This is a genomic window from Jatrophihabitans sp. (genome assembly GCF_036000465.1).
In the GTDB taxonomy this organism is placed as follows: domain Bacteria; phylum Actinomycetota; class Actinomycetes; order Mycobacteriales; family Jatrophihabitantaceae; genus Jatrophihabitans.
Map to the genome: position 1 here is coordinate 1 of NZ_DASYFV010000011.1, position 112481 is coordinate 112481.

General features: G+C 72.2%; 110 protein-coding genes, 1 tRNA gene, 2 rRNA genes, 1 pseudogene and 1 riboswitch (1 of these 115 running past the window's edge). Of the genes and pseudogenes, 72 read left to right on the forward strand and 42 right to left on the reverse strand.

Annotated elements, in window-relative coordinates:
• From VGN18_RS03370 to VGN18_RS03385, 4 genes are all read left to right on the forward strand, one after another.
• A 23S ribosomal RNA gene (locus tag VGN18_RS03370) occupies nucleotides 1-141 on the forward strand; the annotation flags it as partial.
• A gap of 89 nt (nucleotides 142-230) precedes the next feature.
• A 5S ribosomal RNA gene (gene rrf, locus VGN18_RS03375) occupies nucleotides 231-347 on the forward strand.
• Nucleotides 348-1191: 844 nt separating this feature from the next.
• Nucleotides 1192-1839: a tetratricopeptide repeat protein gene (locus VGN18_RS03380; RefSeq protein WP_327538225.1), complete on the forward strand. Its 648-nt coding sequence runs from the start codon at nucleotides 1192-1194 to the stop codon at nucleotides 1837-1839.
• Nucleotides 1840-1963: 124 nt separating this feature from the next.
• On the forward strand, nucleotides 1964-2311 hold the full coding sequence (locus tag VGN18_RS03385) for a single-stranded DNA-binding protein (RefSeq protein WP_327538226.1): 348 nt from the start codon (nucleotides 1964-1966) through the stop codon (nucleotides 2309-2311).
• Here VGN18_RS03385 and VGN18_RS03390 read toward each other — a convergent pair.
• A complete protein-coding gene (locus VGN18_RS03390; RefSeq protein WP_327538227.1) occupies nucleotides 2283-3572 on the reverse strand; it encodes a DUF1015 domain-containing protein in 1290 nt (429 codons plus the stop codon). The genes VGN18_RS03385 and VGN18_RS03390 overlap by 29 nt on opposite strands.
• 37 nt (nucleotides 3573-3609) lie before the next feature.
• Here VGN18_RS03390 and VGN18_RS03395 point away from each other — a divergent pair, with 37 nt between their 5' ends.
• Entirely contained in the window at nucleotides 3610-4755 is a 1146-nt protein-coding gene (locus VGN18_RS03395; RefSeq protein WP_414655009.1) for an HAD-IIA family hydrolase, read from the forward strand.
• 43 nt (nucleotides 4756-4798) lie between these two features.
• Here the strand turns inward: VGN18_RS03395 and VGN18_RS03400 are convergent, their stop codons facing one another.
• Nucleotides 4799-5131, reverse strand: coding sequence for an alkyl sulfatase C-terminal domain-containing protein (locus tag VGN18_RS03400; protein ID WP_327538229.1), 333 nt, complete (start codon nucleotides 5129-5131; stop codon nucleotides 4799-4801).
• Nucleotides 5132-5246: 115 nt separating this feature from the next.
• Between VGN18_RS03400 and VGN18_RS03405 the strand changes: the two genes are divergently transcribed.
• The 35 genes and pseudogenes from VGN18_RS03405 to VGN18_RS03575 all read left to right on the forward strand — a co-directional run bounded on the left by VGN18_RS03405 (nucleotide 5247) and on the right by VGN18_RS03575 (nucleotide 35946).
• A complete protein-coding gene (locus tag VGN18_RS03405) occupies nucleotides 5247-5459 on the forward strand; it encodes a hypothetical protein (protein WP_327538230.1) in 213 nt (70 codons plus the stop codon).
• A 24-nt stretch (nucleotides 5460-5483) separates the two neighbouring features.
• Nucleotides 5484-6302 carry a TlyA family RNA methyltransferase gene (locus VGN18_RS03410; RefSeq protein WP_327538231.1) on the forward strand — a complete coding sequence of 273 codons (819 nt, stop codon included), beginning with the start codon at nucleotides 5484-5486 and terminating at the stop codon, nucleotides 6300-6302.
• The gene (locus VGN18_RS03415; RefSeq protein ID WP_327538232.1) at nucleotides 6299-7204 is read left to right on the forward strand and encodes an NAD kinase; all 906 of its coding nucleotides are present in this window, start codon (nucleotides 6299-6301) and stop codon (nucleotides 7202-7204) included. The genes VGN18_RS03410 and VGN18_RS03415 overlap by 4 nt, the downstream gene beginning before the upstream one ends.
• A 69-nt stretch (nucleotides 7205-7273) precedes the next feature.
• The gene (gene recN, locus VGN18_RS03420; protein WP_327538233.1) at nucleotides 7274-9118 is read left to right on the forward strand and encodes a DNA repair protein RecN; all 1845 of its coding nucleotides are present in this window, start codon (nucleotides 7274-7276) and stop codon (nucleotides 9116-9118) included.
• 65 nt (nucleotides 9119-9183) lie between these two features.
• Nucleotides 9184-10362, forward strand: coding sequence for a putative cytokinetic ring protein SteA (gene steA / locus VGN18_RS03425; protein ID WP_327538234.1), 1179 nt, complete (start codon nucleotides 9184-9186; stop codon nucleotides 10360-10362).
• Entirely contained in the window at nucleotides 10359-11276 is a 918-nt protein-coding gene (locus VGN18_RS03430) for a copper transporter (RefSeq protein ID WP_327538235.1), read from the forward strand. Before steA ends, VGN18_RS03430 begins: the two co-directional genes overlap by 4 nt.
• Nucleotides 11277-11281: 5 nt before the next feature.
• Nucleotides 11282-11650 (forward strand): hypothetical protein, encoded by a 369-nt coding sequence (locus tag VGN18_RS03435; RefSeq protein ID WP_327538236.1) that lies wholly within the window; start codon nucleotides 11282-11284, stop codon nucleotides 11648-11650.
• A 45-nt stretch (nucleotides 11651-11695) separates the two neighbouring features.
• Nucleotides 11696-13456 carry a CTP synthase gene (locus VGN18_RS03440; RefSeq protein WP_327538237.1) on the forward strand — a complete coding sequence of 587 codons (1761 nt, stop codon included), beginning with the start codon at nucleotides 11696-11698 and terminating at the stop codon, nucleotides 13454-13456.
• Nucleotides 13456-14070, forward strand: a complete 615-nt coding sequence (locus tag VGN18_RS03445) for an NUDIX hydrolase (protein WP_327538238.1) — start codon at nucleotides 13456-13458, stop codon at nucleotides 14068-14070. Before VGN18_RS03440 ends, VGN18_RS03445 begins: the two co-directional genes overlap by 1 nt.
• Before the next feature lie 4 nt (nucleotides 14071-14074).
• A pseudogene (gene xerD / locus VGN18_RS03450) lies at nucleotides 14075-15010 on the forward strand (site-specific tyrosine recombinase XerD); the annotation flags it as partial.
• A 183-nt stretch (nucleotides 15011-15193) separates the two neighbouring features.
• Complete coding sequence (locus VGN18_RS03455; protein WP_327538240.1) at nucleotides 15194-16114, forward strand: AAA family ATPase; 921 nt, start codon at nucleotides 15194-15196, stop codon at nucleotides 16112-16114.
• Nucleotides 16115-16171: 57 nt separating this feature from the next.
• The gene (locus VGN18_RS03460) at nucleotides 16172-17044 is read left to right on the forward strand and encodes a segregation and condensation protein A (protein ID WP_327538241.1); all 873 of its coding nucleotides are present in this window, start codon (nucleotides 16172-16174) and stop codon (nucleotides 17042-17044) included.
• A 50-nt stretch (nucleotides 17045-17094) separates the two neighbouring features.
• The gene (gene scpB / locus VGN18_RS03465; RefSeq protein ID WP_414655013.1) at nucleotides 17095-17676 is read left to right on the forward strand and encodes an SMC-Scp complex subunit ScpB; all 582 of its coding nucleotides are present in this window, start codon (nucleotides 17095-17097) and stop codon (nucleotides 17674-17676) included.
• Nucleotides 17673-18416 (forward strand): pseudouridine synthase, encoded by a 744-nt coding sequence (locus VGN18_RS03470; protein WP_327538243.1) that lies wholly within the window; start codon nucleotides 17673-17675, stop codon nucleotides 18414-18416. Before scpB ends, VGN18_RS03470 begins: the two co-directional genes overlap by 4 nt.
• 54 nt (nucleotides 18417-18470) lie before the next feature.
• Nucleotides 18471-18833 (forward strand): chorismate mutase, encoded by a 363-nt coding sequence (gene aroH, locus VGN18_RS03475; RefSeq protein ID WP_327538244.1) that lies wholly within the window; start codon nucleotides 18471-18473, stop codon nucleotides 18831-18833.
• A 47-nt stretch (nucleotides 18834-18880) separates the two neighbouring features.
• Nucleotides 18881-19579: a (d)CMP kinase gene (gene cmk / locus VGN18_RS03480; RefSeq protein WP_327538245.1), complete on the forward strand. Its 699-nt coding sequence runs from the start codon at nucleotides 18881-18883 to the stop codon at nucleotides 19577-19579.
• Nucleotides 19576-20946, forward strand: a complete 1371-nt coding sequence (der, locus tag VGN18_RS03485; protein ID WP_327538246.1) for a ribosome biogenesis GTPase Der — start codon at nucleotides 19576-19578, stop codon at nucleotides 20944-20946. Before cmk ends, der begins: the two co-directional genes overlap by 4 nt.
• 48 nt (nucleotides 20947-20994) lie before the next feature.
• Nucleotides 20995-21068: transfer RNA gene (locus VGN18_RS03490), tRNA-Pro, on the forward strand.
• 48 nt (nucleotides 21069-21116) lie between these two features.
• On the forward strand, nucleotides 21117-21731 hold the full coding sequence (locus VGN18_RS03495) for a CDP-alcohol phosphatidyltransferase family protein (protein ID WP_327538247.1): 615 nt from the start codon (nucleotides 21117-21119) through the stop codon (nucleotides 21729-21731).
• The gene (locus tag VGN18_RS03500) at nucleotides 21728-22621 is read left to right on the forward strand and encodes a DUF881 domain-containing protein (protein WP_327538248.1); all 894 of its coding nucleotides are present in this window, start codon (nucleotides 21728-21730) and stop codon (nucleotides 22619-22621) included. The genes VGN18_RS03495 and VGN18_RS03500 overlap by 4 nt, the downstream gene beginning before the upstream one ends.
• Complete coding sequence (locus VGN18_RS03505; RefSeq protein WP_327538249.1) at nucleotides 22618-22950, forward strand: small basic family protein; 333 nt, start codon at nucleotides 22618-22620, stop codon at nucleotides 22948-22950. The genes VGN18_RS03500 and VGN18_RS03505 overlap by 4 nt, the downstream gene beginning before the upstream one ends.
• Before the next feature lie 2 nt (nucleotides 22951-22952).
• Entirely contained in the window at nucleotides 22953-23753 is an 801-nt protein-coding gene (locus tag VGN18_RS03510) for a DUF881 domain-containing protein (RefSeq protein WP_327538250.1), read from the forward strand.
• A gap of 88 nt (nucleotides 23754-23841) precedes the next feature.
• The gene (gene gcvH / locus VGN18_RS03515) at nucleotides 23842-24228 is read left to right on the forward strand and encodes a glycine cleavage system protein GcvH (RefSeq protein ID WP_327538251.1); all 387 of its coding nucleotides are present in this window, start codon (nucleotides 23842-23844) and stop codon (nucleotides 24226-24228) included.
• A gap of 198 nt (nucleotides 24229-24426) precedes the next feature.
• The gene (odhI, locus tag VGN18_RS03520) at nucleotides 24427-24939 is read left to right on the forward strand and encodes an oxoglutarate dehydrogenase inhibitor Odhl (protein ID WP_349259824.1); all 513 of its coding nucleotides are present in this window, start codon (nucleotides 24427-24429) and stop codon (nucleotides 24937-24939) included.
• Nucleotides 24936-25697, forward strand: coding sequence for a MerR family transcriptional regulator (locus VGN18_RS03525; RefSeq protein ID WP_327538253.1), 762 nt, complete (start codon nucleotides 24936-24938; stop codon nucleotides 25695-25697). The genes odhI and VGN18_RS03525 overlap by 4 nt, the downstream gene beginning before the upstream one ends.
• A gap of 111 nt (nucleotides 25698-25808) precedes the next feature.
• Nucleotides 25809-26279 (forward strand): bifunctional nuclease family protein, encoded by a 471-nt coding sequence (locus tag VGN18_RS03530; protein WP_327538254.1) that lies wholly within the window; start codon nucleotides 25809-25811, stop codon nucleotides 26277-26279.
• Nucleotides 26280-26480: 201 nt separating this feature from the next.
• The gene (locus VGN18_RS03535; RefSeq protein ID WP_327538255.1) at nucleotides 26481-27041 is read left to right on the forward strand and encodes a MerR family transcriptional regulator; all 561 of its coding nucleotides are present in this window, start codon (nucleotides 26481-26483) and stop codon (nucleotides 27039-27041) included.
• Nucleotides 27042-27100: 59 nt separating this feature from the next.
• Nucleotides 27101-27204: riboswitch (glycine riboswitch) on the forward strand.
• Nucleotides 27205-27302: 98 nt separating this feature from the next.
• The gene (gcvP, locus tag VGN18_RS03540) at nucleotides 27303-30182 is read left to right on the forward strand and encodes an aminomethyl-transferring glycine dehydrogenase (RefSeq protein WP_327538256.1); all 2880 of its coding nucleotides are present in this window, start codon (nucleotides 27303-27305) and stop codon (nucleotides 30180-30182) included.
• A gap of 27 nt (nucleotides 30183-30209) precedes the next feature.
• Nucleotides 30210-30632, forward strand: a complete 423-nt coding sequence (locus tag VGN18_RS03545) for a Fur family transcriptional regulator (protein ID WP_414655014.1) — start codon at nucleotides 30210-30212, stop codon at nucleotides 30630-30632.
• Nucleotides 30622-31038, forward strand: coding sequence for a TIGR03667 family PPOX class F420-dependent oxidoreductase (locus tag VGN18_RS03550; RefSeq protein WP_327538258.1), 417 nt, complete (start codon nucleotides 30622-30624; stop codon nucleotides 31036-31038). The genes VGN18_RS03545 and VGN18_RS03550 overlap by 11 nt, the downstream gene beginning before the upstream one ends.
• A gap of 15 nt (nucleotides 31039-31053) precedes the next feature.
• The gene (locus VGN18_RS03555; RefSeq protein WP_327538259.1) at nucleotides 31054-31392 is read left to right on the forward strand and encodes a metallopeptidase family protein; all 339 of its coding nucleotides are present in this window, start codon (nucleotides 31054-31056) and stop codon (nucleotides 31390-31392) included.
• Nucleotides 31389-32558, forward strand: coding sequence for an MFS transporter (locus VGN18_RS03560; RefSeq protein ID WP_327538260.1), 1170 nt, complete (start codon nucleotides 31389-31391; stop codon nucleotides 32556-32558). The genes VGN18_RS03555 and VGN18_RS03560 overlap by 4 nt, the downstream gene beginning before the upstream one ends.
• 385 nt (nucleotides 32559-32943) lie before the next feature.
• Nucleotides 32944-33603 (forward strand): GNAT family protein, encoded by a 660-nt coding sequence (locus tag VGN18_RS03565; RefSeq protein WP_327538261.1) that lies wholly within the window; start codon nucleotides 32944-32946, stop codon nucleotides 33601-33603.
• A 50-nt stretch (nucleotides 33604-33653) separates the two neighbouring features.
• Complete coding sequence (locus tag VGN18_RS03570) at nucleotides 33654-34532, forward strand: MoxR family ATPase (protein ID WP_327538262.1); 879 nt, start codon at nucleotides 33654-33656, stop codon at nucleotides 34530-34532.
• A 10-nt stretch (nucleotides 34533-34542) separates the two neighbouring features.
• Nucleotides 34543-35946, forward strand: a complete 1404-nt coding sequence (locus VGN18_RS03575) for a VWA domain-containing protein (RefSeq protein ID WP_327538263.1) — start codon at nucleotides 34543-34545, stop codon at nucleotides 35944-35946.
• A 3-nt stretch (nucleotides 35947-35949) separates the two neighbouring features.
• On the opposite strand, the gene VGN18_RS03580 is transcribed toward VGN18_RS03575, so the two are convergent.
• On the reverse strand, nucleotides 35950-36885 hold the full coding sequence (locus VGN18_RS03580) for an NADP-dependent oxidoreductase (RefSeq protein ID WP_327538264.1): 936 nt from the start codon (nucleotides 36883-36885) through the stop codon (nucleotides 35950-35952).
• A gap of 39 nt (nucleotides 36886-36924) precedes the next feature.
• Nucleotides 36925-38556, reverse strand: coding sequence for an alkaline phosphatase D family protein (locus VGN18_RS03585; protein WP_327538265.1), 1632 nt, complete (start codon nucleotides 38554-38556; stop codon nucleotides 36925-36927).
• Between the two features lie 161 nt (nucleotides 38557-38717).
• On the opposite strand from VGN18_RS03585, the gene VGN18_RS03590 reads away from it, so the two are divergent.
• Together VGN18_RS03590 and VGN18_RS03595 are read left to right on the forward strand one after the other, a co-directional pair.
• Nucleotides 38718-40757 (forward strand): hypothetical protein, encoded by a 2040-nt coding sequence (locus VGN18_RS03590; protein WP_327538266.1) that lies wholly within the window; start codon nucleotides 38718-38720, stop codon nucleotides 40755-40757.
• Nucleotides 40758-40795: 38 nt separating this feature from the next.
• Entirely contained in the window at nucleotides 40796-41281 is a 486-nt protein-coding gene (locus tag VGN18_RS03595) for a hypothetical protein (protein WP_327538267.1), read from the forward strand.
• Here the strand turns inward: VGN18_RS03595 and VGN18_RS03600 are convergent.
• The gene (locus VGN18_RS03600) at nucleotides 41254-42000 is read right to left on the reverse strand and encodes a class I SAM-dependent methyltransferase (protein WP_327538268.1); all 747 of its coding nucleotides are present in this window, start codon (nucleotides 41998-42000) and stop codon (nucleotides 41254-41256) included. The two genes, VGN18_RS03595 and VGN18_RS03600, sit on opposite strands and share 28 nt — an antisense overlap.
• The gene (locus VGN18_RS03605; RefSeq protein ID WP_327538269.1) at nucleotides 42000-42437 is read right to left on the reverse strand and encodes a VOC family protein; all 438 of its coding nucleotides are present in this window, start codon (nucleotides 42435-42437) and stop codon (nucleotides 42000-42002) included. Before VGN18_RS03605 ends, VGN18_RS03600 begins: the two co-directional genes overlap by 1 nt.
• Before the next feature lie 107 nt (nucleotides 42438-42544).
• Here VGN18_RS03605 and VGN18_RS03610 point away from each other — a divergent pair, with 107 nt between their 5' ends.
• From VGN18_RS03610 to VGN18_RS03635, 6 genes are all read left to right on the forward strand, one after another.
• The gene (locus VGN18_RS03610; protein WP_327538270.1) at nucleotides 42545-42751 is read left to right on the forward strand and encodes a ubiquitin-like protein Pup; all 207 of its coding nucleotides are present in this window, start codon (nucleotides 42545-42547) and stop codon (nucleotides 42749-42751) included.
• Nucleotides 42752-43012: 261 nt separating this feature from the next.
• Nucleotides 43013-43174 carry a hypothetical protein gene (locus VGN18_RS03615; protein ID WP_327538271.1) on the forward strand — a complete coding sequence of 54 codons (162 nt, stop codon included), beginning with the start codon at nucleotides 43013-43015 and terminating at the stop codon, nucleotides 43172-43174.
• A 112-nt stretch (nucleotides 43175-43286) separates the two neighbouring features.
• Nucleotides 43287-44090, forward strand: coding sequence for a proteasome subunit beta (gene prcB / locus VGN18_RS03620; protein ID WP_414655015.1), 804 nt, complete (start codon nucleotides 43287-43289; stop codon nucleotides 44088-44090).
• Nucleotides 44091-44102: 12 nt separating this feature from the next.
• On the forward strand, nucleotides 44103-44879 hold the full coding sequence (prcA, locus tag VGN18_RS03625) for a proteasome subunit alpha (RefSeq protein ID WP_327538273.1): 777 nt from the start codon (nucleotides 44103-44105) through the stop codon (nucleotides 44877-44879).
• Between the two features lie 260 nt (nucleotides 44880-45139).
• Nucleotides 45140-45649 carry a sigma-70 family RNA polymerase sigma factor gene (locus VGN18_RS03630; RefSeq protein ID WP_349259826.1) on the forward strand — a complete coding sequence of 170 codons (510 nt, stop codon included), beginning with the start codon at nucleotides 45140-45142 and terminating at the stop codon, nucleotides 45647-45649.
• Nucleotides 45646-46296, forward strand: coding sequence for a zf-HC2 domain-containing protein (locus VGN18_RS03635; protein WP_327538275.1), 651 nt, complete (start codon nucleotides 45646-45648; stop codon nucleotides 46294-46296). Before VGN18_RS03630 ends, VGN18_RS03635 begins: the two co-directional genes overlap by 4 nt.
• 3 nt (nucleotides 46297-46299) lie before the next feature.
• Here the strand turns inward: VGN18_RS03635 and VGN18_RS03640 are convergent, their stop codons facing one another.
• Genes VGN18_RS03640 through VGN18_RS03650 form a run of 3 tightly spaced genes read right to left on the reverse strand, consistent with a single transcriptional unit; the run spans nucleotide 46300 to nucleotide 48335 of the window.
• Nucleotides 46300-46896 carry a TetR/AcrR family transcriptional regulator gene (locus VGN18_RS03640; RefSeq protein ID WP_327538276.1) on the reverse strand — a complete coding sequence of 199 codons (597 nt, stop codon included), beginning with the start codon at nucleotides 46894-46896 and terminating at the stop codon, nucleotides 46300-46302.
• Between the two features lie 4 nt (nucleotides 46897-46900).
• On the reverse strand, nucleotides 46901-47083 hold the full coding sequence (locus tag VGN18_RS03645) for a rubredoxin (protein ID WP_327538277.1): 183 nt from the start codon (nucleotides 47081-47083) through the stop codon (nucleotides 46901-46903).
• Nucleotides 47084-47096: 13 nt separating this feature from the next.
• Nucleotides 47097-48335, reverse strand: coding sequence for an alkane 1-monooxygenase (locus tag VGN18_RS03650; protein WP_327538278.1), 1239 nt, complete (start codon nucleotides 48333-48335; stop codon nucleotides 47097-47099).
• Nucleotides 48336-48489: 154 nt separating this feature from the next.
• Between VGN18_RS03650 and pafA the strand changes: the two genes are divergently transcribed.
• From pafA to VGN18_RS03685, 7 genes are all read left to right on the forward strand, one after another.
• Nucleotides 48490-49848 carry a Pup--protein ligase gene (gene pafA, locus VGN18_RS03655; RefSeq protein WP_327538279.1) on the forward strand — a complete coding sequence of 453 codons (1359 nt, stop codon included), beginning with the start codon at nucleotides 48490-48492 and terminating at the stop codon, nucleotides 49846-49848.
• 124 nt (nucleotides 49849-49972) lie between these two features.
• A complete protein-coding gene (locus VGN18_RS03660; protein WP_327538280.1) occupies nucleotides 49973-50941 on the forward strand; it encodes a helix-turn-helix transcriptional regulator in 969 nt (322 codons plus the stop codon).
• Complete coding sequence (locus VGN18_RS03665) at nucleotides 50941-51903, forward strand: YafY family protein (protein ID WP_327538281.1); 963 nt, start codon at nucleotides 50941-50943, stop codon at nucleotides 51901-51903. Before VGN18_RS03660 ends, VGN18_RS03665 begins: the two co-directional genes overlap by 1 nt.
• A 10-nt stretch (nucleotides 51904-51913) precedes the next feature.
• Nucleotides 51914-52120 (forward strand): hypothetical protein, encoded by a 207-nt coding sequence (locus VGN18_RS03670; protein WP_327538282.1) that lies wholly within the window; start codon nucleotides 51914-51916, stop codon nucleotides 52118-52120.
• Between the two features lie 59 nt (nucleotides 52121-52179).
• Complete coding sequence (gene tatC, locus VGN18_RS03675; RefSeq protein ID WP_327538283.1) at nucleotides 52180-53028, forward strand: twin-arginine translocase subunit TatC; 849 nt, start codon at nucleotides 52180-52182, stop codon at nucleotides 53026-53028.
• A gap of 35 nt (nucleotides 53029-53063) precedes the next feature.
• Entirely contained in the window at nucleotides 53064-55799 is a 2736-nt protein-coding gene (locus tag VGN18_RS03680; RefSeq protein ID WP_327538284.1) for a DEAD/DEAH box helicase, read from the forward strand.
• Nucleotides 55800-55983: 184 nt separating this feature from the next.
• Nucleotides 55984-57063 carry a hypothetical protein gene (locus tag VGN18_RS03685; RefSeq protein ID WP_327538285.1) on the forward strand — a complete coding sequence of 360 codons (1080 nt, stop codon included), beginning with the start codon at nucleotides 55984-55986 and terminating at the stop codon, nucleotides 57061-57063.
• On the opposite strand, the gene VGN18_RS03690 is transcribed toward VGN18_RS03685, so the two are convergent.
• Complete coding sequence (locus VGN18_RS03690) at nucleotides 57060-57953, reverse strand: 5'-3' exonuclease (protein ID WP_327538371.1); 894 nt, start codon at nucleotides 57951-57953, stop codon at nucleotides 57060-57062. The genes VGN18_RS03685 and VGN18_RS03690 overlap by 4 nt on opposite strands.
• 18 nt (nucleotides 57954-57971) lie before the next feature.
• Nucleotides 57972-58994 (reverse strand): LacI family DNA-binding transcriptional regulator, encoded by a 1023-nt coding sequence (locus tag VGN18_RS03695; protein WP_327538286.1) that lies wholly within the window; start codon nucleotides 58992-58994, stop codon nucleotides 57972-57974.
• 86 nt (nucleotides 58995-59080) lie between these two features.
• On the opposite strand from VGN18_RS03695, the gene VGN18_RS03700 reads away from it, so the two are divergent.
• The 3 genes from VGN18_RS03700 to VGN18_RS03710 are packed head-to-tail and all read left to right on the forward strand — an operon-like array spanning nucleotide 59081 to nucleotide 63017.
• Entirely contained in the window at nucleotides 59081-60616 is a 1536-nt protein-coding gene (locus tag VGN18_RS03700; RefSeq protein WP_327538287.1) for an amidohydrolase, read from the forward strand.
• Nucleotides 60617-60660: 44 nt separating this feature from the next.
• Nucleotides 60661-62259 (forward strand): apolipoprotein N-acyltransferase, encoded by a 1599-nt coding sequence (gene lnt / locus VGN18_RS03705; RefSeq protein ID WP_327538288.1) that lies wholly within the window; start codon nucleotides 60661-60663, stop codon nucleotides 62257-62259.
• Nucleotides 62256-63017 (forward strand): polyprenol monophosphomannose synthase, encoded by a 762-nt coding sequence (locus VGN18_RS03710; protein WP_327538289.1) that lies wholly within the window; start codon nucleotides 62256-62258, stop codon nucleotides 63015-63017. The genes lnt and VGN18_RS03710 overlap by 4 nt, the downstream gene beginning before the upstream one ends.
• A 21-nt stretch (nucleotides 63018-63038) precedes the next feature.
• Here VGN18_RS03710 and VGN18_RS03715 read toward each other — a convergent pair whose 3' ends face one another.
• Nucleotides 63039-64412: a sugar porter family MFS transporter gene (locus VGN18_RS03715; protein ID WP_327538290.1), complete on the reverse strand. Its 1374-nt coding sequence runs from the start codon at nucleotides 64410-64412 to the stop codon at nucleotides 63039-63041.
• 122 nt (nucleotides 64413-64534) lie between these two features.
• On the opposite strand from VGN18_RS03715, the gene VGN18_RS03720 reads away from it, so the two are divergent.
• The gene (locus VGN18_RS03720) at nucleotides 64535-65551 is read left to right on the forward strand and encodes a 5'-3' exonuclease (protein WP_327538291.1); all 1017 of its coding nucleotides are present in this window, start codon (nucleotides 64535-64537) and stop codon (nucleotides 65549-65551) included.
• A gap of 31 nt (nucleotides 65552-65582) precedes the next feature.
• Here the strand turns inward: VGN18_RS03720 and VGN18_RS03725 are convergent, their stop codons facing one another.
• Both VGN18_RS03725 and VGN18_RS03730 read right to left on the reverse strand, forming a co-directional pair.
• Nucleotides 65583-66260, reverse strand: a complete 678-nt coding sequence (locus VGN18_RS03725; protein WP_327538292.1) for a hypothetical protein — start codon at nucleotides 66258-66260, stop codon at nucleotides 65583-65585.
• Between the two features lie 194 nt (nucleotides 66261-66454).
• Entirely contained in the window at nucleotides 66455-66802 is a 348-nt protein-coding gene (locus tag VGN18_RS03730; RefSeq protein WP_327538293.1) for an RNA polymerase-binding protein RbpA, read from the reverse strand.
• A 214-nt stretch (nucleotides 66803-67016) separates the two neighbouring features.
• On the opposite strand from VGN18_RS03730, the gene VGN18_RS03735 reads away from it, so the two are divergent.
• Nucleotides 67017-67430 carry a hypothetical protein gene (locus tag VGN18_RS03735; RefSeq protein WP_327538294.1) on the forward strand — a complete coding sequence of 138 codons (414 nt, stop codon included), beginning with the start codon at nucleotides 67017-67019 and terminating at the stop codon, nucleotides 67428-67430.
• A gap of 1 nt (nucleotide 67431) precedes the next feature.
• Here VGN18_RS03735 and VGN18_RS03740 read toward each other — a convergent pair whose 3' ends face one another.
• Nucleotides 67432-68166, reverse strand: a complete 735-nt coding sequence (locus VGN18_RS03740; RefSeq protein ID WP_327538295.1) for a thymidine kinase — start codon at nucleotides 68164-68166, stop codon at nucleotides 67432-67434.
• A 109-nt stretch (nucleotides 68167-68275) separates the two neighbouring features.
• Here VGN18_RS03740 and VGN18_RS03745 point away from each other — a divergent pair, with 109 nt between their 5' ends.
• A complete protein-coding gene (locus tag VGN18_RS03745) occupies nucleotides 68276-68956 on the forward strand; it encodes a DUF3159 domain-containing protein (protein ID WP_327538296.1) in 681 nt (226 codons plus the stop codon).
• On the opposite strand, the gene VGN18_RS03750 is transcribed toward VGN18_RS03745, so the two are convergent.
• From VGN18_RS03750 to VGN18_RS03780, 7 genes are all read right to left on the reverse strand, one after another.
• A complete protein-coding gene (locus tag VGN18_RS03750; protein WP_327538297.1) occupies nucleotides 68953-70275 on the reverse strand; it encodes an MFS transporter in 1323 nt (440 codons plus the stop codon). The two genes, VGN18_RS03745 and VGN18_RS03750, sit on opposite strands and share 4 nt — an antisense overlap.
• Nucleotides 70272-71039 (reverse strand): glycerophosphodiester phosphodiesterase family protein, encoded by a 768-nt coding sequence (locus VGN18_RS03755; RefSeq protein WP_327538298.1) that lies wholly within the window; start codon nucleotides 71037-71039, stop codon nucleotides 70272-70274. The genes VGN18_RS03750 and VGN18_RS03755 overlap by 4 nt, the downstream gene beginning before the upstream one ends.
• A complete protein-coding gene (locus VGN18_RS03760) occupies nucleotides 71032-72714 on the reverse strand; it encodes a DUF885 domain-containing protein (RefSeq protein WP_414655010.1) in 1683 nt (560 codons plus the stop codon). The genes VGN18_RS03755 and VGN18_RS03760 overlap by 8 nt, the downstream gene beginning before the upstream one ends.
• A 38-nt stretch (nucleotides 72715-72752) precedes the next feature.
• The gene (locus tag VGN18_RS03765) at nucleotides 72753-73682 is read right to left on the reverse strand and encodes a hypothetical protein (protein WP_327538300.1); all 930 of its coding nucleotides are present in this window, start codon (nucleotides 73680-73682) and stop codon (nucleotides 72753-72755) included.
• Nucleotides 73683-73831: 149 nt separating this feature from the next.
• Nucleotides 73832-75472, reverse strand: coding sequence for an acyl-CoA synthetase (locus VGN18_RS03770; RefSeq protein WP_327538301.1), 1641 nt, complete (start codon nucleotides 75470-75472; stop codon nucleotides 73832-73834).
• Between the two features lie 6 nt (nucleotides 75473-75478).
• Nucleotides 75479-76315, reverse strand: a complete 837-nt coding sequence (locus tag VGN18_RS03775; protein WP_327538302.1) for an NAD(P)-dependent oxidoreductase — start codon at nucleotides 76313-76315, stop codon at nucleotides 75479-75481.
• Between the two features lie 89 nt (nucleotides 76316-76404).
• Entirely contained in the window at nucleotides 76405-77742 is a 1338-nt protein-coding gene (locus tag VGN18_RS03780; RefSeq protein WP_327538303.1) for a cytochrome P450, read from the reverse strand.
• 86 nt (nucleotides 77743-77828) lie between these two features.
• On the opposite strand from VGN18_RS03780, the gene VGN18_RS03785 reads away from it, so the two are divergent.
• The gene (locus tag VGN18_RS03785) at nucleotides 77829-78461 is read left to right on the forward strand and encodes a TetR/AcrR family transcriptional regulator (RefSeq protein WP_327538304.1); all 633 of its coding nucleotides are present in this window, start codon (nucleotides 77829-77831) and stop codon (nucleotides 78459-78461) included.
• Here VGN18_RS03785 and VGN18_RS03790 read toward each other — a convergent pair.
• Both VGN18_RS03790 and VGN18_RS03795 read right to left on the reverse strand, forming a co-directional pair.
• Nucleotides 78409-79953 carry a PH domain-containing protein gene (locus VGN18_RS03790; RefSeq protein ID WP_327538305.1) on the reverse strand — a complete coding sequence of 515 codons (1545 nt, stop codon included), beginning with the start codon at nucleotides 79951-79953 and terminating at the stop codon, nucleotides 78409-78411. The two genes, VGN18_RS03785 and VGN18_RS03790, sit on opposite strands and share 53 nt — an antisense overlap.
• On the reverse strand, nucleotides 79950-80435 hold the full coding sequence (locus VGN18_RS03795; protein ID WP_327538306.1) for a PH domain-containing protein: 486 nt from the start codon (nucleotides 80433-80435) through the stop codon (nucleotides 79950-79952). The genes VGN18_RS03790 and VGN18_RS03795 overlap by 4 nt, the downstream gene beginning before the upstream one ends.
• A 94-nt stretch (nucleotides 80436-80529) precedes the next feature.
• Between VGN18_RS03795 and VGN18_RS03800 the strand changes: the two genes are divergently transcribed.
• Nucleotides 80530-80922, forward strand: a complete 393-nt coding sequence (locus VGN18_RS03800) for a DUF2237 domain-containing protein (protein ID WP_327538307.1) — start codon at nucleotides 80530-80532, stop codon at nucleotides 80920-80922.
• Between the two features lie 51 nt (nucleotides 80923-80973).
• Here the strand turns inward: VGN18_RS03800 and VGN18_RS03805 are convergent, their stop codons facing one another.
• The 3 genes from VGN18_RS03805 to VGN18_RS03815 are packed head-to-tail and all read right to left on the reverse strand — an operon-like array spanning nucleotide 80974 to nucleotide 82814.
• The gene (locus VGN18_RS03805; protein ID WP_327538308.1) at nucleotides 80974-81285 is read right to left on the reverse strand and encodes an STAS domain-containing protein; all 312 of its coding nucleotides are present in this window, start codon (nucleotides 81283-81285) and stop codon (nucleotides 80974-80976) included.
• A gap of 36 nt (nucleotides 81286-81321) precedes the next feature.
• Nucleotides 81322-82149 carry an alpha/beta hydrolase gene (locus tag VGN18_RS03810; RefSeq protein ID WP_327538309.1) on the reverse strand — a complete coding sequence of 276 codons (828 nt, stop codon included), beginning with the start codon at nucleotides 82147-82149 and terminating at the stop codon, nucleotides 81322-81324.
• Between the two features lie 35 nt (nucleotides 82150-82184).
• On the reverse strand, nucleotides 82185-82814 hold the full coding sequence (locus VGN18_RS03815; protein ID WP_327538310.1) for a LysE family translocator: 630 nt from the start codon (nucleotides 82812-82814) through the stop codon (nucleotides 82185-82187).
• A gap of 63 nt (nucleotides 82815-82877) precedes the next feature.
• On the opposite strand from VGN18_RS03815, the gene VGN18_RS03820 reads away from it, so the two are divergent.
• The 4 genes from VGN18_RS03820 (at nucleotide 82878) to VGN18_RS03835 (ending at nucleotide 88888) form a co-directional block, all read left to right on the forward strand.
• A complete protein-coding gene (locus tag VGN18_RS03820) occupies nucleotides 82878-83411 on the forward strand; it encodes a MarR family winged helix-turn-helix transcriptional regulator (protein WP_327538311.1) in 534 nt (177 codons plus the stop codon).
• Between the two features lie 200 nt (nucleotides 83412-83611).
• Nucleotides 83612-84235 (forward strand): sigma-70 family RNA polymerase sigma factor, encoded by a 624-nt coding sequence (locus tag VGN18_RS03825; RefSeq protein WP_327538312.1) that lies wholly within the window; start codon nucleotides 83612-83614, stop codon nucleotides 84233-84235.
• Between the two features lie 172 nt (nucleotides 84236-84407).
• The gene (locus VGN18_RS03830; protein ID WP_327538313.1) at nucleotides 84408-86288 is read left to right on the forward strand and encodes a S8 family serine peptidase; all 1881 of its coding nucleotides are present in this window, start codon (nucleotides 84408-84410) and stop codon (nucleotides 86286-86288) included.
• A gap of 32 nt (nucleotides 86289-86320) precedes the next feature.
• Nucleotides 86321-88888, forward strand: a complete 2568-nt coding sequence (locus VGN18_RS03835) for an EAL domain-containing protein (protein ID WP_327538314.1) — start codon at nucleotides 86321-86323, stop codon at nucleotides 88886-88888.
• A gap of 4 nt (nucleotides 88889-88892) precedes the next feature.
• Here VGN18_RS03835 and VGN18_RS03840 read toward each other — a convergent pair whose 3' ends face one another.
• The 5 genes from VGN18_RS03840 to VGN18_RS03860 form a co-directional block, all read right to left on the reverse strand.
• Entirely contained in the window at nucleotides 88893-89180 is a 288-nt protein-coding gene (locus VGN18_RS03840; protein ID WP_327538315.1) for a hypothetical protein, read from the reverse strand.
• Nucleotides 89181-89267: 87 nt separating this feature from the next.
• On the reverse strand, nucleotides 89268-89933 hold the full coding sequence (locus VGN18_RS03845) for an MBL fold metallo-hydrolase (protein ID WP_327538316.1): 666 nt from the start codon (nucleotides 89931-89933) through the stop codon (nucleotides 89268-89270).
• Nucleotides 89934-89943: 10 nt separating this feature from the next.
• Nucleotides 89944-91197, reverse strand: a complete 1254-nt coding sequence (locus VGN18_RS03850; RefSeq protein ID WP_327538317.1) for a DUF4032 domain-containing protein — start codon at nucleotides 91195-91197, stop codon at nucleotides 89944-89946.
• 9 nt (nucleotides 91198-91206) lie between these two features.
• A complete protein-coding gene (locus tag VGN18_RS03855) occupies nucleotides 91207-92583 on the reverse strand; it encodes a mycothione reductase (protein WP_327538318.1) in 1377 nt (458 codons plus the stop codon).
• Between the two features lie 17 nt (nucleotides 92584-92600).
• Nucleotides 92601-93494, reverse strand: coding sequence for a serine protein kinase RIO (locus tag VGN18_RS03860; protein ID WP_414655012.1), 894 nt, complete (start codon nucleotides 93492-93494; stop codon nucleotides 92601-92603).
• A gap of 130 nt (nucleotides 93495-93624) precedes the next feature.
• Here VGN18_RS03860 and VGN18_RS03865 point away from each other — a divergent pair, with 130 nt between their 5' ends.
• On the forward strand, nucleotides 93625-95379 hold the full coding sequence (locus tag VGN18_RS03865; RefSeq protein WP_327538320.1) for a proline--tRNA ligase: 1755 nt from the start codon (nucleotides 93625-93627) through the stop codon (nucleotides 95377-95379).
• Between the two features lie 146 nt (nucleotides 95380-95525).
• On the forward strand, nucleotides 95526-96203 hold the full coding sequence (locus VGN18_RS03870; protein ID WP_327538321.1) for a uracil-DNA glycosylase: 678 nt from the start codon (nucleotides 95526-95528) through the stop codon (nucleotides 96201-96203).
• A 55-nt stretch (nucleotides 96204-96258) separates the two neighbouring features.
• On the opposite strand, the gene VGN18_RS03875 is transcribed toward VGN18_RS03870, so the two are convergent.
• A complete protein-coding gene (locus VGN18_RS03875; protein ID WP_327538322.1) occupies nucleotides 96259-96720 on the reverse strand; it encodes a PPOX class F420-dependent oxidoreductase in 462 nt (153 codons plus the stop codon).
• A gap of 68 nt (nucleotides 96721-96788) precedes the next feature.
• Between VGN18_RS03875 and uvrA the strand changes: the two genes are divergently transcribed.
• From uvrA to VGN18_RS03890, 3 genes are read left to right on the forward strand one after another with little or no spacing between them, the layout of a single operon-like run.
• Nucleotides 96789-99776 (forward strand): excinuclease ABC subunit UvrA, encoded by a 2988-nt coding sequence (gene uvrA, locus VGN18_RS03880; RefSeq protein ID WP_327538323.1) that lies wholly within the window; start codon nucleotides 96789-96791, stop codon nucleotides 99774-99776.
• Nucleotides 99777-99780: 4 nt separating this feature from the next.
• On the forward strand, nucleotides 99781-100356 hold the full coding sequence (locus VGN18_RS03885; RefSeq protein ID WP_327538324.1) for a GNAT family N-acetyltransferase: 576 nt from the start codon (nucleotides 99781-99783) through the stop codon (nucleotides 100354-100356).
• A gap of 31 nt (nucleotides 100357-100387) precedes the next feature.
• Nucleotides 100388-101410, forward strand: a complete 1023-nt coding sequence (locus tag VGN18_RS03890) for an adenosine deaminase (protein WP_327538325.1) — start codon at nucleotides 100388-100390, stop codon at nucleotides 101408-101410.
• A gap of 15 nt (nucleotides 101411-101425) precedes the next feature.
• On the opposite strand, the gene VGN18_RS03895 is transcribed toward VGN18_RS03890, so the two are convergent.
• From VGN18_RS03895 to VGN18_RS03935, 9 genes are all read right to left on the reverse strand, one after another.
• On the reverse strand, nucleotides 101426-102430 hold the full coding sequence (locus VGN18_RS03895; protein WP_327538326.1) for a zinc-ribbon domain-containing protein: 1005 nt from the start codon (nucleotides 102428-102430) through the stop codon (nucleotides 101426-101428).
• Nucleotides 102431-103374: 944 nt separating this feature from the next.
• Complete coding sequence (locus VGN18_RS03900) at nucleotides 103375-103917, reverse strand: phage tail protein I (protein WP_327538327.1); 543 nt, start codon at nucleotides 103915-103917, stop codon at nucleotides 103375-103377.
• Nucleotides 103917-105869 carry a putative baseplate assembly protein gene (locus tag VGN18_RS03905; protein WP_327538328.1) on the reverse strand — a complete coding sequence of 651 codons (1953 nt, stop codon included), beginning with the start codon at nucleotides 105867-105869 and terminating at the stop codon, nucleotides 103917-103919. The genes VGN18_RS03900 and VGN18_RS03905 overlap by 1 nt, the downstream gene beginning before the upstream one ends.
• Entirely contained in the window at nucleotides 105869-106276 is a 408-nt protein-coding gene (locus VGN18_RS03910) for a GPW/gp25 family protein (protein WP_349259829.1), read from the reverse strand. The genes VGN18_RS03905 and VGN18_RS03910 overlap by 1 nt, the downstream gene beginning before the upstream one ends.
• Nucleotides 106277-106283: 7 nt before the next feature.
• Nucleotides 106284-108230 carry a phage baseplate assembly protein V gene (locus VGN18_RS03915; protein WP_327538330.1) on the reverse strand — a complete coding sequence of 649 codons (1947 nt, stop codon included), beginning with the start codon at nucleotides 108228-108230 and terminating at the stop codon, nucleotides 106284-106286.
• The gene (locus VGN18_RS03920; RefSeq protein WP_327538331.1) at nucleotides 108227-109063 is read right to left on the reverse strand and encodes a LysM peptidoglycan-binding domain-containing protein; all 837 of its coding nucleotides are present in this window, start codon (nucleotides 109061-109063) and stop codon (nucleotides 108227-108229) included. The genes VGN18_RS03915 and VGN18_RS03920 overlap by 4 nt, the downstream gene beginning before the upstream one ends.
• Entirely contained in the window at nucleotides 109060-109590 is a 531-nt protein-coding gene (locus VGN18_RS03925; protein WP_327538332.1) for a phage tail protein, read from the reverse strand. The genes VGN18_RS03920 and VGN18_RS03925 overlap by 4 nt, the downstream gene beginning before the upstream one ends.
• 4 nt (nucleotides 109591-109594) lie before the next feature.
• A complete protein-coding gene (locus tag VGN18_RS03930) occupies nucleotides 109595-110062 on the reverse strand; it encodes a phage tail protein (protein ID WP_327538333.1) in 468 nt (155 codons plus the stop codon).
• Between the two features lie 9 nt (nucleotides 110063-110071).
• Nucleotides 110072-112481, reverse strand: the 3' portion of a protein-coding gene (locus tag VGN18_RS03935; protein WP_327538334.1) for an eCIS core domain-containing protein. Its footprint extends 431 nt past the window's final position; only the last 2410 of its 2841 coding nucleotides appear in the window; its start codon lies off the right edge, out of view; the stop codon is at nucleotides 110072-110074.

Genomic DNA, 112481 nt, shown 5'->3' on the forward strand with positions numbered 1-112481 from the left:
GCGGGAAGCTCGCTTCAAGATGAGATCTCCCATCCTTTATGGAGTAAGGCCCCCGGCTAGACCACCGGGTTGATAGGCCGGAAGTGGAAGCGTGGTAACACGTGCAGCTGACCGGTACTAATAGGCCGAGGACTTGCCACACACTTCATTTTATGTCGCGTCCACTGTGCAGTTCCCGGGGTACGGTCCCCGTAGTCTCGGCTACGGTGCGGACCATATCTCCATAGAGTTTCGGCGACCATAGCGAGAGGGAAACGCCCGGTCCCATCCCGAACCCGGAAGCTAAGCCTCTCAGCGCCGATGGTACTGCGCGGGCCACTGCGTGGGAGAGTAGGACGTCGCCGGACACAATTTCCAATGAGGGTCGTTCGGTTCGCCGAACGGCCCTCATTGCGTTTAAGTGTCTCAAGGGATGGAAGTGTTATGTCAGGCTCGAATCCGACCGCCGGCGGTAACCGGTCCGGCCGCCCCGCCGCTCGCAACGGGAATCCGGCTGCTCGAGGCGGAAGTGGCCGAGGCTCGGGCGCGGGCCGCCCGGTGAGCGGTGACCGATCCGTGTCATCCGGCCGTGGTGCTGGTCGTCCGACCAGCGGCGCCGGACGCCCGATCGGATCAGGTCGGTCGTCCGATCCGCGGGGTCGGTCGGTGGACCGTCGCGATGAGGCGCGCGGCGATCGTGGCTTCGAATCTCGCCGCGACAGCGGGCGGACCTTCGACCGTCCCCATCGCGACTCGCCTGGTTCCTCCCGCGGTACCGAACGCCGTTCCGACGATCCGCGTTCGAGCGGTGCGCGGACCTCGGGCTCGTATCGCGCGTCTGGTTCCCACCGATCCGATACCGCGCGCACGCCCGAGGGGCGCGACGCGCGACCGGCTCGATCCGCGGGGTCGGAGTCCGACCCGCGGCGGAGTGGTCGCCCGAGCTCGTCGGGACGTCCGTCGTCGCCCACGCGCGGCGGGCGGCCGTTCGCCGGCGGCAGTGGCTCGGCTCGAGGCGGTCCCCGCGATGCTCAGGGAGCGCGACGCTCCGCCGCGCCCCGGCGCCCCGAGCGCGCCGGCGAGTTCGACTTCGACTCCGGTCCCGCCGCCGCTCCGAAGTACCCGCGACGCGACATCCGTCCGAACGCACCCCGAGCCGTCGCCCCGCGCGCGCCACGACGCGAAATGGTGCCGGGCCAGGAGCTTCCGCCGGTGCCCGAGGATGTCGACACCTCCGTCCTCGACCGCGATATCCGGGCCGAGCTGCGGTCGCTGAGCAAACCGAACGCGGACGCCGTCGCGGCGTACCTCGTCGCCGCCGGAGAAGCTCTGGACACCGATCCTCGTCGAGCCCTCGCGCTGGCTCAGGCTGCGCGCGTTCGGGCCGCGCGGGTCGGCGCGGTCCGAGAGGCGGTCGGCGTCGCCGCCTACCACGCCGGTGAGTGGACCGAGGCCCTGACCGAGCTCCGCACCGCCAGACGGATCACCGGCGATCCGCGCAACCTGCCGCTGCTGGCCGACTGTGAGCGGGCGTTGGGTCGCCCAGCGCAGGCGTTGCGCCTGCTCAGCGATCCGGAGGTGTCCAAGCTCGACCCCGAGTCGCGGGCCGAGTTGTTCATCGTGATCGCGGGCGCGCGTCGCGATCTCGGCCAGCTCGACGCCGCGCTGGCCGTGCTCGCGCGCGGTGGGCTCGACACGAATCGCCCACGTCCGGGTTCCGCGCGCCTCTGGTACGCCTACGCCGATGCGCTGGAGGCGGCCGGTCGGGTTCAGGACGCTGCGACCTGGTTCGCCAACTCGGCCGCGATCGATCCCGAGGGTGAGCTCGACGCCGTCGATCGGGCCGCGGCGCTGCTGTGAGGTAGAGACACGCGTTAGCACGACCCACCGACAGGCCCTGTGGACATCGTCCACAGGGCCTGTCGTCGTCCACAGATGTGCCCGACCGGCCCGCATCCCCGATTCGCCGGGCGACGATGTGGCCATGACAGAGACGCCCGTACGCGAGTCCGACAACTTTGTCTTCCTGCGTGGCCGGCTCGCGGCCGAGCCGGAGGAGAAGGAACTACCGAGCGGTGACCGGATGACGGTCTTCCGGCTCACCGTGGCCCGACCGGTATCCGATCGGGTCCGGGTCGACAGCCTGGAGTGCGTGACCACGAAGGCGCGGGCCCGCCGTTCCCTCGCCCGCGCTCAGCCGGGTGACGAGCTCGAGGTACAGGGCAGCCTGCACCGGCGTTTCTGGCGCAGCCCGGCCGGAGCGGCGAGCCGCTACTCGGTCGACGCCGAATCCGTCCGAGCGGTCAGGGCAGCACGGAGAGCGAACGCATGACCAGGCCCGACGCCGGCTTGGGCGTGAACAACGTCGACTTCCTGGGCATCCGGGCTCCGTGGGCCGCGACGGCGGCGACGGCGGCGACCGGCGTCGGCCGGAGCAGGAGAGCGAATCCGCCCGCGGCCCTTCCCGCCTCGATCGCCTCGGTGACACTGTGCGCGTAGCCGACCGAGTCGACATCATCGCGCAGCCCGAGAGTGCGCTCGACCAGACCGCGGTGCACGACCGTCACATCAAGGTCGGCGAGTGCGGCCGGCTCGTCCGCCCGGATTGCTGCGGCGGCGAGCGTTCCGTCGGGATCGGTGACCAGCACCGTTCGATCGCCGTCGGTCAGTACGACGGCGAATCCGGGCGCGCTGTCGGCCGCCGCGAGCACGGACTGCGGATCGGTGTCGTGACGGTCTTCGATCGTGGTCGATCCGCGCAGCCGCTCGAGCGCCTCGTGGAGCGGCAGCCCGTTGATCACCCGGTGGATCGCGTGGACCTGCGGCCCGTACGCCGACGAGTCGACGAGCAGCGCGAGCCCGCGATCCCACGGACCGGGGCCGTCGATGTCGCGGCGCAGGCGCTGCCGCTCGCGGTAGGTGGCGTAACGGTGGTGTCCGTCAGCGATCAGCGCCCGGCGGGTCCCCAGATCGGCCGCCACGGCCTCGTGCACGGCCGGATCGGTCACCGTCCACAGCCGGTGCACCAGCCCGTCGGGAGTGGTGGCCTCGGCCGTCGACCGCGACGGGTCGACGTCGCGCACCACCTGCGAGGCCGCGCCACCCCCGTCGTAGACGAGGTAGATCGGTTCGAGATCCGCGTCGGTCGCGGTCATCACGGCCAGGCGGTCCGCCACCGGGCCGGCCATGGTGTTCTCGTGCGGCAGGATTACGCCGTCGTCCGGGTCACGCAGTTCGACCGCGCCCATCAAGCCACGAGTGACCGAGCCGTTGCCGTCGTTCATCTCGTAGACGTACAGCGCCGGCGCGTCGTCGACGGCGAACAGGCCGCTCTTCACCCAACGGCGCAGCAGCTCGGACGCCTCGGCGTATCCGGTCGGCGTCGGGTCGGGCAGCACCACTGCGACGACGTTGTCAGGGTCGCCGTCGAGCAGACGCCGGCGGGTCGCGGCGTCGATCACGTCGTACGGGGGCGACAGCAGCCGGCCGAGCCGGACATCGTCCACGTCGGGACGCAACGCGCGGAACGGCGCGAGCGAGAGCCCACGCGTCGGCGCGTCGCGTGTCGTTGCGTCAGTGGGTCCCGAGGTCATGTCTCGCGATCGTACGCAGTTCGAAGCGCGTGCCATCATGCGACCTGTGAGCTCAACCCTGCGCGGCACCGATCGTCCACTGTGCGAGATCTACGACGTCGCCCTCCTCGATCTGGACGGCGTCGTCTACATCGGGCGCGACGCGGTGCCGAACGCACCGGCGGCACTGGCCTCGGCGCGCGAGCACGGTATGCACCTGGCCTTCGTGACGAACAATGCGGCCCGACCGCCGGTCGAGGTCGCGGCGCACCTGACCGAACTGGGCATCCAGGCCGAGGCGGAAGAGGTCATCACGTCGTCGCAGGCGGCAGCCCGCTGGCTCTCCGACCACCTCGACACGGGGGCGCGAGTGCTGGTGGTCGGGACCACCGGCCTGCGGGTGGCGCTCGAGGAGCGCGGCCTGACCCCGGTCGACGACGCCAGTTCACCGGTCGACGCCGTCGTGCAGGGGTACTCGCCGACACTCGACTGGGCGCTGCTCGCCGAAGGCGCCGTTGCGATCAATTCCGGGGCGGTGTGGGTTGCCACGAATGTCGACCCGACGGTGCCGTCGCCCCGCGGACCGCTGCCGGGCAACGGTTCCCTCGTGGCGGCGTTGAAGCATGCGACCGGGGCCGAGCCGGTGGTCACCGGCAAGCCGGATCCGACTATGCACCGCGAGACACTCATCCGTACCGGCGCCCGGAAGCCGATCGTCGTCGGGGATCGGCTGGACACCGATATCGAGGGCGCGAATGCCGCCGAGTGCCCGAGCCTGCTGGTCTTCTCCGGCGTGACGACGCCGGCGGAGTTGTTGGTTGCCCCACCCGACCTGCGCCCGACCTACCTGGGAGCCGATGTCGGCGCACTGCTGACGGCCCAACCCGAGCCGGAGCCGATCGATGTCGGGGCGCGGTGCGGCCGGTGGATCGCGGTGCGGGCCGACGAGGGGCTCGAGCTGCGGTCGGCGAGCACGGACGGTCGGCATGATCGGTCGACCGGCGACGGGTCGCCGGCTGCGGGCGACGGTGATGCTCTCGACGACGACGCGCTGGATGCGCTTCGCGTGCTCTGCGCGGTCCATTGGGCGAACGGCGGCGCGACCGCCGACGATGAGGCGGCCGCGACGGCGGCGGTGGTGGTGCACGCGGCCGCCGGCGACGATGCCGCATCGGGCATGGTCAAGCGGCTCGGTCTCGGGTAGCCCGGCCCCGCGAACGGCGGACCGGCGCGGGGCGGGCGCTGCCTCAGAAGATGGAGCGCAGCTTGAGCAGGTCGCGCACGCCGGCCTGTACCTTGATCCGGCCCGAGGCCCAGGCCTTGGCCAGATTGAGCTCGCCGTCGACCAGACGCAACAGGTCGTCGCTGGTCATGGTGAGCCGGATCTGGGCGGTGGGATTCTGGATCTGAGCGATGTCGGTCAGTTGGCCGTCGTGCAGCCGGCCGCCGAAGACGATGGCCAGGTCGTTGAGCGAGCAACTCAGACTGCGATCGAACCCGTTCGCCGCGTTGCCCGAGTTGCCGGCCATCCGGTCGGCCAATCCGTGCAGCGCGACTTCGCACTGCTCGACTGTTGCCACGGTCGCCCTCCGTTGGTCGATCGCCCGTCGGTGTCGACGGGTGAGCGTCCCCGGACGGCCGGGAACCAGACCTCAGCGACGCTACCGCAGGGCCGGGCCGGGTACCGTTCCAGGCGTGACTGGCGCAGATCTTCCCGGCGAGCCCGGCCGACCCAGGGACATCTCCGCGACCCCGGTGCCGGCGCAGCCGCGTTCGGAATCGGCGGTGAGCCGGGCGATCGCGCAGCTCGACGGGCTCGCCGAGCGCCCGCTCGCGGAGCACCCGGACGTGTACCAGCGGGTCCACGAGGCGCTGCAGGGCGCGCTCGCCGACATCGACGACGCCTGAGCGCCGCGCGGATCAGCTAGAGAAGTGCCGAGACGTCTCTCCCGCCTTGACGCCGAACTGGTGCGTCGGGGCCTCGCTCGTTCCCGCGAGCACGCGTCGTCGCTGATCGCCGCCGGCCGGGTCGAGGTACACGGTGTGGTCGCGACGAAACCGGCGACCGGCGTGAGCGGTGACGCCTCGGTTCGGGTCAGCGACGACGCCGACGATCCGGGCTATGCATCGCGCGGAGGGCACAAGCTGGCAGGGGCGCTGGCCGCGTTCCCACAGATCGAGGTGGCCGGGCGGCGCTGCCTCGACGCGGGGGCCTCGACCGGCGGGTTCACCGATGTGCTGCTGCGGGCGGGGGCGCGCCGGGTGGTTGCCGTCGACGTGGGCTACGGGCAGCTGGCGTGGTCGCTGCGCACCGACGAGCGGGTCGAGGTGCACGACCGCACCAACGTGCGCACGTTGGAGCCGGCGACGATCGGCGGCCCGGCCGATCTGACCGTCGCCGACCTGTCCTTCATCTCCCTGCCCATCGTGCTGCCGGCGCTGACCGCGTGCACGTCGCGCGAGGGCGATCTGCTGCCGATGGTGAAGCCGCAGTTCGAGGTCGGGCGCGAGCGGCTGGGGGCGGGCGGGGTGGTGCGCGATCCGGCGCATCGGGCCGACGCCGTCGTGCACGTGGCTGGCGTCGCCGCGCGCCTCGGCTGGACGACGCGAGGTGTGGTCCGCAGCCCCTTGCCCGGCCCGTCGGGGAACGTGGAATTCTTCCTGTGGCTGCGCAATGCCGACGGCCCGACGCTGTCGGACGAGGAGATCGCAGCCGTGGTCATGCAGCCGGAAGAGGATGAGGCGCGATGAGGTCGATCCTGCTCGTCGTGCACACGACCCGGCGGCAGATCACGTCGCTCGCCGTACAGGCGGCGGTGCAGCTGCGCGAATCCGGCTTCGACGTGCGGATGCTGCCGTCCGAGGCGGCCGACTGCGCCGAGGATGCCGTACGCGTCGTCGAGTCGGCGGACGCCGCCGAGGGGTGCGAGCTGGTCCTCACCCTGGGCGGCGACGGCACGTTCCTGCGCGCGGCCGAGCTGGCCCGCCCCGCCGGGGTGCCGATGCTCGGGGTGAACCTCGGCCACGTCGGGTTCCTCGCCGGCGCCGAGCCGCACGCGCTGGCCGACAGCGTCGCCGCCATCGCGGCCGGCAACTACAGCGTCGAGGAACGGGTCACCGTCGACGCCGACATCGTGCTCGACGGCGTGGTGTCGAGCCGGGCCTGGGCGCTGAACGAGGTGAGCCTCGAACGCACCAACCGCGAACGGATGCTGGAGATCGCGGTGGCCGTCGACGAGCGGCCGCTGCTGCGCTTCGGCTGCGACGGGCTGCTCTGCTCGACCCCCACCGGCTCGACCGCCTACGCCTTCTCGGCCGGCGGCCCCATCATGTGGCCGAACGTCGACGCGATGCTCATCGTTCCGAACGCGGCCCACGCCCTGTTCTCCCGGCCGATCGTCGTCGCCCCGACCTCGACGATCGACATCGACCTCGTCAGCAGCGGTCACGAAGCCGTGCTCAGCTGCGACGGCCGGCGTTCCATCGCGATCCCGGCCGGCGCGCGGGTGCGGGTGCGGCGCGGCGAGTTGCCGGTAAAGGTCGTGCGGCTGGGGGAGCTCAGCTTCACCGACCGGCTGGTGTCGAAGTTCCAGCTGCCGGTGCGCAGCCTGCGCGAGGCGTCGTCCACGGTCGACGACAGCGAGGACTTCTGAGTCCCGGCGCCGACCTCGGCCTGTGGACCACGGCGTAGCCGGACGACCCCGGCGGGATAGCCTGCCTGGGTGCTGGACGAGCTGTCGATCCGCGGGCTCGGCGTCATCGACGAGGCCATCCTGCCGCTCGGTCCCGGGCTGACGGTCGTCACCGGCGAGACCGGCGCGGGCAAGACGATGGTCGTCACCGGCCTCCTGCTGCTCTTCGGCGGCCGGGCCGACTCGGCGCGGGTACGCACCGGCAGCGAGCAGGCCAGCGTCGACGGACGCCTGTCCCTGGTCGCCGGATCGCCCGTCGGAACGCGGGTGCGCGAGGCCGGCGGCGAGCTCGACGACGACACCGACCTGGTGCTGCGCCGCACCGTCAGCGCCTCGGGCCGCTCGCGCGCCTACGTCGGGGGCGCGGCCGCCCCGGTCGCGGTACTCGCCGGCCTGGCCGAGGATCTCGTCGCCGTGCACGGGCAGTCCGACCAGTTGCGCCTGGCCCGCCCCGCGGCACAGAGGGGCGCCCTCGACCGCTTCGCGGGTCTCGATCTCGGCCCGTACGAGGAGGCCTACGCCGCCTGGCGGGCGGCGGACGCGGCACTCTCCGACCGCACCGCGCGGGCGGCCGAGCTGCGCCGCGAGTCCGACCTGCTGAGCCACGGCGTCGCCGAGATCGAGGCGGTCGACCCGCAACCGGGGGAGGACGCCGAGCTCACCCGGCTCACCGCGCGCCTCGGCCACGCCGACGCCCTGACGACGGCGGCCCGGCTGGCGCACGACGCGATCCTGGGCGACGCCGACGATCCGACGACCGATGCCGCGAACGTGCTGTCCCTGCTGGCCGGCGCCGCTCGGGTCCTCGCCCAACAGCAGGGCGACGACGCCGAACTCGACGCGCTCGGCACCCGCCTCACCGACGTCTCGGCCGTCGCGGCCGACCTCGGGGCCGACCTGGCCGCCTACGCCGACGGGCTCGACACCGACCCGGCCCGCCTCGAGCGGGCCGAGGCCCGGCGGGCCGCGCTCGGCGCCCTGGTCCGCAAGTACTGCGACGAGCCCGAGCCGAGCGTCGACGGGGTCCTGCGCTGGGCCGCCGCCGCACGGGACCGGCTGGCCGGGATCGACGTGTCGGACGAAGCGCTCGCCGCCCTGCGCGCGCGGCGTGACGCCGCCGCGGCCGCCGTTGCCGAGCGGGCCGCGCAGGTGAGCCGGGTCCGGGCCGCCGCGGCCGCCGAACTCGCCGCCGCGGTGTCCGTCGAGCTGGCCGGCCTCGCCATGCCCGACGCCCGCCTGCTCATCGAGGTCAAGCCCCGCCCGGCCACCGCCGGGGCGCCCCACGTGAGCATCGACGGCGTCGACGCGGCCGTCACCGCCGACGGCGCCGACGAGGTCGAGTTCCTGCTCGCCCCGCACCCCGGGGCGCCCGCGCTGCCACTCGGGCGCGGTGCGTCCGGGGGTGAACTGTCGAGGGTCATGCTGGCCCTCGAGGTCTGCCTGGCCGGCACCGACCCCGTCCCGACCCTGGTCTTCGACGAGGTCGACGCCGGGGTCGGCGGCCGGGCCGCAGTCGAGGTCGGCCGGCGGCTGGCGCGACTCGCCCGGGAGCGCCAGGTGCTCGTCGTCACCCACCTCGCGCAGGTCGCCGCGTTCGCCGACCGGCACGTCGTCGTCGACAAGCCGGCATCGACCGGGTCCGGCGCCGTCACCGCCAGCGACGTCCGGCTCGTCACCGACGACGACCGCGTCGCCGAACTGGCCCGGATGCTGGCCGGTTCGGACACCTCGACGGCCCGCGACCACGCCGCGGAGTTGCTCGCCGACGCGGCCACCGACCGGGGCGCAGAGGCCACGAAACGGCGTCCGACCCGGGCGGCGAAGGGCGGCGCGACCCGTTCGGGAGCCGCGTCGGGCACCCGACGCCGAGCCTGATTGACGGCGAAACGGCCCGCGTGGCAGTCCGACCAGGCCGGATCCGAGTGGCAGCATAGGCAGCCATGAAGCTCGCACCCCTTCGCCGTCGTACCGATGCCCTGCCGGGCGTCAGCGGGGTCGCGCGGCTCGACCGCAGCACCCCGCGACTCACCGGCCGGCTCAATCCCGGCGACATCGCGATCATCGACCACGTCGACCTCGACCGGGCCACCGCCGAGGCCCTGGTCGCGGCCAAGCCGGTGGCGATCATCAACGCCCAGCCCTGCATCTCGGGCCGTTACCCGAACCTCGGGCCGCAGCTGATCGTCTCGCACGGCATCGTGCTGCTCGACAACGTGGGCGCCGAGATCTTCGCCTCGGTCAAGGAGGGCACGAAGATCCGGATCGACGGCCACACCGTGTTCGTGGGGCCGAACCCGGTGCTGACCGGCACGCTGCAGGACATCGAGACCGTGCAGGCCCTCATGCTCGAGGCAAAGTCGGGCCTGTCCTCGCAGCTCGAGGCGTTCGCCGTCAACACCGCCGAGTTCATGGGCCGGGAGCGTTCGCTGCTGCTCGACGGCGTCGGCATCCCGGAGATCAGGACGTCGATGGCGAAGCGGCACGTGCTGGTCGTCGTCCGCAGCCACGACCACGCGGCCGACCTCAAGTCGCTCAAGCACTACATCCGCGAGTTCAAGCCGGTGCTGATCGGGGTCGACGGCGGGGCCGACGCGCTGCTCGAGGCCGGGCACAAGCCGCACATCATCGTCGGCAACATGGACACCGTGTCCGACGCCGCGCTGGCGACGGGCGCCGAGGTCGTCGTCCACGCCATGCCGGACGGTCGCGCCCCCGGCCTCGCCCGCGTGCAGGACCTCGGCATCGATGCGGCGACCTTCCCGACGTCGGGCACCAGTGAGGACGCCGCGCTGCTGCTCGCCGACGAGCAGGGGGCCGACCTGGTCGTCGCCGTCGGCAGCCACGCGAACCTGACCGAGTTCCTCGACCGAGGCCGCGAGGGGATGGCGTCGTCGTTCCTGACCCGGCTGCGGCTCGGGGCGAAGCTCGTCGACGCGAAGAGCGTCAACCGGCTCTACCGCAATCGCATCTCCGGGGCCGCGCTGCTGCTGCTCGTCATCGCGGCCATGGTGGCGATCGTCGCCGCCCTGGCCGTCTCCGACGCCGGCCGCACGTACCTGCACGGGCTCGAAAACAGCTGGACCCACTTCGTCAACTGGCTACAGGACCTTTTCTCGTGATCTCTTTCCGTTACCACATCGTCTCCGTCGTCGCGATCTTCCTGGCCCTCGCGCTGGGCATCGTGGTCGGCACGACCGCCCTCAACGGCCCCATCACCAAGGACCTGCGCAACCAGGTCAACGACCTGAAGAAGCAGCGCGACGCGCTGACCGCGCAGTCGAAGACGCTGCAGGGTCAGGTCGACGACGCCGGGCAGTTCGCCTCGACCTACGGCACCCAGATCGTGGCCAACGCCCTGCCCGGGAAGTCGGTGCTCATCGTCAGCCTGCCCGGGGCGACCAACGGCATCGTCGACGGCATCACCAAGCAGGTCACCGCCGCGGGCGGCAAGGTCGGCGGTCAGGTCACGATCACCAAGGATTACCTCGACACGACCCGGGCGGACGGCATCAAGTCACTCGCCACCGGGCCGGCCCACCCCGTCGGCTGGACCGCGCCGGAGACCAACGACGCCGGCCAGCTGGGCGGCTCGCTGCTCGCCTACGTCCTGCTCGGCAAGGGCCAGCCGACCGACCTGACCCAGGTGCTCGGCGGGTTCTCCGAACTGCACATGGTCACCCTCGACCGCAGCAGCATCACGCCGTCGACCTCGGTCATCGTGGTCGGCCGGGGCACGCTGCCCGCGCGCGACTACGGCGGTGCGGCCGAGCTGGCCCTCGTCTCGGCGCTGGCCCGCACCGGCGGCAAGGTGGTCGTCGCCGGTGACGACGCCGCGGCGGCCAAGGGCGGCATCGTCGCGCTCACCCGCAACACCTCGGGCACCCGCGACGCCGTGTCGAGCGTCGACGACGCCGACACCGCGTTCGGTCAGGTGTCGGCGGTGCTCGCCCTCGCCAACGCGCTGAAGGGCCAGCTCGGGCATTACGGTACTGAGCAGGGCGCCGACGCCCTGTTCCCGTCCCCGACCCGATAGGCGCCATGGACATCCCGACACCTCCGGCTGCGGTCGCGGCGCTGGCCGCGTTCGTCCGCGACCGGCTGGCCGACGTGTCGGGCACCATCGCCCCCCTGCTCGCCGCCCGCCGCGACGACGTCGAGGTCGGGCCGGGGTCGGCCGTCGACCGCAGCGTGGCGGCGGCCCGACAGCTGGCGACGGTCATCGTTGGGGCGGCGGCACCGTTCGCGCCGACGTCCTACTCGCGGGCCCGGCTGATCCGGCAGATGCACGCGAGCGGGCTGTTGAGCGCCGAGGAGGCGCGGCGCACCGAGGTCGTGCTGGACGCCGAGGAGTCGTGGACCCGACTCGTCGATCCGGGCGAGCCGCGCCGGGCACCCGGCGCGCCGTGACGACGATGCGAGCCGCCTGACGTGCTCGTGTTAGCGTGAACTTCCGTGGATCGAGCCGCTAATGCGACCAAACATCTGTTCGTGACCGGAGGCGTCGCCTCCTCACTCGGCAAGGGTTTGACGGCCTCCAGCCTCGGGTCCCTTCTGAAGGCGCGCGGGCTCCGCGTGACCATGCAGAAGCTCGACCCGTACCTGAACGTCGACCCCGGGACGATGAACCCGTTCCAGCACGGCGAGGTCTTCGTGACCGAGGACGGCGCCGAGACCGACCTCGACATCGGGCACTACGAACGCTTCCTCGACACCGACCTCGTCGGCTCGGCGAACGTCACGACCGGTCAGGTCTACTCGACGGTCATCGCCAAGGAGCGCCGCGGCGAGTACCTCGGCGACACGGTGCAGGTCATCCCGCACATCACCAACGAGATCAAGGACCGCATCCGGGCGATGGCCGAGCCCGGACCGGACGGTCTGGCCCCGCACATCGTCATCACCGAGATCGGCGGCACCGTCGGCGACATCGAGTCGCTGCCGTTCCTCGAGGCCGCGCGGCAGGTGCGCCACGACGTCGGGCGCGACAACTGCTTCTTCCTGCACGTGTCGCTGGTGCCCTACCTGGCGCCGTCGGGCGAGCTCAAGACCAAGCCGACCCAGCACTCGGTCGCCGCGCTGCGCAGCATCGGCATCAGCCCGGACGCCGTCGTGTGCCGCTCCGACCGCGAGCTGCCCGAGAGCGTCAAGCGCAAGATCTCGCTCATGTGCGACGTCGACGCCGAGGCCGTCGTGGCCGCCGTCGACGCCCCGAGCATCTACGAGATCCCCAAGGTGCTGCACGCCGAAGGCCTGGACGCCTACGTGGTGCGCCGGCTCGGACTGCAGTTCCGCGACGTCGACTGGACGGTGTGGGGCGACCTGCTCGACCGGGTCCACCACCCCAAGGCCGACGTCACCGTCGGCCTGGTCGGCAAGTACATCGACCTGCCCGACGCCTATCTGTCGGTCGTCGAGGCGCTGCGGGCCGGCGGGTTCGCCCATCGGGCCAAGGTGACGATCCGCTGGGTCCCGTCGGACTCGTGCGAGACGCCGCACGGCGCCGCGCACGCGCTCGCCGGGCTCGACGGCATCATCGTTCCCGGCGGGTTCGGCATCCGCGGCATCGAGGGCAAGGTGGGCGCGCTCACGCACGCCCGCGAGCGCGGCATCCCGGCCCTGGGCCTCTGCCTGGGCCTGCAGTGCATGGTCATCGAGGCCGCCCGCAACCTCGCCGGCATCGCCGAGGCCAACTCGGCCGAGTTCGAGCCCGAGACCCCGCACCCGGTGATCGCCACCATGGCCAGCCAGATCGCGGTCGTGTCGGGCGAGGCCGACCTCGGCGGCACCATGCGGCTGGGCGCCTACCCGGCCAACCTGGTGCCCGGTTCGGTGGTGGCGAGCGCCTACGGCAGCACGAGCGTGTCGGAGCGGCACCGGCACCGCTACGAGGTCAACAACGCCTACCGCGAGCAGCTCGAGAAGGCCGGGCTGATCGTGTCGGGGGAATCGCCCGACGGCCGGTTGGTCGAGTTCGTCGAGCTGCCCTCCGACGTGCACCCGTTCTACGCGGCCACGCAGGCGCACCCCGAGCTGAAGTCGCGCCCGACCCGGGCCCACCCGCTGTTCCGCGCGTTCGTCGGGGCCGCGCTCGCCTACAACGCCGCCGAGCGACTGCCCGTCGAGATCCCGGGCGAGGACGCCGACGACGCCGCTCCGAAGCCGGGCCCGGCGGCGGCCGAGACCGCTGAGCCGGTGCGGGCCGCGAGCGCCTGATGGGGGAGCAGGACGACTTCGACGTCGTCGGATCGGAGACGGTCTTCGACGGTCGCATCGTCACCGTGCGCCGCGACCAGGTGCGCATGGGCGACGGCACGGTGGCGGTCCGCGAGGTCGTCGACCACATGGGCGCGGTCGGGGTCGTGGCCCTCGACGACGACGGCAACGTGGTGCTCGTCAACCAGTACCGGCACCCGGTGAGCGCCCGTCTCGACGAGCTCCCGGCCGGCCTGCTGGACGTGCGGGGCGAGTCGGCGCTGGACGGCGCCAAGCGGGAACTGGCCGAGGAGGCCGGGCTCGTCGCCGACGACTGGCAGGTGCTGCTCGACCTGCACACCTCGCCCGGCATCTCGACCGAGGCGATCCGGTTGTACCTGGCCCGTGGACTGCACGAGGTCGGCGACGACCACGGCTTCGAGCCCGAGCACGAAGAGGTCAGCATGACCGTCCGGCGCGAACCGCTCAGCGAGGCGGTGCGGCGTGCGCTGTCGGGGGCGATGACGAATGCGACGGCCGTGGCCGGGCTGCTCGCCGCCGTGCACGGTCGAGCGACCGGTTGGCGGGACCTGCGCCCGGCCGACGCCCCGTGGCCGGCCCGGCCGGGGCGCTGAGCGGGTGCGGACCGTAGCGGCCGGGCGGCTCGCCCCTGACGCCGTCGTCCGGGGCTATCTGGATCACCTCGCCGTCGAGCGCGGGGTCGCCGCCAACACGCTGAGCTCCTACCGGCGCGACCTCCTTCGCTACGTCGACTACCTCGAGACGCGGGCCGTCGAGTCGGTGGCGGCGATCGACCCGACGGTGGTGAGCGGCTTCCTGGCCTACCTGCGCGAGGGCGACGAGGACCATCCGGCGCTGTCGGCGTCCTCGGCGGCGCGGGCGGTCGTCGCCGTGCGGGGCCTGCACCGGTTCGCGCTGCGCGAGGGACTCGTCGCCGTCGACGTGTCACGCGAGGTGCGCCCGGCCGCGCCGCCGCGGCGGCTGCCCAAGGCCATCACCGTCGACGACGTGGAGCGGCTGCTGGAGGCCGCCGGGTACGCCCGGACGTCGCTCGCGATGCGCGACCGCGCATTGCTGGAGCTGCTCTACGGCACCGGCGCCCGCATCTCCGAGGCCGTCGGCCTGGACGTCGACGACGTCGACCTCACCGAGAACACCGTGCTGCTGTCGGGCAAGGGTGGCAAGCAGCGCCGGGTGCCGGTGGGGTCGTTCGCGGCCAAGGCGGTGACGACCTACCTGGTGCAGGCCCGGCCCGAGCTGGCCGCGGCCGGCACCGGCACGCCGCGGCTGTTCCTGAACTCGCGCGGCGGCCCGCTGTCGCGGCAGTCGGCCTGGGTGGTGCTGCGTACCGCCGCCGAGCGGGCCGGGCTCACCGCGACCATCTCGCCGCACACCCTGCGCCACTCGTTCGCCACGCACCTCATGGAGGGCGGGGCCGACGTCCGGGTCGTGCAGGAACTGCTGGGGCACGCCTCGGTGACGACGACCCAGATCTACACGCTCGTCACGGTCGACACGCTGCGTGAGGTCTACGCGGCCGCACACCCGCGAGCGGGTAGAGGTGTGGAGTCGCGAGCGGGTAGAGGTGTGGAGTCGCGGGCGGGTAGGGGTGTGGAGTCGCGCGCAGGCAGGGCGCGACGATGACCGCGGTAGCGGCTCACCGGTTCGCGGGGGCGGCTGCGGTAGCCTCGGCGTCCGGCCGATGGTGAGCGCCAGGGCAGGAGGGCAACGCAGCACATGACGAGTTCGAGGCGGCAGGACGGCGACGCCGAGAACGCCGATCCGGGCGCCCTGTTCTCCGCCGAACGGGTCGAGAAGGCCAAGGCCACCGACCCGGCGGTGACCCGTCAGCGGCGCGAACTGCTCGAACCGCCGGCCCTGCAGCGGCACGGCCCGGCCCGCGTCATCTCGCTGTGCAACCAGAAGGGCGGCGTCGGCAAGACGACGTCGGCCATCAACCTCGGGGCGGCGCTGGCCGAGTTCGGCCGCCGGGTGCTGCTCGTCGACTTCGACCCCCAGGGGGCGCTGTCGGTCGGTCTCGGCGTGCAGCCGCACCAGCTGGACCGCTCGACCTACAACCTGCTGATGGAGCGAGACGTCACCCTCGACGACGTGCTGCTCAAGACGTCGGTGCCGGGCATCGACCTGCTGCCGAGCAACATCGATCTGTCGGCGGCGGAGATCCAGCTCGTCGGTGAGGTGGCCCGCGAGCAGACCCTGGCCCGCGCGCTGCGACCGGTGCTCAACGAGTACGACTTCGTGCTGATCGACTGCCAGCCCTCGCTCGGCCTGCTCACGGTCAACGCGCTCACCGCGTCGCACGGCGTGATCATCCCGCTCGAGTGCGAGTTCTTCAGCCTGCGCGGCGTGGCCCTGCTCATCGACACTATCGAGAAGGTGCAGCAACGGCTCAACCCCGACCTCAAGCTCGACGGCATCCTGGCGACGATGTACGACGGCCGCACGCTGCACAGCCGCGAGGTGTTCTCCCGGGTGCTCGAGGCCTTCGGCGACGCCGTCTACGACACGGTCATCACCCGCACCGTCCGCTTCCCGGAGACGACGGTCGCCGGTGAGCCGATCACGTCCTGGGCGCCGACCTCGACCGGCGCGAAGGCGTACCGCAACCTCGCCCGTGAAGTGATCTCTCGTTCATGAGCTTGCGAACGACAGGTGGCATGGCCCCCGGCGGCCGGAGCGAAGCGACGGCCGGCCGTGAGTGAGACCGACGACCTGCTGACCGTCGAGGACGCCATCGAGATCGACGAGTTGGCGGCCGATGCGGGGACGACCTCCGGCGACGGCGCCTTCCACGTCACGCTGGCGAACTTCGAGGGACCGTTCGACCTGCTGCTGAACCTGATCAGCAAGCGGCAGCTCGACGTCACCGAGGTCGCGCTGTCGCAGGTGACCGACGAGTTCATCAGCTACCTCGCCGGCATGGAGACGTGGGACCTGGGCAAGGCGACCGAGTTCCTGGTCGTCGCCGCCACCCTGCTCGACCTCAAGGCAGCCCGGCTGCTGCCCGCGGCCGAGGTCGAGGACGAGGAGGACCTCGCGCTGCTCGAGGCGCGCGACCTGCTCTTCGCCCGGCTGCTGCAGTACCGCGCCTACAAGCTGTCGGCCGCGTACCTGGAGGAGCTCGACCGCACCCAGTCGCGCCGGCACGGACGATCGGTCGAGCTCGAGCCGCGCTTCGCCGAGCTGCTGCCCGAGGTGCTGATCGGGGTGAGCCCGCAGCAGTTCGCGGCCATCGCGGCCACCGCGCTCGCGCCCAAGCCGGTACCGGTGGTGATGACCGACCACGTGCACGCGCCGCAGGTCAGCGTGTCGGAGCACATGGCCATCCTGCGCGAGAGGTTGCGCCGGATCGGTTCGGCGACGTTCCGCTCGCTGACCAGTGACTGCACGATGACGCTCGAGGTGGTGGCCCGGTTCCTGGGCCTGCTCGAGCTGTACCGCGACGGGTCCGTCGCCTTCGACCAGGTCGCCGCCCTCGCCGAGCTGCGGGTGCGCTGGACCGGGGCCGGGGGATCGTCGGACGACGTCGAACCGATGGATGCCAGTGCGGATGAGGAGTACTCGTGAGCGAGCCCGAGGTCGAGACCGTCGTCAAGGAGGAGGCGACGGTCGAGGAGATCCTGCCGGGGGTGCTGGCGGCCCGGCTGTCCGATCCGGCCGACCTGGTGGCGGCGGTCGAGGCGATCCTGTTCGTCGTCGACGCGCCGGTGAGCATCGCCTCGCTGGCGGTGTCGCTGCAGCAGACGACCGATGCCGTGCTGACGGCGGTCGACGCGCTGCGCACCACCTACGACGAGCGCAACGCCGGCTTCGAGGTGCGCGACATCGCCGGGGGCGTGCGGCTCTACACCCGGCCCGAGCACGCCGACGTCGTCGAGCACTTCCTGCAGGACGGCCAGCGCAGCAAGCTCACCCAGGCCGCGCTCGAGACCCTGGCCGTGATCGCTTACCGCCAGCCGGTGACCCGCGCCCGCGTCTCGGCGATCCGCGGCGTCAACGTCGACGGCGTGGTGCGCACGCTGCTCGCCCGCGGCCTCATCGTCGAGGTCGGCAACGACCCCGAGACCGGTGGTGGGTTGTTCCGCACCACGCAGCTCTTCCTGGAGAAGATGGGCCTCCACTCGCTCGACGAGCTGCCGTCGCTCGCCCCGCTGCTGCCCGATCTCGACGGCCTGGACGGCATCAGTGACGGCGAGTGAGTGAGCTGCCCGACGGCATCCGGCTGCAGAAGGTGCTGGCCGCGGCTGGCGTCGGCTCGCGACGCGCCTGCGAGGAACTGATCGCCGCGGGCCGGGTGACGGTCAACGGCAGGGTGATCGAGCTCGGCGCGCGGGTCGACCCGCTCACCGCCGTCATCCACGTCGACGGCGACCGCATCACCGTCCGCGACGACCTGGTGTACCTCGTGCTGAACAAGCCCCGCGGCGTGCTGAGCGCGATGAGCGACGACCGCGGGCGGCGCACCGTCGGCGACCTCGTGGCCGACCGTCCGGAGCGGCTGTTCCACGTGGGGCGCCTGGACGCCGACAGCGAGGGCCTGCTGCTGCTGACCAACGACGGTGAGCTGGCCCACCGGCTCACCCACCCGTCCTTCGGCGTGATGAAGACGTATCTCGCCACTGTGCCCGGCCCGGTGGGCAAGGACGTCGGCCGTCGGTTGCGCAAGGGCATCGAGCTCGACGACGGCCCGGTAAAGGCCGACGGGTTCAAGGTGATCCAGGAGCACGACGACCGCGCGATCGTCGAGGTCGTGCTGCACGAGGGCCGCAAGCACATCGTGCGGCGGATGCTGGCCGAGGTCGGGCACCCGGTCGAGCGTCTCGTCCGCACCCGGATCGGCCCGGTGAACCTCGGCGGTCAGAAGGCGGGCACGCTGCGCCCGCTGACCCGCGGCGAACTGGTCGAGCTGCACCGCCTGGCGGAGTCCGCCCCGGAGTGATCGACGGCCCGTGGCAGGCTGGACGTGCAGACGAACCGACGGGCAGGAGCAGCAATGGCAGTGCGGGCCGTGCGAGGCGCGATCCAGGTCGAGGCCAACGAGCGGGACGAGATCCTGCGGGGGACGACCGAACTGGTGACCGAGGTGCTGCACCGCAACGCGATCGCCGCCGAGGACCTCATCAGCATCGTCTTCACCGCCACCCCCGACCTCGACGCCGAGTTCCCGGCCTACGCGGCCCGGCTGCTCGGGCTCACCGACGTCCCCCTGCTGTGCACCACCGAGATCGCCGTGCCGGGCTCGATGCCGCGGGTGCTGCGGCTGATGGCGCACGTCGAGACCGAGCGGCCGCGCGGTGAGATCCGCCACGTCTACCTGCGTGGCGCCGCCGCGTTGCGGACCGACCTGCCGCAGTGAGCGCCGAGTGGGCGGACCGATCCCGGAAGGTCCGTATCCTCGGACCTGTGACCAACGAGAACCCCCGCTCCTCGGCCACCCCGCGCACCCCGTTCACGGGGGTGGTCGCGCTCGACGGACCGTCGGGAACCGGCAAGTCGACCGTGGCCCGGCGCCTGGCCGCCCAGCTCGGCGCCCGCTACCTCGACACCGGTGCGATGTACCGCGCCGCGACCGTGGCGGCCCTGCGAGGTGGGGTGGACCTCGACGACAACGTGGCCATCACCGGAGTCGTCGAGTCGGCCAAGATCGAGATCTCGACCGACCCCGAGGCCGTGTCCATCACCCTCGACGGCGAGCCGGTCGACTCCGAGATCCGCGCGCCCGAGACCACGGCGGCGGTCAGTGCCGTGTCGGCCGTGCCCGCGGTGCGCGCCCTGCTCGTGGCCGCCCAGCGGGAACTCATCGCCGACGGCGGCATCGTGGTCGAGGGCCGTGACATCGGTTCGGTCGTCTGGCCCACGGCCCGGCCCAAGGTCTACCTGACCGCCAGCGCCCGGGCCCGGGCCGAGCGGCGCGCCGGTGAGCTCGGCAGCGACGTCGCCTCGGTCGCGTCGGACATCGAGCGGCGCGACACCCTGGACAGCAGCCGCGCGGCCAGCCCGCTGACCCAGTCGGCCGACGCCATCGAGCTCGACACCACCGAGCTCGACATCGACCAGGTGGTCGCCCGCCTGCTCGACCTCGCCGCGAGCGCGGACGCATGAGCGACGTCGACGATCTGGCCGCCGCCGCCGCCGCCGCCGACGAGGCCGGGCCGGCCGTCATGCCGGTCGTCGCCGTCGTCGGCCGTCCGAACGTCGGCAAGTCCACGCTCGTGAACCGCATCCTGGGCCGCCGCGAGGCGGTCGTGCAGGACATCCCGGGCGTCACCCGCGACCGCATCGCCTACGACGCGCTGTGGAACGGCCGCCGGTTCACCCTCGTCGACACCGGCGGCTGGGAGCCCGACGCCCGCGGCCTGCAGGCCATGGTGTCGGCCCAGGCCGAGCGGGCCGTCGCGACGGCCGACCTCGTCGTCTTCGTCATCGACGGTCGTACCGGCGCCACCGAGACCGACCTCGTCGTCGCCCGCACGCTGCGCCGGGCCAAGCGCCCCGTCGTCCTCGCCGTCACCAAGGTCGACGACGAGCGTCTCGAACCCGACACCGCCGAGCTCTGGTCGCTCGGGCTCGGCGAGCCGATGCCGGTGTCCGGCCTGCACGGCCGGGGGAGCGGCGACCTGCTCGACGCGGTCCTCGAACGCCTGCCCGACGCCCCGAAAGACGCCGACGAGCCGGCCGGCCCGCGTCGCGTGGCCCTGGTCGGACGACCCAACGTCGGCAAGTCCAGCCTGCTCAACCGGCTCACCGGTGAGGACCGCTCGGTCGTCGACTCCGTCGCCGGCACGACGATCGACCCGGTCGACAGCCTGGTGCAGCTGGGCGGCGAGACCTGGCGCTTCGTCGACACCGCCGGCCTGCGCCGCCGCGTGCACCAGGCCAGCGGCATGGAGTACTACGCCAGCCTGCGCACGGCCGCGGCCATCGAGGCGGCCGAGGTGGCCGTGGTGCTGCTCGACTCGTCCGAGCGGCTCAGCGAGCAGGACCAGCGGGTCATCGGCGAGGTCGTCGAGGCCGGCCGGGCGCTCGTGCTGGCCTTCAACAAGTGGGACCTCGTCGACGAGGACCGCCGCGAGCAGCTCACCAAGGAGATCTCGCGCGACCTCGCCCGCGTGGCGTGGGCGCCGCGGGTGAACGTCTCGGCCCGCACCGGTCGGGCCGTCGACAAGCTGTCCGGCGCGCTGCACACCTCGCTCGAGTCGTGGGACCGTCGCATCTCCACCGGCCGGCTCAACACGTGGCTCACCGAGGTCGTCGCGCAGACCCCGCCGCCGCCGCGCGGGGGCAAGGCGCCGCGCGTGCTGTTCGCCACCCAGGCCGACACCCGCCCGCCCCGTTTCGTGCTCTTCACCACCGGATTCCTCGAGGCCGGCTACCGCCGTTTCATCGAGCGCCGGCTGCGCGAGGACTTCGACTTCACCGGTACACCACTCGAGATCTCGGTGCGGGTCCGGGAGAAGCGAAAGCGGTGACCGGCCTGCGATAGGGTTGGCGCCGGTCGCGGGAAGGCATCCGCGCATCGGGACGTGGCGCAGCTTGGTAGCGCACCTGACTGGGGGTCAGGGGGTCGCAGGTTCAAATCCTGTCGTCCCGACAGACAAGGAACGACGGCGCGCGGGAGGTCGGCGTGAGCGGAGGATCCGTGAGCACCGGCACGGACCTCTCCCCGCCGGACGACGGCGCGGATCGGCTCTGGACCATTCCGAACGGACTCAGCGTGCTGCGGCTGCTCGGCGTGCCGCTGTTCCTCTACCTGCTGCTCGGCCCGCATGCCGACGCCTGGGCGCTCGGCATCCTGATGATCTCGGGCTTCACCGACTGGCTCGACGGCGTGCTCGCCCGCAAGCTCAACCAGATGAGCCGGTTCGGCGCGCTGCTCGACCCGCTCGCCGACCGCCTGTACATCCTCGCCACCCTCGTCGGGCTGGTGCTGCGCCACGTCATTCCCCTGTGGCTCGCGATCGTCATCGTCGGACGCGACGCGATCCTGACCGTCGCGCTGGCCCTACTGCGCCGCGCCGGCTACGGGCCGCCGGCCGTGCACTACCTCGGCAAGGCCGCCACTTTCTGCCTGCTCTACGCGTTTCCGCTGCTGCTGCTCGGCACCTATCACGGGCCGGTGGCCTACGTCTGCCGCGCCGTTGCGTGGGGCTTCACCATCTGGGGGACGGCGCTGTACCTGTGGGCCGGCGCGGTCTACCTGATCCAGGTGGGTGGGCTCGTCCGTAACCCGATCCGACAGCCGGCGAGCGCGTGAAGGACGGCAAGCCCGCGCCGCCGCTCGCCCTTCCCGACGAGCGCAGCCTGGCCTCGGCCCGGCTGCTCATCGACCTGTTCACCAACACTCTGGACCCTGGGTACGCCGCGGCGGCGAAGCGGCGCGGGCCGGACACCCCGCGCCGGGTGTGGGAGCAGCCGGCGGTCGCGGTCGGCTGCCTGCTCATCGGCTTCCTGCTCGTGGTGGCCTACGTCCACACCAACCGGGGCGCCCCCGAGGCGCAGCAGGTGCACGACCGGCTCGTGAACCGCGTGCGCACGGCCGAGCGCGACGCCAACGGCCTGTCCGCCCAGTTGAGCCGGGCCGAGAGCTCGCTGGCCGCCGAGCAGGCCAAGGAGCTGCCGGCGTCGGGCGCGATCGCGCAGAACCTGCAACGGGTCCGCCAGGCGGCCGGGCAGGTGGCGGTGCACGGGCCCGGGCTCGTGGTCACCCTGCGCGAGCCGCCCACGTCGACGGCGAGCCCGAACGGCGGGCGAGTCGGGGCGATCCCGATCGGCTCGAGCTTCATCCTCACCGACCGTGACGTGCGGGCGGTGGTCAACGAATTGTGGAACGACGGCGCGGAGGCCATTGCAGTGAACGACATACGGCTCACGCCGACGAGTGCCATCAGATTCGCCGGGCAGGCCGTGCTCGTGGACTTCCAGCAGGTCACCCCGCCCTACCGCATCGCCGCGATCGGGGCGCCCGACGACCTGTCGGTGCAGTTCGCCGAGAGCGGGGTCGCGAGCCGCTACCAGACCCTCGCCGGCGCCGACAACATCGGCTTCACCTTCACCGAATCGACCTCGCTGTCGCTCAAGGCGAGCGCGCCGGTCATCCCGCGGTACGCGTCGCCGGCGCCGAGCCCCTCGCGGAGCGGCCGATGATCGCCGGACTCGCCCTCGTCGTCGGCATCGTCGCCGGGCTGTGGCTGCGGCCGACCGTCCCGACCTGGCTCGAGCCCTACCTGCCGATCGCCGTGGTCGCCGCGCTGGACGCCGTCTTCGGCGGTATCCGCTCCCGGCTCGACGGCATCTTCGACGCGAAGGTCTTCGTCGTCTCGTTCATCTCCAACGTGCTCGTGGCGGCCCTCATCGTGTTCCTCGGTGACAAGCTGGGCGTGGGCGGGCAGCTGTCCACCGCCGTGGTCGTCGTGCTCGGCATCCGCATCTTCGGCAACGCCGCCGCCATCCGCCGGCACCTGTTCCGGGCCTGACGATGAGCGATCCCGAGACGGACACCGCAGACGTCGACACCCCGGACCTCGACCCCCCGGGCGCAGTCGCCCCGCACGGCAAGCACGAAGCGGCCGGAGCGGCCGCGCCACACGGCCGCTGGCTGACCGGCCGGCACGCGTCGGCCGCGGTCATCGGCGTGCTGACGCTGCTGCTCGGCTTCGCCATCGCGGTGCAGGTGCGGGCGAACTCGTCGTCGGACACGCTGTCCGGCCTGCGCGAGGACGACCTCATCGGCCTGCTCGACAACCAGAACGACCGGGCCGACCGGCTGCGGGTGCAGATCGCCCAGCTGCAGGACACGCTGCGCCGCCTGCAGGACAGCGGCGACCGCTCGGCCGCGGCCCGCCAGCAGGCGGCCCAGGAGGCCCAGGCCCTCGGCGTGCTGCTCGGCACAGTGCCCGCCCGCGGTCCCGGCGTCGTCGTCGAGGTCACCGACCCGGCTCGCAAGCTCACCGGTGAGGACCTCCTCGACGTCGTCGAGGAGCTCCGCGGGGCCGGGGCCGAGGCGATCCAGTTCGGCGGCCTGCGCGTCAGCACCTCCACGTCGTTCCAGGGCAGCGGCGGCAGCGTGACCGTCGACGGCACGACGGTCACGGCCCCGTACCGGGTAGTGGCGATCGGCGAGGCCAGGACGCTGAACACCGCGCTGAACATCCCGGGTGGGGTGGGCGCGACCGTCCGCACCGCCGGGGGCGAGCTCACGGTCACCGAACGGCCCTCGGTGACCATCACCGTCACCCGCCCGTTGAGCACCCCGAAGTACGCCAAGCCGGGGCACTGACGCGATTGCGGCACGCCCCGACGAACCTGTCGCGGCGCGGTGGGTAGGGTCAACCCGATTCGCGAAGTCGACCAGAGAGGCCAGGGCGATGTCCGACGTCCCCGACGACCTGAAGTACACGGCCGAGCACGAGTGGGTGCGCGAGACGGCGGGCTCCAAGACCGCACGGGTCGGGGTCACCGACTACGCGCAGGAGGCCTTGGGCGACGTCGTCTACGTGTCCCTGCCCGAGGTCGGCGCGACCATCGAGAAGGGCGCCGCGATCGGCGAGATCGAGTCGACGAAGAGCGTCTCGGACATCTACGCGCCGGTCAGCGGTACCGTGTCGGCACGCAACGACGCGCTCGACGACCAGCCCGAGCTGATCAACTCCGACCCGTACGGTGAGGGGTGGATCTTCGAGATCGACATCGCCGACGACGGTGGCTCGGACGGCCTGCTCGACGCGGCCGCGTACGGGACGCTCGCGGGCTGAGTGCTCCGCTGCGAGCGACCGTCCGGCGCTCGTACACGACTCCAGCACAAGATCGAAAGACATCGCCGACGGACGGGTCAGCTCGATTGACCCTCGCTGCGGCACCGTCCTAGGCTCGGGCGCACCGACCGATCCGCACGAATGGTGCGACGGCGTGCTCGGGTGATCGATGCTGATGACTACGAAGGGTGGACGCGCGTGTTCTGCACCGCTTGTGGCACGGAGAACCTTCCCGGCAGTCACTTCTGCGCGAACTGCGGGGCGGCGCTGCCGGCGGCGGCTGCGGGTCCGGACGTGACGAGCACGATCCCGGCAACGGGCTCGGTTCCCGACGTCGACAGCGAGTTCTCGGTCGAGCCCCACCAGGGCGCCGTCGACGCGCTGACCCCCGGCTCGGCGCTGCTCGTCGTCAAGCGCGGGCCCAACGCCGGCAGCCGATTCCTGCTCGATCAGGACGTCACCTCGGCGGGTCGCCACCCGGACAGCGACATCTTCCTGGACGATGTCACCGTGTCCCGCAGACATGCAGAGTTCCGCCGCGAAGGCAGCGGCTACACCGTGCACGACGTCGGTTCGCTCAACGGCACCTACGTGAACCGGGAGCGCATCGACGCCGCTCCGCTGTCGGGCGGCGACGAGGTGCAGATCGGCAAGTTCCGGCTGGTCTACCTGACCGCCGCCGTGCGTACGGGTGTGGGAGCGAAGGCATGACATCGGTGAGCGCTGCGGCGAACGCTAGCTCCACCGCGACGCTCACGATCGGGGACGTCCTCGGCCACCTCAAGGTCGAGTTCCCCGACCTGACGATCAGCAAGATCCGCTTCCTCGAGACCGAGGGGCTGGTGCAGCCCGAGCGCACGCCGTCGGGCTACCGCAAGTTCTCCTCCGGCGACGTCGCCCGGCTGCGCTACGTGCTCTCCCAGCAGCGCGACCACTACCTGCCGCTGCGGGTGATCAAGGACCAGCTCGACGCGATCGACCGCGGCCTCGTGCCGCCGGGCACCTCGACCGACAGCCCGCGCCCGGCCCACGTGGCCGTCGCCTCCATCCAGGGCAACGCGCCGACGGCCGAACACTTCCGGCCCGCGCCGGCGGCGATGCGGTTGTCCAAGCCCGAGCTGCTCAACGCGGCCGGACTGCGCAGCGACCAGCTCTCCGAGCTCGAGCAGTTCGGGCTCATCAGCGCCAAGCCGGGCGGCCACTACGACGACGACGCGCTCGCCGTCGCCAAGATCGTCGCCGACCTCGCCCGCTTCGGGCTCGAGGGCCGGCACCTGCGGGCCTTCCGCACCGCCGCCGAGCGCGAGGTCGGCCTGTTCTCGCAGGTCGTCGGCCCGATGGGTCAGAAGCGCGGCGGCGAGGCCAGGGCACGCGCGGAGGAGACCGTCCGCGAGCTCGCGGCGCTGTCGGTCCGCCTGCACGCGGCCCTCGTCCAGATCGGTCTGCGCGAGGTCGTCAGCGGTTCCTGAGCCTCGACCCGCCCCCTCGTCCGAACGTGTAGCGTCGAAGTCGTGCGTCGAGCGCGTCGTTGGTCGAGCACGTCGTTGGTCGAGCCGAGTCGTGGTGGCAGGAGGTCTCACATGCATCCGATGCGAGTTGTCGGAGTCCGCGTGGAACTCCCGGCCAACCAGCCCGTGGTGCTGCTGCGCGAAGAGGACGGCGTGCGGTACCTGCCGATCTGGATCGGCGCCGTCGAGGCCTCGGCGATCGCCTTCCAGCAGCAGGGTGTGCAGACCCTCCGCCCGCTGACCCACGACCTGCTGCGCGACGTCATCAAGGCGCTCGGGGTGCGGCTCGAGGCCGTGCACATCACCGAGATGCGGGACGACATCTACTACGCCGAACTGCGCTTCAGCGGCGGCGTCACCGTGAGCGCGCGGCCGTCGGACGCGATCGCGCTGGCGCTGCGGGCCGACGTCGCGATCCTCGGCTCCGACGCCGTGCTCGACGCCGCCGGGATCGAGATCCCGGACGAGCAGGAGGACGAGGTCGAGAAGTTCCGCGAGTTCCTCGACACCATCTCGCCGGAGGACTTCGCCTCGGGGGGATGAGTCCCCTCCGGACGGGTCCGACCGAGGTCACCCAAGAGTGAACCTCAACATGAGGGTTACAAATTGCGGCGCGTCGCATTGACCCGGGTACCCAGGCCGACCTACCGTCAGGCCATCGAATCACCACGATGGGATTCGGGCGGGTCGAGCAGCACCGGGGTCACGAGATTCCGGGCCGGTCGAGCAGAACAGGCGGGGTTGATGGACGAGTTGCCGGAGCAGGGGACGCTCTTCGCCGATCCCACCGGGCCGGCCCCGGACGACTTCGTGGGCTACCGAGGCCCGACGGCCTGCTCGGCCGCGGGCATCACCTACCGCCAACTCGACTACTGGGCCCGTACCAACCTCGTCGTCCCGACCGTGCGCTCGGCGACCGGCTCGGGCAGCCAGCGGCTGTACTCGTTCAAGGACATCCTGGTCCTGAAGGTGGTCAAGCGCCTGCTCGATGCCGGCGTCTCGCTGCAGAACATCCGCGTCGCCGTCGACGCGCTGCGCGTCCGCGGCGTCGACGAGCTGGCCCAGCTGACCCTGCTCTCCGACGGCACCACCGTCTACGAGTGCACCTCCTCCGAAGAGGTCGTCGACCTGCTCCGCGGCGGCCAGGGCGTCTTCGGCATCGCGGTCAGCGGTGCCCTGCGCGAGCTGCGCGGCTCGCTGGTGCACCTGCCGGCCGAGCGGGCCGACGCCGGGGCCGACGAGCTCGTCGAGGGGCGCCAGGACGAGCTGTCGCTCCGCCGCCAGCAGCGCTCCGCCACCGCCTGACCAACTTCGCGTCCGACGGGCCGCCGGGCTACTCGGCTGGTACCGTCGAACACGGCTGCCGACTACGCGCGGGAGAGCCGATCCGGGTCGATGGCGACACGGAACCGGCGCCGAAGGGGCAACATCCCCGGAACCTCTCAGGCACCAGGACCGCGCGGGCGAGGCCACTCTGAAGGGGATCCACCCCGACAGACGGGGACGCATGTCACCGCCGGGTGCCATCCGGTCCGGTGACGGCGTCGGACCGTCCTCGGAGTGCCCATGACCAGCAGCAGCGAGAACCAGACCGTCTCCCTGGCCGCCCTCGAGCAGGCCGGCCCGTTCGCCGAACGCCACATCGGCACCACCGGCGAGGACCAGCGCCGCATGCTCGACGCGATCGGGTACGCCTCGCTCGACGACCTGCTCGGTGACGCGATCCCGGCCGGCATCCGCGAGAAGCTGGCGCTGGGACTCCCGGCGGCCGCCTCCGAGGCCGAGGTCGCCGCGGAGCTGCGGGCCCTGGCCGACCGCAACGTCGTCGCGACCTCGATGATCGGGCTCGGGTACCACGGCACGATCACCCCGCCGGTGATCCGCCGCAACGTGCTGGAGAACCCGGCCTGGTACACCGCCTACACGCCCTACCAGCCCGAGATCAGCCAGGGCCGGCTCGAGGCGCTGCTCAACTTCCAGACCGTCGTCGAGGAGCTGACGGGCCTGGCGATCGCCGGCGCCTCGGTGCTCGACGAAGGCACCGCCGCGGCCGAGGCCATGGCGCTGGCGCACCGCGCGGCCAAGGCCGGCGACACCTTCGTCGTCGACGCCGACGCCCTGCCGCAGACCCTCGACGTCGTGCGCACCCGGGCCGTGCCGCTCGGGCTGAACGTCGTCGTCCACGACCTCGCCGAGCCGCTGCCCGAGGGCGAGGTCTTCGGCGTGCTCGTGCAGTACCCCGGTGCCTCCGGTGTCGTGCGCGATCTCGCCCCGCTGGCCGAGGCGGTGCACGCGCGCGGCGGCGTGCTCGTCTGTGCCGCCGACCTGCTGGCCCTCACCCTGATCACCCCGCCCGGCGAGCTCGGCGCGGACATCGCGGTCGGCACCACGCAGCGCTTCGGCGTGCCGCTCGGCTTCGGGGGCCCCCACGCCGGCTACCTCGCCGTCCGTTCCGGGCTCGAGCGCCAGCTGCCCGGCCGCCTCGTCGGGGTGTCGGTCGACGCCGACGGTGCCCCGGCCTACCGGCTGGCCCTGCAGACCCGTGAGCAGCACATCCGCCGCGAGAAGGCGACGTCGAACATCTGCACCGCGCAGGTGCTGCTCGCCGTGATCGCGTCGATGTATGCCGTCTACCACGGCCCGGAGGGGCTGCGGACGATCGCGCGCCGGGTGCACCGCTACGCCTCGGCCCTGGCCGCCGGCCTGCGCGACGCCGGGCTCGACGTCGTCGACGGTCCCTTCTTCGACACCATCACCGTGCGGGTGCCGCGCGAGGCCGACGCCGTCGTCACCGTGGCGGCCGAGCACGGCATCAATCTGCGCCGCATCGACGGCGACACCGTCAGCATCACCTGCGACGAGCTGACCATGCGCGAGCACCTGGCCGGCGTGTGGGCGGCGTTCGACCTCCTGCTCGACGCCGACGACGTCGAGCGCTTCGACGCCGACGCCGACCTGGGCTTCGTCCGCACCTCGGAGTTCCTCACCCACCCGGTGTTCAACTCGCACCACTCCGAGACCTCGATGCTGCGCTACCTGCGCCGCCTCGCCGACCGCGACTACGCCCTCGACCGCGGCATGATCCCGCTCGGCTCGTGCACGATGAAGCTCAACGCGACCACCGAGATGGAGCCGATCACCAACCCGGGCTTCGCCGACATCCACCCGTTCGCCCCGGCCGGCCAGTTCGACGGCTACCTGCGCCTGTTCGACGACCTGCAGGCCTGGCTGACCGAGATCACCGGCTACGACGCGGTGTCGCTGCAGCCCAACGCCGGCTCGCAGGGCGAGTTCGCCGGGCTGCTCGCGATCCACGAGTTCCACCGGGCCAACGGCGACACGCACCGCGACGTGTGCCTGATCCCGGCCTCGGCGCACGGCACCAACGCCGCGTCGGCGGTCATGGCCGGCATGCGGGTCGTGGTCGTGAAGACCGGCGGCGAGCAGGGCGAGATCGACCTCGACGACCTGAAGGCCAAGATCGAGCAGCACCAGGACTCGCTGGCCGCGATCATGGTGACCTACCCGTCGACGCACGGCGTGTTCGAGGAGCACATCGGCGATGTCTGTGCGCTGGTGCACGACGCCGGCGGCCAGGTCTACGTCGACGGCGCGAACCTCAACGCCATGGTCGGCCTGGCGCGTCCGGGCAAGTTCGGCGCCGACGTCTCGCACCTGAACCTGCACAAGACCTTCTGCATCCCGCACGGCGGCGGCGGCCCGGGCGTCGGACCGGTGGCGGTGCGGGCACATCTCGCGCCGTACCTGCCGAAGCACCCGCTGCAGCCCGCGGCCGGCCCGGCAAGCGGTCCCGGCGCGATCTCGGCCGCCCCGTGGGGTTCGGCGGCGATCCTGCCGATCACCTGGGCCTACATCCGGCTGATGGGCGGCGACGGCCTGACCGCCGCCACCGGCGCGGCGATCCTGTCCGCGAACTACGTCGCCCGCCGCCTGAACGAGCACTTCCCGGTGCTGTACGCCGGCGCCAACGGGCTGGTCGCGCACGAGTGCATCCTCGACCTGCGCGGCATCACCAAGGCCACCGGCGTCACCGTCGACGATGTCGCCAAGCGGCTCATCGACTACGGCTTCCACGCCCCGACCATGTCGTTCCCGGTGGCCGGCACGCTGATGGTCGAGCCGACCGAGTCCGAGGACCTCCACGAACTCGACCGCTTCATCGCGGCGATGATCGCCATCAAGGGCGAGATCGACAAGGTGGCGGCGGGGGGGTGGCCCAAGGGCGACAACCCGCTGGCCAACGCCCCGCACACCGCCGAGAGCATCGCCGGCGAGTGGGGGCACCCCTACTCGCGCACCGAGGCGGCGTTCCCGGCCGGCGTCGACCCGCGGTCGAAGTACTGGCCGCCGGTGCGGCGCATCGACGGCGCGTTCGGCGATCGGCACCTGGTCTGCGCCTGCCCGCCGGTGACCGAGTACGCCTAGGTGAGTTGATAACGGTTATCAGCTAACCTGGCGGACGTGACCCCGACCAAGCAGCGCGCGACGCGGCAGGGCGAGGCCGTGCGCGAGGCGCTGCGGTCGGCCGGCGGGTTCCGCAGCGCTCAGGACGTCTACGCCGTGCTGCGCGCCGACGGTGCGACGGTCGGCCTGTCGACCGTCTACCGGCACCTGCAGGCCTTCGTCGACGCCGGCCACGTCGACGTCATCCACACCCCCGACGGCGAGGCCACCTACCGCTACTGCGGCGACCCGGGCGAAGGGCACCACCATCACCTGGTGTGCCGGCGCTGCGGGCGCACCGAGGAGATCGAGGGGCGGGCCATCGAGCGGTGGGCCGGCGAGGTCGCGACCAGTCACGGCTACACCGAGGTCGACCACACCGTCGAGTTGTTCGGTGTCTGCCCGCCCTGTGGAGGTCATCGTGATTCCTGACGGCGAGTTCGGTGAGCGGGTGGCCGCCCGGCTGCGCGACGAGATGGTCGTCTGGCTGACCACGGTCGGCGCCGACGGCACGCCGCAGCCCAATCCGGTGTGGTTCCTCTGGGACGGCGACGCGACGCTGCTGATCTACAACCGGCCGGACGCGCTGCGCCTCGGGCACATCGACGCCCGCCCCACCGTCGCGCTCAACTTCGACGGCAACGGCCGGGGCGGCGACATCGTCGTGCTGTCCGGCACCGCCCGGCGGGTGCCGGCGACGGCCCCGGCGCACGAGAACGCGGCCTACGTCGCGAAGTACGCCGAGGCGATGACCCGGGTCAGTGGCAGTCCGGCCGAGTTCGCGGTGGCGTACCCGGTCGCCGTCGCGATCGACGTCCGCCGCGTCCGCGGCCACTGACACGCCGGGTGTCGTGTGATCACCGTCAGCACCGAGCGGTTCGACGAGATGGTCGGCGACGCCCTCGACACCCTCCCGCCCGAATTCATCCGGCTGATGCGCAACGTGGTCGTGGTCACCGACGACGGCAGCGACCCGCACCTGCTCGGCCTGTACACCGGCATCCCGCTCACCGAGCGGATGTCGGACTACTCGGCCGTGCTGCCCGACCAGATCACCATCTATCGCAACGCGATCTGTGCCATGTGCGCCAGCGAGGACGAGGTGGTCGACGAGGTGCGCCGCACGGTGGTGCACGAGGTGGGCCACCACTTCGGCATCGACGACGAGCGACTGCACGAGCTCGGCTGGTGAGCGCCACCCCCGGGTCGTGGCGCCCGGTCCTGGCCTACTCCGCGGTGTCGGCCGCCAACCAGATGCTGTGGCTGACCTTCACACCCATCACGACCGACTCGGCCCGGCACTACGGGGTGTCCTCGGGCGCGGTCGGCTGGTTCGCCGAGATCTTCCCGCTGCTCTACGTGGTGCTCGCTGTGCCCACCGGCCGGCTGATCGACCGGTCGATGCCGCGCTGGCTGGGTGTGGGCGCCCTGCTCACCGCGGCCGGGGCTGTGCTCCGTCTCCTCGGCGACGACTACGCGGTCGTGCTCGCCGGGCAGGTGCTCATTGCCGTGGCGCAGCCCTTCGTCCTCAACGCGGTGACGGTGGTGTCCGGGGCATACCTGCCGGCCTCGGAGCGGGCCCGCGGCATCGCGGTGTCGTCGGCCGGCATCTTCGGCGGCATGCTGCTGGCCCTCGTGCTGGGCGCGACGTTCGGGGCGGGCAACCTCGGCGCGCTGCTGGTCGTCCAGGCGGTCGTCGGCGTGGCCGCGGCGGTCTGGCTGGCCCTCGAACTGCGTACGCCGGGACGGCACGTCGCAGCGCGCACCGCGCCGGCCCGGCTGCGCGCGGTGTGGGCCGACCGCGGCATCCGGCTGCTCGTCGGACTGGTGTGCGCGGGTTTCGGCGTGTTCATCGCGCTCACCACCTGGCTGCAGGCCCTGCTCGAACCGGCGGGTGTCAGCGAGGGCCAGGCCGGCACGCTGCTGCTGGCGATGGTCGTGGCCGGGGTCGTCGGCTCGGCTGTGCTGCCCCCGGTGCTGGCCCGCCGCGGGCAGGAACACGCCTTCGTGCTCGCGTCGGTCGGCTTCGGCGCGGCCGCCCTCGTGCTGCTCGCCGCCGCGCCCGGCTTCGGCACCGGCCTGGTCGCGTCGCTGCTCGTCGGCGCCCTGCTGCTGACCGACCTGCCGCTCATCCTCGAACTCGCCGAGGGTCGCGCCGGCGCGTCCGGCGGCACGGCCAGCGCGCTGGTCTGGCTCGCCGGCAACGGCGCCGGTCTCGTCGCCGCGCTCGTCGTCCAGGGGCTGCTGCACCGGCCGGCGCTCGCGTTCGTCGTGCTGGCGGCGATGCTGCTCGCCGGCCTGCCCCTGCTTGCGGCGCTGCGCCGCGCGGCAACGCCGGAGGGGTCGATCCCCGTCTGACTGCCGGCCCGGCCGGGTTGGTGGGTGAATGCCGGAATGCGGGGGCTTCGGGACCAAGTGCCTGCGCTGCGAGTCCGAGGTCCTGCCGGCCGGCTGGTGCATAGGCACAGGGTGGGTCGCGGAGTAAATTCTGCGGCGTGAGGTGATGGATGGGGGTCCTGACCTCACCCGCTCGCAGCACGGTTCGGGCGACAGCGGGGGTTCACGTCCCGGTCTTGTTGGGGGTTCATCAGACCGAGACCGCATTGACGGCGGGCGGGATGTCGTAGGCCGGTGTGAAGACACCACGGCAGCGGCTCCCGCTTCGCCGTTTCTGCGTTCCCGCTACCGCACCTCTCCGGCTGGGTGTTGCCGGACGACCGCGCGATCCCCAACACTCTCTCGGGTGAGCACTCTCGAACAGATCTGGCCGCCGTTCGAGCTGCGGGTCACCGCCGGGGCGCTCGAGATGCGGGTGATCCGCGATCAGGACATCGCCCCGCTCATCGATCTCGCCCTGGACGGCATCCACGACCCGGGCACCATGCCGTTCGCGAACCCGTGGACCGACGCGCCGGCCGACGAGATGATGGGGTCGGCCGCGGCCTACTACTGGCGCTCGCGCGCCGAGTTCAGCATCAAGGCGTGGACGCTCGACCTGGCCGTACGGCACGAGGGCGTGATCGTCGGGACGCAGGCCGTCGTCGCGCAGAACTACCCGGTCACCCGCACCGGCGAGACCGGGTCGTGGCTCGGCCGCGACTTCCAGGGCAAGGGCATCGGCACGCTGATGCGCCACGCCGTGTGCACCCTGATGTTCGACCATCTCGGCGCCGAGACGATCACGTCGGGTGCCTTCACCGACAACGCGGCGTCGATGCGGGTGAGCCGCAAGCTCGGCTACATCGACAACGGGGTCACCCGCGAGGAGCGTCGCGAGGGCGAGCTCGCCCACCTGCAGAAGCTGCTGCTGACCCGGGCCGCGTTCGTCCGCGGCCCGGAGCCGGTGCAGGTCGACGGCGCGGAGGCGCTGCGCGCGTTCCTCGGGCTGCCGCTGGACGAGTGATCGCGGCGCTGGTGCACGATGGACGGACCGTCGCCGTCGAGGAGTCGCCCGTGTTCAGTTCGCCCGCCGAGGTCGCCACCGAGCTGGCAGGGGTCGATTACCTGGCCGACGCTGCGACGGCGACGACGGTGTTCCTCGCCGCGAGTCTGCAGCGGCCGTTGCTCGTCGAGGGGCCGGCCGGCGTCGGCAAGACCGAGCTGGCCAAGGCCGTGGCCGCGGCGAGCGGCGCCGAGCTGGTGCGGCTGCAGTGCTACGAGGGCCTGGACGAAGCCCGCGCGCTCTACGAGTGGAACTACCGCAAGCAGCTGCTGCGCATCCAGGCCAGCGTGGCCACCGAGGCCGGCGCCTCGGCCTGGGAGCAGACGCACGACGACATCTTCACCGAGGAGTTCCTGCTCACCCGTCCGCTGTTGACGGCGATCCGGCGCGACGGACCGACGGTGCTGCTCATCGACGAGGCCGACAAGACCGACATCGAGGTCGAGGCGCTGCTGCTCGAGGTGCTGTCGGAGTTCCAGGTGACGATCCCCGAGCTCGGCACGGTCACCGCCACCCGGCGTCCGTTCGTCGTGGTCACGTCCAACGCCACGCGCGAGCTGTCCGAGGCGCTGAAGCGACGCTGCCTCTATCTCTACCTCGACTACCCGACGCCGGAGCGTGAGCGCGAGATCGTGCTGGCCCGGGTGCCCGAGATCGAGGGCGCGCTGGCCGACCAGCTCGTCCGGTCGGCCGCGACGCTGCGTTCGCTCGAGCTGAAGAAGGCGCCGTCCGTCGCCGAGACCATCGACTGGGCCCGCACGCTGCTGGCGCTGGGCATCGACGAGCTCGACGAGGCGGCCATCGCGAGCACGCTGGGCGTGGTGCTCAAGCACGTGTCCGACCACGCGCGGGCGACGAAGGAACTGGGCCTGCCCGCCGTGGGGCGGTAGAGCGGTGGCCATGCTCGACCGGCACGTCGCGTTCGTCGCGGCGCTGCGTGAGGCCGGCCTGACGGTGTCGGTCGCCGAGGGCCTCGACGCCGCGCAGGCGATGGGCACCGTGAACCTGCTCGACCGCGACGGCCTGCGCGCGGCGCTGGCCGCGACGCTGGTGAAGCGGCAGCTGCACCGGCCGACGTTCGACACCGTCTTCGACCTCTTCTACCCGCCGGTGACTGGGGAATCGGTGGCCGCCGCCCGCGACACCGGGACGCCGCCGCGCGATCCCGACGCCGCCCACCGCGGCCCGCTCGAGGACCCGACGCGGGACCGCATCCGCGCGGCGCTCGCCGAATTCCTGCGCGACGGCGACGAGGCGATGCTCGACGGCCTGGCCCGTGACGCCGTTGCCCAGTTCGGTTCGGTGCCGGGTCGCGCGCCCGGGCAGCGGTCGTGGTCGCGGCTCTCGGTGCTGGAGCGGGTGTCGGCGCAGACGCTGATGGCCACCCTGCTCGACCAGGTGCTCACCGGTCAGGATCGCGGCGGGCTGGCCGAGCGCCGCGCCCGGACGATGATCAACGACCGCATCGCCCGCTTCGAGCAGCGGGTCGAGGCCGACGTGCGGCGGCGGCTGGCCGAGCTCACCGACCCGGAGAAGGTCGCGCGCACCGCCGTGCGTCCGAGCATCGAGAAGGTGTCGTTCCTCGGCGCGACCCGCACCGACCTCGTGGCGCTGCGCCGTGAGATCCAGCCGCTGGCTCGGCGGCTGGCGGCGCGCCTGACGATCGACCAGCACCACGGTCGGCGCGGGCAGCTCGACTTCCGCCGCACGATGCGCAGCTCGCTGTCCTCCGGCGGCGTGCCGATGGAGACCCACTACCGACCGAAGCGTCCGAACAAGACCGACCTCGTCGTGCTGTGCGACCTCAGCGATTCGGTGACCTCGTTCGCGCACTTCACGCTGCTGCTCGTCTACGCGCTGCGCGAGCAGTTCACGCGGGTGCGCGCCTTCGGCTTCGTCGACGAGCTCGACGAGCTCACCCGGTTCTTCCCACCCGGCGGCGACGTCGTCGAACAGGTCACCCGGCTCGCGTCCGAGGCCGACGTCACCTGGCTGCTCGGGCGCACCGACTACGGCCGCGCGTTCGACCTGTTCGCCAAGCGGTTCCCCGACGTCATCGGGCCGAAGACGTCGCTGCTCATCCTGGGCGACGCGCGGTCGAACTACGGCGATCTCGCGCTGCCCACCCTGGAGTCGCTCGCGGCGAGGGCGAAGCACTCCTACTGGCTCAACCCCGAGCGGCAGGCCATCTGGGACACCGGCGACTCGCGGGCGAGCGACTACGACCGCGTCGTGCCGATGGTCGAGTGCCGCAACCTGGCCCAGCTGGGCGAGTTCGTCCGCGACCTCGCGCCGCACCGCTGAGGGCTACGGGATCAGGACGATCTTGCCGGTCGTGTGGCCGCTCTGGATGTCGCGCAGGGCATCGGCGGCCTCGGCCAGCGGGTAGGTGCGGGCGACGAACAGCTCCAGCCGGCCGGTCGCGAAGGCCTCGGTGAGCTGGGTCCGGGCGGCGCTGCGGATCTCGGTGCCGGGGTCGGCCCCGGGACCGCCGCCGATGAGCGTGATGCCGTCGTCCAGCGCGCGCCCGAAGGCGGCGATGGTGACGATGCGCCGCCGGTCGGCAACGAGTTCGAGCGAGGTCTCGACCGCCTCGTCGGTGCCGACCAGGTCGAGGGCGGCGTCGATGCCCTGCGGTGCGGCCGCGCGCACCCGATCGGCGAGCCCGTCGCCGTACTCGACCGGGATCGCGCCCAGGCGCCGCAGCAGGTCGTGCTTGGTCGGGCCGGCGGTCGCGATCACGGTCGCGCCCCGGCCGAGGGCGAGCTGGACGGCAGGCAGCCCGACGCCGCCGGACGCGCCGTGGATCAGGACGGTCTCGCCCTCCTTCACGCCGGCCGCGGTGAGCGCGTGCACGGCCGTGGCGCCGGTCAGCAGCAGACCGCCGGCCTGCTCCCAGCTCATGGCGGCGGGCTTGGCGACGGCGTTCGCCGCCGCGGTGACGACGTCGGTCGAGTAGCCGCCGGTGACCGGGTAGGCGATGACCTCGTCGCCGACCGCGACGCGGTCGACGCCCGCGCCGATGGCGGTGACCACCCCGGCGACCTCGGCACCGACGGGCTTGGGCAGCCCGCTCGGGTCGGCGCCCATCAGCCCGCTGAACGCCTTGTGGTCGATCGGGTTCACGCCGGCGGCGCGCACCGCGATGCGGATCTCGCCCGCCCCGGGCTCGGGCGTCGGGCTCTCGACGGCGGACAGGACCTCAGGACCACCGAACGCGGTGGCCAGCACGGAAGTTGTCATACCGCAGCGAACGCACCGCGCCGCCCGGCTGATTCCCGCTCAGGCCGACAGCTGCAGCCGCGCGACCTCGTGCAGGTTCGCCGGGTCGTCCGGGGCGGCCGACTTCCAGAGCACCGTCTCGGCGCGGCGTCCGGTCGCGATGAACTCGGCGAGCTCGTTGCCGAAGTGGGGTCCGGACAGCCGGTCCCAGTCGACCTTCGTGCGCGGCGTCTTCGCCGCCACCCGCATGATGCCGCGGACCACGACGGCCGCGGCGCGGCTCCAGAACACTCGGAAGAACAGTTTCATCAGCAGTGGCACGTAGTTGTGGATCGGTGAGCAGGTGAGCTGGTAGACCTTCGATCGCACCGGCTCGGGGAAGGACGCCTCGGCGACGTAGGCGTGGTGGACGTCGCCCGACAGCACGCAGATCGAGGCGGGCCCGTCGTCGCGCCGGCCGACCGCGGCGATGAGTTCACCGAGGCCCTCGAACGACTTGCGGAACGACGCCCAGTGCTCGAGGTCGCCGGCGCGGCGCAGCCACTCGCCGAAGCGGGCGAGCCGGGCGCCGCGTTGCCCGTCGGCCAGCACCTCGTCCCAGGCCTCGATGTCGTGCAGCGAGCGGGCGAGCAACCAGGGCAGCGACGTGCCGATGAGCAGGTGGTCGTACCGGCCGTCGGCCTGTGACCGGATCCAGTCGAACTCCTCCTCGCCGATCATGCTGCGCTGCCGGTCGGCCAGGATCCGTCCGCAGCGGGAGTCGATCATCAGCAGGCGCACCCGGCCGTAGTCGCGCCGGAACGACCAGCGGGTGCCCTTCGCGCCGTCGGCCTCGGCGTCGGCGTGCGCGGCGAACTCGCGCAGCGCCGGCTCGTTGTCCCGACCGCTCGCGCGCACCTCCTGGAACAGCTTGTTCTCGCGCAGCTCGGCGGGGCCGAGATTGCCGAGGTGCTGGTAGATCCAGTAGGAGGAGAGGCCGCCGATGATGCGTTCCTCCCACCACGAGGTCCTCTTCATGTCCTCGCGCCACTCGTGCGAGGTGTTCCAGTCGTCGCGCACGTCGTGGTCGTCGAAGATCATCGAGGACGGGACGGTGGAGAGCAGCCAGCGGACGTCCGGGTCCGTCCACGACTCGAGGTAGAGCCAGGTGTATTCCTCGAAGTCGGCGACCTGGTCCTTCGAGCCCTTGGTGATGTCGCGCTTGGCCTTGATGCGCCGCTGCGTCGCCTCCGACGTCTCGTCGGCGTAGACCTGGTCGCCGAGCATCAGGATCGCGTCCGGCCAGTCGGTCTCGGGCTGGGCCACGAGGTCACGCGAGTAGGCGACGAGGGAGTCGATGTCGAAGTGCTTGTCCGCGAGCTTGACCGCCGCGCGGCCGTAACGGCACGAGCCGAACGCCAGCCGCACCTTCTCGTCGGTCGACGGGCCCTGGGTGCGGATGCGGGACGCCGGCCGCGACGAGTCGATCGGCGGCCAGGCGACCTCGCCGCCGAGGCGGACCTCGTAGGGGTTGCTGGTGCCGGGCTGCAGTCCGGTGACCTCGACGAGCGCGTAGTGGTGGCCCGCGACCGTCCAGGTGGATTCGCGGCAGCCGAGGACCTCGACGTCGCACGGTTCGTCGGTCTCGACGAAGACGGTGGCATCGGTGGTGCCGACGTGGCGCAGCAGTGGGCCTACGAGCAGACGGGTCATGGGGGTCCTATACCCCGATCGGAGGGTTCTCGCGTCGGAGTCGGGCCCACCTGCTCGGGGACGTGGGTCGATGGCCTCTGCCGCCCGTCCCCGCGCGGGCCGAGGCTCGAGATGACACCGGAAGTTCCCCGACCGCAGCTACCAGTCAGGCGAGTACGCGCATGCCGACGAAGTCCGATCCGTCACCGAAACGCCGCCGCCGCCCGGCGCTCGTCGTCGAGGTGAGCCTGCAGGATCCAGTTCGTGACCACGACGTCCACGTGTCCTTCCTCGGGCACGACTTCCGCCTCGTCCGGGTGGGCACGGGAGGCGGGGCCGACGAGGCCGCGGAGCTGGCGACGAAGTGGGCGACCCACGCCCAGGCGATCGCGGTGACCGGCGGGGCCGAGGCCCTCGACCCCGGCGGTCTGGGGGTGGCCGACGTGGGAGTGCCCGTCACCACCGGCACGGCCCTGCGCGAGGTGCTGCAGGAGTGGGCGATCCGGCACCTGCAGTCGACGATGCCGGGCTATTTCGACAACGCCCGCGTCGCGGTCCTCGGCGGTCCCGGCCACCACGTCGAGACGAGGGTCCTGCGGGAGTTCACCGCGAACATCACCCCGGCCGACCCGCGCCTGCTCGACCTGCTGGGCGAGTTCGAGGCCCTACCCCTGCTGGGCGAGGTCGCGACCGCTGCCCTGCGCCCGGCGCATCACCTGCCCGGCCGCGTGCAGTCGGCACTGCACACCCCCGGCCCGATCGCGTCGGCCGCGGTGCACCGGGCCGCGCGCGACGCCGACGTCATCGTGGCGACCTACGCGGAGCTCGATGCCGTGGGCATCGAACACCTCAGCGGGAAGGCGGTCATCACCGGAGCGCTCTCGGACCACGAGCTCGCCGAGCTGGCCGGCCGCGGGGTCGACCTGGTGCTCGAGACCACGCCGCAACCGTTCGACTTCCTCGTCGAGCCGGCCGTCCTCGAGGCGATGATGCTCACCGAGACGACCGGGCCGTCCGGCGACCTGCTCGAGACCATCGTCAAGGCCGGCCTGGAGCCGCGGGTGCGGCAGCCCAACGGTCCGCGACGCAAGAGCCGCTTCGCCTTCGTCATCCACCCGCTGTCGCAGGGGCACTTCGCGAACGTGGAGCCGCTGCGCACGATCTCGAAGGTGGCGCCCGGCGTCGTCATGGACGCGGTCGAGAAGGTCGTGGCCTACGCCCCGCCCTTCACCTACACCCATATCACCGGCATCAAGTCACCGACGGGTGCGGAGGCGGAGGGCTGGCTGATCGCCGTCGGCGGGACACCGAGCCAGCTGCTCGCGCACCGTCCGGAGTTCACGTACTCGAGGCTGCTCGCGGCCGCCGACATCAGTCGCCGGCTGGGCGCCCAGATCATGGGCCTCGGCGCGTTCACCAAGGTCGTCGGCGACGCGGGTGTGACCGTGGCCAAGCAGGCCTCGCTGCCGGTCACCACCGGCAACAGCTACAGCGCCTCGGCGACCCTGTGGGCCGCCCACGAGGCGCTGCAGCGGCTCGGCCTGGTCGAGGTCGGCCCCGACGGCACCATGCACGGGAAGACGATGGTGGTCGGGGCCACCGGATCCATCGGCTCGGTGTGCGCCCGTCTGCTCGCGCTGGCCAGCGACGAGGTCTGGCTCGTGTCGCCCGAACGCGCCAAGCTGCTCGCCCTGAAGGAAGCCATCGAGCGGGACCGGCCGCGGGCCAAGGTGCACCTCGCGGCGACTCCGGGGCGCCACGTCGCGACCATGGACCTGATCGTCACGGCCACCTCGGCCGCCGGCGCGCGGGTGCTCGACATCATGGCGGTCAAGCCCGGCTGCGTGATCACCGACGTGGCCCGGCCTCTGGACCTCTCGGCCGAGGACGTGGCGCGCCGTCCCGACGTCCTCGTCGTCGAGTCGGGCGAGATCGAACTGCCCGGCGACGTCCACATGAAGAACATCGGCCTGCCGCCCGGCGTGGCCTACGCCTGTCTCGCCGAGACCGTCGTGCTCGCCCTCGAGGGTCGCTACGAGCAGTTCACCGTCGGACGCGACATCGACTGGGAGCGGGTCAAGGAGATCTACCGGCTCGGGCTGAAGCACGGCATGAAGCTGGCGACGATCTCGGGCGTGAACGGGCCCTTCACCGACGACGACATCGCCGCGATCCGCGCCCGGGCGCACGTCGCCCTGGCCGGGCCCAAGGTGGGGGTCTGACAGGTCGACGGCCTGATCGTCCGTGGTAGGCAGGGCGGATGGCGGACGACTGGCGCACCGACCGCATCGGCACGGCCCTCCGGGGCGAGAACCCGACCGTGCTCGCCCGCCTTCCCGAGTCCTTCGCGGTGATGGGCGACGTGCAGTGGCTGCCGGGCTACTGCGTGCTGCTGACCGACGACCCCGGCGTCACCCGGCTCAGCGATCTGCCCCGCCCGGCCCGCCTGCGCTACCTGGATTCGGCGGAGCGGCTCGCCGAGTCGGTGGAGGTCGTCTGCGCCGCGGCCGACCCGGCGTTCCGGCGGGTGAACATAGAGATCCTGGGCAACACCGACCCGTTCCTGCACACCCACGTCTGGCCGCGGTACGAGTGGGAGCCGGCCGACCTCGTGGGCAAGCCGGTCTGGCTCTACCCGCCCGAGCGGTGGCGGGACCCGCAGACGGCGCTCGGGCCGCAGCACGATCGGCTGCGGGCGGCGCTGCGCCGCCGACTCGCTCAGAGTTCGGCGGTGACGAGCACGTAGCCGACGTCGAAGGACTCGAGGTCGAGCAGTGCTCTGTGCTCGTCGTGCCAGCGGCGGCTTCGCACGTCGGCCGCGAGACGGCCGAGGCCGGGCTCGAGCCCGGCCGGGTCGGCGTGGCGCGCGAACATCGACATGCCGGCGCGCACGGCCGGGTCGAGGTAGGCCTCGGGTCGCCGCCAGAACGCGGCGCCGAAGCCGTCGGTGCAGTCGTGCGGTACCGGCACGGGGGAGACCCGCGCGCCGGGGAGCAGGTCGAGCAGGCGGGGGAGCGGCACCGCCGCCGAGCGGTCGGCGCGACCGATCTCGGGGAAGTACTCGGTGAGCAGCCAGTAGTCGGCGATGCGCGCGGGATCCCAGGTGAGGACGACGACGCGCTTGCGGGCGACGCGGGTGAACTCCCGCAGGCCGCGGGCGAGGTCGCTCCAGTGGTGCACGGTGAAGACGGCCAGGGCGGCGTCGACCGCACCGTCGGCGAGAGGGAGCGCCTCGGCCGCGCCCCGCACGACGGCGGCCGAGCCGGGCGGGCGTTGGGCCACCATGACCGCGCTCGGTTCGACGGCGAGCACCGTGGTCGGCGGCTCGTAGGAACCCGTGCCCGCGCCGACATTGACGACGGTGCCGGCGTCGCCGAGTGCCGAGGCGATCGCGGTGGCGATGCGCGGATCGGCCCGGCGCGTGACCGAGTAGGTGCGGCCCAGGACGTCGTAGCGGGCGGCCATCAGCTCAGCTGCGGACGGCCGTCGGGACCGATCGGCCAGAACGGGTTGTGGGCGACCTCCCAGAGATGACCGTCGGGGTCGGCGAAGTACCCGTGGTAGCCGCCCCACTCGGTGGCCTGGGCCGGCTTGACGATGGCGGCACCGGCGGCCGCCGCGACCTGGAGCGACGCGTCGACCACGTCGTCCGACGCGACGTTGACGGCCAGCGTGACGCCGCGGAAGGCGCCGGCCGGTACGGAGGTCTCGGCGTTCGCGTCGACCCGGAGGTCCTCGGCGCCGTAGAGGCCGAGCAGGCCGCCGGCGGTCTTGAAGAAGCTCACCTCGCCCTCGACCGAATTCGTCGACAGCTCGAAACCGAGGGACTGGTAGAAGGCCGTGGCGGCGGCGACATCGGCGACACCCAGCGTCACGAGACTGATCGCGGCAGGAATGGTCATGCCCGCGAGGGTAGGCGCGGATTGCGACATCGCATCTCCCGCGCCGTCACCGGAAATCGTCGTACTCGCGAGTTAGGGTGAGGTCCGACGTGAGAGAGGGGGCCGCGATGCCCACCCATGACAGCGGCCAGAACCGGCCGCAGCGCAACCAGGACACCGAGGTCGACGAGGCCGTCGAGTCCAGCACCGATGTCGCCGAGCGGCACGAGAAGCTGACCGAGGACGTCGACGCGATCCTCGACGAGATCGACGACGTCCTCGAGACGAATGCCGAGGACTTCGTTCGCGCGTTCGTCCAAAAAGGGGGGGAGTGAAGACAACGTAAAGTCGGTGGACTCCAGGGTCTGTCCCCACTGCCGCCTGGAGAAACCGGCGGCCGACTTCACCCAGGACGCCCGGCGCCGCGACGGCCTGTCGTTCTACTGCCGGGAGTGCCGCACGGTCCGCGACGAGCTCCATGCCCGATTGCCGTCCGTGCCACAACGCGCGGACCAGAGCGTCCTCTGATCGTCATGGCGGAGCGCGGAACGATCCCTGCGGCGCCGCTACGGGATCACCGCCGAACACCTCGACCGATGTTCGCCGAGCAGGGCGCCCTGTGCGCGATCTGCGCCGGGGCGCCGGCCGGGCACGTCGACCACGACCACGCAGCCGCCTACCTGAACCGCGACCCGGATGTCTCCAGCGGCGCCTTCGTCACCGATCCGCGCCCGGCGGACGAGCCGCGGGTCGCGTGACCTCGCTGCGGCCTCGCGAGCCGCGTGGGTAGGGTCGGCACTCAGCCCACCACACGAGCGAGGAGCGACGTTGAGCATCGACCGAGCGGGCCATCAGTCCGGCCCCGACGGCGTGCACGGGATCCTGCGGTACGCGACCTCCCCGGGCTCGTCCTCCTTCTCCGACTTCCTCGCGGCGGCCTCGCCCGACCTGCTGCCGGGTCGTCTCGGCGCCTCCGCCGCCGTGCCGCACGGCACCACGATCGTCGCCGCCACCTACGACGGCGGCGTGGCGATGGCCGGTGACCGGCGGGCGACGGCGGGCAACCTGATCGCCCAGCGCGACATCGAGAAGGTCTTCGCGGCCGACGACTACACGCTGGTCGGCATCGCCGGCGTCGCCGGGCTGGCCATCGAGATCGTCCGGCTCTACCAGGTCGAGCTCGAGCACTACGAGAAGATCGAGGGCACCCAGCTGACCCTCGACGGCAAGGCCAACCGGCTCGCGACGATGGTGCGCGGCAACCTCGCCGAGGCGATGCAGGGTCTCGCCGTCGTGCCGCTGTTCGCCGGCTTCGACCTCGACGCGCCCAGTGCCGACGTCGCCGGCAAGATCTACAGCTACGACGTCACCGGCGGCCGCTACCCCGAGCAGCACTACCACTCGGTCGGCTCGGGCTCGCTGTTCGCGCGGGGCGCGCTGAAGAAGCTGTGGCGCCCGGCCCTCGACCGCGCCGGGGTCGTCCGCGTCGTCGTCGAATCGCTCTACGACGCCGCCGACGACGACTCCGCGACGGGCGGGCCCGACCTCACCCGCGGCATCTACCCGGTGGTGCGGCTGGCCACGGCGACGGGCAGCGAGCGGGTGCCCGACGAGGAGCTCGACGGCATCGTGCGGGCCATCCTCACCGACCGTCAAGCCCGTCCGGGCGCGTAGGGAGACATCAGCATGAGCATGCCGTTCTACGCCTCGGCCGAGCAGATCATGCGCGACCGCTCCGAGTTCGCGCGCAAGGGCATCGCGCGCGGCCGCAGCGTCGTCGTGCTGACCTACACCGACGGGGTCCTCTTCGTCGCCGAGAACGCCAGCGTCGCGCTGCACAAGGTCAGCGAGATCTACGACCGCATCGGCTTCGCCGCCGTCGGCAAGTACAACGAGTACGAGAACCTCCGCGTGGCCGGCATCCGGCTCGCCGACCTGCGCGGGTACTCCTACGACCGCCGCGACGTCACCGCCCGCGCGCTCGCCAACGCCTACGCGCAGACGCTCGGCTCGATCTTCACCGAGCAGCAGAAGCCCTACGAGGTCGAGATCTGCGTGGCCGAGGTCGGGGCCACTGCCGACCTCGATCAGCTCTACCGGCTCTCCTACGACGGCACGATCGTCGCCGAGCCGGACTTCCTCGTGATGGGCGGTCAGGCCGAGTCGCTCACGGCGGAGATGAAGAGCCGCTTCACCTCGCGTCCCCCGCTCGACGAGGCGCTCGCGATGGCGGTCGGCGCTCTGGGCACGGCCGGCGGACCGAACGGGTCACCCCGCGCGGTGCCCGCCAACCAGCTCGAGGTCGCCGTGCTCGACCGCACCCGGGCCCAGCGCAAGTTCCGGCGGATCACCGGCCTCGCGCTCGACGCGCTGCTCCCGGAGCCGCCGGCCGAGGCCGCGCCGGCCGAACCGGCACCGGCCGACACCCCGCCCCACGAGGGCGGCGAGACCCCCTCGGCCTGAGTCATCACGATGAGCGAACGACTCGCTCGCTGGCCTGAACCAGCGGAACCGGGTGACACCCCGAGGAGACCTCCACACGCCCGGGCAGTCTGATCCATCCGTTCAACCGCCGCGTGAAGTCCGCTGCTGCGGACGTATGGATACCTCGTCGATCGCTCTACTGTGGTTCACCAGACCGACGCACTGAACCGGATCCTCTACGACCACGTACAGAGAGCGTGACCAGTACAGCGCTGATCGGCAGCTGCGACGGGAGGCCGGTGCGCACCGACGACGCCACGCTCCTGCGTGAGCTCCACGACCAGCACGGCCACGCCCTGTGGGCCTATGTGGTCGGCCTGACCAACGGCGATCGCGCCCACGCCCAGGACGTCGTGCAGGAGACGATGCTGCGGGCCTGGCGCAATCCGCAGGTGCTCGCCCAGACGTCCGGCTCGGCCCGCGGGTGGCTGTTCACCGTGGCCAAGCGCATCGTCATCGACGAGTGGCGCACCGCCCGGTCCCGGCGCGAGCGGGTGACCGACGAGGTGCCCGAGCGCCCCGTTGCCGATGCCACCGATCGTGCCGTCGACCATCACATCGTCGTCGCGGCGATGCTGTCGCTCTCCGCCGAGCACCGAGCGGTGCTGCACGAGTGCTACTTCCGCGGCTCGTCGGTCGCCGAGGCCGCGGTGGCCCTGGGCATACCCGCGGGTACCGTCAAGTCGCGCACCCATTACGCGCTGCGCGCGCTGCGGCTCGCGCTGGACGAGATGGGGGGTGCGCGGTGACCACGCCCGACCCGTTCGAACACGACGCCGCCGTCTACGTGCTCGGCGCCCTCGACCCCGACGACCGCCTCGCCTTCGAGGAGCACCTCGCGGCCTGCCCGGACTGCCGCGACCGCGTCGAGCAACTGCGCCCGACGGTCGCGCTCATGGCCGCGGTGCGGGCCGACGGCTTCGACCTCGAACCGGGACCGGTGCCCGACACCCTGCTACCCGGGCTGCTCCGCGAGGCCGCGCGGGAGCGATCGCGCCGCCGCCGGCTCACCGCGGGACTCGCCGGCCTGGCGGCGGCCTGCCTCGTCGCGCTCGTCATCGTCGTCTGGCCGTCCGGCAGCGCACCGAAGCCGGTGGCGCGGGAGATGACCGCCGTGCGCACCAGCCCGGTGCACGCCACCGCCACCCTGCTCGGACGCAAGTGGGGCACCCAGATCGATCTGCACTGCTACTACGACGAGGGTGTCGCGGTGTCGATGCCGTACGACCTGGTGGTGGTCGACAAGGCCAACGCGAAGCACGACGCCGGTAGCTGGTGGCTGACCCCCGAGGGCGCGACCGACTTCACCGGCGGCACGTCGGTGCGCCCCGACCGCATCGCCGAGGTGCAGGTGACGCTGCCCGACGGGACGCCGATCCTGAGGCTCACCGTGTGACCGTCAGCCGCCCAGGATCTGATCGACGAACGCGGCGAACATGCGGCTGACCCCGTCGGCGACCTCGCCGGCGTCGCCGGTCGGCAGCAGCGAGTGGCTGATCGCGAGGCGCACCAGGGTCTCGGCGAGCAGCCGCGCGTCGGCGGCGCTCACCTGGGGCCAGACCTCGGGGATGAGCCGGGCGACGGTGTCGCCGGCGAGCGACTGACCGAGCCCGGTCAGCAGCCGCATCAGTTCGCCGGCGTCGGCGTCGGCCACGATGATCTGGATGACCGGCTCGTCCGAGGCGAGTTGGAGGAACAGCTCGAACGCGGTGCGCAGCGCCCGGTGCGCGTCGTCGGCGTTGGCCCGCACGGCGTCGGACACCGCCGTCATCAGCGTCTCGATCTCGCGCCGGACGTATTCCTCGACGAGCGCGGGGCGCGAGCCGAACTCGTTGTACAGCGTCTGCCGGCTCACGCCCGCGGCGGCGGCGACGTGCGACATCGTTGTCGCGGCCCACCCACGGCTGCGGACGAGGTCGTCGACCGCGGTGATGATCGTGTCGCGCAGCAGCGTGCGCGCGGCGGCGGGGTAGGGCACGCGCTCCGGAGGACTCACGTCCTCAGGATGCGCCGCCGTCACCCGGCTCCGCGACGAAGTCGACCTTCTCGCGGACGCCGCAGTCGGGGCAGGCCCAGTCGTCGGGGACGGCCGACCACGGCGTGCCGGCCGGGAACCCCTCGCGGGGTTCGCCGGTGGCCTCGTCGTAGACGTACTCACAGACCTCACACTTGTATCTCGCCACGGCGCTGATCGTGTCAGGCCGCGGTCGCATCGGCGCCGACGCTGCCGGTCGACGCGCCGTAGCGGGCCAGCACCTTCGCGCGCTTGGGCGGGTGGATGTTGGCCAGCGTGACGTCACCGTCGTAGTGCGCGAGCACCCGCTTGTCCATCACCCGGCGCCACAGCGGGGGCACGTAGGCGAGCAGGATCATCGCGGCGTAACCGGCCGGCAGCTGCGGCGACTCCTCGAAGTGGCGCAGGGCCTGGTAGCGCCGCGTCGGGTTCGCGTGGTGGTCGCTGTGCCGCTGCAGGTGGTACAGGAACAGGTTCGTCGTGACGTGGTTGTTGTTCCAGCTGTGCCGCGGCGTCACCCGCTCGTAGCGCCCGTTGGGCAGCTGCTGGCGCACGAGCCCGTAGTGCTCGAGGTAGTTGACCGCCTCGAGCAGGCTGAACGCGAGAACCGCCTGGGCGATCAGGTACGGCAGGATCCCGACCCCGAACAGCACCAGGGCCGCGGCCCACAGGACGGCCGTCATGGCCCAGGCGTTGAGGACGTCGTTGCGCAGCGTCCAGGTGCGGCGGTTCATGCGGCGCAGGCGGGTCTTCTCCAGCGCCCAGCCGTTGCGGACGCTGCCGGCGACGGTGCGCGGCCAGAAGCCCCAGAACGTCTCGCCGAGCCGGCTCGAGGCCGGGTCGTCCGGCGTCGCGACCCGCACGTGGTGACCGCGGTTGTGCTCCATGAAGAAGTGGCCGTAGCCGCACGGGGCGAGCGCGATCTTGGCGAACCAGCGCTCGAGGTGTTCCTTCTTGTGGCCGAGCTCGTGCGCGGTGTTGATCGCGACGCCGTTGAGCATGCCGAGGGTGGTGGTGATGCCGATCTTGTCGATGATCGGCAGCCCGCCGTTGCGGGTCATCAGCCAGAAGCCGGCGAAGAACGCGGCGAACTGGCACGGCAGGAACAGGTAGGTGACCCAGCGGTAGTAGCGGTCCTGGTCGAGCCAGGCCACGACCTCCTCGGGGGCGTTGTTGCGGTCGTCGCCGATGACGACGTCGAGCAGCGGGATCGCGACGTACAGCACGATCGGGCCCATGAACCAGAACAGGCCCAGGCCGGTGAGGTTCACCAGCCCCCAGCCCACGAACAGGAACAGCGGCACCACCGTGCCGAGGATCCACAGGTACCGCTTGCCGTCGCGCCAGTCCGGCCGCTCGCCGGTAGCGACGGCGCGCCCCGACAGCCTCTTCGACAGACCCGGCTCCGCTGCAGCAGTCATGCCCACCACCCTCAGGTCAGTTGACACAGGACGCTGTCGCGTCCCGTTGGTTTACAAGAGGATGCATCGTGTAAAGCCAGTGCGCAAGAGGGGACGCCCCGCCGGGGAGCGCGAAAACCCGCACGGACTTCACGGCGCGGACTAGGGTGAGCGGGTGCACAAGCGCATCATGGGGATCGAGAACGAGTACGGCGTCACGTGCACGTTCCACGGTCAGCGCCGCCTGTCGCCCGACGAGGTCGCGCGCTATCTGTTCCGGCGCGTGGTGTCCTGGGGCCGCTCGTCCAACGTCTTCCTGAAGAACGGCGCCCGGCTCTACCTCGACGTCGGCAGCCACCCCGAGTACGCGACGCCGGAGTGCGATTCGCTGGAGTCCCTGGTCGCGCACGACAAGGCCGGCGAGCGGGTGCTCGAGGGCCTCGTGGTCGATGCCGAGAAGCGGCTGCACGACGAGGGCATCGCCGGCGACATCTACCTGTTCAAGAACAACACCGACTCCGCCGGCAACTCCTACGGCTGCCACGAGAACTTCCTCGTCGGGCGCCACGGCGAGTTCAGCCGGCTGGCCGACGTCCTGATCCCCTTCCTCGTCACCCGCCAGCTCATCTGCGGCGCCGGCAAGGTGCTGCAGACCCCGCGCGGCGCGGTGTACTGCGTCAGCCAGCGGGCCGAGCACATCTGGGAGGGCGTCTCCTCGGCCACGACGCGCAGCCGCCCGATCATCAACACCCGCGACGAGCCGCACGCCGACGCCGAGCGCTACCGCCGGCTGCACGTCATCGTCGGCGACTCGAACATGAACGAGTCGACCACGCTGCTCAAGGTCGGTTCGGCCGATCTCGTGCTGCGCATGATCGAGGAGGGCGTGCAGTTCAGCGACCTCACCCTCGAGAACCCGATCCGCGCCATCCGCGAGATCAGCCACGACCTGACCGGCACCCGTCCGGTGCGCCTCGCGGCCGGGCGCAGCGCCTCGGCGCTGCAGATCCAGCGCGAGTACTACACGCGGGCGGTCGACTTCGTGGCCCGCACCGGCGAGGACGCGTCGTCCAAGCGGGTGCTCGAGCTGTGGGGCCGCGCCCTGGACGCGGTGGACAAGCAGGACCTCTCGCTGATCGACCGCGAGATCGACTGGGCCACCAAGTTCCAGATGATCGAGCGGTACCGGGCCAAGCACGACCTCCCGCTGTCGTCGCCGCGGGTGGCCCAGCTCGACCTCGCCTACCACGACATCTCGCGCACCCGCGGCCTGTACTACCTGCTGCAGAAGGCCCACGCCGTCGAGCGGGTGGTCAGCGACCTGACGATCTTCGAGGCGAAGAGCGTGCCGCCGCAGACGACCCGGGCCAAGCTGCGCGGTGACTTCATCAAGCGGGCACAGGAGCGGCGGCGCGACTTCACCGTCGACTGGGTGCACCTCAAGCTCAACGATCAGGCCCAGCGAACCGTCCTGTGCAAGGACCCGTACCGCAGCGTCGACGAGCGGGTCGAGAAGCTCATCGCCTCGATGTAGCCCGATCGGGTCCGTCCGCGGGCGAAATATTGCGGCCGAACCCGTCATAATCGAACCCGTGAACCCCACTGTCCTCCCGCGCGGCGCAGAGCGGCGCGTGAAGCGGGGCATTAACTTTGAGGACATGGCAGCCCGGCGCGCGGAACGACTCGTCAATCTGGTGATCTGCCTGCTCTCGACCCGGCAGTTCCTCACCGCCGAGCGCATCCGCGACGCCGTGCCCGGCTACGAGGCGGCCGACGGTTCGAAGGCCACCGACGAGGCGTTCAAGCGCATGTTCGAGCGGGACAAGTCCGAGCTGCGCGATCTCGGCATCCCGCTCGAGACCGGGCGGACGAGCCACTTCGACAGCGAGGACGGTTACCGCATCCGGCGCGGTGACTACGAGCTGCCGATGATCGAGTTCGATGCCGCCGAGGCCGCCGCCGTCGGTCTGGCCGCCCGCCTGTGGCAGTCGGCGACCCTCGGCGAGCCGGCCCGCCAGGCGCTGATCAAGCTGCGCGCGGCGGGTACCGAGATCCGCACCGCCGACGCGCCGGGGGCCGTGCCGCACCTCGACGCCAGCGACCCGAGCCTGCCCGCCCTGCTCGAAGCGTCGCGCAGTGCCACCGTGGTGCGCTTCGACTACGTCAAGAGCGGGGCGCAGGAGCCGCAGCAACGCACCCTCGAACCCTGGGGCGTGCTCTCGTGGCGGCGCCGCTGGTACGTCGCCGGTCTCGACCGCGATCGCGGCGAGCCGCGCAGCTTCCGGCTCTCGCGCATCGTGAGCGCGGTGTCGAGCGTCGGTGGCCCCGGTGCCTACGCGCGGCCGGAGAAGGTCGACCTGCTCGAGATGGTCGCCGGTCGCGGACCGGACGACGGCCGCATCGCCCTGGTCCGGGTGTCGGGCTCCGGCGCGGGCCAGCTGCGCCGCATCGCGCAGTCCGAGGTCGAGGGCGTCCTCACCGTCACCTTCACCGAGACGCAGTGGCTGGCCCGCATCATCGCCGCGGCCGGCTCGTCGGCCGTCGCCCTCGAACCACCCGATCTGGTCGAGGCCGTGGTCGCACGGCTGCGCGCCGTCGCGGGCGAGCCGTCGGAGGTGCGGGGCTGATGGCCACCGCCGCCCGCACGGCCAACGAGGAACGCCTGCCCCGGCTGCTCGCGCTCGTGCCCTACCTGCAGGCCCGGCCCGGCATCAGGGTCGCGCAGGCCGCCACCGACTTCGGCATCACCGACGCCCAGCTGCGGCGCGACCTCACCCTGCTCTGGATGTGCGGGCTGCCCGGTCACGGCCCGGGTGACCTCATCGACCTCGCCTTCGAGGGCGAGACGGTGAACGTCCTCTTCGATGCCGGCATGTCCCGCCCCCTGCGACTGAGCGGGGAGGAGGCCCTGGCCCTGGTCGTCGCGCTGCGCACGCTCTCCGAGACGCCCGGTCTCGCCGACACCGACGCCGTGCAGCGGGCGCTGGCCAAGGTCGAGACCGTGGCCGGGGGAGCGGTCGCCGACGACACCGTCGCGGTGGAACTCGATCACGCCGAGCGGCTGCTGCCCGGTGTCCAGCGCGCCGTCGACGACCGCCGTGCGCTGCGCATCCGCTACTACAGCGCGTCCCGGGACGAGACCACCGAGCGCACGATCGACCCGGTGCGGGTGTTCGAGGCCGACGCACACAGCTACGTCGAGGCCTGGTGCCGCCAGGTCGAGGGCATGCGGGTCTTCCGCATCGACCGCATCGAGAGCATCACCCCGCTCGACGAGCCCGCGGTCGTCCCGGCCGACGCCCAGATGCGCGACCTCTCCGAGGGCGTGTTCCAGCCCGCGGCCGAGCACCTGCTCGTCGGCCTGCGGTTGGGCCGGGCCTACGCCTGGGTGGCCGACTACTACTCGACCGAGCACGTCACCGACGACGGTGACCAGCTGCGCATCGAGCTCCGCGTGGCCGACCCGGCCTGGGTGCGGGCCCTGGTCCTCGGCTCGGCCGGGCAGGTCGAGGTGCTCTCGCCCGACTGGCTGGCCGAGGGCGTGCGCAGTGAGGCCGTCACCGCGCTGTCGGCCTACGCGGCGAAGTAGAGTCCCCTCCGTGGCCTGGATCCCGATCGTCGCATGGGGCGCCGCCCTGCTCATTGCGGCGGTGCTGCTCGGCTTCTGTGCCTACGAGGTGAGCTGGAAGGCCAAGCGGCTGCAGCGTGACCTCGCCGCGCTCCAGGGTCTCGCCGAGCAGGCCGACCAGCTCCGCGGTCAGCTGACCACGGTTCAGGAGCGACTCGCCGCCACCGGGCTGCGCTGAGCGCCGTGGCCACCGTGGTGCGGCGCCGGAGCCGGGGCCCGAAGGATCCCGAAGGGCGCATGCCCGTGCTGGATCACCTGCGCGAACTGCGTCGCCGGGTGATCTACATCCTGCTGTTCGTCGCGCTCGGGGCGGTGCTCGGTTGGGTCCTGTACCCGCACACGCTGCACTTCCTGCGCGAGCCGTACTGCTCGGTGCCGCAGCAGTACCGCTACACGCAGGTCGGCACCGGCAACTGCGTGCTGATCTACCACGGCGTGCTCGACGGATTCACGACCAGGTTGAAGGTGTCGGTGATCTCCGGCGCGGTCTTCACCGGGCCCCTGTGGCTCTACCAGATCTGGGCCTTCATCACCCCGGGGCTGCGCAAGAACGAGAAGCGTTACACGCTGATGTTCGTCGCGGCGTCCACCGTGCTGTTCGCGGCCGGCATGTCGCTGGCCTACGTGGTGCTGTCGAAGGGCCTGAAGATCCTGCTCGAACAGGCGGGCTACGGCACCGCCGCTCAGTTGACGGTCAGCGACTACATCTCCTTCGTCACCCTCATGCTCGTCGTCTTCGGCGCCGCCTTCGAGCTGCCGCTGCTGGTGATCATGGCCAACTTCGCCGGCGTGCTGTCGGCGAAGGTGCTGAAGAAGTCGCAGCGCATCGCGATCTTCCTGATCTTCCTGTTCGCGGCGGTCGCGACGCCCAGCACCGACCCGTTCACCATGTGCGCGATGGCGATCCCGATGGTGGTGCTCTTCGAGGGCGCGGTGGTGATCGCGGTGATCCACGACCGGCGCAAGGCCCGGCGGCTCGCCGAGGAACGCGCGGCCAGTCATCTCGAGGACGATGTCGCGTCGACCATCGACCCGATCCCCGAGGCGTTGCCCGCGCGCGTCGATTCGTGGTCCGACACCACCTGACGGGCGGGTTCGCCCTCGCTCTCTAGGCTGGACGCATGTCGTCGCCGAGTGAGCGGTACGCCGCCTCCCGGCGTCGCACCGGACGCCCCGTCCTGATCGATTTCCGCCTCGGGTACTCCTTCGACCTCGATCCGTTCCAGACGCAGGCGTGTGAGGCGCTCGAGGACGGCTACTCCGTGCTCGTCTGCGCGCCGACCGGCGCCGGCAAGACCGTGGTCGGCGAGTTCGCCGTGCACCTCGCGCTCGCGGCCGGGCAGAAGTGCTTCTACACGACGCCGATCAAGGCGCTGTCGAACCAGAAGTACAACGATCTCGTCGAGCGGTACGGCAGCGCGAGCGTCGGCCTGCTGACCGGCGACAACGCCGTCAACGCCCACGCCCCGATCGTCGTCATGACGACCGAGGTGCTGCGCAACATGCTCTACGTCGGCAGCGACGCGCTGGCCGGCCTCGGCTACGTCGTGATGGACGAGGTGCACTACCTCGGTGACCGGTTCCGCGGCGCCGTGTGGGAAGAGGTGATCATCCACCTGCCCGCGTCGGTGCGGCTCGTCTCGCTGTCGGCCACGGTGTCCAATGCCGAGGAGTTCGGCGAGTGGCTGGTGTCGGTGCGGGGCGAGACCCAGGTGATCGTGCACGAGCAGCGGCCGGTGCCGCTGTGGCAGCACGTGCTCGTCGGCAGCCGAATGTTCGACCTGTTCTCGACCGCCGGTCCCGACGGCGACCAGTCGATGATCGACGCCGGCCTGCTGCGGCACGTCGCCGACCGCACCCGCTACCTCGACCCGATCCCCGGCCGGCGTGGCGGCCGGATGCCGCGCGGCTGGCGCCCGCCGCCCCGGCCCGACGTCATCGCCCGCCTCGACCGTGAGGGCCTGCTGCCGGCGATCACCTTCATCTTCAGCCGCGCCGGCTGCGACGCCGCCGTGCTGCAGTGCGTGCACGCCGGCATGTGGCTGACGCGTGAGGAGGAGCGGGCCGAGATCGACGAGGTGATCGAGGAGCTCACCGCCACCGTCCCGCCCGAGGATCTCGACGTGCTCGGGTTCTGGGAGTGGCGCGACGGGCTGCGGCGCGGCGTCGCCGCCCACCACGCCGGCCTGATCCCGGCGTTCAAGCAGACGGTCGAGGAGCTGTTCGTGCGGGGCCTGGTGCGCGCCGTCTTCGCCACCGAAACCCTCGCGCTGGGCATCAACATGCCGGCCCGCACCGTCGTGCTCGAGCGCCTGACGAAGTACAACGGCGAGACGCACGCCGACATCACTCCGGGGGAGTACACCCAGCTCACCGGCCGAGCGGGTCGCCGCGGGATCGACATCGAGGGCCACGCCGTCGTGGTGTGGTCGCCCGAGGTCGACCCGCAGCGGGTGGCCGGGCTCGCGTCCAACCGCACCTACCCGCTGCGCTCGTCGTTCCGGCCGTCGTACAACATGGCGGTCAATCTGGTTGACCAGATGGGGCGCCCGGCGGCGCGGCAGCTGCTCGAGGCGTCGTTCGCCCAGTTCCAGGCCGACCGCGGCGTCGCCGGGCTGCTCGCGCAGATCCGCCGCAACGAGGAGACGCTGCGCCACTACGAGAAGCAGATGGCCTGCCACCTCGGTGACTTCGCCGAGTACGCCGACCTGCGCCGCCGGCTCAGCGAGCGCGAGGCCACCCTCGCCCGCGAGGCGTCGCGCGAGCGGCGCGGGGCGGTGGCGGCGTCGCTCGAAGCGCTGCGGCGCGGCGATGTCATCCGGGTGCCGCGCGGCAAGCGGGCCGGGCTCGCGGTGGTTCTCGATCCGGGCGTGCACCCGCACGACGACCCGCGGCCGCTCGTCGTCACCGAGGGGCGCTGGTCCGGGCGGCTCTCGCTCACCGACTTCCCGGGCGAGGTGCAGGTGCTCGGCACGGTACGGGTACCCAAGCACGTCAACCACCGCTCGCCGCAGGAGCGGCGCGATCTCTCGTCCAGCCTGCTCGCGCTCGACCTGCCCGACGCCCCGCGGGCCACGCGGCGCGGCAGCGGACCGTCCGGGGACGACATGGAGGTGCTGCGGCTGCGCCGGGAACTGCGCGCGCACCCGTGCCACCAGTGCACCGATCGCGAGCAGCACGCGCGCTGGGGCGAGCGGCACAGCCGGCTGGCCCGCGAGAACGACGGGCTGCGCAAGCGCATCGAGGGGCGCACCGGTTCGCTCGGGCGCACCTTCGACCGCATCTGCCGCCTGCTCGACGACCGCGGGTACCTCGCCGGCGACGAGGGCACGCCGGCCGGTCGGCAGCTCGCGCGCATCTGGTCCGAGGCCGACCTGCTCGCCGCCGAGTGCCTGCGCGACGGCGCGTGGGACGGCCTGGACCCGGCCGAGCTCGCGGCGGTCGTCTCGACGCTGGTCTACGAGGCGCGGCGCGAGGAGTTGCTCGTGGACAAGATGCCCTCACCCGCGGTGCGCGACGCCCTCGCGACGACCAGCCGCATCTGGGCCGATCTGCGCGACGACGAGGTCGGGCGCCAGCTCCCGCCGAGCCGCGAGCCGCAGCTCGGCTTCGTCTGGGCGATCTACCGGTGGGCCCGGCAGGAGCGGCTCGACCGGGTGCTCGCCACCGCCGCCGAGCGCGGCAACGAACTCTCGGCCGGCGACTTCATCCGGTGGTGCAAGCAGGTGCTCGACCTGCTCGAGCAGCTGGCGCTCGCGCCGGGTGCCGGGGGCGGGCGCCCGCCGGTGGCGGCCACGGCGCGGGCCGCGGCGAGCGCGATCCGGCACGGCGTCGTCGCGCAGAGCATGCAGCCCTGATCCTGCCCTCGCCGCCGCGTTCACAGGCGACGCCCGGGGTTCGCAGTGCGTTCTCACACGTGTCGCCCGGTGCTGATCCAGGCGTTTCGCAGTAGCGTGATCGAAGCCCGACCGGCGGCCCGCGTGGCACCGGCCGGCCGGCACAACCCGCCCGAGCGCGGAACGACACACGATGAGGTGCAGCATGTCCGAGCAAGGCAGCCAGGGCGAGAATCCCGGGCAGCAGTGGCCGCCCCACCAGCCGCCGCCGACGTCCGACCCCGCCCCGAGCGCTCCGCCGCCGGAGTCCAAGGACGAGGCGAAGGACGCCGGCTCCGCGCCGGACGAGCACAGCACGTCGATCCTGCCGCCCTACACCGCGGACCGCTCGGGCGAGCTGCCGGCCGACGCCCAGGCCACCACGAGCATCGACCGGGCCGCGTTCAACGCCTCGCCCTACGCCCAGCCCGAGCCGCCGGCCGCCGCGGCCCGCGGCGCCGACAACCCCGACCAGCCCACCACCGCCTTCGGCCCCGGCGCCTTCGGCGGCGCGGGCGAGCAGTCGACGTCGGCGTACAACCCGCCCGCGTACGGCCAGCCGGGTTACGGCCAGCAGCCGCCGCAGGGTTATCCGCAGCAGTCGGGCTACGGCCAGCAGCCCGGCTACGGCCAGCCGGGCTACGGGCAGCACCAAGGTTCCGGCCAGCAGCCCGCGTACGGGCAGCCGGGCTACGGCCAGTCCGGCTACGGCCAGCAGCCGGGGTACGGGCAGCAGGGTTACGGCCAGTCCGGTTACGGTCAGCAGCCGGGGTACGGGCAGCAGGGCTACGGCCAGCAGCCCGCGTACGGGCAGCAGGGCTACGGCCAGTCCGCCTACGGGCAGCAGCCGAGTTACGGGCAGCAGGGCTACGGGCAGCAGGGTTACGCCCAACAGCTCGGCTACGCGCAGTCCGGCTACCAGCAGCCGCCGCCGGCCAAGAGCAGGAGGGGGCTGATCGTCTCCCTGATCGTGCTCGTTCTGCTCGTCGCGGCCGCGGCGGTCGTGCTCCTCGTCGTCAAGCCCTTCGGCGGCGACAAGAAGCTCAGCCACACCGCAGTCGAGCAGTTCATCGACAACCACAGCACCGAGTTCGGCGCCTCGAACACGGTGTGCAACGGCGGCAACGACTACACGATGAAGACGAACGGGGCGACGTTCACCTGCAGTGCCGACAACGGGAAGTCGTTCACCGTCACGATCAACAACAAGAAGACCGGGGCCTACTCGGTGCGCAGCGGCAACTAGTCGAGCGACTCGCTGATCGCGGCGAGCAGTCGCCGCACGGCGCTCTCGACCCCGAGGTCGGCGGCCAGCTGCTGCAGGCGGTCGCCGTCCCGGGGTGTGCGGGGCAACGCGTCGTCGACCTCGTCGACCGGCGCGTCCTCGCGCAGGTGCACCGCCCCCGGCGCCACGGCCAGGTAGTCGCGCGCCGCCCGCACCCGCGCGGCGGCGCCGGCCGGGAAACCGTCGTCACCGCGCTCGGCCGCGCCGACGATGTTCTCGACGCGACCGAACCGGGCGACCAGCGCGGCGGCCGTCTTCTCGCCCACCCCGGGCACGCCGGGCAGCCCGTCGCTCGGGTCGCCCCGCAGCACCGCGAAGTCGGCGTAGTTCGCGGCCGGGATCCCGTACCGCGCCCGCACCTCCTGCGGACCCATCACCGCCATGCGCGCGAGACCTCGTCCCGTGTAGAGCACGGTGACCCGATCGGTCGCCGTCGCGAGCAGGTCGCGGTCACCGCTCACGATCTCGACCGGTTCGGGGTCGCGCGCGGCGAGCGTCGCCATCACGTCGTCGGCCTCGAACCCCTCCGCGCCGGCGCAGGCGAGCCCGGCCGCCGTGATGATCTGGAGCAGCAGCGGGATCTGCGGGCCGAGGGCGGCGGGCACGTCCTCTCCGCCGTCCTTCGCGACGCGATGCGCCTTGTAGCTCGGGACGAGCGCGACGCGGAAGGCCGGACGCCAGTCGAGGTCGAGGCACGCGACCCAGCGCCGGGGCCGCCGCTGCTCGATCAGTGAGGCCGCCATGTCGAGGAAACCCCGCACCGCGTTGACCGGTCGTCCGTCCGGTGCGGTCACCGACTCGGGGACGGCGTGGAACGCGCGGAAGTAGAGGTTCGCCGCGTCGACCAGCATCAGCGCCACCGACTCACCCTAGAGCGGGTCGGCGTCGCCCTCGGTGCTGGCGCGCAGCACCAGTTCGGTGGGCAGCACGACGGCCGGGTCGCGGTTGAGCGCGTCCTCGGTCTCGGAGATGAGGGCCAGCAGGCGCGTGGTCACGTCGAGGGCCTGGTCGGCGACGGGCTGGCGGACGGTCGTGAGGTCCATGAGCTCGGACAGCGGCTGGTCGTCGAAGCCGATCACGGCAAGATCGTCGGGGATGCGCAGGCCCGACCGGCGCGCTTCGCGCAGCGCGCCGTAGGCCATCTCGTCGCTCTCGGCGAAGATCGCGGTCGGCGGGTCGGGCCGGGCCAGCAGGTAGCGGGCGGCCTCGGCCCCGCCCTCGACGGTGAAGAACCCGAGCCGTTCGAGCGCCGGGTCGGCCTCCAGACCGGCCGCCTCGAGCGCGTCGCGGTAGCCGTCGCGCCGGTGCAGCGGCGGGGTGAAGCGCATCGGGTCGTCGGTGTCGCCGCCGATGAGCGCGATGCGCTGGTGCCCCTGACCGATCAGGTGGTCGACGGCCGAACGGGCTGCGGCGATGTCATCGATGCGGGCCGACAGGAAGCCCTCGCGCTCGATGCCGAGCAGGCCCACCGGACGGTTGAGGGCGGTCAGTGCGTCGAACTCGAAATCGTCGAGGACGAGGCTGGCGACGAGCACGCCGTCGACCCGCTTGCGCATCGGCATGACGTCGAAGAAACGGTGCCTTCCCTCGCGGTCGCCGAGGTTGTAGAGCAGCAGGTCGAACCCGGCGCGGCGCAGCGCGGTCTCGGCGGTGTCGATGACCTCGGCGAAGAACCACCGGTTGACGAACGGCACGACCAGCCCGACGGTGGTCGTGCGGCCGCTGGCCAGCCGGGCGGCGAAGGGCGATGCGACGTAGTTGAGGTCGGCGGCGGCCGTGAGGACGCGGTCGCGGGTGCCGGTCGCGACGTCGGGCAGCCCGCGCAGGGCGCGCGACACCGTCGCGATGGACACGCCGGCGCGCCGGGCGACGTCCTCGATGCTCGCGACCACTATGGGCTCCTCGACTCGGATCTCCGTAAACGCTACCGCCGTTCCGGAGAGACGGCTCCATGCACCGCCGCTGGCAGACTCGTGACGTGCTCACCCTGTACCGAAATGGCCGGATCCACCGGGTCGGTCGACCGCCCGCGACGGCGCTGCTGACCGACGGCACGACCATCGCCGCGCTCGGCGCCGACGACGAGTTGCCGACCGGCTCACACGTCGCGGTGGTCGACCTCGACGGTGCGCTGGTCACGCCGGCCTTCGTCGACGCCCACGTGCACGCGACATCGACCGGCCTGGCCCTGACCGGCCTCGACCTGCGCGCGGCGACCTCACTGGGGGAGGCGCTGACCCTGCTCGACAAGACCGCCCGGGCCGCCCGCGGGCGTCCGATCCTCGGCGGCGGCTGGGACGAGACCGGCTGGCCCGAGCAACGGCCGCCCACGGCGGGCGAGCTCGACCGGGCGACCTACGGCAGCGCCGTCTACCTGGCCCGGGTCGACGTCCACTCGGCCGTCGCCTCGTCGTCGTTGATGGCGGCCGTACCCGGGTTGCGCGGGCTCAGCGGGTTCGCCGCCGACGGCTGGCTGCGCGGCCCGGCCCACGACGCCGTTCGGGCGGCGGCGCAGGAGGCCCTCACCGCCGGTCAGCGTCGCGAGGCCCAGCGGGCCGCACTGCAGAGGGCGGCGGCGCTCGGCATCGCCTGCGTTCACGAGATGGCCGGTCCGGTGATCTCGAGCGAGGACGACGTGACCGGCCTGCTCCGGCTCGTCGCCGACGAGCCGCTGCCCGAGGTGATCGCCTACTGGGGCGAGCTGTTCGGCATCGAGGCCGCGCGCGACCTGGGCTGCGCCGGTGCGGCGGGGGACCTGTTCTGCGACGGGTCGCTCGGCTCGCACACGGCCGGGCTCGGCGCGCCCTACACCGACCGTCCGGACACGAGCGGGTACCTGCGCTTCGAGACGGCCGACCTCGCCGAGCACATCGCTCGCTGTGCCGCCGCCGGTCTGCAGGCCGGCTTCCACGCCATCGGCGATGCCGCGATCGACCAGGTGCTCGACGCCCTCGACCGGCTGGGGGAGCGGGCCGGCGCCGGGCACCGGCTCGAGCACGCCGAGTTCGTGCCGGATCCGCGACGGTTCGCGGCCAGCGGCCTCACCGCGTCGATGCAGCCCGTCTTCGACGCCGCGTGGGGTGGACCGGCCGGCATGTACGCCCAGCGTCTCGGCCCGGGCCGAGCGGCCGGCCTCAACCGTTTCGCCGACCTCGTGGCGGCGGGCGTGCCCCTCGCGTTCGGTTCGGACGCCCCGGTCACCGAGCTCGGACCGTGGGCCGCCGTCCGGGCCGCGGCCCACCCGCACGAGCCGTCGGCCGCGATCCCGGTCGGGGCTGCGTTCACCGCGCACACCACCGGCGGGTGGCGGGCGGCCGGACGGAACGGTGTGGGGGAGCTGGCGCCGGGAGCCCCGGCCACCTTCGCGCTCTGGGCCTGCGGACCGACGGGGGCGGACGGGCTGCCCCGGCTGCGCCCCGACGACGAGCTGCCCCGCTGCCTCGCGACGGTGCGCGACGGCCGGCCGATCTTCGACGCCGGTGCGCTCGACGGCAGCGGTGCGAGCGGTCCCTGAGAACGCGCGCCGTTCTCGGCGCCCGACTCGGCAATACTGGTCCGATGCGACCTGTCCGAGCTCCGTCGTTCGCGACGCGCTGGGCGGCGCTCGTCGCGGTGGTCGGCGGCGTGCTCGGCGTGGTCGCGTTCCCCCGCTTCGGGTGGTGGCCGGCCGCGTTCGCGTCGGTCGCCGCCCTGTCGGTCGCGGTCGACGGCCGCCGGGTGCGTACCGCGGCCTGGCTGGGCTACCTCTACGGCTGCGCGTTCCTGCTGCCGTTGGTGCAGTGGACCGGCATCTACGTCGGCCCGGTGCCCTGGCTGCTGCTGGGCTTCGCGTTCGCGGCCTTCTTCGCGCTGCTCGGGGCGGTGCTGCCGCTGCTGGCCCGGCTGCCCGGCGGCCCGCTGTGGGTGGGGGCCGCGTGGGTGCTGCAGGAGTTCCTGCGCGACCGGATCCCGTTCGGCGGCTTCCCGTGGGGACGGCTCGCGTTCAGCCAGGCGGAGTCGCCGTTGCGCTGGTTCGCCGCCCTCGGCGGCGCCCCCCTCGTCACCTTCGTCGTCTCGGTCGCCGGGGGCGGGCTCGCCGTCGCCGTGCGCGAGGTGCGCGCGCGGCGCCTGCGGTCCGGGGCGCTGGGTGTGGCGGTGCTGGTCGCCGTCCCGGTCGTCGGGGCCGTGCTCGCCTGGCCGCTGGGCCCGGCGCCCGACCGCGCCGGCCGCAGCGAGACGATCGCGGTGATCCAGGGCGGCCTGCCCGATCGCGGCCTCGAGTTCGAGGACCGCGCCCGCCAGGTGCTCGACAACCACGTGCGGCAGACGCTGCTGCTGGCCGAGCGGGTGCGGCGCGGCACGGTCGCCCGGCCCGACCTCGTCCTGTGGCCCGAGAACGCCTCCGACGTCGACCCGTTCCAGGACACGGCCGCGTACCAGGAGATCGACGCCGCGGTGAAGGCCGTCGGCGCCCCCGTACTCGTCGGGGCGATCCTGCAGGGGCCCGGGCCGACGCACCGGCGCAACGTCGGCATCCTCTGGTCGCCGACCACCGGCCCGGGGGCGCAGTACGTCAAGCGCCACCCGGTGCCCTTCGCCGAGTACATCCCGCTGCGCAGCATCGCCGAGGCGGTGAGCTCGGACGCCAAGAACGTCACCCAGGACATGGTGGCCGGCACCGGCAACGGGCTGCTGCGCGGCGGCCCGGTGCCGGTCGGCGACGTCATCTGCTTCGAGGTCGCCTATGACGATCTCGTCCGCTCCTCGGTCGCGGCCGGCGCGCAGCTGGTCGTCGTGCAGACCAACAACGCCACGTTCGGGCACACGGCCGAGACCTACCAGCAGCTTGCCATGAGCCAGTTGCGGGCGGTCGAACTCGGCCGCACGGTCGTCCAGGTGGCCACGACCGGGAAGTCGGCGGTGATCGGGCCGGACGGCCGCATCCGCGACAGCTCCGGGGCCCTGTTCACCGCGGCGGTGCTCGTCGACCGAGTGCCCGTCCGCTCGGTACGGACCCCGGCCACCCGTGTCGGCGCAGTGCCCGAGTACGTTCTCAGCCTTGTGGCATTGGCCGGGCTCGTCCCGGTCGCCGCCCTCCGCCGGCGCGAACGCCGTCCGGCCGTCGATCTCGCAACGCCTCCGACCGACGGGGCGCAGAAGGAAATGGTGATCACGTGAGCCCGTCCGACTCCACCCCTGGCGGCGTTCTGGTGATAATCCCGACCTACGACGAGCGCGACAACATCGAGCCGATCATCGCCCGGGTGTTCGCGACCAACCCCGGGGTGCACGTCCTCGTCGTCGACGACGCCAGCCCGGACGGCACCGGCAAGATCGTGCAGGCGCTGGCCGACGCGGACGCGCGGCTGCACGTGCTGCACCGGGCCGGCAAGAACGGTCTCGGTGCCGCCTACATCGCCGGTTTCGACTGGGGCCTCGCGGCCGGCTACGACGTCCTGGTCGAGATGGACGCCGACGGCTCGCACCCACCGGAGCAGCTGCCCCGGCTGCTCGACGCGTTGTCGGGTGCCGATGTCGTGCTCGGGTCCCGATGGGTGCCGGGCGGGGCGGTCGTCAACTGGCCGAAGTCGCGCGAGGTGCTCTCCCGCGGGGGGAACTTCTACGCCCGGATCTCGCTCGGCCTGGACCTGCGCGACGCGACCGGCGGCTACCGCGCCTACAAGCGCGAGGTGCTCGAGCGGCTCGACTACGCCGCGGTGGCGTCGCAGGGTTACTGCTTCCAGGTCGACCTCGCCCGGCGCGCGGTCGCGGCCGGGTATCGCGTGACCGAGGTGCCCATCACGTTCGTCGAACGCGTGCGGGGCGAGTCGAAGATGAGCAACGCGATCGTGCGTGAGGCGTTCGTACGGGTCACCCAGTGGGGTGCCGCCTATCGGGCCGGTCAGGTGCGGGCCGCGCTGCGCCGCCGCCGCTGAGCGCGGCGACGGCGTCCGGCCTCAGGCCGCGAGCTCGGCCTCGACCTCGGTCAGCGTCATGCCCTTCGTCTCGGGCACCTTGGCCAGCACGTAGATCAGCGACAGCACGGTGACCACCGCGTAGCTCACGAAGGTGGCCGTGCGGCCGATGGCCGAGATGATCGACAGGTACGAGACCGCGACGACCAGGTTGGCCGCCCAGTTCGCCATGGTGGCGATGGAGGCCGCCTGCCCGCGAACCCGCAGCGGGAAGATCTCGGCGATGAGCAGCCACACGATCGGGCCGAGGCTGACGGCGAACGCACCGACGTAGACCGCCAGGGCGATCGTGGCGAAGACGGCGCCGCTGCCGTGGATGCCGATCGCGAAGGCGGCGGCCAGTGCGGCCAGGCCGACGATCATGCCGGCCATGCCCCCGATCAGCAGCGGCCGCCGGCCGACCCGATCGAGGTAGCGGATCGCGACCACGGTCATCAGGACGTTCGTGACGCCCACGACGACCAGCGCGAGCAGGGAGGCCGAACGGCCGAGCCCGGCCTCCTGCAGCACGGTCGGGGCGAAGTAGATGACGGTGTTGATGCCGGTGATCTGCTGGATGACGGCGAGCACGATGCCGAGCATCAGCGCCGGACGCAACCGGCGGTCGAGCAGGTCGCCGATCGAGCCGCGGCTCTCCTCCCGCGCGGTCTCGCGCACCTTCTGGACCTCGTCGTCGATCTCGTCGGCGGAGTCGCGCAGCTGGGCCAGCACGTCGCGGGCCTCGTCCTCGCGGCCCTGACGCACCAGCCACGCCGGGCTCTCGGGCTCGCGGGCGATGCCGAGCCCGAGTACCACCGCGGGGACGAGCGCGAGGCCGACGCTGACCCGCCAGTCGCCGTGACCGGCGAGGAAGTAGGCCACGAGCTGGCTGACGAGGATGCCGATGGTGATGGACAGCTGGTTCAGCGAGACGAGCGCGCCGCGCCGGTTCGGCGGGGCGATCTCGCCGATGTAGAGCGGGACGACGAACGACGTGGCGCCGACGCCCAGGCCGATGACGAACCGGCTGACCCAGAACACCCACAGTGCCGGCGCGAACGACGAGGCGAGCAGGCCGAGGACGAACACGACGCTGATGATGAAGATGGCCCGACGCCGTCCGATCTGGTCGGCGATGCGGCCGGCGGCGAGTGCGCCGACGGCGGCGCCGGCCAGCAGGATCGCCACGACCAGGCCCTTGTCGAAGGGGTTGGTGAGCGCGAACGAGGTCGCGATGTTCGGCAGCACGCCGCCGACGACGCCGGTGTCGTAGCCGAACAGGATGCCGCCGACCGCGGTCAGGACCGCGGCCCGGGTCACCGCCCGATGGTGTTGTCGGGTGAGAGTTGCCTGCTCGGTGTCCGCCACGCTTGTCATGCCCGCTCCTCGGGGTCTCGCCGGATTCCCCGCTTACCTACCCATACTCGCGACATTCGGGACATCGATCTTTTTGCCGGACGGCCGGCCGTTCTGTCGGCCGTCGGTGGCAGAGTGGCGGTGTGGACGATGCCCCGGTGGTGCTCGCGGTCGACGGCAACTCGCTCGTGCACCGCAGCTACCACGCCCAGGCCCACACCGGACATGCCGCGTGGGCCGTGCGGGGCCTGCTGACCCAACTCGTCGCGGCCGTCGACCGGGTCCGGCCGGTGGCGGTGGTGGTCGGGTTCGACGACCCCGACTCGTCCCGGCGGCGCGAGCGCTGGCCGTCGTACAAGGCGAACCGCACCGAGAAGCTCGACACGCTCGTCGAGCAGCTGACCGAGGCCGCAGCAGCGCTGCGCCGCCTCGGAATAGCGGTGGTCGTGCCGCCCGCGCTCGAGGCCGACGACGTGCTGGCCTCGGCCGCCGCCTTCGCCCCGACGCGGAACGCCCGCACCGTCGTGGTCACCTCCGACCGGGACGCGTTCGCGCTGATCGACGAGCACACCTCGGTGCTGCGGATCATCAACGGCGGTGTCGAGGCCTCGCCGATGATGACGGCCGAGCGGCTGGTGCTGCTGCTGGGCGTGCGGCCCGAGCAGTATCGCGACTTCGCCGCCCTGCGGGGCGATCCGTCGGACAACCTGCCCGGGGTCCGGGGCATCGGCCCGCGCACGGCGGCCCGCCTCCTGGCCGAGTTCGGCACCGCCGCGGCCGCGTTCGACGACCTGGACTCCGTGCGCGATCGGATCGGCGCCGGCGCCGCCGCCCGGATGGCCGCGCCCGGGGCGCGGGCGGCGTGGGAGTTGAACTGCCAGGTCATGACGATGCACCGCGACGTCGAGCTCGACCTCGACCTGGCCGCCGGGCCGGGCGTGCTGCCCCTGCCGGCCGCCGTCGTGGCCGGGGTGTTCCGCGGCCACAACCTCACCTGGTCGGTCGGCCCGGCCGTCCGGGTGCTCGCCGAGGTCGAACCCGGCGATCTGCCCGCCTCCGAACCGGCCGAAGCGATGGCGTGGAGCCCGCGACCGGCGCGCCGCTTGCCGCCGCTGCCCCCGCGCAGACCCCGCATCGAGCAGCTCTCGCTCTTCGACTGACCTTCTGGAGCCCGCGCGGCCGGCCCGCCGTTCAGGCGTTGACGCAGATGGCGTTGGCCTCGAAGTAGGTGTTGCCCTGGTTCGGCGTGACGACCAGCGTCGAGGCCCACCCGGTGCGGCTCTCGTCGATGCTCGACTCGGAGACGTAGGCCCACTGGGCGTTGCCGAGGCCGGGGAAGGCGTTTCCGTAATGGGCTCCGCCCCCGACGGGAACCTGCCCGGACGGGCACTGGACGTCGACGAGGCGCTGGGTGCCGGTGTTCACCGTGACGTACTGGGTGACGACGTTGTACCCGGAGAACCCGCTCGGGCCGCGCGGGCCGGGCGGCCCCGCCGCGCCCCGAGCGGCCAGCAGGTTCCAGGCCGTCGGTACGGATGCCGGGGACTGAGCGCGGGACGCGGTTCGAGCCACGTAGGACGCACCTCCGCTGAGGACGACGTCCTGCGCGCTGTACGTGACCGATGCCGACCACGCGCCGCGGTAGGTGTAGCCCTTGGACCAGTTCAGGGTCGTCTCGGCCGCGCTGCAGCGCCGACCGGCCTGGTAATCGATGATGCGTACCGCACTGGTGCTCCGGTTCACACAGGCCGTGATCGCCCCGGTGGTCGTGGACGGGATCGACGCGATGGCGACGCCGCCACCCACGGCGAGCGACGCGCAGAGCGCTCCGCCGGCGAGCGCGGCTATTCCCCGGCGTCGGGACTTCACTGCTGCATCGACATGACGACCCCTCGGGTACGGCGCTGACGCGTGTCGGGCGGGAGATGGACTCGCTGACGAGGAGCGGGGACGGCCGCCGGTAATACCCCAGCCGCGGAATTCCTTGATCGGCACCGCTCGGACACGACGAAGCCGCCCGGACGAGGTCCGGGCGGCTTCGGGTTACAGCGTGTGTGACGCGGTCAGGCGCTCTTCTGGCCCCGGCGGGCCCGCAGGACGTCGAGCCGCTCGGCCAGGACCTCTTCGAGGTCGGCGATCGTGCGGCGCTCCATGAGCATGTCCCAGTGCGTACGCGGAGCCTTGACCTTCTTGGCCTCGGGCTCCGGCCCGTCGATGAGCTTTGCGGTGCTGCCGTCGAGACGGCAGTCCCAGGTGCTCGGGATCTCTGCCTCTTCGGAGAACGGGACGCTGAACTCGTGTCCGCGCACGCAGCGGTAGGCGGCGACGTTGCGCGGAGCCGGTTCGGCGCCGTACTCCGTCTCGTAGCTGATCGCGCCCAGCCGACTGCCCCGCAGTGTTCGGTCTGCCATGGTGGGCACCTCCCTGGACGTGGTGTGAAAGTCTTGCTTGGCAACCGCCGCAACCCCGCGGTGCTGAGGCGTGGCTTGTGGCGGCACTGACTCCAACGAGCCAGGTGCTTGGATGATTCCCACATGGTGGTCGGGGTAACCCCGAGCCGCCCAATCGCGCTCAGGTCCGGGCCAGTCCGGGCCCGAGCCGTCGACCGTCGTCGAAAGGCCCGCCATGCCGAAGCTGCCCACCCTGCCCCCGCGTCTGACCGGGGCGGACCCCGAGGCGATGGCCCGCCAGTTCTCGGCCGGGCGCACGCTCATCGCCGCCTCGATGCTGGCCGCGCCGGTACCGGCGGCCCGGCTGCTGGGCCTCGACTCGGCCACGGCGAAGCGGGTGGGCTGGCTGACCCGCATGATGGCGGTGCGCGACGGCGCCCTGGGCGTCGGCGGTCTGGACGCGCTGCGCCGCGACGGCGACGCGCGGCCGTGGCTGCTCGGCGGCGCGGTCTCCGATGCCGTCGACGCGGCCGTCATCGCCGGCGCACTGTCGAGTGGCCGGCTCAAGGGCGTGCTGCCCACGGCGATCGCCGTGGGGGCGGCCGGGCTGGCCGCACTCGGTGTGGTGAACGCCGCCCGCCTGCGCTAGCTCAGACGTCGAACTCGAGCTGGCCGCGCAGCGCGCGCGCGGTCGGCCCGAGGTCGCCGCGGCGGTGGTGGGCCCGGCACAGCACCTGATAGTGCACCGCGGCCTCCTCGCCGGTGTCGGCGACGACCACGGTGTCGCCCTCGCGCACGACCCGCCCGTCGACCACGCGGGCGTTGAGCTGCCCTGGCCGACCGCACCAGCACAGCACCTCGACGTGCACCGGCTGGATCTCGTCGGCCAGCTCGAAGAGCCGCTTGGCCCCGGGCAGCAGCTGGGTGCGGAAGTCGCTGGCCAGCCCGAAGCAGTACACGTCGACGTGCGCGTCGTCGACGAGTTCGGCGAGCTGGTCGACGTGCTCGGCGGTGAGGAAGCCGGCCTCGTCGACGATGAGGTAGTCGAGCGGTCGCCCGGCGGCCCAACAGTCGCGGACCAGGCGGCGGATGTCGGTGTCGTCGCCGACCTCGACGGCGTCGCGGGCGAGGCCCACCCGGGTCGTGATGGTCGGACCGCCCGAGCGGTCGTAGCGCACGAGGAGCATCCCGTGCCGCCCCTGGCGGGCCTGGTTGTGGTCGATCTGCAGGGCGAGCGTCGACTTGCCGCAGTCCATCGGGCCGTAGAAGAACTTCAGGTGGGCCGGCATCGGCGTCGCCCGCCGGTTGCCCGCGGCCGGCACGGAGGCGAGGGCTCCCGAGGCGCCGGAGGCGCTCTGGCCGTCGGGCAGCGGGGCGGCAGGCACGACGGGCAGGTTACCTGCCGGCTCCGGCGATCTCCCCAACCGGATCGGGATAATGTATGGTTTCTGTTAAGTAATGCGGGGCAAGGAACTCTTCGGCCGGAGGCTGCCCGTGACCCGCCCTGACGTGACCCGGCCCGCCCCGTCGCCCACGGTCATCGACATGCCGGGCTGGCGCCCGATCGCCCTGCACGCCCTGCGCACCACCACCCTCGTCTCGCTCCTGCCGATGGCGGTCTTCTACGCGACGATGGCGCGGTTCGGACTCCGCGCCGCCGTCCTCACCACCGTCGGCTGGTACTACGCGGGCCTGCTGGCCAAGATCATGCGGCGTAAGCCCGTGCTGGCCGCGGCGATGCTCGGCGCCGGGCTGCTCTCCGTCCGCGCCGTGGTCACCTTCCTCACCGGCAGCGCGTTCCTCTACTTCGTGCAGCCGGTCGCCGGCACCGTCGCGACCGCCACCGCGTTCGCCACCACGGCGCTGGCCGGGCGGCCGATCCTCGACCGCCTCGCCCACGAGTTCTGCCCGTTCCCGGCCGAACTCTCCGAGCGGCTGCGGGCCGACAACTTCTTCGGCCGCATCTCGCTCGTCTGGGCCGCGACCTACCTGGTCAACGCCGTCGGCACGTTGTGGCTGCTGACGAGCGCGTCCCTGACCGGCTTCATCGTGCTCAAGTCGGTGCTCGGCCCGGTGATCACGGTCGCCGCCGTGCTCACGTCGTACCTCGTGTTCCGGCGCACCACGCGCCGGCAGGGCATCACCGTGCGGTGGACCCGGCCGGCGACGGCCTAGATCCGCTCCGGCGGCGGGTTGCCGGCCGCCACGATGCCGCGCCGCACCGGGACGAGGAGCAGCAGCACGAAGCCGACGACGAAGAAGACGACCAGCGAGATCAGCGCGCTGCGGTAGTTGCCGGTGTTCTGGTAGGCGAGGCCGAACAGCAGCGGGCCGAGGAACGACGTGCCGGCGTCGCTGATCTCGTAGAAGGCGAAGTACTGGGCCTCGGAGCCGGCCGGGATCAGCCGCGAGAAGATCGAGCGCGACAGCGCCTGGCTGCCGCCGAGCACCAGCGCGATCAGCCCGGCGAGGGCGAAGAACTGCCAGGCCACCCCGACCTGCAGCTCGTAGGCGATGCCGACCGCGACGATCCACACGACCAGCGTGCCGAGCACGACCCGCTTCGCCCCGATGCGTTCGCCGAGGCGGCCGACGCCGAGCGCGCCGGCGTAGGCGACGAACTGCACGAGCAGGATGCCCAGCAGCAGGACGGTGTCGGAGAGCTGCAGCTCCTTGTCGCCGTACTGCGCGGCCACCGTGGTCACCGTCTCGATGCCGTCGTTGTAGACGAGGAACGCGCCGAGGAAGGCGAGCGTGAGCGGGAAGCCGCGCACGTGCCGGACGGTCGCGGCGAGCTGGCCGAAACCCTCGGCCAGCAACGATCCGGAGCGGGCGGTGCCGATACCCGTGCCGAGCTCTCGCGGCAGCATCCGCCGTACCGGCAGGCTGAACAGGATCCACCACAGGCCCGCGGTGCACAGGGCGATCCGGGCCAGCGTCGGCTTGTCGACGAACAGGCTCAGGGCGAAGTCGGCCGCGAGCAGCAGGCCGCCGCCGATGTAGGAGATCGCCCAGCCGACCGACGACGCGCGGTCACGGTCCGCGGCGACGGACAGATCCACGAGCAGCGAGTAGCTGACCACGATCGAGCAGCTGTAGCCGAGGAAGGCGACCGCGAACAACCCGACCCCGAGGGCCCAGTTCGTGCCGGCGACGGCGACCATCGCGACGCAGGCCGCGGCGCCGACCCACCCGCAGCCGAGCATGATGTCGCGCTTGCGCCGGGTGCGATCGGCGACGGCGCCGACCAGCGGCATGAGCAGGACAAGCACGACCGTGGAGGCGGTGACGGTGTAGGCGAACAGGCTGCCCGGCGCGATCGGCAGCCCGAGCACGTGCACGCGGCCGTTCCGGCCGACCGCGTTCTCGGCCACCGAAGTCAGGTAGCGCGACATGAACACGGTGACGACGACGGTGGGGAAGGTGTGGCTCGCCCAGCCGTAGAGGTACCAGCCCTTGCGGGCGCGGTCGGTGCGCTCGGCGACAGCGGTCACGCTGTCCCGCCCGTCCACTCGCCCCGCTCGACCAGCACCTCGCGCAGCACGTCGGCCCGGTCGGTCATGAGTCCGTGGACGCCGAGATCGAGAAGGCGGGTCATCTCGCTGCGGTCGTTGACCGTCCACACGTGCACCGGTACGCCGAGGCGCGCGGCCGCGGCGAGGTAGCCGGCGTCGACGAACGGGACGCGACCGAGGCGGGCCGGCACCTGGGCACAGCGCCCGGCGAGGCGCCCGACCGGGCCGCGGCGGGCCAGCAGCCGCAGGCCGAGGGCCTCGCGCGGGCCGAGGGAGGTGCACAGCTGCGGGCCCAGGGCCCGCCGGACCGCGCCCACCCGCCGGCCCGAGAACGCGCCGACGCAGACCCGGTTCAGCGTGCCGGTGCGGCGGATCGCCTCGACGGTCGGGCCGATGCCGCGATCGGACTTCACGTCGAGGTTGATGCGGGTCCCGGGCCAGGCGTCGAGGACGTCGGTGAGCAGCGGGATCGGTTCGGTGCCGCCGATGCGGGCCGGGCGCACCACCGCCCAGGGCAGGGCGTCGACGCGCCCCCGGGCGTCGGTGACCCGGTCGAGAGTGGCGTCGTGGAAGGCGAGGGCGACGCCGTCGGCGGTGACCCGGACGTCGGTCTCGAGGTAGCGGTAGCCGAGCGCCACGGCCCGTTCGAACGCGGCCATCGAGTTCTCGGCGCCGTCGGGCGCGAAGCCTCGGTGGGCGAAGGCGAGCGGACCCGGATCGTCGAGGAAGCCGGCGTCAGCCATCGGCGGGGTGCAGTCCGAGCAGGCGACGGATGTGCCGGACCGGCGGCGACCCGTGCGCCAGCATCGTGTCGTGCCGGCGGCGCTCGGACCAGCCGGGGTGGGCCCGGCGCAGGTCGTCGGCGAGAGTGCGCACCTCGGTCCAGCCGACGAAGTAGGTGCACAGCTGGGTCGAGGACAGCTGCACGCGGCGCCACTTGCCGGCCGCCTCGCCCTGCTCCTGGAAGCCCTGGCGCATCATCAGCGACATCGCCCCGGCCTCGTCGAGGTCGTCGCAGTGGTAGCGGATGTCGAGGATGGCGTTGATGGTCGTGCGGAGCTGCATCTTCAACTGCTGCATCCGTACCGCGGCGGCGGCGCGGGGCGAGACCTCGGTGCGGTAGCCGCGCTCGGCCATGAGCTCCTCGCTGTAGACCGCCCAGCCCTCGACGAACGTGCCGCTCCACCAGACTGCGCGCACCGGGGTGCGCCCGCGGTAGCGGTTGGCGTGCATGAGCTGGAGGGCGTGGCCCGGCATCGCCTCGTGGACGGTGAGGTTCTGCAGCATGTGGGCGTTGTACTCGCGGTAGAACGAAGCGACCTGCGCCGCGCTCCAGTCCGCCGGCGTCGGCGAGACCGCGAACTCGGTCGGCAGGGACGTCGCCTCGAGCGGCCCGTTCGGCCGGCAGTACGCGACAGCGACGCCGCGATCGATCTCGGGCATGTCGACGATCGCGATCGGGTCGTCGTGGACCGTCACGAGGTCGTGGTCGCGGACGAACGACGTCGTGTCGCGCAGGGCGTCGCGACACAGCCCCAGGATCGTCCTGTCGGTCGGGGCGTCGGCCGCGAGCTCGTCGAGCACCCGCCGTACCGTGTCGTCGTCCGGCTCGGCGACCCCGGCGTAACGCCCCGCGTGCTCGACGATCTCGTGCCGCATGCGGGCGAGGTGGGCCTCGGCCCGCGCGAGCAGCGTGGGCGGGTCGAACGCGGTGTCGAGCGTGAGGGCGAGCTTGGCCCGGAAGAGGTCCGGGCCGATGCGCGGGTCGCGGGTGGCGGTCCCGGCCTGCGCGGCCAACCACTCCCGGTGCTCGACGAGCGCCTGTCGCGCCCCGGCGGCCGCGGGCGTGACGGTGTCGCGCTGCGCCGGCACCTCGTCCAGCGCTGCGGCCACCCCGGTGTCGATCAGCGCGATCGTGCCGTCGAGGCGACCCAGTGCGGTCTGCAGGTGGATCGACGACATCGTCGACAGCCGCTCCCGCGCCGCCGCGAGGTAGTCGGGCACCGCGGCGAGGCGCTGCACCACGGCGTCGAGGCGCTCGCCCAGCGGGGCGAAGTCGCGGCTGAGCAGGGCGTGCAACCCGCTGCCCGGGTTGTGCTCCATCGGGTTCCACTCGGCCTCGCCCAGCTCGTCGAGCTCGAGCAGCTCGGCGGCGAGCACGGTGCGCAGCATCGCGGCATCGACCCGGTCGTCCGGGTCGTCGGGTTCGAGCGTGCCGAGCTCGGCGAGCAGCGTGCGCAGCTCGGCCGCGCGTCGCCGGGCGGCCGACTCGGACGGGTCGTCGAGGCGGCCGTCGCGCCCGTGGTCACCGAGGTAGGTGGCGTCGACCGGGCTGCGCTCGAGCCGACCGGTGAGGGCCTCGGCGCAGATCGCCGGAAGCCGGCCGGGGGGCGTCGCGGAGGAGGTCACCCCGGTCATCCTGCCGTCCGGGTGCGAGGACAGCCAGGACTCCTCGATCAGCTCTTGACCACCTTGACGACGTAGAACTTGCCGTCGGACTGCCGGGCGACCGTGACCGTGAGCTGCGATTTGCCGTCGATGCTGGTGAAGTGGAACACCGGGCCGCCGCCGCCGATGTCCTGCGGCGAGTAGATCGACCCGCCCGAGATGCTCTGCGTCACCGACGGCGACACGGTGTCCTGGTAGACGCAGCCCTGGGCGATCTGGGCCGAACCGATCTCGGCGGCACCGACGTAGGTGAGGGCGGTCGTCGACGCCGACGTGCTGCTCGCACAGAAGTTGCCGAGCTGGGCCGGCAGGCTGCCCAGGTCGGACGGGAGGGTCACGGGCAGCGAGAGGTCCGACGGCAGCGGCACGCTGATGCTCGGCACCGGGAACGACGACGGCACCGAGAAGGTGGGTCGCCCCGCCGGGACCGACCTCGTCGAGTTGACGGTCGACTTCGAGTCGGAGCTGAACACGCCGCCGATGGCGAGGGCGCCCACAACGACGGCGGCCAGGACGACGACCCCGACGGCGGCGAGCAGGCCTCTGTTGGGCCCGCGACCCGCGCCCGCCGGGGCGGATCCGGTGTAGGGACCGTACTGCGGCGGGCTGCCCGGCGGGGTGCCGTAGCCGTACTGCGGCGGCCCCTGCGGCGCTTGGCCGTAGGCCGGCTGGCCGTAGGGCTGCTGCGGGTACTGCGGGGGTGTGCCGTACTGGGGCGGCTGCCCGTACGGAGGCGCTTGCCCGTACTGAGGCGCCTGCCCGTACGGGGGCGCTTGCCCGTACTGGGGCGGCTGCCCGTACGGCGGCTCGCCGTGGGGCGGGGCCGGGAACTCCTGGGTCGGGTACGGCTCCGACGGCGCCGCGGGGTCCCCGTAGGGCGGCTGCGGTTGCTGGCCGAACTCCGGAGCCGGTCCGCTCCCGTAACCCTGGTCGCTCATCGATCCTCACCCCGACCGCTCGCTCCGCAAACGTCGCTCATCGGTCGTCTCGATTCTGTGGGGTCGGCGCGTTCATCGTTCGGTGCGTCAGGAGCCGCGTCAAGCGGGCGCGATACACGTCTGCCCGAAGGGCCAGTGCCGCACGAGGATCAGCGCAGCATCGTCCGGAGCAGCTTGCCGGTGGCGTTGCGGGGCAGGGTCGGCACGAACTCGACGTCCCGAGGCACCTTGTGGCGCGCCAGCTCGGCCTTCACGTGGGCCCGCACCGCGTCGGCGTCGAGGGCGGCGTCGTCGCGCAGCACGACGAACGCCTTGAGCCGCTGCCCGAACTCCTCGTCCGGCACGCCTATGACGGCGGCGTCGTCGACCGCCGGGTGCTCGAGCAGCAGGTTCTCGACCTCGGCCGGGAACACGTTCTCGCCGCCCGACACGATCATGTCGTCGTCGCGCCCGTCGATGAAGAGCAGCCCGTCGGTGTCGTAGTGGCCGACGTCGCCGGAGGAGAGCAGGCCGTCGATCTCTTCCTTGCCGCCGCCGCCGGTGTAGCCGCTGAACTTCAGTCCGCTGCCCACGAAGACCCGGCCGATCGTCCCCGGCTTCGTGATGTGCCGGCCGGCGTCGTCGTACAGGCGCACCGTGCAGCCCACGGGGGTTCGCCCGACCGTCCCGGGGGCCTGCCTCCAGTCGGCCGGGGTCGCCACCGTCGCGACCGCGACCTCGGTGGAGCCGTAGAGGTTGTAGACGACGTCGCCGAACAGCTCGGTGGCCCGGTTCCCGACCTCAGGGGCGAGCGCGGAGCCGGCGCAGAAGACGATGCGCAGGGCCGACGTGTCGTAGCGACGGATGGTGTCCTCGGGCAGCGCCAGGATGCGCTGCAGCATCGTCGGCACGACCACGAGCTCCTCGACGCGGTACCGCGCGAGCAGCTCGAGCGTCGCCACCGGGTCGAAGCGGCGGCGCACGATCGTCGTCGAGCCGAGCGCCAGCGTCAGCAGGAACTGCGACAGCCCGGTGCCGTGGAACAGCGGGGCGCCGAGGAAGGTGCGCTCACCGCGCCGTAGCGGGATGCGGTCGAGGAACTGCGCGGCGGCGAAGGGCGAGCTGACCTGCCGCGGGGCGCCCTTCGGCGTGCCCGTCGTGCCGCTGGTCAGCAGCACCAGGCCGCCGATGGTGCGCGGGCGGCGCACGTCGGCGTCGCTCGTCGCGGCGATGAGGTCCTCGAGCGTCTCGTGCGCGGCGGTCGCGCCGTCGTCGACCCAGGCCAGGTAGCGCGGGATCGACGACGGCACGTCACCGAGGATGTCGGTGAACTCGGTGTCGTAGACGAGGGCCGAGACGCCTTCGCGCTCGCTCACCTGGGCGAACTGCGGCTTGGCGAAGCCGGTGTTCATCAGCAGCACCTTGGCGCCGAGCTTGCCGGCGGCGAACATCGACTCGACGAGCCCGCGGTGGTCGCGGCACAGCAGGGCGATGACCGACGAGTCGTCGAGCCCGCGCTCGCTCCACGCCCGAGCCAGCGCGTTCGAGCGCCGGTCGAGCTCGCGGAAGGTCAGCTCGCCCCGCTCGTCGACCAGTCCGAGCGCGTCGGGCGTGCGTCGCGTGGCGATGCGGATCGCGGCGGCGAGGATGCCCCACCGCCGCATCGAGTAGAGGCTGTACGCGATCTCGTCCGGGCGGAACAGCGGGATCAGCCCGGTGCGGCGCAGCACCTCGGCCTCGTGGAGAGTGGTGGGCAACCGCTTGAGCTGGTCGACGAGCAGCTCGGCCCGCTCGGGCGTGGGCAGGCGCATGCCGGGCTACAGGAAGATGTCGAGCTGCAGGTCCTCTTCCCGACCCTCGCCGTAGCGGTACTGGCTCAGGTCGGTGACGCCCGTGTCGCGCAGCACCTCGTCGTCGATGAGGGTGTTGCCGGTGCACTCGCGGGCGGGCTTGGTCAGGATCTCGTAGGCCGCGTCGGCCATGATCTCCGGACGCCGCGCCGCGGCCATCGCCTGGTCGCCGCCGACGATGTTCTGCACGGCGGCGGTGGCGATCAGGGTGCGGGGCCACAGGCAGTTGCCGGCGATGCCCTCGTCGCGGCGCGACTCGGCGACCCCCAGCGTCAGCATCGTCATCGCGTACTTGCTGACTGTGTAGGGGGCGTGCGCGGCCAGCCACTTGCGGTCCATGTTCAGCGGCGGCGACAGCGTGAGCACGTGCGCGTTCTCGGACTTGGCGAGATGGGGGAGTGCGTGGCTTGTCAGCAGGAAGGTGCCGCGCGCGTTGATGTCGAGCATGAGGTCGTAGCGCTTGGCCGGCAGGTCGCCGATGTTGCTGAGGTTGATGGCCGAGGCATTGTTGACCACGATGTCGATGCCGCCGAAGCGCTCGACCGTCCGGGCGACCGCGGCGGCCACCGACTCCTCCTCGCGGACGTCGCCCAGGATCGGCAGGGCCTGTCCGCCGGCCGCCTCGATCTCCTCGGCCGCCGTGTGGATCGTGCCGGGCAGGCGCGGGTCGGGCTGGTCGGTCTTGGCCAGGATCGCGACGTTCGCACCGTCGCGGGCGCAGCGGACCGCGATGGCCAGACCGATACCGCGGCTGCCGCCGGACATGATGATGGTGCGGCCGGCGAGAGGCTTGCTCGAGGACACTGTTACCGCCTGTCTGCGGGGAGGCCGGCCCGGTCCGGGTCGGCAGGGGAGGATCCGGGGGCGATCCTGCCACCCGCCGGGGTCCGGGCTCAGAGCCGGTGCAGCGTGATCGGCAGCCCGTCCCGAGGCCGGGGGAGCGACGTCCAGTCGACCGGCATCTCGTAGCCGGCCGGGACGGAGATGCGGTAGCGCTGCAGCAGTTGATGCATGGCGGCCTTGACCTCCATGCCGCCGAAGTACATGCCGATGCACTTGTGCACGCCGTGCCCGAACGGCATGAACGCGTTGCGGTGCACCTTGTCCTCGCGCCGCTCCTCGGAGAAGCGGCCCGGGTCGAATCGCTCGGGGTCGGGCCAGAACTCCTCGAGGTGGTGCACGGTCCACAGCTGCGCGGTGACCATGGTGTTCGCCGGGACGCGGTAGCCCAGGAGCTCGGTGTCCTTGTTGGCGCGGCGGATGACTCCGGGCACCGGGACGACGAGGCGCATCGACTCCTTCATGACGAGGTCCAGCGCGACGAGCCGGTCCAGGTCGTCGTAGGCGACGTGCTCGGTGCCGAGCGCGAAGGACTCCTCGCGGCAGCGTTCCTGCCACTCGGGGTTCCTGGCCAGGTAGTAGGCCATCGAGGTCAGCGTGATCGTCGAGGTGTCGTGCGCGGCCATGAGCAGGAAGATCATGTGGTTGACGACGTCGTCGTCGCTGAACGCCTCACCCTCGTCGCTGCGGGCGTGGCACAGCGCGCTGAACAGGTCGTTGCCGTCGCCCGCGCGCTTCTCGGCGAGCTGGGGGCGCAGGTAGTTCTCGAGCAACCGGCGCCCGACGAGGCCCTTGTGCCAGCGCAGCCCGGGGATCGGCAGCCGGATCGGAGCAGTGGCCGCCTGGACGCAGTCGACGAACGCCCGGTTGAGACGGTCGGCCTCGTGGTCGGCCTGCGCGCCCATGAAGGTTCGGGTCGCGACGTCGAGGGTCACCTGCTTGATCGCGGGGTAGAACGCCAGGCTGCCGGTCCGGGGCCAGGCCGCGATCCCGGCCGCGAGCGTCTCGTTGAGGGGCTCCAGGTAGCCGGCCAGCCGCTGGGCGGTGAACGCCTCCTGCATGATGCGACGGTGGCGGTGGTGTTCGGGGCCGTCGAGCAGCATGAGGCCGCGCCGGAAGAACGGGCCGATGAGGAACGACCAGCCCGGGCCGCTGTCGAAGGCGTGGTCGCGGTTGGAGAGCACGGCGCCCGCGGCCTCAGGCCCCTGGGCCGAGATCCAGGTGCGCCCGAACGCCCTGCTCCACGACACCGGGCCGTACTTGTCGTAGCGCGTCCGGTCGGCGGTCAGCTTGCCGCCGGCGAACTGCAGTGTGTAGCCGATGATCGGCGGTCCTGCGTCACCCGGGATGTCGCGCAGAGTGGTGCCGGTGGTGCGTTCGGTCGTTGTCATAGCCACCCCGATCGTTGCCGGATCCGGTCTCCGACCCTAGTGTGATAACAGTCGTTGTCAATATGCGGCGAGAGGCGGGAATCGGTGTGACCAGCACGCGGGCATACCGCGGGGTATCGGCCGACGAGCGGCGCGAGCTGCGGCGCGCCACCCTTCTCGACACCGCGCTCGACTGCCTGCACGACGACGGGCTGTCGGGGGTGAGCGTCCGCTCGATCTGCGCCCGCGCCCGGCTGACCCCCCGGTACTTCTACGAGAGCTTCGCCGACCTCGACGCGCTCCTGGTGGCCGCCGTCGACGCCGTGGTCGACGAGGTCGCGGCGGCGGCCCTCGCCGGCGTCGCATCGGCCGGCGACGACACGGCGGCGCAGGTCCGGGCCGCGGTCGACGCCGGCTACGGGGTGGTGGTGACCGACGCGCGCAAGGCCAACGCCTTCCTTGTCGCCGCGGCCGGGCACGGTCCGCTGCGCGAACGGCGCCATCGCGTGGTCACCGACTTCGCCGACCTGATGATGGACAACCTGTCGGCACTGTCGGCCCAGGATCCGGGCCAGCGTCGCGAGGCCAGGGCGACGGCCCTGTTCCTGATGGGGGGCGCGGCCGAGGTCATCGAGGCCACGCTGGCCGGGCGGCTGCGCATGTCCCGCGCCGCCCTGGTCGATCACCTCACCCGGCTGTGGCTCGGGGCGTTGGGCGAGGGACTCGGACGAACGGGCTGAGCAGCCCGGGAACCAGGGTCTCGGCCACGGCGAGCGCCTCGGCCGGCGCGACGTCGACCACCGAGTACCCCTGCCGGCCCGCGGCCGTGGTGGCCGTCAGAGTGGTGAGCCCGGCCCGCCGCTGGAAGAAGCTCGTGCGCAGGTTCCAGCCGATCACGGCGTCGCCGTCGAGCACCACCCGCCGACGGACCAGCGAGCCGAAGCGGGTGACCAGGTAGCCGTCGACCGCAGCGTGGCCGAGGCTGCGGTACCGGTCCGTACCTAGAGGTACGGACGCGACAACCAGCACGGCACCGACACCGATCACGACCGTCGATCCGCCACTGAGGTAGCCGAGCACCAGCAGGCCGAGCAGGAGCAGGGCCGACGCGACGGCGCGGATCAGCCGGCGGGTCCGCGCCCGCGGCCCGTGCCGTACCAGCTCTGCGGTGATGGCGGGCGTGCCGTCGAGCACCGCGGTGGCAACCCGTTCGGCGTCGGCCTTCGGGGCCGGCGGCAGCAGCACCTCGCCGCCCCGTTCCGCCCCGCGCCCGACGCGCAGTCCGGTGGCGACGACGGTCGACCGGGCGCCTCCGACCGCGCGCAGCACGAGCGGCTCGGAGATCTCGGCCCCGACCAGGCGCCGCCGCTCGATGCTGGTGGCCCGGGTGGTCACCAGCCCGCGGGTGACCTGCAGCGTGCCGCCGTCGTGACGGACGAGCCGGAAGTTCCAGAAGGCCAGGACGTACCCGGCCGTGGAGCTGATCGCGACGAACGCGATCAGGGCCAGCGCGACCACCCCGACGACGACCGGCGTGGGCCACCCGGCGATGTCGCGGGTGATCGTGCGCCAGGGTCCGCTGTGCAGCACGTCGACGCCGGACTCGCCCTGCAGTCGCTGCAGGAACCCGAACAGCACCAGGCCGGTGAGCACGCCGGACAGGGTGAACGGCCCGTAGCGGATCCAGCGCCGATCGAGCCGGGCGATCTCGTGCGCCGGCTCGGGTGCGCCGCCGGCCACCGGCCCGGCCGTCGGTTCGGCGGCCGGACTCGCGCGGTGCAGCAGGTCGGCGTGCAGCGCCCGCGCCGCGTCGACGGTCAGACCGTCCAGCACGATCCGGCCCCCACCGCGACGGTCGGAGGTGCCCGTCCCGATGACCACCCGGGCCAGGCCCAGCACCCGGTGCAGCGGGTGCGCGGTGACGTCGACGGTGCGGATGCGGTCGCGCCGGGTGGCCGTTGTGCGGCGCCGCAGCAGCCCGTGGCGCAGCTGCACCTGGTCGTCGCTGATGCGCAGCCGTGTCGTGAACCAGCGCGAGAGCGACAGGACGGCGACGACGCCCACGGCGACGAGACCCCACCGGCTGCCGTGGCCGTTCGAGCTGCCGGCGAGCACCACCCCGGCGAGCGCCGGCAGGGCCCGCAGCAGCTCGACGACCGGGTGCACCAGCAGCATCCGCGGGCTGAGCCGGTGCCAGGTCGCGTCCTCGAGCGGTGGCGCGACCTCGATCACGTGCCGTCCTCGGCCGAGAGCTGCGCGCGATGCGTGAGGTGCTCGACGATGCGCTCGGCGACCCCGAGGTCGAGCGCGTGGATCTTCAGTGGTCCTTTCGCCGAGGCGGTCGTGACGGTGACGTTGGCCAGCCCGAACAGCTGCTCGATCGGGCCACGGTGGGTGTCGGCCGTCTGGATGCGGGCCATCGGCGCGATGCGGCGCTCCTGGGTGAACCAGCCGGTCTGGGTGTAGACCGCGGCGTCGGTGATCTCCCAGCGGTGCACCCGGTAGCGCCACTGCGGCATGACCGCGAGGTGGCCGAACGCGAGGGCGGCCGAGACCGCGACCACGGGGATGACCACACCGGCCGTCGCACCGAGCAGGGCGAGCGTCTCGACGAGCGCGACGGCGATCCAGCCGGGCAGCGCCCGGACCGTCCAGTAGATGCGGGCCCGCGAACTGGCCAGCTGCGTCGGGGCCCGCAGTTCGAGATCGATCACGCCTCCATGCTGTCAACCCGGCGGGCGCGGAAGCAGGGCTTGCACACCGCGTCGGCCGATGACAGGTGTCACGGCCGTGCGCCAGACTCCCATCATGGCCACCGACCGCAACGTGTTGGGCGGCGAGCTGGAGGAGTGCGGCACCGACCCGCTCACCGGCTTCTACCGCGACGGGTGCTGCACGAGCGGGGTCGAGGACGCGGGCAGCCACACCATCTGCGCCGTGGCGACGCGGGAGTTTCTCGAGCACCAGCAGCGGGTCGGCAACGACCTGTCCACGCCGCGTCCCGAGTTCGCGTTCCCGGGGCTGTACCCCGGCGACCGCTGGTGCGTCGTGGCCGTGCGTTGGCTGCAGGCCTACACCGACGGTGTCGCGCCGCCGGTCGTCCTCGCCGCCACGAACGAGCGCGCCCTGGCCGTCGTGCCGCTCGAGACGCTGCGTCGCTACGCCGTCGACGTGCCGGCCGACCCCGGTGGCCTCGGGTGAGCGAACCTTTCCGTTGGCGTGCCCAGTGACGGCGGACCCGGCGACGGGCGATCAGGCGGGGTCGTCCTCGAACAGCGTGCCGACCCCGGTGACGTCGAGCAGCACCTTGACGCGCGACGGCACGTTCTGCAGGCGCACCCGGGCGCCGCGGTCCGTGGCCCGGGTCAGGATCGCGACCAGCTCGCCGAGCACGGTCGAGTCCATGAAGCTGACGTCGGCGAGGTCGATGACGAGCAGGGTCACCCCGTCGGTGTCGAGGGCGGCTCGGGCGTCACGCCCGAGGCCGGTGGCATTGGCAAGGTCGAGGGCGCCGGACCATGCGATCCGGACGGTCCCAGCGGTCGGCTCCGCGGGTTCGGTCACGTCGGGAAGCGTAAGCCCCGCGTACGAGACCCGCGTTCAGCTCAGGAAGCCGGCCACCGTCGAGACGAAGGTGTCGCGGTCATCGAGCCACGGGAAGTGCCCCGCGGCGGGCTGGACGACGAGCGACCCGTTCGGCAGCAGTGCGGCCAGCTCGGCCAGCACCTCGGGCGGCCCGGCGATGTCGACCGCACCGGCGAGCACGAGGGCCGGAGCGGTCACGCCGGACAGCCCGGCGCGCAGGGCAGGCGGGTCGAAGCCCTCGCGGAACACGTCGGCGGCCTCGTCGTGGCCGACCACCGCCGCATCGTGGGCCCGGGCGGCGGCGTCCCAGCGGCCGTAGGTGAACGGGGTCAGCGCGTGCCAGTCGGCGTCGCGCGCGTCGCCGGTCTGGACCCGTTCGAACGCGGCGGCGGCTTCGGGGTACCAGGTTTCGTCGCGGCGCAGCCGCACCATCGCGCGCCGCTGTTCGGAACCGGCCGGGAGCCCCACGCCGAAGGTGCTCGGCGTGATCAGCACCAGCCGCTCGACGCGATCGGGGAAGCGGGCCGCGTACTGCAGGGCGAGGTTCGCGCCGGCCGAGTGCCCCAGCACCGAGACGCGTTCGAGGCCGAGGTGCGCGCGCAGCGCCTCGACGTCGTCGACCTGCCGGTCGCACCGGTAGGACTGCGGGTCGGTCGGCTGCTGCGACGACCCGGTGCCGCGGAGGTCGAGGCGGATCAGGCGGACGGCGCTCGACAGGCCGCCCAGATCGCCGAGGTAGGCGGAGTCCTGCATCGGGCCGCCGGGCAGACAGATCACGGGGGAGCCCCGGCCGATCTCGGTGTACGCGAGCTCGGTGCGGTCGGGTGCGGCGAAGGAAGGCATCGACGCCGATCCTCGCAGGCCGTGTCGAAGGCGTTTCAGACCTGTTCGGTGGCGAGTCGGGCGCCGAAGCCGATCAGTGCGGTGCCGGTCGCGAGGTCGAGGCCGCGGCGGACCGAGCGGCGGGCCAGCAGCAGGCGGGCCCGGCTCAGCCCGGTGACGAGGGTGGACAGGTAGGTGAGCGAGAGCGCGGCGTGGCTCAGCGCGAACACCAGCAGCGTGACGACCGGGGCGTGCCGGCCGAGGAACTGCGGCAGCACGGCGAGGTAGAAGACGAGCACCTTCGGGTTGGTGATGTTGGACAGGAAGCCCTGCCGGAAGCCCCTCGACCGGGCTCGCGAGCCGTCGCTCCCGGCGGCGGGCACGAGGACGTACTCGCCCCGGCGCGCCGACCGGAAGGCCTGCACCCCGAGGACGAGCAGGTAGGCGATGCCGGCCCACTTGACGGTCTGGAAGAGCGGCTCGATGTGGACGATGACGGCGCCCAGGCCGGCGACCGCGGTCACCCCTTGCACGGTGTTCGAGCAGGCGACGCCGACCGCGCTCCACACCCCCCGCTGTCGGCCCCCGGCGAGCGTGTTGCGGGTGACGACGGCGAAGTCGGGGCCCGGGATCAGCACGAGCACCACGGCGAAGGCGAGGAACGAACCGTAGGCGGACCACGTCATGGCGATCACGATAGGCGTGCGTCGTTCGGGTCCGATGGGTGTCAGCGTGGCTACGGTGGGGCCATGCCTGCCCGCGAGCCCGAGCAACCGACCCTTGTCGACCAGTGGCGGCACATGGTGGCGGGCGTGGACGTGACGCGGCGCCGGCTGGACGCCGCGCTCGAGGCCTCGGGCGTCTCCCCGCAGTTCTACGACGTGCTCCACCTGCTGCTCCACGCCGACAACCATGCGCTGCCGATGACGCTGCTGGCCCGCGAGATCTCCATGACGTCCGGCGGGTTCACCAAGCTGGCCGACCGGATGGCCCGCGAGGGTCTCATCGACCGGCGCAGCTCCAGCGACGACCGGCGCGTCGTCAACGCCACGCTGACCGACGCCGGCCGGGCCCTCGCGACCCGGGCGTCGGCGCTGTACGACGACGCGCTGCGGGCCTGCCTGCTCGGTCCGGTGAGTGCGGCCGATCTCGCCGTCGCGGCGACCGTCCTGCGCGCGCTCGCCGCCGTCCATGGTTCGGCGATCGAGGTCGAACCGGCCGCTGCGTCGGGCCCGGCGCCGTTCGACCCGAGCCGCCAGGAACGCCGCCGCGCGCCGCGCTGAGCGTGCCCGGTCGGCACGACCTGGTCCGACATGGCCGAATGTGCTTGACATAGATTTTACTTGCCAGGAAGATACTTTCTGAGCAGCCGATCTGGAACGGATCGGAGCGATTCCGGGAGCCGACCCGGGTCGTGCATCACCGAAGAGGACGACGCCATGAGCGTCTCTTCGGCGCGCCTGCGAACTGCCAGGAGGGCATCATGACCGTCTGCCAGGTTCTCGACCCCATCACCGTCACCACCCACGACTCGGACGAGATCGTCGATCGGGGTGAGCGCTGGCTCCTGGTGGAGCGCGTGCAGGGCGGCGACGCCGACGCGTTCGGCGAGCTCTACGACCGCTACGTCGACGTCGTCTACCGCTTCGTGCTCTCCCGCGTGCGGCACCAGCAGCGCGCCGAGGACATCACCAGCGAGGCCTTCACCCGGGCGCTGCGCAGCATCCACTCGATCTCCTACCGCGGTCAGGACATCGGCGCCTGGCTGGTCACGATCGCCCGCAACCTCGTGTTCGACGACGCGAAGTCGGCCCGGGCCCGGTACGAACTGGTGACCGACGACTGCCTGGACGGCCGGGAGCAGGCCCCGAGCGCGGAGTCCATCGCGCTCGAGCAGTTCGCCGACCGCGACATCGTCGACGCCCTGCAGTCGATCAGCGCGCAGCAGCGGCAGTGCATCACCCTGCGCTTCATCCAGCAGCTCTCGCTCAAGGAGACCGCCGTGGTCATGGGGTGCCGAGAGGGTGCGGTCAAGAGCCTGCAGCACCGCGCCCTGCGCGCGCTCGTCGCCGTCCTCGAGGCCGAGGGCATCACCGCCGCCGCCTGACCGATCAGCCGGTCCCGCCGGCTCACAAGAGGTGCGCCGGCGAACGGGCTGCGCCGGTCCACCCAGACCCGCAGATTTCCCCGAACCCGGGCCCCCAGCTCATGTTCTTCCGAGGTAGAGCCGATTGCTCTCTCCAGAGCAGTGCATTCGTACTGACCCGGAGGGAACGAACATGCTGTTGACACCTCGTACCTCGGTGCCGCGGGCCCTACCCGCCCGGCGCACCGTGGCTGTCGGGCTGGCGCTCGCCGCCGGAGCGCTCGGCCTGACGGCGGGGTCAGCTGCCGCCGCTCCGGCCGCCGGCTCCTCGTGCTCGTCCCGGGTCGACCCGGCCGTCACCTCGGCCCGCTCGGCGCGCAGTGACGTGATCGTCGTGGGCCGCCCGGGCGCGGACGCGGCGACGCTGGCGGCCGTCCGGTCGGCGGGCGGGCACGAGCTCCGCGCCCTGCCGATGGTGGACGGGGTTCGCGCGGTTCTCCCCACCGCCGCCGTGGCTCACCTGGGTTGCGCCGCGTCCGTCCTCGCGATCACCCCGAACTCGAGCGTGCGCTTCCAGAGCCGCGCCGGGTCCGACGCCGACCTCACCTCCACCTCGTCGGACTTCGTCCGGGAGTCGGGCGTCGTGCCGGTGTGGAAGCGCGGCGACACCGGCAGGGGCATCGGTGTCGCCGTCATCGACACCGGCATCTCGCCGATGGGTGACGTCGCGGGCCGGGTCGTCTACGGCCCCGATCTCTCCGGCGAGGGCACCTACATCGACACCTACGGTCACGGCACCGTCATGGGCGGCATCATCGGCGGCAACGGTGCGGCCGGCCGCTCCGGCGGCGACCCGCGCACCGGCGTCGCGCCGGGCGCCACGCTCGTCTCGGTCAAGGTGGCCGGACGCAACGGGGCGACCGACGTCTCGACCGTGCTCGCCGCCATGCACTGGGTGTCGGCCTACGCGTCGGAGTTCAACATCCGGGTGCTGAACCTCTCGTGGGGCACGCCGTCGACGCAGTCCCCGACGGTCGACCCGCTCGACTACGCCGTCGAGCGGCTGTGGCAGCAGGGCATCGTGGTCGTGGTCGCCGCCGGCAACAGCGGGCCGCAGCCGGGCAGCGTGCTCAAGCCGGCCGACGACCCGATGGTGATCACCGCGGGCGCGTACCAGGCCGCCGACAACAGCACCACCGGCGCCGACAGCGTCACGCCGTGGAGTTCGAGCGGCCCGACGTCCGCCGGCTACGCGAAGCCCGACCTCGTCGCCCCGGGGCGCACGATCGTGGCCCTGCGCTCGTATGGTTCGCAGGTCGAGGCCGACAACCCGAACGCGCTCGTGGCGCCGAGCTACATCAAGGGCAGTGGCACGTCCGAGGCCGCGGCCGTGACCTCCGGCGCGGTCGCCGTGCTGCTGCAGGCCCGACCCGACCTCACGCCCGACCAGGTCAAGCGCATCCTGACCCGGACGGCCCGGCCGATCGCGAAGACGCCGGTGCAGCGCCAGGGTGCCGGCCGGTTGGACCTCGCCGGTGCGCTGGGGGTGCCGGGCGGCCCGGCGCAGACGCAGACCCCGGTCTCGAACGGGCTCGGTTCGCTCGAGGCCAGCCGCGGCGGCCACAACGTGCAGACCGACTGCAACGGCGTCACCACCGTCATCCAGGGCGAGATCGACGTGCGGTGCCAGCCGTGGGACGGCGCGTCCTGGACCGGGGCGTCCTGGACGGGCGCCTCCTGGACCGGTGCGTCCTGGACCGGGGCGTCCTGGACCGGTGCCTCGTGGACCGGCGGCTCGTGGACCGGTGCGTCCTGGACCGGCGCCTCGTGGACCGGTGCCTCGTGGACCGGCGGTTCATGGTTCGGGGCGTCCTGGACCGGGGCGTCCTGGACGGGCGCGTCGTGGACCGGGGCGTCGTGGACCGGGGCGTCCTGGACCGGCGCTTCGTGGACCGGTGCGTCGTGGACGGGTGGCAGCTGGAGCAGCGGTCTCGGGGGTGTCGCGTTCCTCACCGCCTGGTGGGGCGACGAGCCGGCGCCCGGTCTGCGGGTCATCGGCGAGACCAGCAGCTGATCACCCTTCCCGTCCGTACCGGAGGTCCCGCCATGCCCGACCCGTCCGACCGGCCACCGGTCCGACCGGAATCGCGTCGCCTGCACGCGATCGTCGGTGGAACCGTGCTGCTCGGCGTGTCGGCGGTCCTGGTGGCGTGGTTCCTTCCGGGAGGCAGGCCCGGCGTGCCGGCGATCCTGCCGACGCTGCTGACGGTCGTTCTCGTGGCCGTCAGCGACACCGCCGTCATGCACCTTCGGTACGGACGGGAGAACTACACCCTCACCTGGTCGGAGGCGGCCATCGTCGTCGGCCTGGTGCTCACGCCGTGGCCGTGGGTCACGATCGCCTGCCCGGTCGGCATGATCGTCGCCCAGGCGTTCGCCCGGCGCGATCCGATGAAGATCGCCTTCAACGCGGCCTCCATCGCGGTCGAGGCCGTGCTCGCCTGCGTGTGCGTCTTCGTCATCGCCGGTAGCGACGATGTCGAGCGGGCCGGCAACGTCCGCTTCGGCGTCGCGCTCGCCGTCGCGGCGGTGGCCGTCTTCGCATGGAACACCCTGTCGGTGTCGGCGGTGATCGCCACCGTGCGGGGGCTGCCGGTGCGGGTCGTCGTGCGCGAGGGCCTCGCCCTGAAGGCGGGCCTGCTCGCCGGCAACACCGTCGTCGCACTGCTGCTCGTCTACGCGTCGTGGCGCGGGAGCGCGGTCGTGCTCATCCCGTTCTGCATCGTGTTGCTGTACCTGTCCTACCGCGCGTACCACGGTGCGCTCGAGGACAGCGAGGTGTGGCGCCAGCTCGACGCTGCGGTCAAGGAGTTCACCCGGCTCGACGCGGCCGGCGTCGCCGCCTCGGCGGTCTCGCGGGCGGTGTCGCTGTTCAAGGTCGAGTTCGCCGAGCTCGCGCTCAGCCACGAATCGCTCGACACCGCCCGGGTGTTCCGCCACCACAGCGACGGCACGTCCTCGGAGGGGCACGAGCTGCCCCTGCCGGACGACCGCGGGGCCGACCAGCGGGCGATCGTCGACGTGATGCTCAGCGTGCCCATCGGCGGTCTGCCCACGACGGTCGGCGTCCTGCGACTGGGTCTGCACGACAACCTGCCGCTACCGGCACGGCATCAACGGGTGCTCGGCACCTTCGCCCGCGGCGTCGCGGTCAGCCTGCAGAACGCCCGCCTGTACAGCGAGATGCGCTACCAGGCCGACCGCAGCGCGTACGAGGCCACGCGCGACACGTTGACCGGCATCGCCAACCGGAGGGTGCTGCATAGCCGGGCCGAGCAGGCCCTGGCCGCCGCCGCCGGAACGGGCGGCACCGTCGGGCTGCTGCTGATCGACCTCGACCACTTCAAGGAGATCAACGACACCCTCGGGCACCACGCCGGCGACATGGTGCTGTGCAAGGTCGCCGAGCGGCTCGACCGCCGGACCGCCGAGCACGACCTGCTCGCGCGGCTCGGCGGCGACGAGTTCGCGATCCTGCTGTCCGACATCGACGGCGCCGCCGCGGCCGAGCTGATCGCCGAGGAGATGTTGCGAGCGGTCAACCAGCCGGTCGACTACGAGGGACTCGACCTCGCCGTCGGCGGCAGCATCGGCGTCGCCGTGTACCCCGAGGACGGGCTCACGGCCGAGGACCTGCTGCGTCGGGCGGACATGGCCATGTACCAGGCCAAGACGGCCCGGGGTTCGGTCGCGCGGTACCGCAGCGACCGTGACGACCACACCGTCAGTCGCATCACGCTGGCCGCCGAGTTGCGCGACGCGATCGCCGACCGCCAGTTCCTGTTGCACTTCCAGCCCCAGGTCGATCTCGTCACCTACCGCGTCATCGGCGCCGAGGCCCTGGCCCGGTGGAACCACCCGACGCGCGGCCTGCTCGGGCCGGTGGAGTTCATCGATCTCGTCGAGCGGTCGGGCCTCACCCGCGAGTTCGCCTCGACCGTGCTGGAGCAGGCGATCGCCGAGGCCACGGTCTGGCACGCGGAGGGCCTCGACCTGCCCGTCTCGGTGAATCTCTCGGCCCGCAACCTGCTCGATCCGGAGCTGCCCGGGGAGGTCGAGTCGATCCTCGCGCGCTTCGGCCTGCCGGCCGAGCTGCTCGTGCTCGAGCTGACCGAGACGACGATGATCACCGACGCCGAGGCGACCGAGGCCGTGCTCGGCCGTCTGCGCCGCATCGGGGTCAAGCTCTCCGTCGACGACTTCGGCACCGGGTACTCGTCGCTCGCGTTCCTGCAGCGGGTCGCGGTCAACGAGATCAAGATCGACAAGACGTTCGTCATGGCGATGACCCGCTGCGACAGCGACGCGGCGATCGTGCGGGCCACCATCGAGCTCGCCCACGGCCTCGGCATCCGCGTCGTCGCCGAGGGGGTCGAGACGCCGGCGCACGTCGCCGCGCTGCAGGCCTTCGGTTGCGACGTCGCCCAGGGCTGGCACTTCGGTCGCCCGGGCTCGAGCGACCAGATCCGCGAGGCCGCCCGCGAGGTGGTCGGGCCGGTGCGCCGCCCGGTCGGTCGGAACGGTCACCGGGTGGCGCTCGGCGCGCGCTCGTCGCACCGGTCGGTCGTCCCGGTGCCCGAGACGGAGCTCGTCGAGCCGCCTCGGGCCGGATGACGGGCTACGAGCGCCGATCTGCGGTGGTCCGGCGGCCGACGTAGACGGCTTCGTACAGCCGCAGCGCGTGCTGGCCCTCCGCGCGTCCGAGCGCATCGGTCATGAAGGCGTCCACGCTGAAGCGCGCGTCGGTCTCGGCGAAACCGCGCGCCATCTCGGCCGCGAGCCGCCGGTACGACGCGGTGACGACCTCGGCGACGGCCGGCCCGTCATCCCTCGAGAGGTCGCGCAGGGTCGCGTCGAACGAGGAGCGGATGGTGCCCGCAACTCGTTGCTGGTCGTGCTTGTCCATGCTCATCGCCGTGCTCGTTTCGACCGATCCAACCCGCTTCGGTCAAGATCGACTCCGCGCGGCAGAACTTGAGCCCGAACGGCCGATTCACCAGCCGCGTTCGCGCCACTCGTCGAGATGCGGGCGCTCGGTGCCGAGCGTCGAGTCGTTGCCGTGCCCGGGGTAGAACCAGGTGTCGTCGGGCAGCACCTCGAACACCCGCTCGCTGACGTCGGTGATCAGCGAGGTGAAGTCTTCGGGTGAGCCGGTCTTGCCGACGCCACCGGGGAACAGCGAATCGCCCGTGAACAGGTGCGCGGCTCCCTCGGGGTCGCGGTAGAGCACGGCGATCGAGCCAGGCGTGTGACCGCGCAGGTGGATCATCTCGAGCGACAGATCGCCGACGGTGATGACGTCGCCGTGGTGCAGGCGCTCGTCGACGGCGACAGGAAGCTCGTCGGCGTCCTCGTCGCCGGCGTAGACCGCGGCGCCGGCGGCATCGACGGTCTCGGCCAGCGCCTGCCAGTGGTCCCAGTGCTGGTGGGTGGTGAGGATCGCCGACACCGGCGGACCCTCGAACGTGATGAGTTCGCGCAGGCGCGGTGCCTCGTTGGCCGCGTCGATGAGCAGCCCCTCGTCGGTCCGCGTGCAGCGCAGCAGGTAGGCGTTGTTCGACATCGGGCCGACGGCGAGCTTGACGATGGTCAGGCCGGGCAGCCGGCGGACGTCCGGGGCACCGCCGACCGTGACCTCGCCCGTATAGGTGTCAGACATAGCGGCGACGCTAGTCGAAGACGGGCGCGAACTCCTCCGTCGGTGGGCCGGAGAGGTCGACCCGGGTGTCGGGCAAGTCGCGCAGCACCGTGTTCACGTACGACGCGACGGCGGCCGAGCGGCCGACGTCGCGTCCCTGCTCCTCCGACAGCAGCCACCGGTGCTCGCTGATCTCGTGGAACAGCTCGGCGTCGGGCAGCTTGCCGCGCAGCTCCGCGGGCACCCGTCCGACGGTGTCGTAGAACTTCTCGTCGAGCCAGCGACGCGCGGCCTGGTCGGGGAAGACCTCGTGGCCCAGCGCCGACTCCCACTTCGCCTTGAACCGCCACAGGTCGCCGAGCAGGGTGCGGGCCTGGTTCTCCTGCACCCTCAGCCCGGTCAGCTCGAACAGCACCCGCTGGTGGTGGCCGGCCTCGACGACGTGGGTGTCGAAGTGCAGCCGCAGGCCGTCGGGCTCGGTCTTGATCGACAGCTCCGAGACGTCGAAGCCGAGGTCGTTGAGCCGGCGCAGCGCCGCGTTGATGCGGTAGTTCTCGCCCGGCGGGATGAGGATGTCGTCGGTGAGCTCGTCCCACAGGCTCGAGTAGCGGCTGCGCACGGCCTCGATGACCTCGCCGACGTCGAGGTCCTCGTCGACCAGCCCGGCGGCCTGCAGGTCGAAGATCTCCCCGGCGATGTTCATGACCGCGATCTCGATGTCGTGCTCGCGCTGGCCGTCGGTCAGCTTCTCGTGCAGCTCGCCGGTCTCGGCGTCGACGAGGTAGGCGGCCAGCGCCCCGGCGTCGCGCCGGAACAGGGTGTTCGACAGCGAGCAGTCGCCCCAGTAGAACCCGGCGAGGTGCAGCCGGACGAACAGCGCGGCGAGCGAGTCGATGAGCCGGTCGCGCCGGTCGGGCAGGGTGCGGCCCGTATAGAGCGACCGGTACGGCTGGGAGAAGGTCAGGTGCCGGGTGATCAGCAGGCCGCCGAGCGGTTCGCCGTCGTCCGTACTGCGCTCGACGACCGTCCCGTAGGCCTCGACGACCGGCACCTTGCGCTCGGCCAGCGCGCGCAGCAGGCCGTGCTCGCGCAGCACGAAGCGGTCGGTGGCCTCCTTGATGGCGAAGATCTCGCCGCCGGCCTCGACGAAGCGCACGACGTGGCGCGAGATGCCGCGGGGCACGTGCACGATCCGGTCGTCGACCCAGTCGGCCAGCGGCTGGCCGAACGGCAGGGTGAGCAGGTCGGTGTTCGTCCCCAGGGTGGTGAGGCGGTACGTGCTCACCCGGGCAGCCTAGGGCCCGGACGTTACGTCCAGGGGCAGCGCGAGAAGCGCGTTCTCAACCACTTCGGTGAGGGCCGGGTGGATCCAGTACTGGCCGCGGGCCATCTCGGCCACGCCCAGCCCGAAGCTCATGGCCTGGATCAGCGGCTGGATCAGCGTGGAGGCCTGCTCACCCATGAGATGTGCACCGATCAGCCGGCCGGTGGCGGGGTCGGCGAGCAGCTTGCAGACGCTCGAGGAATCCTCCATCGCCCAGCCGTACGCAGTGCTGCCGTACGCCTGCGTGACGGCGACGTAGCGCACGCCCTCCTCCTGGGCCCGCTGCTCGGTGTACCCGACGCCGGCGAGCTGCGGATGGGTGAAGACCGCGGCCGGGACGAAGCGGTGGTCGGCCGCGACGAGGTCGTCGGGGTGCGCCAGGTTGTGCGCGACCACGCGGGCCTCGTGGTTGGCGACGTGCTTGAGCTGGTGGGCGTTGCACACGTCACCCAGGGCCCAGACGCCCTCGGCCGACGTCCGCTGGTACTGGTCGACCACGACGAGACCCTCGTCGTCGACCTTCACCCCGGCGGCGGCCAGGCCGAGCCGGTCGGAGTTGGGCTGGCGCCCGGTGGCGACGAGCAGGAGGTCGCCGCTGACCGTGGTGCCGTCGGAGAGCTCGACGGTGATCTCGCCGTCGTCGTCGCGAGCGCAGACCGCGGTGACCCCGGACCGCAGGTGCCAGTGGTCGCCCACGACCTCGGTGAACCGCTCGGCGAGTTCGTGGTCGATGTGCCGCAGCAGGCCGGAGCGGGCCACGACGGTGACGTGCACGCCGAAGGCGGCGAACACGTGCGCGAACTCTGCCGCGATGTAACCGCCGCCGAGGATGACGAGCCGGCGGGGCAGATCGTCGACGCGCATGACGGTGTCGGAGGTGTGGAACGGCACGCCCGACGCGGTGATCTCGTCGGGGACGACCGGCCGGGAGCCGGTGGCGAGCACGACGCGATCGGTCGTGATCGTCTCGCCGGTCGACAGCCGCAACGTGCCCGGCGCGACGTACTCGGCGTGCGCCTCGTACAGCGTGACGTTCGGCGTGCCGGTGGCCCGGTACTCGCGACCGCCGGCCGAGATCGGGTCGATGCGGGCGAACACGCGGTCGCGGATCGAGCGCCAGTCGGCCGTCAGACGCACCGGGGTGAGGCCGAGGCGCGCCGAGTGGGCGGCGTTGTCGGCGAGGTCGGCCGGGTAGACGAACATCTTGGTCGGGATGCAGCCCACGTTCAGACAGGTGCCGCCGTAGACGCCCTCCTCGACGATGGCGATGTTCCAGTCGTCGAGCTCGGGCGTGACGAGCGAGTTCCCGGAACCGGAACCGATGATGACGAGGTCGTAGTGCGGCACCCCTCGAAACTACCGACTCACCACCGCGCCACCGCCTCGGCCATCAGGTCGCCGAACAGCAGGTCGAACTCGGCGGTGCGCAGGCCGCGCCCGGCGAACCAGCTGCACACGTTGCGGCAGTCGCGTTCGAGGTAGCCGGGCCCCTGCGGGTTGGACACCAGATCGACGATCTGCGGGACGTCGATCAGGTAGAGCCGGCCGTCCTGGACGAGCATGTTGTAGGCCGACAGGTCGCCGTGCGCGTAGCCGGCCCGGGCCATGATCATCATGGCGTCGACGCACTGGGTGAACAGGTCGTCGAGCTCGGCCGGTGACGGGCGGCACTGGGCCAGGCGCGGCGCAGCGCTCCCGTCGTCGTCCCCGATGAACTCGAGCATCAGCTCGGTCTCGAGGCACTGCACGGGGTAGGGGACCGGCACGCCGGCCGCCCACAGCTGCCCGAGCGCGCTGAACTCGGCCAGCGTCCACTTGCCGGTGAGCAGGTGCCGCCCGTAGGTGGTGCGGCCCTCCATGGCCCGGACGTCGCGCGTGCGCCGCGTCGAGCGGCCCTCCTGGTAGCCGGCGTCGCGGTGGAACATGCGGTGCTCGGCGGTGCGGTAGCGCTTGGCGGCGAGCAGGCACTCGTCGCCCCCGGGCACCCCGCGGTGCACGAGGTGGACGTCGGCCTCCTTGCCGGTCTTGAGGAGGCCGAGCTCGGTGTCGATGGCGTTGCGGTCGGTGACGAGCCAGTCGGGCCGGGGCTCGGGGCCGTGCTGGGCGATGTCCCAGGACGAGTAGTCGGGTTCGACGAACGGTTGCTGGTCGTCGAGAGGTCGATCTGCGAACACGGTGGTTTCTCCTGCGGCAGGACGCGCCGCCGGAGGTCCGTCAGCGCGGTGAGGGAAGGGTGGCGACGAAGGGCACCCGGGCAACGGTGATGGACATCCGGGACACCTCCTCTCGCACGGCCGCAGGCGAGCCGCGCGGCCCGCTGGGGCGTTCAGGGTCGCGCACCGGCCACGGTGGCGCAACCGATTATCGACGCGCCGATAACCTTGCGACGTGCTGCGACTCTCGACGATGTTCCTGCGGACCCTGCGCGACGACCCGGCCGACGCGGAGGTGCCGAGCCACCGGCTGCTCGTGCGGGCCGGCTACGTCCGTCGCCTCGCGCCGGGCATCTACTCGTGGCTGCCGCTCGGCATGGCCGTGCTGGCGCGGGTCGAGGAGATCATCCGCGAGGAGATGAACGGCATCGGCTCGCAGGAGGTGCACTTCCCGGCGATGATCCCGCGGGAGATCTTCGAGGCGAGCGGGCGGTGGGCCGACTACGGCGACACCCTGTTCAAGCTGACCGACCGCAAGGATGCCGACTACCTCCTCGGCCCGACGCACGAGGAGCTGTTCACCCTGCTCGTCAAGGGCGAGTACTCGTCCTACAAGGACTACCCGCTCTCGCTGTACCAGATCCAGACGAAGTACCGCGACGAGGCGCGGCCGCGCGCCGGCATCCTGCGCGGGCGCGAGTTCATCATGAAGGACTCGTACTCCTTCGACCTCACCGACGAGGGCCTCGAGGTCTCTTACCGGGCGCACCGCGACGCCTACGAGCGCATCTTCACCCGCATGGGGATGACGTACAAGATCGTCTTCGCGGTGTCCGGGGCGATGGGCGGTTCGGCGTCCGAGGAGTTCCTGGTGCCGGCGGCCTCGGGCGAGGACACCTTCGTCCAGTGCACGAACTGCGACTACGCGGCCAACACCGAGGCCGTCGTGATCGCCGCGCCGGAGCCGACCGACCCGCAGCACCACCCGGCCGAGCAGGTGCTCGACACCCCGGACACGCCGACCATCGCCACCCTCGTCGACCGGCTCAACGAGCTGGGGCTGCGCGACGAGCCGTTCACCGGCGCCGACACGTTGAAGAACGTCGTGCTGCGCACCCGGGCGCCGGGCAGCGACACCTGGGAGCTGCTCGTCGTCGGCGTGCCCGGCGACCGCGAGGTCGACCTCAAGCGCATCGGCGGCCAGCTCGAACCGGTCGAGGTCGAGCAGGCCGGCCCCGAGGATCTCGCGAAGGTCCCGCAGCTGGTGAAGGGCTACATCGGCCCGCAGCAGCTGGCCGACTGGAAGCTGCGCTTCGTCGTCGACCCGCTGGTCGTCGAGGGCAGCGCGTGGGTCACGGGGGCGAACACCCAGGACAAGCACGCCGCCTTCGTGGTGCGCGGGCGCGACTTCGTGCCCGACGGCGAGCTCGGGGCGGTCGAGATCCGCGACGGCGACCGCTGCGCGGTCTGCGGGTCGGCCCTGGAGATCGCGCGTGGCATCGAGATGGGGCACGTGTTCCAGCTCGGCCGCAAGTTCGCCGACGCCTTCGGGCTCACCGCCCTCGACCAGAACGGCAAGCCGGTGACGATCACGATGGGCTCCTACGGCGTCGGCGTCACCCGCGCCGTCGCCGCCATCGCCGAGCAGACGTTCGACGAGAAGGGCCTCTGTTGGCCGCGCTCGGTCGCCCCGGCCGACGTCCACATCGTCGCGACCGGCAAGGACGACGCGGTGTTCGCCGCCGCGGCGGCGCTCGCCGACGAGCTCGAGGGCAGCGGCGTGCGGGTCATGTACGACGACCGCCGCGGTGTCTCGCCCGGCGTGAAGTTCAAGGACGCCGAGCTGATCGGCGTCCCGACCATCGTCATCGTGGGCAAGGGCCTGGCCGACGGCGTGGTCGAACTGCGCGACCGCAAGTCGGACGAGCGGCGCGAGGTCCCGGTCGCCGAGGCCGCAGCGGCGGTGCGGTCGGCCGTCTCGGCCGGCTGAGTCCGCCGACCGACCACCCTTGCCCCCGACTTTGTATTACGGCGTAAACGGATCGCCGATTCCGTTTACGCCGTAATACAACGTCGGAGCGCACCCCCGCCGCCGCCCGGAATCGTGGCGATCCGCCCGGCCGCTACGGTCGGGCGATGCCGTCACGACCGCTGACCGAGATCCTGGACGCCGGCTGGGCCGAGGCGCTGGCCCCGGTCGAGGACCGCATCGCCGCGATGGGTGAGTTCCTCCGGGCCGAGGTCGCGGCCGGGCGCACCTACCTGCCGGCGGGGGAGAACATCCTGCGCGCGTTCCGGCAGCCCTTCGCCGACGTCCGGGTGCTGATCGTCGGTCAGGATCCCTACCCCACGCCCGGGCACCCGATCGGACTCTCGTTCGCGGTCGAGCGGCACGTGCGACCACTGCCGCCGTCGCTGCGCAACATCTACAAGGAGCTGCAGTCCGACGTCGGCGTCGTCCCGCCCGAGCACGGCGACCTGACGACGTGGACGCAGCACGGCGTGCTGCTGCTCAACCGGTGCCTGACCGTCGCGCCCGGGCAGTCGGCCGCGCACCGCGGCAAGGGCTGGGAGGCGGTGACCGACCAGGCGATCCGCGCGCTCACCGCCCGCGGCACGCCGCTCGTCGCAATCCTGTGGGGCCGCGACGCCCGATCGCTGCGCCCGCTGCTCGGCGACGTCCCGGCCATCGAGTCGGCCCACCCGAGCCCGCTCTCGGCCTCCAACGGCTTCTTCGGCTCGAAGCCGTTCAGCCGGGCCAGCGCGTCGCTCGTCGAGCAGGGCGGCGAGCCGGTCGACTGGACGCTCGCCTAACTCGCCCGCCCGAGCCCGCGATCGCCGAGCAGTTGGTCGCCTGGGCTCCGGACGACTAGCCCAGGCGGGCCGGGAAGCCGCCCTGGGCGACCGGGCCCCAGCGGGTCGGGGTGATCCGGATCAGGCACTTGCCCTGGTCGCGCATGGCCCGCCGGTACTCGTCCCAGTCGGGGTGCTCGCCGCTGATGCTGCGGAAGTAGTCGACGAGCGGCTCGACGGCGTCGGGCAGGTCGATGACCTCGGCGGTGCCGTCGACCTGCAGCCAGGAGCCGTCGAACTCGTCGGAGAGCACCAGCACGCCGGCGGCGGGGTTGCGGCGCAGGTTCGTGACCTTGGCCCGCTCGGGGTAGGTGGAGATCACGATGCGCCCGGCGTCGTCCATCCCGCCGGTCACGGGGGAGAGCTGGGGCGAGCCGTCCTGGCGGTGCGTGACGAGGATCATCTGGTGCCGCGGCCGCACGAACTCCTGCATTTCCGCGGTGTCGACGGCGGTGTTGGTCGCGATGGAACGAGGCATGGCGTGATCCTGCCCCCGAAACCGGCGGGCGAATCGCGTTGTCGGTCCGGGTCACTACTGTCGGACGGGTGAACGACCGACTGGTGGTGAGGGGTGCCCGCGAGCACAACCTCAAAGACGTGAGCCTCGACCTGCCCCGTGACGCCCTGATCGTCTTCACCGGGCTGTCCGGCTCGGGCAAGTCGAGCCTGGCCTTCGACACGATCTTCGCCGAGGGCCAGCGCCGCTACGTCGAGTCGCTGTCGGCCTACGCCCGCCAGTTCCTGGGACAGATGGACAAACCCGACGTCGACTTCATCGAGGGGTTGTCGCCGGCGGTCTCGATCGACCAGAAGTCCACGTCGAAGAACCCGCGTTCGACCGTCGGCACGATCACCGAGGTCTATGACTACCTGCGCCTGCTCTACGCCCGCATCGGCAAGCCGCACTGCCCGGTCTGCGGCGAGCCGATCTCGAAGCAGACACCGCAGCAGATCGTCGACCGCATTCTCGAGATGCCCGAGGGCACCAGATTCCAGGTACTCGCTCCCGTCATCCGCGAGCGCAAGGGCGAGTACGTCGACCTGTTCGGCGATCTGCAGAGCAAGGGCTTCGCCCGGGCCCGGGTCGACGGCGTCGTGCACTCGCTCACCGACCCGCCGAAGCTGAAGAAGCAGGAGAAGCACACCATCGAGGCGGTGGTCGACCGCCTGTCGGCCAAGCCGTCCAGCAAGCAGCGCATCACCGACTCGGTCGAGATCGCGCTGGGGCTGGCCGGCGGCGTCGTGATCCTCGACTTCGTCGACCTGCCCGACAACGACCCGCACCGCGAGCGCCGCTACTCCGAGCGGCTGGCCTGCCCCAACGACCACCCGCTCGCGATCGACGAGCTCGAGCCCCGCTCCTTCTCGTTCAACTCGCCCTTCGGGGCCTGCCCGGTGTGCACCGGGCTCGGCACCCGCAAGGAGGTCGACCCCGAGCTCGTCGTGCCCGACCCCGAGTCGACCCTCGCCGACGGCGCGATCGCGCCCTGGGCCGGTGGCCAGACCAGCGAGTACTTCCTGCGGCTGCTGGCCGGCGTCGCCGAGGCCATCGGCTTCGACCTCGACACCCCGTGGGAGAAGCTGCCGGCGCGGGCCCAGAAGGCCGTGCTGCACGGCGTCGACGAGCAGGTGCACGTGAGCTACCGCAACCGGTACGGCCGCGACCGCTCCTACTACGCCGCCTACGAGGGCGTCGTGCCGTGGATCGAGCGCCGCCACGCCGAGACCGACAGCGACTACGCGCGGGAGAAGTACGAGGGCTTCATGCGCGAGGTCCCGTGCCCCACCTGCCAGGGCACCCGGCTCAAGCCCGAGATCCTGGCCGTCACCGTCGAGGGACGCTCGATCGCGGAGGTGTCGGCGCTGTCGATCGGCGACGCCGCCGAGTGGCTGTCCGGCTTCAGCCTCAACGACCGCGACCGGATGATCGGCGAGCGGGTGCTGAAGGAGATCAACGCCCGGCTCGGCTTCCTCGTCGACGTCGGCCTGCACTACCTCTCCCTCGACCGCGCCGCCGCCACGCTGGCCGGCGGCGAGGCACAGCGCATCCGGCTCGCCACCCAGATCGGGTCGGGCCTGGTCGGCGTGCTGTACGTGCTGGACGAGCCGTCCATCGGGCTGCACCAGCGCGACAACCACCGCCTCATCGAGACCCTCGTCCGGCTCAAGAAGCTCGGCAACACGCTCATCGTCGTCGAGCACGACGAAGACACCATCCGCACCGCCGACTGGGTCGTCGACATCGGCCCGCTGGCCGGCGAGCACGGCGGTCGCATCGTCGTCAGCGGCACCGTCGACGACCTTCGCGCCTCGGAGGAGTCGATCACCGGCGCCTACCTGTCCGGGCGGCGCTCGATCGCCGTGCCGCCGCTGCGTCGCCCGCGGCAGAAGAACCGCGAGCTCGTCGTCGAGGGCGCGCGCGAACACAACCTGCGCAACGTCGACGTCTCGTTCCCGCTCGGCTGCTTCGTGGCCGTCACCGGCGTGAGCGGTTCGGGCAAGTCGAGCCTGGTCAACGACATCCTCTACGCCTCGCTGGCCAACAAGATCAACGGGGCCAAGCTGCCGCCGGGCCGGCACAAGCGGGTCCGCGGGGTCGAGCACCTCGACAAGGTGGTCGGTGTCGACCAGTCACCGATCGGTCGCACGCCGCGGTCGAATCCGGCCACCTACACCGGCGTCTTCGACCACATCCGCAAGCTGTTCAGCGAAACGACCGAGGCGAAGATCCGCGGCTACCAGCAGGGTCGCTTCTCGTTCAACGTGAAGGGCGGGCGCTGCGAGAACTGCGCCGGCGACGGCACGATCAAGATCGAGATGAACTTCCTGCCCGACGTCTACGTGCCGTGCGAGGTCTGCAAGGGCGCGCGGTACAACCGCGAGACCCTCGACGTGCACTACAAGGGCAAGACCATCAGCGAAGTGCTCGAGATGCCGATCGAGGAGGCCGCCGAGTTCTTCGCGCCGATCAGCCGCATCGCGCGCCACCTCGACACGCTGGTCGACGTCGGGCTCGGCTACGTGCGGCTCGGACAGCCGGCGCCGACGCTCTCGGGCGGTGAGGCGCAGCGGGTCAAGCTGGCCGCCGAGCTGCAGAAGCGCTCGACCGGCCGCACCATCTACGTGCTCGACGAGCCGACCACCGGCCTGCACTTCGAGGACGTCGCGAAGCTGCTCGGCGTCCTGCACTCGCTCGTCGACAAGGGCAACTCGGTCGTGGTGATCGAGCACAACCTGGACGTCATCAAGACCGCCGACTGGATCATCGACATGGGTCCCGAGGGCGGCTCCGGCGGCGGCATGGTCGTGGCCGAGGGCACCCCGGAGGAGGTCGCCGCGGTGGCGGCCTCGCACACCGGTGGGTTCCTGGCGCCCCTTCTCGACCCGCCGGCACCGGCGCGGGGCCGCAAGGCGACCGCGGCGGCGGCGAGATCGGCCCCGCGGAAGGCGGCCACCACCCGGCCGGCGAAGGCGGCTCCGGCCAACGCGGCATCGGCGAAGACGGCGCGCAAGCGCGCGGCGAAGTCGGCCTGACCCGGTGGGCGGCCCGGCCCCCGAACTCCGCACCGAGCGGCTGCTCCTGCGCCACTGGCGCGATGACGACGCGGCGACGTTCGCCGGGCTCAACGCCGACCCGGACGTGATGCGGCACTTCCCGGCGCCGCTTACCCGGGCCGAGAGCGACGCCTTCGCCGCCCGCATCCGCGACGGCTTGGCCACGGACGCGTTCGGGCTGTGGGCGGTCGAGGTTCCGGGCGTGGCGCCGTTCATCGGCTACGTCGGGCTGGTCGAGCAGCGCTTCGAGGCGCCGTTCACGCCCGCCGTCGAGGTCGGCTGGCGGCTGGCGGCGGACTACTGGGGCCGGGGTTACGCACCGGAGGCGGCGCGGGCCGCGCTCGGCCACGGGTTCGACACCGTCGGGCTCGACGAGATCGTCTCGATGACGACCGTCGCCAATTCCGCCTCACGCCGGGTCATGGAGAAGGTCGGCCTGACTCGCGACCTGGGCGGCGACTTCGAGCACCCGCGGGTACCCGAAGGGAGCCCGATCCGGCCGCACGTGCTCTACCGGATGCGCCGGTCCGAGTGGTCCACCCCGACCCCGACGGCGTGAACCTGACACGGTTGTGTCAGAATTCCCGAGCATGACCGAGCTTGCCGATTTCATGGCCGGACTGCCCAAGGCCGAACTGCACGTGCACCACGTCGGCTCGGCGTCGCCGCGCATCGTGGCCGAGCTCGCCGCGCGCCACGAGGGTGCGTCGCCGGTGCCCGCCGATCCGGCCCGGCTCGCCGAATACTTCACCTTCACCGACTTCGCGCACTTCATCACCGTCTACCTGTCGGTCGTCGACCTGATCCGCGACGCCGAGGACATCTGGACGCTGACCTACGAGGTCGCGCGGGATCTCGCCGCACAGCAGGTGCGCTACGCCGAGCTGACCCTCACGCCGTACTCGTCGGTGACGCGCGGCATCGCGGCCGAGGCGTTCTGCGAGGCGGTCGAGGACGCCCGCCGCCGCGCCGCGGCCGACCACGGCGTGCAGTTGGCCTGGTGCTTCGACATCCCCGGTGAGGCCGGCCTGGCCGCCGCCGACGTCACCCTCGACATCGCCACCCGGCTGCGTCCGGACGGGCTGGTCAGCTTCGGCCTCGGCGGTCCCGAGATCGGGGTGCCGCGCGAGCAGTTCGCCCCGCACTTCGCCGCCGCCCGCGCCGAGGGCCTGCGCAGCGTCCCGCACGCCGGCGAGTCGACCGGCCCCGAGACCATCTGGGACGCATTGACCCACCTCGGCGCCGAGCGCATCGGGCACGGCATCGCCGCGGCGCAGGACCCGCGCCTGCTCGCGCACCTGGCCGCCGAGCAGATCCCGCTCGAGATCTGCCCGACCTCCAACGTCTGCACGCGGTCGGTGCCGTCGCTCGCCGAGCACCCGTTGCCCGCGATCGTGGCGGCGGGGGTGCCGGTGAGCATCAACTCCGACGACCCGCCGATGTTCTCGACCACGCTCAACCGCGAGTACGAGATCGCCGCCGAGCTGCTCGACCTCGATCGTGCGGGCGTGGCCGAGCTGGCGCGCGCCGGCGTGCGGGCGTCGTTCCTCGACCACACCGCGCAGGCCGAACTGCTCGGCGAGATCGACGCGTACGCCGCCGCTCCCCGCTGAGCGGCGGCCCCCGCCTCAGTCCTTCTTGAAGAACTCGATCTCGGTGACCGCGATCAGGCGTTTCTTGCCCTGCGAATTCGCCGGCTGGTTGAGGCTGGCCAGCGGCAGGTGGATCTCGACCCTGGTGATGCCGCTGCCCTTCGACACGCTGTAGGTGTGCTGATCGGGGTCGTCCTGCAGCTTGACGTCCGACGACTTGTTGGTCTCCGGGAACACCAGGTGCAGCACGCCCGGCCGGGCGAAGCCGACGAACGACGCGGGCACGCCCGGGCTGAGGTCTCCGGTCGCGCCGTTGTAGACGATGATCCGCGACAGGTCGATCTTGGACGAGAACGTCACGGTCAGGATCGGCTCGGTGGTCGGGTACGACAGCCAGAACGTGTTCTTCTTGCCGTCGACGGCAAGGCTCGCGCCGTGCTGTTTCGTGCCGCTGTTCGCGGTGATGTCGGCCGGATGGATCTCGGTGTACGTCGGGCTGACGATGTTGGTGATCTTGCTCTTGATCGAGTTGAACTCCTCGTTCACGCTGCTGCGGATGTTCGGCACGAGGCCGTAGACGATTCCGCCGATCAGGAACAGCACGCCGACGACCTTGCCCACGCCGCCCAGCAGGACGCCCATGATCTTGGCCGGGAACGACTTGCGGGTCTTGCGGGCACTCGGCCGGGCCCCGGCCTCACGCTTCTTCGGACCCTTGCGGGGCCTGAGCTTCTGCCACCACCTCGCCTTCACGACCTCGGCCTCGGCGACGGAGGCGCCGCACCGGCTGCAGAACTTGCGGGTGGGCGGGTTGCCCTCGCCGCAGTCCGGGCAGATGAGGTCGCCCGGCTCCAGCCGCCGGGTCGGCGGCCGCCGCTGCACGGTGGGCCGCGCCGCCTGCGCCTGCTGCGGTCGCTGCGCCGCCGGCTGCACCGAACCGCCCGCCCCGGCGATGGCCGGTTCGGGACGGGTCGGCGGGGCCGCCGAGGGCAGGTCGAGCGGGCGCGCCGGAGCCGACGGTCCGGTCGCCCCCGGGGACACCAGCGCTGACGCATCGGGACGTGCCGCCGGTGGCGGCGGCGGGGGAATCGACGGCGGTGGCGGGGGCGTCGCGGGTGGTGGTGGTGGTGGCGGCGGTGGTGTCGCCGGCAGGTCGAGCGGGCGCGGTGGCGCGGCCGGAGGTGCCGCCGGCGGCGGAGGTGCGACCGGCGGTGGCGGGGTGGCCGCCGCCAACGAGGCCGCTGCCGGCGGTGGCGGCGGCTCGGCCGCGACGGCGCCCGGAGGCGGCGGCGGAGGTGGCGGTGGTGGTCCGGGCGGAGCGGCCGGGGGAGGCGGCGGACCGCCGGCACCGAGTGGTGGCGGCGGGGGCGGCGGGCCGCCGGCACCGAGTGGCGGCGGCGGGGGCGGCGGGCCGGGCGGTCGTCCCGGGGGCGGCGGAGGGCCGCCGGCACCGGGTGGTGGCGGCGGTGGTGGGGGACCGCCGGCACCGGGTGGTGGCGGCGGGGGCGGCGGACCGGGCGGGCGTCCGGGCGGAGGCGGGGGACCGCCGGCACCGGGTGGTGGCGGCGGTGGGCCGGGCGGACGCGCTCCCGGGGGTGGCGGCGGTCCGGGTGGTCCGGGCGGGCCGGGTGGTCCGGGCGGCCGGGCCCCGGGCGGAGGCGGCGGCCCGGGGGGGCCGGGCGGGCGCGCGCCGGGAGGTCCGGGCGGTCCGCCGGGAGCGCCGGGCATGCCCGGCCGCGCCATGCCGGGGCCGGCCGGTGTGCCGGAGTTCGGGATCTGGCGCTTGTCCCAGACGTCCATGTACATGGCCGAGGTGACGCGCTCCATCAAGCCGCGTTTGCGCTGCGGCTCCTGCTCCTCCTCGACCGGCAGCGGCTCGGGCTCGGGCGCCTTCATCTTCTCGCCGGTCCACTCGAGGAAGCCGCCGCACGATCCGCAGAAGGCGTCGGTCTCCTTGTTGTACGCGCCGCACGTCTTGCAGATGATCATGAGCCGACCACCTCCACCCGATGCACGACGTGGGCCGGTTTGGCGGTGGCGACGATGGAGTCGATGGCCTTCTGCTTCCGGTCGGTGAGTTCGTCGGGGATGGTCACCCGCACGGCGAGGCGCGGGCTCTCCTGCCCCGGCAGTTCACCCATGGGGTGCGTCGACCAGGACACGCCACCGCTGTCGGTGATCTCCACAGTGCCTCCGCTGAGGACCTCGAGGTTTGCGCGTAGTCCGGTGATGGTGCCACGCATGCGGTACATCTCGACAGCGGTTGCCACCGCGGCGCGGCGACGCTCGGTCGCCCAGCTCTCGTCGATCTCGATGCCGACCCAGCCGGCCAGCCAGTCGAGGAAGTCGACCGGGGTGAGCGCCGGGTCGAAGTAGTCGATCAGGCAGTCCAGCGTCAGCAGCACCGGCGCGATGACGTCGTCGAAGCCGCTGACGAAGCGCATCGAGAACTCGTCCTCTTGGAAGATCGCCGGCAGCATCGGCCCGAGGGGGGCCGCGGTGAACAGGGCGTCGATGGTGCCTCGCATCAGTGCGCCTCCACCCGGACCTGGTGCTCGTAGGAGAACAGCAGGCTGTAGGGGTCGAGCTCGAGCTTGCGGGTCTCGCCACCGCGCTCGCCGGTCACCGGGTTCGCCCCGAACAACCGGGCGTCCTCGACCATGTCGACGCCGCGGATCTGCTGCAGCAGCCCGTAGACCTCGCCCGACTGCACCGGACGGCCGAACGGCCAGCCCTCGCCGTCAGGGCCGCCGGTGATGGGGTTGAGGTAGCCGTAGAGCGCAGCCAGGGCCTCGGTGCGGATGCGTTCGGTGTCGGCCTTCGGCCGGGCGACGACCCGCGCGACCACGGTGACGCCGCGGTAGGACGGCGGCTCGACCGACACCCGGGTGCCGATGAGGCGCACCTCGTCGAGCCGCTCGCCGATGCGGGCCAGCGTCTCCTCCGACGGCACGAGCTCGGCGAAGTCGATGCGGCCCTCCACGGCGGGCGCGGCCGGCACGATGAGCACGCGCAGCGAACCGGCGGCGACGTCGTCCTCACCGGCGGTGACCGCCTGCACGCGGGCGACCTCGGGGGCGGCCTCGAGGGCGATCGACTCGTAGTCCTCGGCGGTGACCGCCCGGCTGCGGGTGCGCAGCAGGATCGGGCCGCGGGCCTTGGCCTGGGTCATCGTCTCGCCGTCGACGCCACCCTGCGCCGACTCGAGGTTCTCGACGCTCTCGACGAACGGGATGGACGACTTCAGCGTGCGGATCATGCCCTTCGAGACGTTGCCGTGCCGCCCGCCGCCGACGGCGTGCCCGCGCAGCCGGACCATCTGGCCCTGCGGCGGCACGGCGCCGTACTGGCGGACGCCACCCTCGGGCAGCCGCACCGCCGGGCCGAAGCGGACCGTGCCGCCGACGGCGTCGAGGACGAAGTGGCGGTCCTCGGGCTCGCTGGCGGCGAAGTGCTCGACCGGGGTCCACTCGACCCAGCCGTCGTCGGACGACGTCTCGAGCACCGGCGCGCCCGCCCCGGCCAGGATCGGGCTGTTCTCGATCGGGAACACCTGGCCCGGCACGCCGTCGGACTCGCCGAGCTGCTCGGCCTCGACGATCGAGCCGTGGATCGCGTCGACGGTGCCGCCGACGGTGCAGGCCGACAGCCCGATGATGATGGGCGACGAGGTGTAGGTCGGCACGTCCTCGGGCACCTCGATGACCCGGGCCCGCAGCCAGCCGGCCCGGATGCCGTCGACCACCGAGGCCTCGTGCTCCGGCGGGACGTGCACCAGCACGCGGCCCGGCACGTTGAGCGCGCTCGTCGTGTCGCTGCTGACGCGGCAGGTCGCCCAGTCGGTGCCGGTCCACGCCTCCCACGCCAGCGGGGGGAAGTCGGGGTGGACGCCGACGCCCTCGACCCGGGCGTCGACGTCGACCTGCACGACGCAGCGCGGCACCGGATTGGTGAGGCCGACGTACACGGCCTCGCCGACGACCGGCACCTCGGAGAACGCGCGGAACGACGTGCCCATCTTCAGGCCCTCGGTGCGCAGCTCGCCGCTGCTGCTGCCGTCGGCCCACGTCGAGATGTCCTGCAGCGCGCACGGGACGATCTGCAGCGGGTCGCGCGTGGCGAACAGGATCGACTCGTCGCTGTCGGTGCGCACGGTGGCCACGGTGGTGCCGGTGGCGATCGAGACGTCGGCGACGGCCGGGGCCGAGAGCCAGAACGTGACCGGCGCCTTCGCCGGTGTGGCCGGCAGCAACCGCAGCCCGATCAGCTCGAGGAACTTCACGTACATGCGGTCGGGGACCTGGTTGAGCCGGTACAGCACCTGGTCGGTCATGAACGCGAACGTCTCGATGAGCGTGACGCCCGGGTCGGAGACGTTGTGGTCGGTCCACTCGGGGCAGCGCCGCTGTACCAGCCGCTTGGCGTCGTCGACGAGATCCTGGAAGCGGCGGTCGTCGAGGTTCGGGACGGGAAGCGCCATCAGTAGTCGCTCCCGTCTTCCGGAATCGAGTAGAACGGGAAGACGAGGTTGCGCTTGTCGTTGCTCGCCTTCACCTGGTAGTGGACGTCGATGTAGAGCTTGTTGCGCTCCCACGGATCGATGGTCACGTCGACGAACTCGATGTCGACGCGCGGTTCCCACCGCTGCAGCGCGTGGTGCACCTCGTGCGACAGCTCGGCCGCGGTGTCGACGGTGGCCGACCGGAAGATGTAGTCGCGCAGGCGCGACCCGAACTCGGGTCGCATCGGGCGCTCGCCCGGATAGGTCGCCAGGATCAGGCGCATCGCCTGCTCGAGTTCCTGCTCGCGTCTCGCGAGCGCGATGCCGCCGCGCGCGTCCACCCCCAGGGGGAACGCCCATCCGGCGCCGATGAAGTCGTCAGCCATCATGTCCTCAGTTCAGCTTGATCATCTGGCCCTGGACCTCGACCATCGCGTTGCTCGTGATCTTGACCCCGAGCTTCCCGGTGAGTTCCAGCTGACCGTCGCTCTCGACCTTGACCCCACCCGAACCACCCTTGATCTCGATCTTCCCGGCGCCCGAGCAGTCGATGCTGACCGTGCCGGCGGGCGTCTTGCTCTTGGGCGGCGCCGGCTTGCAGGTGAGCGTGACGGTGCCGGCGACCTGGTCGATGGCCAGCGCCAGGTTCCCGTCGCCGGTGCCGAGGGTGATCGACGAGGTCGTGGGTGGCGCCGCGCCGGGCGGCCCGGGCGGCAGCTCGTCGTTGAACATGAGGGTGTTGCCGGCGGGGGAGGCGAGACCGCGGCCCACGACGGTGCCGCTGCCGTTCACCGCGGCGTCCATCGGCGCGAACTTCGAGTTGTCGTTGATCAGCCCGCCGAGCACGTACGGCCGGCGCGCGTCGCCGAACTCGAACCCGACGAGCACCTCGTCGCCGACCTCGGGCATGAACATCGCCCCGGTGCGCGGCCCGGCGGTGAGCTGCACGACGCGGGCCCAGTCGGACTCGTAGCTGGGGGAGAGCCAGGGCAGCGCGACCTTGACCTTCCCCTTCTTGTCCGGGTCCTTGAGGCTGGTGACGACGCCGCACACCAGGCCGGCCAGCTGCGGCTGCTTGCCGCTGCTCGCGCCGGCGGCGAGGTTGGCCAGCGACCGGTTCGCGCGGCCGCTGACGAAGAAGCGCGTGTGGTAGCCGCCCTCGGCCGGGTCGAAGATGTGCTTGGCGTTCGTGACCGTCCACTTGCCCCGGAAGATCTTCGGGACGCCCTTGATCTCGACCTGCTCGCCGGCCTGGATCGACGGGTCGCCGAGCGCGTCGCCCTCCGCCTCGGCGAACGTGCTCGCGATGTGGTCGGCCAGGCCCTGCGCCATCTCGTCGGCCGCGCCATCGGCGGCCGAACCGACCCCGAGCGGGCGGTCGACGACCACGTAGGACTTGTCGCCGGGCGCCGAGCCGAAGTCGAGCTTGGGCAGGCCGGGGATGGGCGGCAGCGCGGGCAGCGACGGCGGCGAGGGGAGCAGGCCGTCGGTGAAGGAGTTGGCGAGGTCCTTCGGGTCCTCGCCGCTGATCGTGGCCGTGCCGGTCTTGGCGTCGGCGGTGCCGACCACGACTCGGGCGGTCTTGGGATCCCAGACGCGCACCTCGACCGACGGCGTGATGTTGGCCGCCGAGATGCGCGGCAGGAAGGTGAGCAGGTTCTGCCGGAACGTCAGCGCACCGCCGAGGCCGAGGGCCCCGGCCACCGCCGACGCCGCCCCGGCCAGCGCGCCGCCGAGGCCGCCGGCCGGCAGGCCGGAGGCCTTGCGGAAGAAGAACTTGCCGCCGACGACCCCGGTCTCGAAACCGATCTCGCGAGCCCGCTCGCACAGGAAGTCCCAGTCGGTCTGCGCGACCTGGGCGATGTGCGTGTGGGTCGTGCTCGACGTGTCGATGTCGCCGATCGTCAGGCCGGCGTTCTGCGCGACCTTCCGCGCGATGTCGGAGTCCTTCATGTTGAGGTAGGTCTTGGTGCGCTTGGCCCGCTGCAGGCGGTGGGCGCGCTCGTAGCCGCGGACGATGGACAGGATCACGCCGTCGACGCACCGGGCCTCGATCGAGGTGATCTCGCCCTTGATCAGCGACGTCCCGGAGCTCTCCCCGGCCTTCATGCCGAGGATCTCGATCTTGGTCGCGATGTCCATGCGCGCGTCCGACAGCACGGTGCCGTCGTCGTCGCTGAAGGTGATCTCGAACATGTCGGGCAGGTGGAGGTGGGTGTCGACGACGGTCCGCACGATCTTGGCCGAGACGAGCGGCGAGAGCGGCAGCCCGATCGGGCCTCCGACCCGGATGCCCGGGACGATGATGCCGGTCTGCGCACCGCCGAGCAGGCTCGTCATGACGTGCTCCCGTCGAACTCGCCGGCGTTCGGCAGGTAGACCGTGCTGCCGGGACGCAGCCGGGCCGGGTCGTTGATCCGGTTGATGTCGGCGATCTGGCGCCAGGCCTGCGGGCGTCCGTAGTGCGAGGTGGCGATCGACTGCAGCGAATCGCCCGACTTCACGATGTGGGTGCGGCGACCGGGCAGGCCGCCCGAGGTCGGGTTGGTCGGCAGGTTGGACAGCATGCTCGGCTGCTGCACCATCTTCAGGCTGACCTTGGCCCGCACCGGGATGCCGGTCGGGTTGAAGCGCTCGTAGGACACCGTCGTCGAGGTCAGCTTCACGTCGTACATGAAGCCGACCAGCGGCGGACCCCACTGGAAGGTCAGGGTCGGCGGCTGCGAGTCGATCGGGTTGCCCGTGGCCTGCTTGGCCATCGCCAGCGGGTCGATCGCCGGCGGGCTCTGCCAGTTGAGCAACGTGTCGCAGCGCAGCTTGGTGGTGAGGCCCTCGAAGATGATGTCCCCGATCGAGATCGTCGGTGGGTCGGACTTCCAGATGATCGCGCCGCCCGATCCGGTGGGCGACCCGGTGCCCGAGCCCGAGGCGGGGTGGCTCGTCGAACTCGCCGAGCGGGTGACGACGATCTTGGTCGGGTTGAAGTCGAACGGCACCAGGCCGAGCGAGCCCGGTGCGATGCACCGGATCGTGGCCGGGATGAGCGCGCCGACGGCACTGGCGACGCCGATGGCCGCGCCGATCGCGCCGTTGACCCCGGCCCCGGCGACCGCTCCCGCGGCGACCCCTGCCGCCGCGCCGCCGATCGAGGCGCTGATGCCGATGCCGGTCACAGGAACCCCTCGTGGGCGAGTTCGAGCTTCTCCTTGGCGATGCCGGCGGTGGTGGCGTCGAGTTCGGGGCCGGTCCACCGGGCCGGGTACACGCCGCGCAGCTGCCAGCTGACGATCGGCTTGCCGTCGGGGTCGCACAGGGTGATCTGCGCGGTGCTGCCGGCCGCGCCACCGATGCTCCCCGCGCCGACTAGGCTGCCGATCGCGTTCATGCCCTGGGCGACCGCACCGTGGGCGCTGCCCATCGCGTGCACCCAGCCGTTGACCTTCGACGCGAGCCAGCGCTGCACCTGGGCCGAGTCGACGGCGTTCATCGCCCGCTCGAGGACGATGTTCTCGTAGTCCATCTGGCCGGGCAGGATCGGCTTGTAGTCGTAGTTGCCGCCCTCGAGGATCTTCTCCGGGTTGAAGTCCACGCGCAGCCCGGAGCACTTGCCCCAACCACCGAGGTTGACACCGTCGATGGTGACGAGGAAGCGGTTCTGCAGGCCGAGGATGGCCGACAGGCTGAGGGTTGGCACGGACACGGGATCAGCCGATCGAGGTGTCGTCGTCGAGGAAGCCCTCGTGCTCGAACTCGAGCGTCTCGAGCGACACCTGGCTCGCGCCGGCGTCCATGTTGTTGACGCTCCACTTCTTGGGCTGGGCGTTGCGGAGCACCCAGGTGAGCATCTTCTTCGTCAGCGTCGAGTCGTACAGGTCGATCGTCACCAGGCAGCGCGCCTTGCCGAACGTGAACGAGTTCGAGTTCAGCCAGTCGCGCACGGCGAGGGAGTCGTCGGAGACGGCCCGGACGAGCTTCACCGAGGTGTACTTCGTGTTCGCCGGGAAGTACCAGCGCTGGTTGCCGCCGTCGCCCGCGCGGTAGTCGGGCATGTCCCACGTGACGTCGAGACCCTCGGCCTTCTGGAACGACCCCAGGCTGTACGAGCCGGGGTCGACCGTCACGGCGAACCGGTTGGCAAGACCGATGTTGGTCGTGTCGTTGAGTGCAGCCATGTCTGTCCCTTACCTGAAATCGGTGAGCAGGCCGGCCCGCTCGCGGTCGATGAGGAGTTCCGTACGCAGCCGGCTGCGCAGGCGGTCGTAGATGCGCTCGGCGAGCGCCTCGAGGTTGGCGGTGTCGTGCGTCTGGTGCGAGGAGTCGCCGTGCACCACCTCGGTGGAGTGGTCGGAGCCGACCGTCGCGGCCACCGCCACCGCGTCGGTCGTCGTGGCGCCGGTCGTCGGCACCGCCGTCGCGGGGTGGGCCTCGGCGCCGGCCGTGCCGACGACCGCGGTGCCGGCGGCGACGCTGCGCGCCGCGACCCGCTCGGCCGTCTTGGTCACGTGGGCCCTGGCGGCATCGCGTGCCTTGGTGGCGGCGTCGATCTTCGCCTGCGCGTCCTTGCGCCGCTTCTCGCCGACCTCGCTGTCGTGCTGGGACTTCGTCCGCTCGAACAGCTCGCGAGCCTCGTTCACCTCGGTCGGGGAGAGATCCTTCGGACCGAGCCCGGCCTGGTGCCGCTGGAAGTTGTACGAGCGCTGCAGGTTCGCCACGAACTCGGTGGCGTCGGTGGCCTTGAGCGACGTCAGCGAGTCGGTGTTGGTCGCGGTCGCCGAGGCCAGGGCGGCCTCGGCGTCGTCGAGCTTGTCCTGGGCGTCCTCGAGCGCGTCCTCGGCCTTGTAGATCTCGGCCTGACCGCCGCCGGCCCCGATACCGGCGAGCGCACCCCCGGCGAGAGCGCCCCCGGCGGCCGCGACGCCGACCGCCGCGGCACCGCCGCCCGCACTGGTGCGGTGCATGCCGATGCCGGGCGCCCACGCCGTTCCGGCCTGGGGGAGGTCCTGCGCGACCTTGGCGCGGGCGTCGCGCTCCTCCTTGCGTTTCTTCTGCCGTTCCTCGACGCGCTCCTTCTCCTTCGCCGCGTCGTCGGCCCGCTGGTCCTTGAGCTTGCGGGCCTCCTCGCGCGCCACCTTCTGGTGCGCGACCTCCGCGTTCCATTCCTCGCGCAGCTTCCCGAGCTGGTCGTCGGGCAGGTTCAGGATCCGGGGCAGGCCCGCGGAGGCCCGGGCGTCGTTGTACTTGGCCAGCACGCCGTCGCGGAACTGCTCGAACGTCGTGGCGTGCATGTCGCCGATGTCCGGCAGGGCGTCGGGGTTGTCGGACGACGAGTCGCCGCCCGCGCCGCCACCGGTGGGGCTCGAACCGGTGCCCGTGCCCGCACCGCCGCCGCCCGAGGTGCCCCCGCCGCCCCCGCCGACCGCCATGCCGGCGCCGGTGACGACCTCCCTGGCGATCTCGTTCGCCTCCCAGCGCACCTGGTCGCGCTGCTGGGGGGTGAGCGTCTCGTCCGGACGGTGCTGCGGGATCTCGAACGGAAGCGCGTGCTGGGTGAGGCGGTCCTCGACCCAGGCCGACGTCACCGGCGGGGGCGCGTGCCGCAGCGGGTCGGACGACGTGATCGACGGCGGCGTTCCGCCGTGCGCCCGCTCGGCGTCGAGGGCCTCGGCCTCGAGCGCGCGACCTTCGGGCGTGTGCTCGGCCGGCAGCGCGCCGCCGAGGCGGCGCTGCTGGGCCGCGTGCACCAGCTCGTGGGCGAGCAGCCCGCGGGCCGACGCCGAGGTGAGCGGGCCCGCCGATTCGGGCAGGTGCACGGTCGCCCCGCGGGTGAAGGCCCGCGCCCGCCGCTGCGAGGCCTCGGCCGTCACCGCGCTGTCGCGCCGGATCTCGACGTCGGCGACGTCGACGCCGTGCGTCGACCGCAGCGCCCGGGCGAGCTCGGCCGGCGGGCGGGTGACGACGGCGCGTTCCGGGGTGCGGGCCGGCGCCTCGACCGCGGTCTCGATCGGACGCGGCGCGGCCCGGAACCGTAGCGGCGCGACGCTCAGGGGCGGGCGGGTCGAGCCGTCGGCGATCGGGCGCACGGTGGGCGTGGTGGTCAGCGGCGGTCGCACCGCGGCCGGCGCCTCCGGTCCGGCCGGCGGTGCTTCGGGGCGGGACGGCGAGCTCGCCGGCGGAGCGGGCGGCGGTTGGCCCGCAGCCCGCGCGGCGACCCGGGCATCGGCGGCGTCGGCCTCGGCCCGGGCGATGGCGGCGACGGCCTCTGTGTTGGCGGCATCGATCGCCGCCTCGGCGGCGGCGCGGGTCGCCTCGAGCGCCTCGGCGATGTCGGCGGGCGGCGGCGTGGCCGCCTCGGCGGCGTCGTCGGCATCGCGCTGCACCGGAGCGCCCAGCCCGAGTCGCCGGCTCTGCGCCAGGCTGTTGCGCCGGTGCGTCATCGGTGCGGGCGGCGGACCGGCGGCGAACGGGTCGCGCGGCGCCAGGCCGGGCACGGGTGGTTGCGCGTCACCCCGGGCCGGGTCGGCCGAGGCGGGTGTCGCGGGTGGTGCCGGCGGGGCCGGACGGGACGCCTCGGTCGCCGGCGGGCTGTCCGGG

Excerpts from the sequence above, each read along its gene's own strand:
- VGN18_RS03385 (WP_327538226.1), top strand. The coding sequence starts at position 1,964 with ATGACAGAGACGCCCGTACGCGAGTCCGACAACTTTGTCTTCCTGCGT.
- VGN18_RS03390 (WP_327538227.1), bottom strand. The coding sequence starts at position 3,572 with ATGACCTCGGGACCCACTGACGCAACGACACGCGACGCGCCGACGCGT.
- VGN18_RS03395 (WP_414655009.1), top strand. The coding sequence starts at position 3,610 with ATGCGACCTGTGAGCTCAACCCTGCGCGGCACCGATCGTCCACTGTGC.
- VGN18_RS03415 (WP_327538232.1), top strand. The coding sequence starts at position 6,299 with ATGAGGTCGATCCTGCTCGTCGTGCACACGACCCGGCGGCAGATCACG.
- steA (WP_327538234.1), top strand. The coding sequence starts at position 9,184 with ATGAAGCTCGCACCCCTTCGCCGTCGTACCGATGCCCTGCCGGGCGTC.
- VGN18_RS03435 (WP_327538236.1), top strand. The coding sequence starts at position 11,282 with ATGGACATCCCGACACCTCCGGCTGCGGTCGCGGCGCTGGCCGCGTTC.
- VGN18_RS03445 (WP_327538238.1), top strand. The coding sequence starts at position 13,456 with ATGGGGGAGCAGGACGACTTCGACGTCGTCGGATCGGAGACGGTCTTC.
- VGN18_RS03455 (WP_327538240.1), top strand. The coding sequence starts at position 15,194 with ATGACGAGTTCGAGGCGGCAGGACGGCGACGCCGAGAACGCCGATCCG.
- aroH (WP_327538244.1), top strand. The coding sequence starts at position 18,471 with ATGGCAGTGCGGGCCGTGCGAGGCGCGATCCAGGTCGAGGCCAACGAG.
- der (WP_327538246.1), top strand. The coding sequence starts at position 19,576 with ATGAGCGACGTCGACGATCTGGCCGCCGCCGCCGCCGCCGCCGACGAG.
- VGN18_RS03505 (WP_327538249.1), top strand. The coding sequence starts at position 22,618 with ATGATCGCCGGACTCGCCCTCGTCGTCGGCATCGTCGCCGGGCTGTGG.
- VGN18_RS03510 (WP_327538250.1), top strand. The coding sequence starts at position 22,953 with ATGAGCGATCCCGAGACGGACACCGCAGACGTCGACACCCCGGACCTC.
- gcvH (WP_327538251.1), top strand. The coding sequence starts at position 23,842 with ATGTCCGACGTCCCCGACGACCTGAAGTACACGGCCGAGCACGAGTGG.
- VGN18_RS03525 (WP_327538253.1), top strand. The coding sequence starts at position 24,936 with ATGACATCGGTGAGCGCTGCGGCGAACGCTAGCTCCACCGCGACGCTC.
- VGN18_RS03530 (WP_327538254.1), top strand. The coding sequence starts at position 25,809 with ATGCATCCGATGCGAGTTGTCGGAGTCCGCGTGGAACTCCCGGCCAAC.
- VGN18_RS03535 (WP_327538255.1), top strand. The coding sequence starts at position 26,481 with ATGGACGAGTTGCCGGAGCAGGGGACGCTCTTCGCCGATCCCACCGGG.
- gcvP (WP_327538256.1), top strand. The coding sequence starts at position 27,303 with ATGACCAGCAGCAGCGAGAACCAGACCGTCTCCCTGGCCGCCCTCGAG.
- VGN18_RS03575 (WP_327538263.1), top strand. The coding sequence starts at position 34,543 with ATGCTCGACCGGCACGTCGCGTTCGTCGCGGCGCTGCGTGAGGCCGGC.
- VGN18_RS03580 (WP_327538264.1), bottom strand. The coding sequence starts at position 36,885 with ATGACAACTTCCGTGCTGGCCACCGCGTTCGGTGGTCCTGAGGTCCTG.
- VGN18_RS03585 (WP_327538265.1), bottom strand. The coding sequence starts at position 38,556 with ATGACCCGTCTGCTCGTAGGCCCACTGCTGCGCCACGTCGGCACCACC.
- VGN18_RS03590 (WP_327538266.1), top strand. The coding sequence starts at position 38,718 with ATGCCGACGAAGTCCGATCCGTCACCGAAACGCCGCCGCCGCCCGGCG.
- VGN18_RS03595 (WP_327538267.1), top strand. The coding sequence starts at position 40,796 with ATGGCGGACGACTGGCGCACCGACCGCATCGGCACGGCCCTCCGGGGC.
- VGN18_RS03600 (WP_327538268.1), bottom strand. The coding sequence starts at position 42,000 with ATGGCCGCCCGCTACGACGTCCTGGGCCGCACCTACTCGGTCACGCGC.
- VGN18_RS03605 (WP_327538269.1), bottom strand. The coding sequence starts at position 42,437 with ATGACCATTCCTGCCGCGATCAGTCTCGTGACGCTGGGTGTCGCCGAT.
- VGN18_RS03610 (WP_327538270.1), top strand. The coding sequence starts at position 42,545 with ATGCCCACCCATGACAGCGGCCAGAACCGGCCGCAGCGCAACCAGGAC.
- VGN18_RS03615 (WP_327538271.1), top strand. The coding sequence starts at position 43,013 with ATGTTCGCCGAGCAGGGCGCCCTGTGCGCGATCTGCGCCGGGGCGCCG.
- prcA (WP_327538273.1), top strand. The coding sequence starts at position 44,103 with ATGAGCATGCCGTTCTACGCCTCGGCCGAGCAGATCATGCGCGACCGC.
- VGN18_RS03650 (WP_327538278.1), bottom strand. The coding sequence starts at position 48,335 with ATGACTGCTGCAGCGGAGCCGGGTCTGTCGAAGAGGCTGTCGGGGCGC.
- VGN18_RS03660 (WP_327538280.1), top strand. The coding sequence starts at position 49,973 with ATGGCAGCCCGGCGCGCGGAACGACTCGTCAATCTGGTGATCTGCCTG.
- VGN18_RS03665 (WP_327538281.1), top strand. The coding sequence starts at position 50,941 with ATGGCCACCGCCGCCCGCACGGCCAACGAGGAACGCCTGCCCCGGCTG.
- tatC (WP_327538283.1), top strand. The coding sequence starts at position 52,180 with ATGCCCGTGCTGGATCACCTGCGCGAACTGCGTCGCCGGGTGATCTAC.
- VGN18_RS03680 (WP_327538284.1), top strand. The coding sequence starts at position 53,064 with ATGTCGTCGCCGAGTGAGCGGTACGCCGCCTCCCGGCGTCGCACCGGA.
- VGN18_RS03685 (WP_327538285.1), top strand. The coding sequence starts at position 55,984 with ATGTCCGAGCAAGGCAGCCAGGGCGAGAATCCCGGGCAGCAGTGGCCG.
- VGN18_RS03690 (WP_327538371.1), bottom strand. The coding sequence starts at position 57,953 with ATGCTGGTCGACGCGGCGAACCTCTACTTCCGCGCGTTCCACGCCGTC.
- lnt (WP_327538288.1), top strand. The coding sequence starts at position 60,661 with ATGCGACCTGTCCGAGCTCCGTCGTTCGCGACGCGCTGGGCGGCGCTC.
- VGN18_RS03715 (WP_327538290.1), bottom strand. The coding sequence starts at position 64,412 with ATGACAAGCGTGGCGGACACCGAGCAGGCAACTCTCACCCGACAACAC.
- VGN18_RS03730 (WP_327538293.1), bottom strand. The coding sequence starts at position 66,802 with ATGGCAGACCGAACACTGCGGGGCAGTCGGCTGGGCGCGATCAGCTAC.
- VGN18_RS03735 (WP_327538294.1), top strand. The coding sequence starts at position 67,017 with ATGCCGAAGCTGCCCACCCTGCCCCCGCGTCTGACCGGGGCGGACCCC.
- VGN18_RS03755 (WP_327538298.1), bottom strand. The coding sequence starts at position 71,039 with ATGGCTGACGCCGGCTTCCTCGACGATCCGGGTCCGCTCGCCTTCGCC.
- VGN18_RS03760 (WP_414655010.1), bottom strand. The coding sequence starts at position 72,714 with ATGACCGGGGTGACCTCCTCCGCGACGCCCCCCGGCCGGCTTCCGGCG.
- VGN18_RS03765 (WP_327538300.1), bottom strand. The coding sequence starts at position 73,682 with ATGAGCGACCAGGGTTACGGGAGCGGACCGGCTCCGGAGTTCGGCCAG.
- VGN18_RS03770 (WP_327538301.1), bottom strand. The coding sequence starts at position 75,472 with ATGCGCCTGCCCACGCCCGAGCGGGCCGAGCTGCTCGTCGACCAGCTC.
- VGN18_RS03780 (WP_327538303.1), bottom strand. The coding sequence starts at position 77,742 with ATGACAACGACCGAACGCACCACCGGCACCACTCTGCGCGACATCCCG.
- VGN18_RS03800 (WP_327538307.1), top strand. The coding sequence starts at position 80,530 with ATGGCCACCGACCGCAACGTGTTGGGCGGCGAGCTGGAGGAGTGCGGC.
- VGN18_RS03810 (WP_327538309.1), bottom strand. The coding sequence starts at position 82,149 with ATGCCTTCCTTCGCCGCACCCGACCGCACCGAGCTCGCGTACACCGAG.
- VGN18_RS03815 (WP_327538310.1), bottom strand. The coding sequence starts at position 82,814 with ATGACGTGGTCCGCCTACGGTTCGTTCCTCGCCTTCGCCGTGGTGCTC.
- VGN18_RS03820 (WP_327538311.1), top strand. The coding sequence starts at position 82,878 with ATGCCTGCCCGCGAGCCCGAGCAACCGACCCTTGTCGACCAGTGGCGG.
- VGN18_RS03825 (WP_327538312.1), top strand. The coding sequence starts at position 83,612 with ATGACCGTCTGCCAGGTTCTCGACCCCATCACCGTCACCACCCACGAC.
- VGN18_RS03830 (WP_327538313.1), top strand. The coding sequence starts at position 84,408 with ATGCTGTTGACACCTCGTACCTCGGTGCCGCGGGCCCTACCCGCCCGG.
- VGN18_RS03835 (WP_327538314.1), top strand. The coding sequence starts at position 86,321 with ATGCCCGACCCGTCCGACCGGCCACCGGTCCGACCGGAATCGCGTCGC.
- VGN18_RS03840 (WP_327538315.1), bottom strand. The coding sequence starts at position 89,180 with ATGGACAAGCACGACCAGCAACGAGTTGCGGGCACCATCCGCTCCTCG.
- VGN18_RS03845 (WP_327538316.1), bottom strand. The coding sequence starts at position 89,933 with ATGTCTGACACCTATACGGGCGAGGTCACGGTCGGCGGTGCCCCGGAC.
- VGN18_RS03870 (WP_327538321.1), top strand. The coding sequence starts at position 95,526 with ATGCCGTCACGACCGCTGACCGAGATCCTGGACGCCGGCTGGGCCGAG.
- VGN18_RS03875 (WP_327538322.1), bottom strand. The coding sequence starts at position 96,720 with ATGCCTCGTTCCATCGCGACCAACACCGCCGTCGACACCGCGGAAATG.
- VGN18_RS03890 (WP_327538325.1), top strand. The coding sequence starts at position 100,388 with ATGACCGAGCTTGCCGATTTCATGGCCGGACTGCCCAAGGCCGAACTG.
- VGN18_RS03900 (WP_327538327.1), bottom strand. The coding sequence starts at position 103,917 with ATGCGAGGCACCATCGACGCCCTGTTCACCGCGGCCCCCCTCGGGCCG.
- VGN18_RS03905 (WP_327538328.1), bottom strand. The coding sequence starts at position 105,869 with ATGGCGCTTCCCGTCCCGAACCTCGACGACCGCCGCTTCCAGGATCTC.
- VGN18_RS03910 (WP_349259829.1), bottom strand. The coding sequence starts at position 106,276 with ATGGCTGACGACTTCATCGGCGCCGGATGGGCGTTCCCCCTGGGGGTG.
- VGN18_RS03915 (WP_327538330.1), bottom strand. The coding sequence starts at position 108,230 with ATGACGAGCCTGCTCGGCGGTGCGCAGACCGGCATCATCGTCCCGGGC.
- VGN18_RS03930 (WP_327538333.1), bottom strand. The coding sequence starts at position 110,062 with ATGGCTGCACTCAACGACACGACCAACATCGGTCTTGCCAACCGGTTC.